Origin of the sequence: Streptomyces sp. NPDC049687 (assembly GCF_044465285.1) — a bacterium.
Lineage (GTDB): Bacteria > Actinomycetota > Actinomycetes > Streptomycetales > Streptomycetaceae > Streptomyces.
In genome coordinates, this window is sequence record NZ_JBITLN010000002.1 from 968,781 (window position 1) to 1,083,669 (window position 114,889).

The 114,889-nt window shown below is 70.2% G+C and carries 93 protein-coding genes and 9 pseudogenes (2 of these 102 only partly in view); 46 read left to right on the plus strand and 56 right to left on the minus strand.

Translation table 11 applies throughout. The annotated features are described in order from the left end of the window. The 7 genes from ACIBVL_RS09510 to ACIBVL_RS09540 form a co-directional block, all read left to right on the plus strand. Nucleotides 1–448: the 3' portion of a CoA transferase subunit B gene (locus ACIBVL_RS09510; RefSeq protein WP_399094480.1), read on the plus strand. The gene continues 200 nt to the left of window position 1, outside the view; the window shows 448 of its 648 coding nt (coding positions 201–648); its start codon lies beyond the left edge, outside the window; the stop codon is at nt 446–448. Between the two features lie 8 nt (nt 449–456). Next, nucleotides 457–1,662, plus strand: a complete 1,206-nt coding sequence (locus ACIBVL_RS09515) for a thiolase family protein (RefSeq protein ID WP_399094881.1) — start codon at nt 457–459, stop codon at nt 1,660–1,662. A gap of 13 nt (nt 1,663–1,675) precedes the next feature. Further along, nucleotides 1,676–2,449 (plus strand): protocatechuate 3,4-dioxygenase subunit beta, encoded by a 774-nt coding sequence (gene pcaH / locus ACIBVL_RS09520; protein ID WP_399094483.1) that lies wholly within the window; start codon nt 1,676–1,678, stop codon nt 2,447–2,449. Between the two features lie 6 nt (nt 2,450–2,455). After that, nucleotides 2,456–3,061 carry a protocatechuate 3,4-dioxygenase subunit alpha gene (pcaG, locus tag ACIBVL_RS09525; protein WP_399094486.1) on the plus strand — a complete coding sequence of 202 codons (606 nt, stop codon included), beginning with the start codon at nt 2,456–2,458 and terminating at the stop codon, nt 3,059–3,061. Continuing rightward, the gene (pcaB, locus tag ACIBVL_RS09530; protein ID WP_399094489.1) at nt 3,058–4,386 is read left to right on the plus strand and encodes a 3-carboxy-cis,cis-muconate cycloisomerase; all 1,329 of its coding nucleotides are present in this window, start codon (nt 3,058–3,060) and stop codon (nt 4,384–4,386) included. Before pcaG ends, pcaB begins: the two co-directional genes overlap by 4 nt. After that, a complete protein-coding gene (gene pcaD, locus ACIBVL_RS09535) occupies nt 4,383–5,498 on the plus strand; it encodes a 3-oxoadipate enol-lactonase (protein ID WP_399094492.1) in 1,116 nt (371 codons plus the stop codon). The genes pcaB and pcaD overlap by 4 nt, the downstream gene beginning before the upstream one ends. A 64-nt stretch (nt 5,499–5,562) precedes the next feature. Further along, nucleotides 5,563–6,357, plus strand: coding sequence for an SDR family NAD(P)-dependent oxidoreductase (locus ACIBVL_RS09540; protein WP_399094495.1), 795 nt, complete (start codon nt 5,563–5,565; stop codon nt 6,355–6,357). Here the strand turns inward: ACIBVL_RS09540 and ACIBVL_RS09545 are convergent. Beyond that, a complete protein-coding gene (locus ACIBVL_RS09545) occupies nt 6,354–9,047 on the minus strand; it encodes an ATP-binding protein (RefSeq protein WP_399094498.1) in 2,694 nt (897 codons plus the stop codon). The genes ACIBVL_RS09540 and ACIBVL_RS09545 overlap by 4 nt on opposite strands. A gap of 298 nt (nt 9,048–9,345) precedes the next feature. Between ACIBVL_RS09545 and ACIBVL_RS09550 the strand changes: the two genes are divergently transcribed. Next, a complete protein-coding gene (locus ACIBVL_RS09550) occupies nt 9,346–10,374 on the plus strand; it encodes a DUF2510 domain-containing protein (RefSeq protein ID WP_399094501.1) in 1,029 nt (342 codons plus the stop codon). Between the two features lie 176 nt (nt 10,375–10,550). Here ACIBVL_RS09550 and ACIBVL_RS09555 read toward each other — a convergent pair whose 3' ends face one another. After that, nucleotides 10,551–11,165, minus strand: coding sequence for a TetR/AcrR family transcriptional regulator C-terminal ligand-binding domain-containing protein (locus ACIBVL_RS09555; RefSeq protein WP_399094504.1), 615 nt, complete (start codon nt 11,163–11,165; stop codon nt 10,551–10,553). A gap of 157 nt (nt 11,166–11,322) precedes the next feature. Here ACIBVL_RS09555 and ACIBVL_RS09560 point away from each other — a divergent pair, with 157 nt between their 5' ends. Together ACIBVL_RS09560 and ACIBVL_RS09565 are read left to right on the plus strand one after the other, a co-directional pair. After that, entirely contained in the window at nt 11,323–12,126 is an 804-nt protein-coding gene (locus ACIBVL_RS09560) for a phosphatase PAP2 family protein (RefSeq protein ID WP_399094507.1), read from the plus strand. Then, nucleotides 12,123–13,070 carry a DMT family transporter gene (locus ACIBVL_RS09565; protein ID WP_399094510.1) on the plus strand — a complete coding sequence of 316 codons (948 nt, stop codon included), beginning with the start codon at nt 12,123–12,125 and terminating at the stop codon, nt 13,068–13,070. Before ACIBVL_RS09560 ends, ACIBVL_RS09565 begins: the two co-directional genes overlap by 4 nt. Nucleotides 13,071–13,076: 6 nt before the next feature. On the opposite strand, the gene ACIBVL_RS09570 is transcribed toward ACIBVL_RS09565, so the two are convergent. Together ACIBVL_RS09570 and ACIBVL_RS09575 are read right to left on the minus strand one after the other, a co-directional pair. After that, the gene (locus ACIBVL_RS09570) at nt 13,077–13,898 is read right to left on the minus strand and encodes a phospholipid scramblase-related protein (RefSeq protein ID WP_399094513.1); all 822 of its coding nucleotides are present in this window, start codon (nt 13,896–13,898) and stop codon (nt 13,077–13,079) included. Between the two features lie 98 nt (nt 13,899–13,996). Further along, nucleotides 13,997–16,042 carry a phosphocholine-specific phospholipase C gene (locus tag ACIBVL_RS09575; protein ID WP_399094516.1) on the minus strand — a complete coding sequence of 682 codons (2,046 nt, stop codon included), beginning with the start codon at nt 16,040–16,042 and terminating at the stop codon, nt 13,997–13,999. A 588-nt stretch (nt 16,043–16,630) separates the two neighbouring features. Here ACIBVL_RS09575 and ACIBVL_RS09580 point away from each other — a divergent pair. From ACIBVL_RS09580 to ACIBVL_RS09595, 4 genes and pseudogenes are all read left to right on the plus strand, one after another. Next, a pseudogene (locus ACIBVL_RS09580) lies at nt 16,631–16,849 on the plus strand (nucleotidyltransferase family protein); the annotation flags it as partial. A gap of 7 nt (nt 16,850–16,856) precedes the next feature. Then, complete coding sequence (locus ACIBVL_RS09585; RefSeq protein WP_399094519.1) at nt 16,857–17,756, plus strand: NAD-dependent epimerase/dehydratase family protein; 900 nt, start codon at nt 16,857–16,859, stop codon at nt 17,754–17,756. Further along, nucleotides 17,753–18,415: a spherulation-specific family 4 protein gene (locus ACIBVL_RS09590; RefSeq protein ID WP_399094522.1), complete on the plus strand. Its 663-nt coding sequence runs from the start codon at nt 17,753–17,755 to the stop codon at nt 18,413–18,415. The genes ACIBVL_RS09585 and ACIBVL_RS09590 overlap by 4 nt, the downstream gene beginning before the upstream one ends. A gap of 168 nt (nt 18,416–18,583) precedes the next feature. Beyond that, nucleotides 18,584–18,745 (plus strand): annotated as a pseudogene (locus tag ACIBVL_RS09595) (endo alpha-1,4 polygalactosaminidase); the annotation flags it as partial. A gap of 270 nt (nt 18,746–19,015) precedes the next feature. On the opposite strand, the gene ACIBVL_RS09600 reads toward ACIBVL_RS09595, so the two are convergent. The 8 genes from ACIBVL_RS09600 to ACIBVL_RS09635 are packed head-to-tail and all read right to left on the minus strand — an operon-like array spanning nt 19,016 to nt 27,694. Continuing rightward, complete coding sequence (locus ACIBVL_RS09600) at nt 19,016–19,945, minus strand: sugar phosphate isomerase/epimerase family protein (RefSeq protein WP_399094525.1); 930 nt, start codon at nt 19,943–19,945, stop codon at nt 19,016–19,018. Continuing rightward, a complete protein-coding gene (locus ACIBVL_RS09605; protein ID WP_399094528.1) occupies nt 19,942–20,550 on the minus strand; it encodes a nucleoside deaminase in 609 nt (202 codons plus the stop codon). Before ACIBVL_RS09605 ends, ACIBVL_RS09600 begins: the two co-directional genes overlap by 4 nt. Next, nucleotides 20,547–22,097, minus strand: a complete 1,551-nt coding sequence (locus tag ACIBVL_RS09610; RefSeq protein ID WP_399094531.1) for a GMC oxidoreductase — start codon at nt 22,095–22,097, stop codon at nt 20,547–20,549. The genes ACIBVL_RS09605 and ACIBVL_RS09610 overlap by 4 nt, the downstream gene beginning before the upstream one ends. Nucleotides 22,098–22,125: 28 nt before the next feature. Then, a complete protein-coding gene (locus ACIBVL_RS09615; RefSeq protein ID WP_399094534.1) occupies nt 22,126–23,256 on the minus strand; it encodes an ROK family protein in 1,131 nt (376 codons plus the stop codon). 8 nt (nt 23,257–23,264) lie between these two features. Further along, nucleotides 23,265–24,602: a carboxylesterase family protein gene (locus ACIBVL_RS09620; RefSeq protein ID WP_399094537.1), complete on the minus strand. Its 1,338-nt coding sequence runs from the start codon at nt 24,600–24,602 to the stop codon at nt 23,265–23,267. Between the two features lie 5 nt (nt 24,603–24,607). After that, complete coding sequence (locus ACIBVL_RS09625) at nt 24,608–25,438, minus strand: carbohydrate ABC transporter permease (protein WP_399094540.1); 831 nt, start codon at nt 25,436–25,438, stop codon at nt 24,608–24,610. Continuing rightward, nucleotides 25,435–26,388 (minus strand): carbohydrate ABC transporter permease, encoded by a 954-nt coding sequence (locus ACIBVL_RS09630; protein ID WP_399094543.1) that lies wholly within the window; start codon nt 26,386–26,388, stop codon nt 25,435–25,437. The genes ACIBVL_RS09625 and ACIBVL_RS09630 overlap by 4 nt, the downstream gene beginning before the upstream one ends. 7 nt (nt 26,389–26,395) lie before the next feature. Continuing rightward, the gene (locus tag ACIBVL_RS09635; protein ID WP_399094546.1) at nt 26,396–27,694 is read right to left on the minus strand and encodes an extracellular solute-binding protein; all 1,299 of its coding nucleotides are present in this window, start codon (nt 27,692–27,694) and stop codon (nt 26,396–26,398) included. Between the two features lie 308 nt (nt 27,695–28,002). Between ACIBVL_RS09635 and ACIBVL_RS09640 the strand changes: the two genes are divergently transcribed. Further along, nucleotides 28,003–28,548: a hypothetical protein gene (locus ACIBVL_RS09640; protein WP_399094548.1), complete on the plus strand. Its 546-nt coding sequence runs from the start codon at nt 28,003–28,005 to the stop codon at nt 28,546–28,548. Between the two features lie 179 nt (nt 28,549–28,727). On the opposite strand, the gene ACIBVL_RS09645 is transcribed toward ACIBVL_RS09640, so the two are convergent. Beyond that, nucleotides 28,728–29,627: an alpha/beta hydrolase gene (locus ACIBVL_RS09645; protein ID WP_399094551.1), complete on the minus strand. Its 900-nt coding sequence runs from the start codon at nt 29,625–29,627 to the stop codon at nt 28,728–28,730. 176 nt (nt 29,628–29,803) lie between these two features. Between ACIBVL_RS09645 and ACIBVL_RS09650 the strand changes: the two are divergent. Next, nucleotides 29,804–29,956: pseudogene (locus ACIBVL_RS09650) on the plus strand (IS5/IS1182 family transposase); the annotation flags it as partial. A gap of 708 nt (nt 29,957–30,664) precedes the next feature. Here the strand turns inward: ACIBVL_RS09650 and ACIBVL_RS09655 are convergent. Further along, nucleotides 30,665–30,934, minus strand: a complete 270-nt coding sequence (locus ACIBVL_RS09655; RefSeq protein WP_399094554.1) for an Atu4866 domain-containing protein — start codon at nt 30,932–30,934, stop codon at nt 30,665–30,667. Nucleotides 30,935–31,273: 339 nt separating this feature from the next. Continuing rightward, on the minus strand, nt 31,274–32,152 hold the full coding sequence (locus tag ACIBVL_RS09660) for a helix-turn-helix transcriptional regulator (protein ID WP_399094557.1): 879 nt from the start codon (nt 32,150–32,152) through the stop codon (nt 31,274–31,276). 219 nt (nt 32,153–32,371) lie between these two features. On the opposite strand from ACIBVL_RS09660, the gene ACIBVL_RS09665 reads away from it, so the two are divergent. Continuing rightward, nucleotides 32,372–33,247: a helix-turn-helix transcriptional regulator gene (locus ACIBVL_RS09665; protein WP_399094560.1), complete on the plus strand. Its 876-nt coding sequence runs from the start codon at nt 32,372–32,374 to the stop codon at nt 33,245–33,247. Between the two features lie 357 nt (nt 33,248–33,604). Here the strand turns inward: ACIBVL_RS09665 and ACIBVL_RS09670 are convergent, their stop codons facing one another. After that, complete coding sequence (locus ACIBVL_RS09670) at nt 33,605–33,949, minus strand: hypothetical protein (RefSeq protein ID WP_399094563.1); 345 nt, start codon at nt 33,947–33,949, stop codon at nt 33,605–33,607. Between the two features lie 286 nt (nt 33,950–34,235). After that, on the minus strand, nt 34,236–35,522 hold the full coding sequence (locus ACIBVL_RS09675; protein ID WP_399094566.1) for a hypothetical protein: 1,287 nt from the start codon (nt 35,520–35,522) through the stop codon (nt 34,236–34,238). Nucleotides 35,523–36,288: 766 nt separating this feature from the next. Here ACIBVL_RS09675 and ACIBVL_RS09680 point away from each other — a divergent pair. Then, entirely contained in the window at nt 36,289–36,624 is a 336-nt protein-coding gene (locus ACIBVL_RS09680; protein ID WP_399094884.1) for a DoxX family protein, read from the plus strand. Nucleotides 36,625–36,824: 200 nt separating this feature from the next. Here ACIBVL_RS09680 and ACIBVL_RS09685 read toward each other — a convergent pair whose 3' ends face one another. From ACIBVL_RS09685 to glnII, 3 genes are all read right to left on the minus strand, one after another. Continuing rightward, nucleotides 36,825–38,168: an ammonium transporter gene (locus tag ACIBVL_RS09685; protein WP_399094569.1), complete on the minus strand. Its 1,344-nt coding sequence runs from the start codon at nt 38,166–38,168 to the stop codon at nt 36,825–36,827. 146 nt (nt 38,169–38,314) lie between these two features. Continuing rightward, nucleotides 38,315–39,010, minus strand: coding sequence for an aspartate/glutamate racemase family protein (locus ACIBVL_RS09690; protein ID WP_399094572.1), 696 nt, complete (start codon nt 39,008–39,010; stop codon nt 38,315–38,317). A gap of 53 nt (nt 39,011–39,063) precedes the next feature. Then, complete coding sequence (glnII, locus tag ACIBVL_RS09695) at nt 39,064–40,101, minus strand: glutamine synthetase (RefSeq protein WP_399094575.1); 1,038 nt, start codon at nt 40,099–40,101, stop codon at nt 39,064–39,066. A 684-nt stretch (nt 40,102–40,785) separates the two neighbouring features. Between glnII and ACIBVL_RS09700 the strand changes: the two genes are divergently transcribed. Then, nucleotides 40,786–41,079, plus strand: coding sequence for a hypothetical protein (locus ACIBVL_RS09700; RefSeq protein ID WP_399094578.1), 294 nt, complete (start codon nt 40,786–40,788; stop codon nt 41,077–41,079). Nucleotides 41,080–41,362: 283 nt separating this feature from the next. On the opposite strand, the gene ACIBVL_RS09705 is transcribed toward ACIBVL_RS09700, so the two are convergent. Beyond that, complete coding sequence (locus tag ACIBVL_RS09705; protein ID WP_399094581.1) at nt 41,363–42,265, minus strand: TIGR03619 family F420-dependent LLM class oxidoreductase; 903 nt, start codon at nt 42,263–42,265, stop codon at nt 41,363–41,365. A gap of 393 nt (nt 42,266–42,658) precedes the next feature. On the opposite strand from ACIBVL_RS09705, the gene ACIBVL_RS09710 reads away from it, so the two are divergent. The 3 genes from ACIBVL_RS09710 (at nt 42,659) to ACIBVL_RS09720 (ending at nt 47,032) form a co-directional block, all read left to right on the plus strand. After that, the gene (locus tag ACIBVL_RS09710; RefSeq protein ID WP_399094584.1) at nt 42,659–43,072 is read left to right on the plus strand and encodes a cupin domain-containing protein; all 414 of its coding nucleotides are present in this window, start codon (nt 42,659–42,661) and stop codon (nt 43,070–43,072) included. A 224-nt stretch (nt 43,073–43,296) separates the two neighbouring features. Further along, nucleotides 43,297–44,790: an aldehyde dehydrogenase family protein gene (locus ACIBVL_RS09715; RefSeq protein WP_399094587.1), complete on the plus strand. Its 1,494-nt coding sequence runs from the start codon at nt 43,297–43,299 to the stop codon at nt 44,788–44,790. A 301-nt stretch (nt 44,791–45,091) separates the two neighbouring features. Next, on the plus strand, nt 45,092–47,032 hold the full coding sequence (locus tag ACIBVL_RS09720; protein WP_399094590.1) for an ATP-binding protein: 1,941 nt from the start codon (nt 45,092–45,094) through the stop codon (nt 47,030–47,032). Nucleotides 47,033–47,139: 107 nt separating this feature from the next. Here ACIBVL_RS09720 and ACIBVL_RS09725 read toward each other — a convergent pair whose 3' ends face one another. Further along, nucleotides 47,140–47,727: a sigma-70 family RNA polymerase sigma factor gene (locus tag ACIBVL_RS09725; protein WP_399094593.1), complete on the minus strand. Its 588-nt coding sequence runs from the start codon at nt 47,725–47,727 to the stop codon at nt 47,140–47,142. A gap of 394 nt (nt 47,728–48,121) precedes the next feature. Between ACIBVL_RS09725 and ACIBVL_RS09730 the strand changes: the two genes are divergently transcribed. Beyond that, nucleotides 48,122–49,048, plus strand: a complete 927-nt coding sequence (locus ACIBVL_RS09730) for an SGNH/GDSL hydrolase family protein (RefSeq protein WP_399094596.1) — start codon at nt 48,122–48,124, stop codon at nt 49,046–49,048. A 514-nt stretch (nt 49,049–49,562) separates the two neighbouring features. Here the strand turns inward: ACIBVL_RS09730 and ACIBVL_RS09735 are convergent. Together ACIBVL_RS09735 and ACIBVL_RS09740 are read right to left on the minus strand one after the other, a co-directional pair. After that, a complete protein-coding gene (locus ACIBVL_RS09735) occupies nt 49,563–50,171 on the minus strand; it encodes a GNAT family N-acetyltransferase (protein ID WP_399094599.1) in 609 nt (202 codons plus the stop codon). Nucleotides 50,172–50,676: 505 nt separating this feature from the next. Beyond that, complete coding sequence (locus ACIBVL_RS09740) at nt 50,677–51,111, minus strand: trypsin-like serine peptidase (RefSeq protein ID WP_399094602.1); 435 nt, start codon at nt 51,109–51,111, stop codon at nt 50,677–50,679. Nucleotides 51,112–51,507: 396 nt separating this feature from the next. On the opposite strand from ACIBVL_RS09740, the gene ACIBVL_RS09745 reads away from it, so the two are divergent. Next, nucleotides 51,508–53,361: an AMP-dependent synthetase/ligase gene (locus tag ACIBVL_RS09745; RefSeq protein WP_399094887.1), complete on the plus strand. Its 1,854-nt coding sequence runs from the start codon at nt 51,508–51,510 to the stop codon at nt 53,359–53,361. 547 nt (nt 53,362–53,908) lie between these two features. Here ACIBVL_RS09745 and ACIBVL_RS09750 read toward each other — a convergent pair. Both ACIBVL_RS09750 and ACIBVL_RS09755 read right to left on the minus strand, forming a co-directional pair. Next, nucleotides 53,909–56,053 carry a BTAD domain-containing putative transcriptional regulator gene (locus tag ACIBVL_RS09750; RefSeq protein ID WP_399094605.1) on the minus strand — a complete coding sequence of 715 codons (2,145 nt, stop codon included), beginning with the start codon at nt 56,051–56,053 and terminating at the stop codon, nt 53,909–53,911. A gap of 778 nt (nt 56,054–56,831) precedes the next feature. Beyond that, nucleotides 56,832–58,463: a long-chain fatty acid--CoA ligase gene (locus tag ACIBVL_RS09755; RefSeq protein WP_399094890.1), complete on the minus strand. Its 1,632-nt coding sequence runs from the start codon at nt 58,461–58,463 to the stop codon at nt 56,832–56,834. Between the two features lie 322 nt (nt 58,464–58,785). On the opposite strand from ACIBVL_RS09755, the gene ACIBVL_RS09760 reads away from it, so the two are divergent. Then, the gene (locus ACIBVL_RS09760) at nt 58,786–59,622 is read left to right on the plus strand and encodes a thioesterase family protein (protein WP_399094608.1); all 837 of its coding nucleotides are present in this window, start codon (nt 58,786–58,788) and stop codon (nt 59,620–59,622) included. 333 nt (nt 59,623–59,955) lie between these two features. Beyond that, nucleotides 59,956–62,040, plus strand: coding sequence for an ATP-binding protein (locus ACIBVL_RS09765; protein ID WP_399094611.1), 2,085 nt, complete (start codon nt 59,956–59,958; stop codon nt 62,038–62,040). Between the two features lie 101 nt (nt 62,041–62,141). Here the strand turns inward: ACIBVL_RS09765 and ACIBVL_RS09770 are convergent, their stop codons facing one another. The 5 genes from ACIBVL_RS09770 to ACIBVL_RS09790 form a co-directional block, all read right to left on the minus strand. Beyond that, nucleotides 62,142–62,585, minus strand: coding sequence for an SRPBCC family protein (locus ACIBVL_RS09770; protein WP_399094614.1), 444 nt, complete (start codon nt 62,583–62,585; stop codon nt 62,142–62,144). A 131-nt stretch (nt 62,586–62,716) separates the two neighbouring features. After that, nucleotides 62,717–64,060 (minus strand): carotenoid oxygenase family protein, encoded by a 1,344-nt coding sequence (locus ACIBVL_RS09775; protein ID WP_399094617.1) that lies wholly within the window; start codon nt 64,058–64,060, stop codon nt 62,717–62,719. A 66-nt stretch (nt 64,061–64,126) separates the two neighbouring features. Continuing rightward, complete coding sequence (locus ACIBVL_RS09780) at nt 64,127–65,476, minus strand: MFS transporter (RefSeq protein WP_399094620.1); 1,350 nt, start codon at nt 65,474–65,476, stop codon at nt 64,127–64,129. Between the two features lie 293 nt (nt 65,477–65,769). Further along, entirely contained in the window at nt 65,770–66,441 is a 672-nt protein-coding gene (locus tag ACIBVL_RS09785; RefSeq protein ID WP_399094893.1) for a response regulator, read from the minus strand. Next, nucleotides 66,426–68,771, minus strand: a complete 2,346-nt coding sequence (locus ACIBVL_RS09790; RefSeq protein ID WP_399094623.1) for a histidine kinase — start codon at nt 68,769–68,771, stop codon at nt 66,426–66,428. The genes ACIBVL_RS09785 and ACIBVL_RS09790 overlap by 16 nt, the downstream gene beginning before the upstream one ends. Before the next feature lie 137 nt (nt 68,772–68,908). Here ACIBVL_RS09790 and ACIBVL_RS09795 point away from each other — a divergent pair, with 137 nt between their 5' ends. Next, on the plus strand, nt 68,909–70,018 hold the full coding sequence (locus ACIBVL_RS09795) for a lysostaphin resistance A-like protein (protein WP_399094626.1): 1,110 nt from the start codon (nt 68,909–68,911) through the stop codon (nt 70,016–70,018). Between the two features lie 914 nt (nt 70,019–70,932). Beyond that, nucleotides 70,933–71,874, plus strand: coding sequence for a hypothetical protein (locus tag ACIBVL_RS09800; protein WP_399094629.1), 942 nt, complete (start codon nt 70,933–70,935; stop codon nt 71,872–71,874). 279 nt (nt 71,875–72,153) lie between these two features. Here the strand turns inward: ACIBVL_RS09800 and ACIBVL_RS09805 are convergent. From ACIBVL_RS09805 to ACIBVL_RS09820, 4 genes and pseudogenes are all read right to left on the minus strand, one after another. Further along, nucleotides 72,154–72,357: pseudogene (locus ACIBVL_RS09805) on the minus strand (penicillin-binding transpeptidase domain-containing protein); the annotation flags it as partial. Between the two features lie 342 nt (nt 72,358–72,699). Next, nucleotides 72,700–73,257, minus strand: a complete 558-nt coding sequence (locus ACIBVL_RS09810; RefSeq protein WP_399094632.1) for a hypothetical protein — start codon at nt 73,255–73,257, stop codon at nt 72,700–72,702. A 196-nt stretch (nt 73,258–73,453) separates the two neighbouring features. After that, on the minus strand, nt 73,454–73,771 hold the full coding sequence (locus ACIBVL_RS09815) for a hypothetical protein (RefSeq protein ID WP_399094635.1): 318 nt from the start codon (nt 73,769–73,771) through the stop codon (nt 73,454–73,456). Nucleotides 73,772–73,995: 224 nt separating this feature from the next. Next, nucleotides 73,996–75,252, minus strand: a complete 1,257-nt coding sequence (locus tag ACIBVL_RS09820) for a mannosyltransferase family protein (RefSeq protein ID WP_399094639.1) — start codon at nt 75,250–75,252, stop codon at nt 73,996–73,998. A gap of 1,892 nt (nt 75,253–77,144) precedes the next feature. Between ACIBVL_RS09820 and ACIBVL_RS09825 the strand changes: the two genes are divergently transcribed. Further along, entirely contained in the window at nt 77,145–78,458 is a 1,314-nt protein-coding gene (locus tag ACIBVL_RS09825; RefSeq protein ID WP_399094642.1) for a beta-ketoacyl-[acyl-carrier-protein] synthase family protein, read from the plus strand. A 525-nt stretch (nt 78,459–78,983) separates the two neighbouring features. Next, the gene (locus ACIBVL_RS09830) at nt 78,984–80,753 is read left to right on the plus strand and encodes a protein kinase (protein WP_399094645.1); all 1,770 of its coding nucleotides are present in this window, start codon (nt 78,984–78,986) and stop codon (nt 80,751–80,753) included. Between the two features lie 575 nt (nt 80,754–81,328). On the opposite strand, the gene ACIBVL_RS09835 is transcribed toward ACIBVL_RS09830, so the two are convergent. After that, nucleotides 81,329–84,136, minus strand: a complete 2,808-nt coding sequence (locus tag ACIBVL_RS09835; RefSeq protein ID WP_399094648.1) for a hypothetical protein — start codon at nt 84,134–84,136, stop codon at nt 81,329–81,331. A 718-nt stretch (nt 84,137–84,854) separates the two neighbouring features. On the opposite strand from ACIBVL_RS09835, the gene ACIBVL_RS09840 reads away from it, so the two are divergent. From ACIBVL_RS09840 to ACIBVL_RS09850, 3 genes and pseudogenes are all read left to right on the plus strand, one after another. Next, a complete protein-coding gene (locus ACIBVL_RS09840) occupies nt 84,855–85,742 on the plus strand; it encodes a peptidoglycan-binding domain-containing protein (protein ID WP_399094651.1) in 888 nt (295 codons plus the stop codon). A gap of 122 nt (nt 85,743–85,864) precedes the next feature. Next, a pseudogene (locus ACIBVL_RS09845) lies at nt 85,865–86,209 on the plus strand (PadR family transcriptional regulator); the annotation flags it as partial. Nucleotides 86,210–86,269: 60 nt separating this feature from the next. Further along, nucleotides 86,270–86,824: pseudogene (locus ACIBVL_RS09850) on the plus strand (HAAS signaling domain-containing protein); the annotation flags it as partial. Between the two features lie 77 nt (nt 86,825–86,901). Here ACIBVL_RS09850 and ACIBVL_RS09855 read toward each other — a convergent pair. The 4 genes from ACIBVL_RS09855 to ACIBVL_RS09870 all read right to left on the minus strand — a co-directional run bounded on the left by ACIBVL_RS09855 (nt 86,902) and on the right by ACIBVL_RS09870 (nt 90,611). After that, the gene (locus ACIBVL_RS09855; RefSeq protein ID WP_399094654.1) at nt 86,902–88,113 is read right to left on the minus strand and encodes an ABC transporter permease; all 1,212 of its coding nucleotides are present in this window, start codon (nt 88,111–88,113) and stop codon (nt 86,902–86,904) included. Further along, on the minus strand, nt 88,110–88,886 hold the full coding sequence (locus tag ACIBVL_RS09860) for an ABC transporter ATP-binding protein (protein WP_399094657.1): 777 nt from the start codon (nt 88,884–88,886) through the stop codon (nt 88,110–88,112). The genes ACIBVL_RS09855 and ACIBVL_RS09860 overlap by 4 nt, the downstream gene beginning before the upstream one ends. Then, the gene (locus tag ACIBVL_RS09865) at nt 88,883–89,854 is read right to left on the minus strand and encodes a peptidoglycan-binding protein (RefSeq protein ID WP_399094660.1); all 972 of its coding nucleotides are present in this window, start codon (nt 89,852–89,854) and stop codon (nt 88,883–88,885) included. The genes ACIBVL_RS09860 and ACIBVL_RS09865 overlap by 4 nt, the downstream gene beginning before the upstream one ends. A 187-nt stretch (nt 89,855–90,041) precedes the next feature. Next, nucleotides 90,042–90,611: a hypothetical protein gene (locus tag ACIBVL_RS09870; protein ID WP_399094663.1), complete on the minus strand. Its 570-nt coding sequence runs from the start codon at nt 90,609–90,611 to the stop codon at nt 90,042–90,044. 162 nt (nt 90,612–90,773) lie between these two features. Between ACIBVL_RS09870 and ACIBVL_RS09875 the strand changes: the two genes are divergently transcribed. Next, nucleotides 90,774–91,427: a response regulator transcription factor gene (locus ACIBVL_RS09875; protein WP_399094666.1), complete on the plus strand. Its 654-nt coding sequence runs from the start codon at nt 90,774–90,776 to the stop codon at nt 91,425–91,427. Beyond that, nucleotides 91,424–92,593 carry a sensor histidine kinase gene (locus ACIBVL_RS09880; protein ID WP_399094669.1) on the plus strand — a complete coding sequence of 390 codons (1,170 nt, stop codon included), beginning with the start codon at nt 91,424–91,426 and terminating at the stop codon, nt 92,591–92,593. Before ACIBVL_RS09875 ends, ACIBVL_RS09880 begins: the two co-directional genes overlap by 4 nt. Nucleotides 92,594–93,153: 560 nt before the next feature. Here ACIBVL_RS09880 and ACIBVL_RS09885 read toward each other — a convergent pair. The 6 genes from ACIBVL_RS09885 to ACIBVL_RS09910 all read right to left on the minus strand — a co-directional run bounded on the left by ACIBVL_RS09885 (nt 93,154) and on the right by ACIBVL_RS09910 (nt 99,461). Then, the gene (locus ACIBVL_RS09885) at nt 93,154–93,939 is read right to left on the minus strand and encodes a L,D-transpeptidase family protein (protein WP_399094672.1); all 786 of its coding nucleotides are present in this window, start codon (nt 93,937–93,939) and stop codon (nt 93,154–93,156) included. Nucleotides 93,940–94,139: 200 nt separating this feature from the next. After that, entirely contained in the window at nt 94,140–95,339 is a 1,200-nt protein-coding gene (locus ACIBVL_RS09890; RefSeq protein ID WP_399094674.1) for an Ig-like domain-containing protein, read from the minus strand. A gap of 202 nt (nt 95,340–95,541) precedes the next feature. After that, entirely contained in the window at nt 95,542–96,750 is a 1,209-nt protein-coding gene (locus ACIBVL_RS09895; protein ID WP_399094676.1) for a CU044_5270 family protein, read from the minus strand. Beyond that, nucleotides 96,747–97,295, minus strand: a complete 549-nt coding sequence (locus ACIBVL_RS09900; RefSeq protein WP_399094679.1) for an RNA polymerase sigma factor — start codon at nt 97,293–97,295, stop codon at nt 96,747–96,749. The genes ACIBVL_RS09895 and ACIBVL_RS09900 overlap by 4 nt, the downstream gene beginning before the upstream one ends. A gap of 277 nt (nt 97,296–97,572) precedes the next feature. Further along, nucleotides 97,573–98,421, minus strand: coding sequence for a transposase (locus ACIBVL_RS09905; RefSeq protein WP_399094682.1), 849 nt, complete (start codon nt 98,419–98,421; stop codon nt 97,573–97,575). A 77-nt stretch (nt 98,422–98,498) separates the two neighbouring features. Further along, entirely contained in the window at nt 98,499–99,461 is a 963-nt protein-coding gene (locus ACIBVL_RS09910; RefSeq protein ID WP_399094896.1) for a zinc-binding dehydrogenase, read from the minus strand. 94 nt (nt 99,462–99,555) lie between these two features. Here ACIBVL_RS09910 and ACIBVL_RS09915 point away from each other — a divergent pair, with 94 nt between their 5' ends. Beyond that, entirely contained in the window at nt 99,556–100,188 is a 633-nt protein-coding gene (locus ACIBVL_RS09915; RefSeq protein WP_399094684.1) for a TetR/AcrR family transcriptional regulator, read from the plus strand. Here ACIBVL_RS09915 and ACIBVL_RS09920 read toward each other — a convergent pair. Beyond that, a complete protein-coding gene (locus ACIBVL_RS09920; RefSeq protein ID WP_399094687.1) occupies nt 100,128–100,847 on the minus strand; it encodes a saccharopine dehydrogenase NADP-binding domain-containing protein in 720 nt (239 codons plus the stop codon). The genes ACIBVL_RS09915 and ACIBVL_RS09920 overlap by 61 nt on opposite strands. A 188-nt stretch (nt 100,848–101,035) precedes the next feature. After that, entirely contained in the window at nt 101,036–101,545 is a 510-nt protein-coding gene (locus ACIBVL_RS09925; protein ID WP_399094690.1) for a winged helix-turn-helix transcriptional regulator, read from the minus strand. A gap of 160 nt (nt 101,546–101,705) precedes the next feature. On the opposite strand from ACIBVL_RS09925, the gene ACIBVL_RS09930 reads away from it, so the two are divergent. The 3 genes from ACIBVL_RS09930 (at nt 101,706) to ACIBVL_RS09940 (ending at nt 104,962) form a co-directional block, all read left to right on the plus strand. Next, nucleotides 101,706–102,719, plus strand: coding sequence for an NADP-dependent oxidoreductase (locus tag ACIBVL_RS09930; RefSeq protein ID WP_399094693.1), 1,014 nt, complete (start codon nt 101,706–101,708; stop codon nt 102,717–102,719). A gap of 198 nt (nt 102,720–102,917) precedes the next feature. Continuing rightward, nucleotides 102,918–104,324: an AMP-binding protein gene (locus ACIBVL_RS09935; protein WP_399094696.1), complete on the plus strand. Its 1,407-nt coding sequence runs from the start codon at nt 102,918–102,920 to the stop codon at nt 104,322–104,324. Next, entirely contained in the window at nt 104,291–104,962 is a 672-nt protein-coding gene (locus tag ACIBVL_RS09940) for a hypothetical protein (RefSeq protein WP_399094699.1), read from the plus strand. The genes ACIBVL_RS09935 and ACIBVL_RS09940 overlap by 34 nt, the downstream gene beginning before the upstream one ends. A 113-nt stretch (nt 104,963–105,075) precedes the next feature. Here the strand turns inward: ACIBVL_RS09940 and ACIBVL_RS09945 are convergent, their stop codons facing one another. Then, complete coding sequence (locus ACIBVL_RS09945; RefSeq protein WP_399094702.1) at nt 105,076–105,576, minus strand: PaaI family thioesterase; 501 nt, start codon at nt 105,574–105,576, stop codon at nt 105,076–105,078. Between the two features lie 93 nt (nt 105,577–105,669). Between ACIBVL_RS09945 and ACIBVL_RS09950 the strand changes: the two genes are divergently transcribed. Both ACIBVL_RS09950 and ACIBVL_RS09955 read left to right on the plus strand, forming a co-directional pair. Then, on the plus strand, nt 105,670–106,137 hold the full coding sequence (locus ACIBVL_RS09950; protein WP_399094705.1) for a winged helix-turn-helix transcriptional regulator: 468 nt from the start codon (nt 105,670–105,672) through the stop codon (nt 106,135–106,137). A 119-nt stretch (nt 106,138–106,256) separates the two neighbouring features. Then, nucleotides 106,257–106,829 carry a TetR/AcrR family transcriptional regulator gene (locus ACIBVL_RS09955; RefSeq protein ID WP_399094708.1) on the plus strand — a complete coding sequence of 191 codons (573 nt, stop codon included), beginning with the start codon at nt 106,257–106,259 and terminating at the stop codon, nt 106,827–106,829. Nucleotides 106,830–107,033: 204 nt separating this feature from the next. Here ACIBVL_RS09955 and ACIBVL_RS09960 read toward each other — a convergent pair. Next, a pseudogene (locus ACIBVL_RS09960) lies at nt 107,034–107,276 on the minus strand (alpha/beta fold hydrolase); the annotation flags it as partial. Between ACIBVL_RS09960 and ACIBVL_RS09965 the strand changes: the two are divergent. After that, the gene (locus ACIBVL_RS09965) at nt 107,245–107,457 is read left to right on the plus strand and encodes a hypothetical protein (protein WP_399094899.1); all 213 of its coding nucleotides are present in this window, start codon (nt 107,245–107,247) and stop codon (nt 107,455–107,457) included. The pseudogene ACIBVL_RS09960 and the gene ACIBVL_RS09965 overlap by 32 nt on opposite strands. A 150-nt stretch (nt 107,458–107,607) precedes the next feature. Here the strand turns inward: ACIBVL_RS09965 and ACIBVL_RS09970 are convergent. The 3 genes and pseudogenes from ACIBVL_RS09970 to ACIBVL_RS09980 form a co-directional block, all read right to left on the minus strand. Beyond that, a pseudogene (locus tag ACIBVL_RS09970) lies at nt 107,608–107,919 on the minus strand (pirin family protein); the annotation flags it as partial. A 15-nt stretch (nt 107,920–107,934) separates the two neighbouring features. After that, the gene (locus ACIBVL_RS09975) at nt 107,935–108,213 is read right to left on the minus strand and encodes an aldehyde dehydrogenase family protein (RefSeq protein WP_399094711.1); all 279 of its coding nucleotides are present in this window, start codon (nt 108,211–108,213) and stop codon (nt 107,935–107,937) included. A gap of 296 nt (nt 108,214–108,509) precedes the next feature. Next, the gene (locus ACIBVL_RS09980; RefSeq protein ID WP_399094714.1) at nt 108,510–108,878 is read right to left on the minus strand and encodes a DUF1330 domain-containing protein; all 369 of its coding nucleotides are present in this window, start codon (nt 108,876–108,878) and stop codon (nt 108,510–108,512) included. A gap of 131 nt (nt 108,879–109,009) precedes the next feature. Between ACIBVL_RS09980 and ACIBVL_RS09985 the strand changes: the two genes are divergently transcribed. Both ACIBVL_RS09985 and ACIBVL_RS09990 read left to right on the plus strand, forming a co-directional pair. Continuing rightward, nucleotides 109,010–109,633, plus strand: coding sequence for a TetR/AcrR family transcriptional regulator (locus tag ACIBVL_RS09985; protein WP_399094717.1), 624 nt, complete (start codon nt 109,010–109,012; stop codon nt 109,631–109,633). Nucleotides 109,634–110,074: 441 nt separating this feature from the next. After that, nucleotides 110,075–110,679 (plus strand): annotated as a pseudogene (locus ACIBVL_RS09990) (transposase); the annotation flags it as partial. 88 nt (nt 110,680–110,767) lie between these two features. On the opposite strand, the gene ACIBVL_RS09995 reads toward ACIBVL_RS09990, so the two are convergent. The 3 genes from ACIBVL_RS09995 to ACIBVL_RS10005 all read right to left on the minus strand — a co-directional run bounded on the left by ACIBVL_RS09995 (nt 110,768) and on the right by ACIBVL_RS10005 (nt 113,218). After that, nucleotides 110,768–111,955: an epoxide hydrolase family protein gene (locus ACIBVL_RS09995; RefSeq protein WP_399094720.1), complete on the minus strand. Its 1,188-nt coding sequence runs from the start codon at nt 111,953–111,955 to the stop codon at nt 110,768–110,770. A gap of 67 nt (nt 111,956–112,022) precedes the next feature. Continuing rightward, on the minus strand, nt 112,023–112,184 hold the full coding sequence (locus ACIBVL_RS10000; protein ID WP_399094723.1) for a hypothetical protein: 162 nt from the start codon (nt 112,182–112,184) through the stop codon (nt 112,023–112,025). Nucleotides 112,185–112,393: 209 nt separating this feature from the next. Next, nucleotides 112,394–113,218 carry an SDR family oxidoreductase gene (locus ACIBVL_RS10005; RefSeq protein ID WP_399094726.1) on the minus strand — a complete coding sequence of 275 codons (825 nt, stop codon included), beginning with the start codon at nt 113,216–113,218 and terminating at the stop codon, nt 112,394–112,396. A 205-nt stretch (nt 113,219–113,423) separates the two neighbouring features. Between ACIBVL_RS10005 and ACIBVL_RS10010 the strand changes: the two genes are divergently transcribed. Together ACIBVL_RS10010 and ACIBVL_RS10015 are read left to right on the plus strand one after the other, a co-directional pair. Then, nucleotides 113,424–114,047 (plus strand): TetR/AcrR family transcriptional regulator, encoded by a 624-nt coding sequence (locus ACIBVL_RS10010; RefSeq protein WP_399094728.1) that lies wholly within the window; start codon nt 113,424–113,426, stop codon nt 114,045–114,047. Between the two features lie 757 nt (nt 114,048–114,804). Beyond that, a protein-coding gene (locus tag ACIBVL_RS10015) for a hypothetical protein (RefSeq protein ID WP_399094731.1) crosses the window boundary here: on the plus strand, nt 114,805–114,889 show its 5' portion. Its footprint extends 59 nt past the window's final position; 85 of the gene's 144 nt are visible here — the first part of the coding sequence; its start codon is at nt 114,805–114,807; its stop codon lies off the right edge, out of view.

Here is a 114,889-nt window from a genome sequence, read left to right on the forward strand (position 1 = left end):
CAACGCGGGCAAGGAGACGGTGACGGTCCTGCCGGGGGCCTCCTTCTTCGACTCGGCGCTCTCCTTCGGCATGATCCGCGGCGGTCACATCGACGTCGCCGTGCTGGGCGCGATGCAGGTCTCCGAGCGAGGCGACCTGGCGAACTGGGCGATCCCCGGCAAGATGATCACCGGGATCGGCGGTGCGATGGACCTGGTCCACGGCGCCCGTACGGTCATCGTGGTCATGACCCACACCGCCAAGGACGGCAGCCCCAAGATCCTTGCCGACTGCGCGCTGCCCCTGACCGGGAAGGCGTGCGTGAACCGGATCATCACCGACCTCGGCGTCCTCGACGTCACCGAGGACGGGCTGGTGCTGGTGGAGACCGCGCCGGGCGTCACGACCGACGAGATCGTGGCGAAGACCGCCGCGAAGGTGCGTATCGCCGAGGAGATCCCGTCATGACCAACGCTCTGAAGGACGTCTACGTCGTCGACGCCGTGCGCACCCCGATCGGCCGCTACAACGGCGGTCTCGCCTCGGTGCGCCCGGACGACCTCGCCGCACACGCCCTGCGGGAACTCCTCGCCCGTACGCCGGACCTGGACCCGTCCCGGATCGAGGACGTGTACCTCGGCAACGCCAACGGCGCCGGCGAGGAGAACCGCAACGTCGCCCGCATGGCCGCGCTGCTGGCGGGCCTGCCCACCTCCGTGCCGGGGGTCACCGTCAACCGGCTGTGCGCCTCGGGCCTGGAGGCGGTGATCCAGGCCGCCCGCGCCATCGCGGTCGGCGACGCCTCCATCGCCGTGGCGGGCGGTGTGGAGTCGATGACCCGGGCGCCGTACGTGCTGCCGAAGTCGGACCGGCCGTTCCCCGCCGGGCACGCCGAGCTGTACTCGACCACGCTGGGCTGGCGGATGGTCAACCCGAGGATGGACCCGCAGTGGACCATTGCGCTGGGCGAGTCGGCGGAGCTGATCGCCGACAAGCACAAGATCAGCCGCGAGCAGCAGGACGAGTTCGCGCTGCACAGCCACCGGAAGGCGGCCGCCGCCCAGCGGGCGGGCCTGTTCGACGCCGAGCTCGCGCCCGTGTCCCTGCCGCAACGCAAGGGCGACCCGGTCGTCTTCGGCGCCGACGAATGCGTACGGCCGGACGCCTCGCTCGCGGCGATGGCCAGGCTGAAGCCGTCGTTCCGCACGGAGAACGGCACGGTCACGGCGGGCAACGCCTCGCCGCTGAACGACGGTGCCGCCGCCCTGCTCCTCGTCGACGAGGAGGGCCTGAAGGCCACCGGCCGTGAGCCGCTCGCCCGGGTGTCCGCCACCGGGGTCTCCGCGATCGACCCGCACTACTTCGGGCTCGCCCCCGTCACAGCGGTCAACCGGGCGCTCGCCAAGGCGGGCAAGGGCTTCGACGACCTGTCGGTCCTGGAGCTCAACGAGGCGTTCGCCGCCCAGGTGCTGGGCTGTGTCGCCGAGTGGCCCGAGTTCGACCCGGCGGTCCTCAACCCGCAGGGCGGCGCGATCGCCCTCGGTCACCCGCTCGGCGCCTCCGGCGCCCGTCTCGCCGGCACCGTCGCCCACCAGCTCGCCCGGCGCGGCACCGGCGTCGGTGTCGCCACCCTCTGCATCGGGGTGGGCCAGGGCCTCGCCCTCGTCCTCGAACGTCAATAACCCGGGAATCCCCATGACTCTCACCCAGCACGACATCGACCAGGAGATCGCGGCCGAGCACGCCGCGTACGAGAAGCGGATCGCCGACGGCGCACCGATCGAGCACCAGCCGCGCCGCGACTACGCGCCGTACCGCTCGTCGGTCCTGCGCCACCCCAAGCGGCCGCCGGTCACCATCGACGTGACGAAGGACCCGGAGCTGGTGGAGCTGCACTCCCCCGCCTTCGGCGAGCGCGACATCACCGAGATCGACAGCGACCTCACCCGGCAGCACCACGGCGAGCCGATCGGCGAGCGGATCACCGTCTCCGGGCGGCTGCTGGACCGCGACGGCCGTCCGGTGCGCGGCCAGCTGATCGAGATCTGGCAGGCGAACTCGGCGGGCCGCTACGCCCACCAGCGCGAGCAGCACGACGCCCCGCTGGACCCGAACTTCACCGGCGTCGGCCGCACGCTGACCGACGACGACGGCCACTACCACTTCACGACCATCCAGCCGGGCCCCTACCCCTGGCGCAACCACCTCAACGCCTGGCGGCCGGCCCACATCCACTTCTCGATGTTCGGCACGGCGTTCACCCAGCGGCTCGTGACACAGATGTACTTCCCGAGCGACCCGCTGTTCCCGTACGACCCGATCATCCAGTCGGTGACGGACGACGCGGCACGGCAGCGTCTGGTCGCGACATACGACCACGACCTGTCCGTGCCGGAGTTCTCGATGGGTTACCACTGGGACATCGTGCTCGACGGGCCGCACGCCACCTGGATCGAAGAAGGACGCTGACCTGCCATGACGAAGATCGACCCGAGCCGTCCGGAGACCGTGCTCCCGACCCCGTCGCACACGGTCGGCCCCTTCTACGGTTACGCCCTGCCGTTCCCCGGCGGCGGCGACATCGCCCCGCTCGGCCACCCGGACACCATCGCCCTGCAGGGGTACGTGTACGACGGCGAGGGCAACCCGCTGCCGGACGCGTTCGTGGAGCTGTGGGGCGCCGACCCGGACGGCCAGGTGCCGCAGGTCGACGGCTCGATGCGGCGCGACGCGTCGTCCGGTGGCTTCCTGGGCCGCAACGGCGTGGAGTTCACCGGCTGGGGCCGCATCCAGACGGACGCCAACGGGCACTGGTCGGCGCGGACGCTGCGGCCCGGGGCACGCGGGCAGAGCGCCCCGTACCTGAGTGTCTGCGTGTTCGCGCGCGGGCTGCTGATGCACCTGTTCACCCGGATCTACCTGCCCGGCGACGACGCGGCGCTGGCCGCCGACCCGCTGCTGAAGCAGCTGGACCCGGCGCGCCGCGCCACGCTGATCGCGCAGGACGGCCCGCTGGGCACCTACCGTTTCGACATCCGCCTTCAAGGCGAAGGCGAGACGGTCTTCCTGGAGTTCCAGTGACAGCTGCCCAGCCCGAGGCCGGTCTGCTCTCCCCGGGGTGGACCGGCTCCCCCGCCGCCTCCGCGACCGGTGACGGCGCCTACCTGCGGGCCATGCTGGACGCGGAGGCCGCCCTGACCCGCGCCCAGGAGGGGCTGGGACTGGCCCCGGAGGGGGCGGGGGCGGCGGTCACCGGGGCGGCGTCCGGCGCCTTCGACGCGCACTCCCTCGCCGAGCGCGCCCGCGGCGGCGGCAACCCGGTGATCCCGCTGGTCGCCGACCTCACCAAGGCGGTCGGCGGCACGTACGGCCCCTACGTGCACCGGGGTGCGACCAGCCAGGACATCATGGACACGGCGACGATGCTGGTCGCGGTGCGGACGCTGGACCTGGTGCTGGCCGACCTCGACCGCGTCCAGCGCGCGCTGGCCGGGCTCGCCGCCGAGCACCGGGACACGGCCATGCCGGGGCGGACGCTCACCCAGCACGCCGTACCGACGACCTTCGGGCTGAAGGCCGCCGGGTGGCGTGCCCTGGTGCTGGACGCCCGGGACCGGATCACGGCCGTACGGGACTCGCTGCCCGCCCAACTGGGCGGCGCCGCCGGGACCCTGGCGGCCTTCACGGCGTACGGCGCCGGGGACGCGACCGCGCTGCCGGCCGCGTACGCGCGGGAACTCGGCCTGGCGGCCCCGGTGTTGCCCTGGCACACCCTGCGCACACCGATCGCCGACCTCGCCGGATGCCTGGCGTTCACAGCGGGCGCGCTGGGCAAGCTCGCCACGGATGTGCTCACCCTGGCCCGCACCGAGATCGCCGAGGTGGCGGAGGGCGGCGGGGGCGGGTCCTCGGCCATGCCGCACAAGGCGAACCCGGTGCGCTCCACCCTGATCGCGGCCGCCGCCCGGCGCGCGCCGCAGCTCGCGGCCGTCCTGTACGGGTCGCTGGCGGCGGAGGACGAGCGGCCGGCCGGGGCCTGGCACGCCGAGTGGGAGCCGCTCAGAGATCTGTTGCGGCTGACCGGCGGGGCGGCCCGGGACGCGGCCGAGCTGGCACAGGGTCTGCGGGTGCGCCCGGACGCGATGCGCGCGAACCTGGACCTCACCCACGGGCTGATCGTCTCCGAGCGGCTGTCCGCCGAACTGTCGGCCCTGCTCGGACGCGCCCGCGCCAAGGAGCTGCTCACCGCACTCGCCCCGCGGACCTACGCCGAGGGCCGCTCGCTGGCCGAACTGCTCGCCGAGGAGCCCGACCTGAAGGACGTCGACCTCGGCGCGTCCACCGACCCCGCCCGCTACACCGGCTCCGCCGGGGACCTCACCGACCGTGCTCTGGAGCGACGTTGACCGAGAAGCTGCTCAACCACCGCGCCGAGGGACCCGCTTCGGCGCCACCACTGCTGCTCGGCCCCTCGCTGGGCACCTCGTACGCCCTGTGGGACAAGGTCGCGCCCGAGCTGTCCATCACCCACCGGGTGGTCCGCTACGACCTGCCGGGGCACGGTGCTTCCCCGGCCGGCCTGATCGGGCCCGGCGCCACGGTCGGTGACCTCGCCCGCCTGGTGCTGGAGCTCGCCGACTCGCTCGGCCTGGAGCGGTTCGCGTACGCGGGCGTGTCGCTGGGCGGCGCGGTGGGACTGCACCTCGCGCTGCACCACCCCGAGCGGGTGTCGAAGCTGGCCGTGATCTGCTCCTCGGCCCACTTCAACGGCAGCAGACCGTGGGAGGAGCGGGCCGCGCAGGTGCGGCGCGAGGGGCTGGAGAAGCTCGCCGAGACCGCGGACGCCCGATGGTTCACACCCGGGTTCACCGTGCCGGAGCTGGTCGCCGACCACCGGAACGCCGACCCCGGGGGTTATGCCGCCTGTTGCGACGCGCTGGGCGCGTTCGACGTGCGGGAGCGGCTGGCGGAGATCGCCGTGCCCACCCTGCTGATCGCGGGGCGGCAGGATCCGGCGACGCCACCCGCGCATCTGCGGGAGATCGCGGACGCGGTGCCCGGCGCCGCGCTGGTCGAGATCCCGGGCGCCTCGCATCTGGCGCCGGCGGAGAAGCCGGAGGCGGTGCTGACCGCGCTGCGCGCCCACCTCGACGGCGGGGCCAAGCGGGGCATGGAGGTGCGCCGCCAGGTCCTCGGCGACGCCCATGTGGACCGGGCGCAGGCCCGGCAGTCCCCGTTCACGGCCCGCTACCAGGACTTCATCTCGCGCTACGCCTGGGGCGAGATCTGGACCGATCCCACGCTCAGCCGCCGCGAGCGCAGCATGATCACCCTGACCGCGCTGGTCGCCCACGGCCACTACGACGAGCTGGCCATGCACGTCCGGGCGGCCCGGCGCAACGGGCTCACGCCGGAGGAGATCGGCGCCGTACTGCTGCAGACGGCCGTGTACTGCGGGGTCCCGGCGGCGAACTCGGCGTTCGCGACGGCGCAGCGGGTGCTGGAAGAGGAAGAGTGACCGTCGTGGTCGTAGGTCCAGCGGTGGCACGCGCGCAGGCGGCCGCCCTGCCTACGGTGGAGGCATGGCCACCATCCTGATCACCGGCGCCACCTCCGGTCTCGGCCGGTACGTCGCCTTCGAACTGGTCCGTTCCGGGCACCTCGTCCTCGCCCACGGCCGGGACCCGGGGCGCACGCACGCCCTCGTCGAGGAGCTGCGGGCGGAGGGCGAGGCCGAGGGGTTCGTCGCCGATCTGGCCTCGCTGGCACGGGTGGATGAGCTGGGCGCGCGGGTCGCCGAGGCACATCCCGAGCTGGGGGTGCTCGTCAACAACGCCGGTGTGGGAGCCGGTTCGCCGGGGTCGGGCCGTGAGGTGAGCACGGACGGGCACGAACTGCGTCTGGCGGTCAACTACTTGGCGCCGGTGGCCCTGACCCGCGCGCTGCTGCCGGTGCTGCGGGCGAACGCGCCGGCGCGGATCGTCAACGTGGGCTCGGCCGGCCAGGAACCCGTCGACTTCGACGACCCGGAGTTCACCCGGGGCTACGGCGGGTTCCCCGCCTACTGCCGCAGCAAGTTCGCCCTCGCGGCGCACACGTTCACCCTCGCCGAGGAGCTGGCGGGCACCGGCGTCGCGGTGAACGTGCTGCACCCGGCGACGTTCATGGACACCGCGATGGTCCGCGAGGGCGGCGTCGCCCCCTGGTCCACGGTCGCCGACGGTGCCCCGGGCGTCCTGGCACTGGCCACCGAGGACCTGGGCACCGGCCGCTTCTTCGACGGGACCCGGCCGGCCCGGGCACACGAGGGCACCTACGAACCGAAGACCCGGGACAAGCTGGCCCGGCTCACCTCGGAACTGCTCGACGGGCCCTAACCCGGGTTCCGTGCCAGCAGTCCCCGCAGGGCCCCTTCCGCCTGTGTGGCGAGGCCGTCCGCGCCGCAGGTGCGGGCCAGGGTCAGACCGCGGTTCAGCTCGGACACCGAGCGGGACAGGATGCCGTACTCGATGCGGGCGGCCGCGTGTTCGTACTGGCTGGGGGAGGATTCCAGCACGTTGACCGCCTGGTGGGCCAGGCGGACCGCGCGCTGGCCGGTCTCCAGGGCGGCGGCGCAGCGCAGGGCCTCGCCGATCGCGGTGTAGGTGCCGAACCGCTCGGCCCGGCGGCGGGCGTCGGAGGCGAGCCGGGCCGCGCGGGCCGGGTCCGCGGTGGCGAGGGCCCGGGCGAGGTCGAGCGCCCAGGGGACCATCACGGGGTTGAGGTGGCCGCGCACGGCCGCCGCCTTCTCCGCCGCCTCCAGTTCGTTGACACCGTCCTTGGTGCGGCCCACGGCGAGCAGCAGCCGGCCGCGCACCGAGCGGGGGTCGGGCAGGACGATCGTGGACGGGTAGGGCGGGCCGAAGCCGAACTCCTCGGCGATCTTCCACGCCTCGTCGTAGTGGCCGCGGGCGATCAGCACATCGACGAGGTTGCAGCTGGCCGACCAGTACAGGGGCAGGCCGCGGCCGACGCGTTCGGCCAGGGCCACGGCCTCCCTGAGGGTCTCCTCGGCCTCCTTCAGCCGGCCCCGGCGGCGCAGGCCCAGGCCGAGGTAGGCGTGGGCCAGGACGAGGTGGCCGCCGCTCCAGCCGGCCGACCGGTAGGAGCGCAGGGCCTCGTTGAAGAGGGCCTCGGCGCGGTCGAGACGGTCGGTGTAGGCGTAGGAGCTGGACAGCATCATCAGCAGCTCGATGCCCCACTCCTGGTCGGTCCAGCCGAGGCCGGGCGCGAGGCGGTCGTTGACGAGGGAGCGGTCGCAGAACTCGACGACCTCCTCGGCGTTCTCCCCGCGGGTCACGGCGTCGAAGCCGCGCAGGATGAGCAGGGCCCGCTCGGCGTTGTCCCGGCCGGTGCAGGTCGCGGCGAGCGCGGCGAGCTTCTCGGTGCGGCCGGCCGAGTTCGCCTCGCCCGCGTACACGCTCTCCCACATGAACTGCGCGGCCTGCAGCCGCATCTTCGCCGGTCCCTCTTCGAGGAGCGCGGCCTCCGCCTCGATGGTGCGGACGGCCTCCTCCAACTGGTCGTTGTGGACGAGCGCCTGGGAGAGGCGGTAGACGGCGTCCACCCGCACGTCCCCGTCGAGGCCCGGCATGGCGAGCGCCGTGCGCAGGTGTTCGGCGGTCTTCGCGGGCGCGGTGAGCAGGGTGGCGCGGCCGAGGTCGTAGAGGACCCGTGCGTGGACGTCGGCCGCCGGCGGTTCGCGCAGGGCGCGCTCCAGGCAGTGGCGCGCCGCGTCGGGGGCGCCGACCGCGAGGTGTTCGTCGGCGGCCCCGCGCAGCTGCTCGACGAGTTCCTGGTCGCCCTCGGGGTGGACCTGGATGAGATGCCGTGAGGCGGCCGCGAGGCCCCTGCCCGCCTCGGTGACGATCTTGGCGGCGATGCCGTGCATCGCGGTGCGCAGGCTCGGCGGGATGTTGTCGTAGACCGCGGTGGCGATCAGCGGGTGGACGAACTCCAGGTCGCCGACGACGGTGGGGACCGCCGCCGGGTCCGGTTCGGTGAGGATGCGGGCGGTCCGCAGCAGCTCGGCGCAGCGCACCGCGGTGTCGCGGCCCATGACGGCGAGCCGGGAGGCCTCGTCGATGGAGATGCCGACGCCGCCGAGGATGGCGGCCGCCATGGCGAACCGGGTGGCCTCCACGCCCAGTTCCTCCAGCCGGTCGACGAGTCCGCCGCCGCGCGCCGCACGGTTGAGGGGGCGCAGTTCCGCGGCCGAGGACTCGGTCGGGTCCAGGTCCCTGTCCTTGACCTTGGCGAGGAGTTCGACGGTCTCGTAGGGGTTGCCGTCGGTGACGGCCCACACCTCGCGGCAGAACGCGGCGTCGGCGTGTGCCCCGAGGGTGGCACGGGTGAGGCCCGCGACCGCGGCCGGGGTCAGGGTGCTCAGGCTGGTGACGGAGCGGCCCGCGGCCTCGCCGATCAGGCCGAGGTAGCGGCCCCGCTCGCCGCGGACCTCTTCCGGCCTGCGCGCCACGACGATCAGGACGGGCAGGTGGTCGAGGCGTTCGACGAGGGCGGTGAGCCAGCGCAGGGTCTCCTGGTCGGCCCAGTGCGCGTCGTCGATGAGCAGCACGAGCGGGTAGTACCGCGAGGCGAGCCGGCTCACGGCGGCGACCAGGCCGTCGCACACGCCCTGGGGATCGGCCTGCTCCTTGCTGGGCTCCGCTATGCCGAGCGCCGGGCCCGCGATGTCGTACCAGTCGCCGAGGTACTCGCGGGCCTCCTCCGGCAGCAGGGACAGCAGCGCTGGCCGCATCAACTGCCGTACCACGTTGAAGGGGACGGAGCTGAGGGTCTCGCCGCCGCGGGCCGACCAGACCGCGCAGTCGCGGTCCTCGGCGATGCGACGCGTCTCGGCCAGCAAGGCGGTCTTTCCGACTCCGGCCTCGCCCCGGAGCACCAGCAGGTGCCCCGAGGAGGACCGGTCGGCGCAGACCGCGTCCACCGCCCGCGCGATGGCGGCGACCTCCTCCTCGCGCTCCCACAGGGAAGCCGGGGCGGCCCCCGCCGGCCGTGCCTCCGTCATCCCGCTACCTCCCCGATGTCGCCCGGACGACGTACAGAACTCGAGCGTAGCCGTCCGTGCCTCGCCGTGGAGGCAGTCCACGCAGGTCTTGCCTCCACGAGTGACAGGGCCGGTCCCGGGAGGCACCGGCAGGCCTGCGCCTGAGGGTCGGGAACGTCAACGGCGGTGGACGCGCACCGAATTGACGTCGATTTCGCGCCAGTCGTGGCGGCTGCCGCACGGGGCGTTCGCCAGGGGAATACCGACCGAATGCCCTCCCTCTCATCCGCCTTTCACCGATGCCTCATACGGTGGGGGCATGACGCAGGTGACTCCTCCCGGGTGGTACCCCGATCCGGGGCAGACAAGTGACGGTCCCGCCACCGAACGCTGGTGGGACGGCAAGGCATGGACGGACCAGACCCGCCCCGCGGGCTCGGCCGCCGCATGGGGTCCGCCGGCGCAGGCGCCGACCGACGGAGCGTATGCGGCGTACCCGACCTATGCGGCGTACCCGACGCCCCCGTCGGGCGCGGGGCCGCGGCGCGGACTGCGGACGGGCATAGCCGTCGCGGCGGCGGTCGCGGTCCTCACGTGCATCGGTGTCGGCGTGTACGCGCTGTCCAAGGACGAGGCCAACGGCGGCGGCACGGCACAGGGTTCCGGCGGTCAGGGCGGACCCGGCGGTACGGGCGGCCAGGGCGGACCCTTCGGCGGCCCGGGCGGGTCCGGCGGGTCCGGCGGGTCCGGCGGCTCCGGCGGCTCCGGCGGCTCCGGCGGCGCCTCGCCGTCCCCCCAGGAGTCGGAGGCGCCGAAGATCGAGAGCGGGTCGGTGACCGACGCGCTCAACGGGATCAGCATCCCCATCCCGGACGGCTGGTACGGGCAGGAGGGAAGCGCGGGCGCGGCACTGTCGTCCGAGTCCACCTACAAGTGCCCCGGCGACACCTCCAAGACCTGCACGAAGGGCGGCGCGTACTCCGCGCCCGCCGAGGTGCTGGGCACCAACGGCTCCACCGCGGAGGCGATCGCCAAGGCGGACATCTCGAAGAACGCCGAGGAGTCCTACGGCGGCACCACCTACGGCAAGATCACCTCGCACCAGGTGCTCGCCTCCAAGGCGGTGACCGTGGCCGGGCAGAAGGGCTACCTGGTGCGCTGGAAGGCGGTCACCAGCAAGGGCGCCGACGGTTACGTCGAGTCCCTGGTGTTCCCCGCGCCGGCGGACAGCAAGCGGTTCGTGGTGCTGCGCTTCGGCGTCGACGCCGACCAGAGCGTGTCGGTCATCGACACGGTGACCAAGGGCATCAAGGTGGCCTCGGGCGGCGGCAGCGGCCAGGACGTCTGAGCCGTACGGCGGATCGGCCGGGTGGGGCGCCCCTCCGCTCAAGGGGAACCCCACCCGGCCGGGGGGTGCGCGCCGTCCCCGTCCCCACGGTGCGGCGCGAGCAGGTCGCCGTCCGGTCATCCCGTGAACGGCGGCCTGAGCCTGTGTCGACTTGTCTCTAGAGGCCGGAACGGCCTCTAGACGAGACCGAGCGTCGGGAGTACGGCGGCCTCCACGAAGCGGACCAGGTACTCCGGGTCGGCGTACTCCCCGTCGACGACGGGCCGGGCGCGGACCACGCCGAACATCTGCGCCGGGATGTACTCCAGCGCGGGGTGGTCGGCGGGGACCTCACCCCGTTCGACCCCGCGCCGCAGGATCAGGCGCAGCGCGTCGATCTCGGGGTCGATCAGCGCCTCGCGCAGCGCCATCGCGAGGTCCTCGTCGCCGTGGACCGCGTGGCCGAGGGCCTGCATCAGGCTGCTGTCGTGCGTCGACCAGCGGCCCGTGGCCCGCGCGGCCTCGCGCAGGTCGTCGGCGAGCGAACCGGTGTCGATGCCGGCCAGCCGCCCGGTCCGGCGGGACCGCAGGGCGGCGACGACGAACTGGGGTTTGGTCTTCCACTGCCGGTAGAGCGTGGATTTGCTGCAGCGCGTACTGGCCGCGACCCCCTCCATGGTCACCGATTCGTATCCGCACTCGCGGATCTGCTCCAGGACGGCGTCGAAGAACTCCTTCTCACGCTCGGGCGTGATCTTGGAGCGGCGCGTTGCGGCGACCGGCTCCGGTCCCTCCGCGGCCTGCGACGTCATCGGCCCTTCCCCTCTCCGTTCTCCGACTGGTTCCAGTGTGTCGTATCCCAATCGATACGCAAGTGTACCGGTACTCGAGCGTATCGGTACACTAACGTATCGGTACGATGTCGTATCGATCGATCAAACGCACCACCGTCAGCGAAGGGGCCGGGGGATGAATGCCCGCACCGAACCTGCAGAAGCGGAGCCGGCCACGCCGGCACGGCCGCCGATAGTCCGGGAGCTCCTGCTCGTCGCAGGGCTCTTCCTCGTCTACAAGTTCGGGCGGCAGCTGGCCACCGGCCACACCGCCGAGGCCTTCCGCAACGCCGCCGACGTGTGGCACGCCGAACGGTGGCTGCGCCTGCCCGGCGAGGGCGCGGTGCAGACCCTGCTGCTGCACGGCGACACCCTGGTCCGGGTGGCGAACACCTACTACGCGACCGTGCACTTCCCGGCCACCCTGGCCTTCCTGGTCTGGCTGTATCTGCGGCGCCCGGCGCACTATGTGTGGGCGCGACGGGTGCTGGCCGCCGTCACCGCCGCCGCCCTGGCGCTGCACCTGGCGTTCCCGCTGGCCCCGCCGCGGATGCTCGCGGCGGCGGGTCTCGTAGACACCGCGCGGGTCTACGGTCCCTCGGTGTACGGGCCCCCACGGACCGACCACCTCTCGAACCAGTTCGCGGCGATGCCCTCCCTGCACTTCGGCTGGGCCCTGATGGTCGCGATCGGGCTGATCGTGGCGACGCGCTCGCGGTGGCGGTGGCTGTGGCTGCTGCATCCGCTGGTGACGCTGCTGGTGATCGTGGGGACGGCGAACCACTACTGGCTGGACGCGATCGTGGCCGGCGCCCTGCTCGGTGCCGCGCTCGCGGTGGTCCAGGCGCCGCGGCGCACGTCGACGACGGCGGGGCGCGGCGTGGGACGGCTCGTCCCGGCACCGGCCGAGGAGCCGGTTCTCGCGGGGGCGGCCCGATGAACGCCACGCTCGTCGCCGTAGTGCTCTCCCTCTTCTCGGCCGTCGCCTACGCGGCAGCGGCCGTCGCCCAGGAGCGGCTCGCCTCCCGCTCCCCCGGCGCGGGGCTGGCGCGCATGCTGGGCCGGGGGGCCTGGTGGGCGTCGGTCGGCCTGAACGCCTCGGCCGCGCTGCTGCACGTGGTGGCGCTGAAGTACGGTCCGCTGACCGTGGTGCAGCCGCTCGGCGCGCTGACGCTGGTGGCGGCGGTGCCGATGGGCGCGAGGGCCGCCGGGCGGCGGGTCACCGCCGGCGAGTGGCGCGGCACCGCCTACACCCTGGCGGGTCTGGCCGCGATCCTGGTCACGGCGTCGGGCCCGGCGCCCGAGCATGTGCTGAGCGGCTCCGGGGCGGTCCTGGTGGCCGCGGTCACCGCGGCGCTGATCGGCCTGCTGGCGCGGCCCGGGACCACACCCGGACTGCGGCACGCGAGCGCCTCGGGCTTCGCCTCCGGGGTCGCCTCGGCACTCACCCAGACGGTGACGGTGGCGGCGACCGACCGCTCGGGCTCGCTGCTGAGCATGCAGGTGATCGGGGTGGCGCTGCTGGTGGCCGCGTTCGCGACGGCCGGGCTGCTGCTGTCGCAGACCGCCTACCGGGGCGGCCTCGGCGCCCCGCTGGCGATGGTGACGCTGGCCAACCCGGTGGCCGCCGCGGCGATCGGCGTCGTCATCCTGGGCGAACGGCTCCAGGGCGGGGCGGCCGGCGTGCTCCTCGCGCTGGCGGGAGCGGGGCTCGCCGGGTGGGGTGTGGTGCTGCTGTCCAGGGCCGCGCCGGAGCCCGTACCGGCCTACGACGAGGAGCACCCGGTGGCGGCGGTCCTGGCACTGCGGGCCGAGACCGCGTCGGCGGAACCGGCGCTGCTGCCCCGGCCGGCTTCCGAGCCGGGGCACCTCACGCCGCTGTGACGGGGCTCAGCCCAGCCCGCGCGCGTCCTGCTTCAGTGCCGTGTCCACGGTCAGGGCCGTCGCGACGACCAGGCTGAGCAGGGGTTCGGGCAGCTGGTAGTGGATCTGCAGGACGTAGTTGTCCGCGGTGGTGAACATCGTCTTGGCCAGGCCCTCCCAGGTCTTGGTGATCCGGGCGACCTCGTTCTCCGCGTGGTCGACGATGGCGAAGTTCCACGCCCGCCAGTTCTCCGCCTTGATGGCGCCGATCTGCTGACCGCCCGCGTTGATGGCGAAGTTGATCTTCCCGAAGACGTTCTTCTGGACGATCTCGCCGACCTGCTGCCCGTCGGGGCGCGTCACGACCACCCGCGACTTGAAGATCTTCGCCGGCCGGGTCAGGAGCAGCACCGGCTGTCCGTAGGCGTCACGGATCTCCAGCTTGTGCGTGAGGTACTGGTCGATGCTGGCGACGAAGCGCAGGATTTTGCGCAGGGCGCTCTGGCCGACCTGGACGACCGTGCCGAGCTGGTTGCCCTGCTGGTCCATGACCTTGTACTCGTTGGTCAGCTCGATGAGTTTGGCCTTCTGGTTCACCACCAGCACCGGCTCGCTGAACAGCGTGCCGCCGCCGGGGCCGCTAGGGGCGACCCCGGCCTGCTGCTGCACCTGGCGCTGGACCCGCTGGTCGGGGGCGGGCGGCTGCGGGGGCACGGCCGGCCCGGCCTGCGCCTGCTGGTCGGCGTGGGTGTGCTCGGTCCACTGGGCGCCGTCCCAGTAGCGCAGGGTCCGGGCCGCACCGTGCGGATCCGGGTACCAACCTGCAGGCGTGTTCGAATGCGTGGTCACCGGGGCACACTACCCCGGGTCCACCGGTACCTGACCAGTCCCCACGATGCGGTGTTCACCGCGCATTCACCCGCGCGGCCGCATCGTCGCCGCCCGTGCTACACCGTGGCGATCGCCGGGTCGCTGACGCCCGGGCGCCCGGTCTCGACATGTCCCGCGAACCGCCGTACGAAGGCCGCGTCGGTGGCGGAGGTGACGGTGAGGTCGTACCAGCGGTGGCTCTTCGTCAGGTCGACGGAGTGCCGCACGACGGCACCGGGGCGCACCCGGACGGACGTGGTCCGCCCGCCGTACCCGTCGGCGAGCTTGAAAACGGCCGTTCCGGAGGTCTTGTTGGTGAAGGTGAGCTCGAGGCCGTCACCGATGTGCCGCGCGATCGCCTCGACTCCGGCCGTCCTGCCCTTGAAGGTCCGCAGGAACCCGTTGGGGCCGTGCACGGTCAGGTCGTAGGAGCCGCCGGAGTGGGCGGAGTTCCAGGTGTCGGAGACGGTCTTGCCGGCGCCGGTGGTGTAACTCCACGGACCGTCGGTGCGGTTGCCGGAGGTGACGAGGAAGGCGGCCCCGGCCTTCGCTCCGGAGGCGAAGGTGAGCGTGATCTCCCCGCCCGCGCCGTTCGCCGAACCGTCCACGAAGGGGGCGTACTTGAGCGGACGGGTGGGACGGTGGCCGCGCTCCTGCTTCGGCAGGACCGGCTGGGCGGGCGGCGTCGGGACGTAGTCCGGGTGGCGGTCCTTGTCCGGCGGCCGGTAGCCGTCGGTGTCGGGCAGGGCCACCGGGCGGGTGTCCTCGCGGCTGAAGTCGAACGCGGCGGTCAGGTCGCCGCAGACCGCGCGCCGCCAGGGCGAGATGTTGGGCTCGTGGACGCCGAAGCGGCGCTCCATGAAGCGGATGACCGAGGTGTGGTCGAGGGTCTCGGAGCAGACGTAACCACCCTTGCTCCAGGGGGAGACGACCAGCATCGGCACGCGCTGGCCGAGCCCGTAGGGGCCGGCCGGGTGGCTGCCGTCGCCCTTGAAGAGGTCCGGGCCGACGTCGACCGTCGACTTGCCCTGGGCGGCGGAGGCCGGCGGGAAGGGCGGCACCGCGTGGTCGAAGAAGCCGTCGTTCTCGTCGTAGGTGATGAACAGGGCCGTCTTCGCCCACACCGCCGGATCGGAGGTCAGCGCGTCCAGGACCTGGGCCACGTACCAGGCGCCGTAGTTGGCGGGCCAGTTGGGGTGCTCGGTGAAGGCCTCGGGAGCGACGATCCAGGAGATCTGCGGCAGCCCGCCGCCCCGCACGTCGGCCTTGAGCCGGTCGAAGAAGCCCTCGCCCTTGCGGGCGTCGGTGCCGGTGCGGGCCTTGTCGTAGAGGGGGTCACCGGGCGCCGCGTTCTGGTACTGGGTGAAGTAGAGCAGCGAGTTGTCGCCGTAGTTGCCGCGGTAGGCGTCCTGGATCCAGCCCCAGCTGCCGTTCGCGTCGAGGCCGTCGCCGACGTCCTGGTAGATCTTCCAGGAGACGCCCGCCTCCTCCAGCCGCTCGGGGTACGTCGTCCAGCTGTAGCCGGCCTCGTCGTTGCCGAGGACCGGGCCGCCGCCCTTGCCGTCGTTTCCGGTGTAACCGGTCCACAGGTAGTAGCGGTTGGGGTCGGTCGAGCCGATGAAGGAGCAGTGGTAGGCGTCGCAGACGGTGAAGGCGTCGGCGAGCGCGTAGTGGAAGGGGATGTCCTTCCGGTTCAGGTACGCCATCGTGGTCGCGGACTTGGCCGCGATCCAGCCGTCGTACTTGCCGCCGTCGAACGCGGCGTGGCCGTCGTTCCAGCCGTGCGGAAGGTCCTGGAGGAAGGCCATGCCCAGGTCGTCGGCGTCGGGGTGGAAGGGCAGGACGTCCTTGGTGCCGTCGGGCTGGTACCAGACCGACTTGCCGTTCGCGAGGGTCACCGGACGCGGGTCTCCGAAGCCGCGGACGCCTCTCAGCGTGCCGAAGTAGTGGTCGAAGGAGCGGTTCTCCTGCATCAGGACGACGATGTGCTCGACGTCCTCGATCGACCCCGTGCGATGGTTCGCGGGCAGCGCGGCGGCACGCTGGATGCTGCCGGAGAGCGCGGTGAACGCCGTGGTCGCGCCGGCGAGTTGGAGGAAGCGGCGCCGGTTGACTTCGGTCATGGGTGAGGAACCTCTCGTGCAGAAGGGGTGGTTCTGCCGGCCGGGTGTCGCGGGATGCATGCGCGATGGAGTGTTCCAAGGGCACCGAACGTCAGGGAAGGGTCGGATGACGTCGATGTGAAAGTCGACCGTACGCACGGTGTGCACGGGGCCAAGATCCCCCAAAGATCCTCCCCTGACCTTCCGTCAATTCTCCGTAACTCCTTGGAGTGACCCAAATCCGGCCTGCCACCGGGCGCCCACCGGGTAGGGACCACGGGCAGCGCGACCGGCGGACCCCGAAGGCCCGCCGGTACGCCACACAGGGCACGGACCAGCACACGGAGCCCTCGCGCCCATCGAGCCCCTCAGGCACCCCGGACGAAGAACACATGATTCGGTTGCCTGTCGGACCCAGGGGATACCTGCGAATTTCCGTCATGTTTCGCAGCATGACCACAGAACCCACACAGAAACACCACTACGGTGACGCGACGGATGCGGTGACGACCGGCCTCGGAGGGGGAGCCGGCGTCCCGCAAGGGGGTGCGTCCGCTCCATGGGAGCTGTGCTCATCCCTGCCCGGGGAGGGGACTTCACCGCATGAAGGGGACCACACGCACCACCGTGCTCACGGCGGTGGACGGCCACACCGCCGGACTGCCGCTGGGCTTCGACGAGCTGGTTTTCGACCTGATAAGAGCTCAGAACCAGCCGCACGCCCACGAGTTCGACGGCCATCGGCCGGACATCGGGCGCCCCGACGACTACGGCCGGGCCAACGCCGAGTTCACCACCCGCAAGCCCCATCTGCTCAAGGGAGCCTGAGCACCACATGCGCATCCTCGTCCTGGGCTTCACCGGCTATCTCGGAGCCCATGCAGCCGAACGGCTGCGCGCCCTGCCGGGCGCGCTGGTCCTCGGCGCCGGCCGCTCCCCCGGCGCCCCGTACCCGGTCGACCTCGCTTCGGCCCGGCCGGAGGAGCTGGCCGAGACCCTGGCCTCGGCCGCGCCCGACGCGGTGGTCAACTGCGCGGGCGCGACCGGCGGCGACGCCGTGACCCTCGCCGAGGTCAACGCCCGCGGACCTGCGGTGCTGTGCGCCGCGCTGCGGGAGGCGGCCCCCGGTGCCCGGCTGGTGCACCTGGGCTCGGCCGCCGAGTACGGTCCCGGTGTCCGCGGCGCCCCGGTGACGGAGTCGGCGGCCACCTGCCCGGTCGGCGCGTACGGCGCGACCAAACTGGCGGGCACGGCCGTGGTGATCTCGTCCGGCCTGGACGCGGTGGTGCTGCGGGTGGGCAACCCGGTGGGGCCCGGGGCGCCGCCGGCCGGACTGCCGGGCCGGCTCGCCGGGCTGCTGCGGGGGGCCGGGCGGGACCCGGACGCGGTGCTGCGGCTCGGCGACCTGTCCGCCTGTCGTGACTTCGTGGACGTACGCGACGTGGCGCGCGCGGCCGAGCTCGCGGTCACCGCCCCCGGCCCGCTGCCGCGGGTCCTCAACATCAGCGCGGGCCGGGCGGTCCCGGTCCGTGAGCTGGTGCTCGGCCTGGCCGCGCAGGCCGGATTCCGGGGCCGTATCGAGGAGGGCTCGGGCGGCGGACGCTCGATCCGCTCGAGCGAGGTGTCCTGGCAGTGCTCGGACGTCACCGCCGCCGCCCAGGCCCTGGGGTGGCGCCCCTCCCACACCCTCGACGAGGCGCTGGCCGCGCTGTGGGAAGGCGGCAGCACGCCGTGAGCCTGCTGATTCCGCTGTACGTGCACCCGGCCGACGACCCGGGCGCGTGGCACCACCTGATCCAGGGCGCCGGGCGCACGTACGGCGTGATCCTCAACCCCGCGAACGGGCCCGGTGAGCGCCCCGACCCCGCGTTCGCCGCGGCGGCCGGGGCCCTGCGGGAGGCGGGTACACGCGTCCTCGGGTACGTCGACACCGACTACGGGGGGCGCGAGCCCGCCGCGGTCCTGGCCGACGTCCGCCGGCACCGGGAGTGGTACGCGGCCGACGGCTGCTTCCTCGACCAGGTGACGGCGACACCGGAAGGGCTTCCCGCCTGCCGCCGGCTGGTGCGGACGGTACGCGAGCTGGGCACCGGGACGGTCGTCCTCAACCCCGGGGTCCACCCGGCGCCCGGTTACGCCCGCCTCGCCGACCTGACGGTCACCTTCGAGGGCCACTGGACCACGTACGTCTCGGCGTTCAGCCGGCCGGCGTGGGCCGTACGGCATCCGCCCGAGCGGCTGTGCCATCTGGTCTACGGCGTGCCCGAGGCGCTGGTGCCGCTCGCGGTGCGCACCGCGGGCGAGCGGGGCGCGGCCGTCTGCGGTCCCGTCACGGGCGAGCTTCCGAATCCCTGGGGCGGGTTGACGCCCGCACTGACCGGAACGGAGTCATGAGGTACACGGTACGAGCGGTTCTGGTGGCGGCCGCGCTGGCGCTGGCGGTGTGCTCCGGAAGCATCGACGACAGGGCCTCCCCGGACGGTTCGGGGGCCGAGGGCCGCTGGCGGCCCCGGCCCGGCCTGGCAGTGGCAGCTCGACAGCCGGGTCGACCCGTCGGTGGACGTGCCCGTCTACGACATCGACGGCTTCGAGAACACCGCGGAGGACGTGGCCCGGCTGCACCGGGACGGGCGCAAGGTCATCTGTTACCTCAACGTCGGCGCGTTAGTCCGCGCCGGCGTGCGTGTCGGGGCTCGTACAGACGGTCCGCAGGCGGCCAGGGCCCGGGCCGCCGCGAGGATCGGGGCGGCCCAGGACGTCGGGGATGTGCAGGCCGGCTGGACATGCCGGTTCCGAGTGGTTTCTTCGCGGGCGCGGTGTGCACGGGCGCGGGACGTTGCGCAGGTCGGCCCCGGCCGGGTGCGGGGACATGGCGCTCCTCCGCGACGGTCCGGATGCTGGGCCGCGGCCGGGCCGGGAAGGGGCCCGGGGAACGGATTGACCGTCGGCGCAGCATCCGGGGTCCGGCAGTGCACGGGATCCCGCACGGGCCGGTCATGTCGTCCGGGCCGCCGTCACCACCGCTGTCCCCGCGCGCAGGGCGGCCACCGGGTCTGCCGCCTCGTCCAGTTCGATGAGGACGGTGCCGGCGCCGGGGGTGCGGGACATGGCGTCGGACCAGGCCGGCCAGTCCACGATGCCCGTGCCCAGTTCGGTCATGTAGGGCTGCTGCCGGGCGAACACCGTGTCGTCGATGGTGAGGTGCACGTCGATGGGTCCGACCGCGTCCTTCCAGTGGGCCAGGGCTATGCGCGGGGCGTGGCGGCGGGCGACGGCCACGGGGTCCCCGCCGCCGAGGGCGATGTGGCAGGAGTCGGGGCACAGCCAGACGTAGCGCGGGTCGGTGAGGGCCATGAACAGGTCGATGTCCCGCTCGTACCAGAGGGTGCTGTGGGACTCGGTGTGGAAGGCGAGCCGCACGCCCTGCCGGGACACCGCCTCGCCGACGGCGTGGGCGATGTCGGCCATCCGGCTCATGTACGCGGCGTCGACGAAGAAGGGCGGGCGGGTCCCGAAGGTCGTCCGCATGGGCAGTCCGGTGACGAGGAACTGTCCGCCCGCCTCCGCGAGGAAGGCGGCCCGGCGCTCGGCGTCGGCGACGATCGCGGGCAGGGCGCCCTCCTGCCGCCAGTCCGGGGCGTCGCCTTCCGCGACGAAGGCGCTGACGACGGACAGGCCCCGGCCGGCGAGGGCGCGGCGGAAACCGGCCGCGCTGCCGTGGGCGCGCAGGGCGGAGTCGATGTCACCGGGCGCGAAGGTCAGCTCGACGCCGGTGACACCGGCCTCGGCCAGCGCGTCCATCACCCGCTCCCAGAAGGCCCCGGGGTTCGCCGACGCCCAGGCGCGCAGGGCGTCGGCGCAGTCCAGTCCCCAGAAGCGCGGGTGGTAGAAGGTGACGACGTCGGTGGCGAAGGCGGGACTCATGCGTCACCGCCGCGGGCGTTGTAGACGACGATGTCTCCCTCGTCGACGGCCTTGCGGTAGCCGCGGAACACGGCGAGGGCCTCCTCCCGCAGGACGTCGTGGACGACCTCGATGCCGCGGGCCTCGAACTGCTCGGCCCAGTCCGTACGGAGCGGACCCTCGTCGAAGGTGGTGATCTGCTCCAGCTCCGGGCCCTCCCCCGCGACGACCAGACCGCGCACGCCGGACCACAGGGCCGCCCCGTAACACTGCACGCAGGGACGCCAGTTGACGACGAGTTCGTGGGTGGGCAGGCCCTCGCCGCCCAGGTCCCAGCCGCCGGCCGCGGTCTGGGCGAGGCCGAGGGCGAGGACCTCGGCGTGGGCGCTGGAGATGCCGGTGGCGAGGACGACGTTCACGCCGACGGAGACGATCCGCCCGCTCGCGCGCTCGGCGACGAGGGCCGCGAACGGACCGCCGTTGCCCTCGCGCCAGTTGCGGTCGGCGAGCCGGTGCACCAGGCGCATCCGGTCCTCGACGCCCGGGAGGACGGCGGGCACGTCGGCCAGTTCGTCGTCGATCCAGGCCGGCAGGGCCACACGGTATTCCTTCGCGATGTCGATCACAGCGGTGCCTTCTCTCCGGGTCGGGGTGCGGTGAGCACAGTGTTCCGCGCGGCGACGGCACGGGCGGCCCGCACCGCCGTGACCACGCCGGTCAGCGTGACGTTGGCGGCCATCGGGGTGGGAATCACCCCGTTGCCGGCGAGGTACAGGTTGTCGTAGCCCCACACCCTGCCGTCCGGGTCGCAGACGCTGGTGCCGTCGTCGGCGTCGCCGGACCGGACCGTGCCGGTCAGGTGCAGGGAGGAGCCCGGTGCCAGGAGCGCCCGTTCGGTCGCCGGGTCGAACGTCCCGAACTCCTCGGCCAGGGAGCGGACTTCGTCGAGCGCCCGGCGGATCAGCGCGCGGTCGGTGTCCGAGTACCCGAACTCGACGCGGATCCGCGGCATCCCGGCGAGGTCGGTCGTGCTCGGCGAGAAGACGAGCCGGTTCTCGGGGCGGCACTCCACGGGGACGTACAGGGAGAGGCCCACGGAGTGTGCGAGGGGACGGCCGGCCCCGTCGACGTAGGTGCGGTTCATGATCTGGCCGTGGAAGGGCTGGTACGGGCCGTTGTGCGGCAGCCAGAGGGAGTCCGTGCTGAACTCCCCGGGGCGCGGCAGGGGCAGGTCGTCGAGGGTGAGGCCGAACCGGTCGAGGTCGAGCAGGACGCGGGCGGTGACGAAGGCGTGCTCGTTGAGCCGGCGGCCGAGCGCCGGGGGCCGGATGCCGGAGGCGTACAGGAGTTGCGGGGTGCGCAGCGCGTCCGCGCACACCACGACGGCGTCCGCGTGGAGGTCGTGGGTGCCGCCGTCGGCGACGCGGCGCAGCCGGGCGCCCGTGACGCGTGATCCGGTGACGAGCAGGGAGGTCGCGAGGGTGCCGGTCAGCAGGGTGAAGGCGGGGTCGCCGCCGCTCGCGAGGGCCGGGAAGATCGTGCCGGGCGCCGTGCGCGGCAGCGGCCCGGACGCGGTCGCGGTGACGGCCATGGGCATGGGCTGCGCGTGCCGGCCGGCGGGGGCTGGGCCGTCGTGGCGGCGGCCGAGGACGTCGAGGACGAGGCGGCCGGGTCCGGTCGGGCCGATCGGGGCGGGGGTGACCGCGAGCAGCCGGTGCGCGGTGTCGAGGTCGGCCGCCCAGCCGGCCGGGTCGCCGAAGTCGAACACCTCGTCCCCGTACGGCCAGGGCGTCGCGGCGGTCCAGTGGACTCCCATGCCGCCCGCGTTCCAGGCGAGCGCGGCCTGCGGCATCGCCTCGGCGTCCTCGCCGAAGGCCAGCGCGTGGAACATGCCGGGCGTCAGGCCGGTGAGGCTGTCGGCGCTCTCGCGCACCACCTCGGCGCCGGTGTACATGCCCTGGATGCCGGTGGCGACCCGTTCGTTGTAGCGCGCCCACAGGACCGGGTCGTCGAGGTCGTGCAGGTGCAGGCCGGGCGCGGCGCCGATCGGGGCGCCGCCGTCGACCATCGTGATGCGCAGCGCGGGGCCGGTGTCCCGCAGCAGGCGGGCCACGGCGGATCCCATGATGCCGCTGCCCACGATGAGGACGTCGGTGCGGGGGGTGCAGGTCACAGCTGGTCTCCCGGTGGGGGGTGCGTGGTCAGGCGCGGGGGGCTGGGGGGCCGAACAGTTCGGTGTCCATGCGGTCCAGGGCCAGCTTCACGGCGCCGACGAGTGGGGCGTCGTGGCCGAGGCCGGTGGCGCGCAGTTCGACCGCGGGGGTGCGGGCGGCGCGCAGGGCGGCGCGCACCCGGGGCAGCAGCACGTCGGCCGCGTCCTCCAGGCCGCCGCCGAGCACGATGAGGGAGGGGGCGACCGTCCAGGACAGGGTGGTGAGGATCGACGCGATGTTCTCCACGAACTCGTCGACGTCGGCGAGCGCCGCCGGGTCGCCGGCCCGGGCCGCGTCGAACCGGGCGAGGGCGACGGCCCGTTGGGCGGGCTCCGGCGAGGTGAGCCAGGCCACGGGCCGGTGCTCGACCGAGCCGGCCGGCATCGACCGCGCCTCGACGATCTCGCCCGCGGCGCCGTCGAGCCCCCGGTGCACGGCCCCCCGGATGAGGATGCCGAGGCCGGTGCGGTTGCCGAGCATCGCCCATACGACGTTGTCGTGGTCGCCGGCCACACCGCGCCAACGCTCCGCCAGTGCGCCCAGGTTGGTGTCGTTGTCCGCGAACCACGGCACTCCGACCCGCCGTTCCAGCTCGTCCGGCAGATGGACGCCCTCCCAGCGTGTGGTGTGCACCAGACGCCGTACGACGCCCTCGTCGTCGATCGCGCCACCGCTCGCGACGGCACCCGCCCGCAGCCGGTCCGCCGAGCCGCCCGCGTCGTCGAGCGCCGCCCGGACGAGCTCCGCCGCGTCGTCGAGGGTGGCGCGCGGGTCCTGGTAGGCGCGCAGCGGCCGGTGGGCGCGGCCGAGGATGCGGCCGCGGACGTCGGCGACGACCGCGGACACGTCCATGGTGGTGATGCGTACGGCGGCCAGCAGGGCGTGCTCGGCGCGCAGTTCGTAGCGGCGGGCCGGGCGCCCGGCGGAGCCGCCGACGGGTACGCGGTCCAGCTCGGCGACCCAGCCCGCCTCGACGAGCGTGTCCAGGATCAACTCGATGGTGCGGCGTGAGAGTCCGGTGCGGCCGGCGAGCGCGGTCATCGTGGTCGGTCCGGCCGACACGGCCAAGGCCCGCAGGATCACCGAGGTGTTGACCCTTCGTACGGCGCTCTGGTTCATCCCCGACATCAGCACGCCCCCGCCCCCGCCTCCGTGTCCGGGACCGGCACCACGGGGTCGAACGCTCCTGTGGTGTCGGTGACGTGGGGCGTTCCGGGCCTGCCGTACTCGCGTGCCGGGTCGCCGGGCCGGCCGGCCGCCCTGCCCCAGGCCGGTGTCCGGCCGTGGACGAAGCCGGCCAGGTCGGCGTGCATCCGCGCGGCCAGTCCGGCGGGCGGGCGGGGGCCGAGGGCCTCGGGAACGCCCGGCGCGTCCAGCAGGTCGAAGAAGAAGGGCAGGTCGGTGCAGTGCGCGGATCCGCCGTACACCGGGGAGGGCCAGGCGAAGGAGTACAGCCAGGTACCGGCGGGGGCGCCACGCCGGGCGGCCGCCGCGCGGGAGCAGGCGGAGCGGAAGAGCGTGTCGGTGACCCGGGAGCCCGCGGCGCGTCCGTCCGGGTCGGCGGGCGTGTCGAACTCGTCCCGCGTCGCGCCGAGCAGCAACGGTACGTCGTGCCCGTACCCGGCGAGGCCGGTGGCGACGGGTACCGGGAGGACGTCGTCGCCGATGACGGGGCCGAGGACGAGCGCGTCGTCGCCCCGGACGTCGAGGACCGCCCGCTGGAGCTGTTCCGGCGTGCGCGCGGCGAACCCGGCGTGCGTCGGCGGCACGCCGAGCCGCTTCCCGAGCCGTTCGAGGAAGCCGTCCCCCGGCTTCGCTTCGAAGAACCCGCCGGAGAGGCAGACCGCACGCCGGAACCGGCCCCGCCCCGTGGGCGACGACAGCAGGGCGAGCACCGCCGCTCCCCCGGCCGACTGACCGGCGAGGGTGACCCGCTCCGGGTCACCGCCGAACGCGGCGATGTTCTCCCGCACCCAGTCCAGGGCGAGCAGCACATCGCGCAGGCCGAGATTGGCGGGGACGCCGTCCAGCGGGGCGAACCCGTCGACGCCCAGCCGGTATCCGACGGTGACGCGGACGATGCCGTCGCGGACGAAGGAGCGCCCGTCGTACCAGGGGCTGGCCGGGCTGCCGGCGAGGAAGCCGCCGCCGTGGATCCACACCAGGACCGGGAAGGGCGTCCGCGCGTCGTCGGCGGCGGGGGCGTCGATGCCGAGGTTGAGGATGTCCTCGCCGGGCACCGACGGCTCCGGGACGGTGGTGACGGCGGACAGCGGGACGCGCTGCGCGGTGGCGCCGGGCCGGGAGGCGTCGAAGGGCTGCGGAAACCGGGCGCGGGGGGCCGGGAGCGCGAAGCGGCGTACCCCGGTGGGCGGTTCGGCGTAGGGGATGCCCAGGAAGCGTCTCACCGGACCGTGTCGGCGGCCGATGAACGTGCCGGCGGGTGCCTGAACGACCGACGTCATCGTGTTCACCGCATCCCCGTCCCGGCGATGCCCTGCACGAAGTACCGCTGCAGGAACAGGAAGAGGACGAGCACCGGCAGCATCACGACGATCGCTCCGGCGAGCATCAGGCCGTAGTCGGTGACGTGCGCGGCCGCCTGGCTGGTGGCGGCGAGGCCCACCGGGAGGGTGTAGGTGGACATGCTCTGGGCGACGATCAGCGGCCAGATGAAGTAGTTCCAGGAGCTGAGGAAAGACATGATCGTGACGGTGGCGAGGGCGGGCCCGGCGAGCGGGAGGAAGATCCTGAAGAAGATCCGGAACTCGCCCGCGCCGTCGATGCGGGCCGCTTCGAGGAGTTCGTCGGGGATCGACAGCGCGTACTGCCGGACGATGAAGACCGACATCGGCATCGCCACGCTGGGCAGGGCGATCCCGGTGAGGGTGTCGGCGAGTCCCATGTCCACGGTGATCACGAACTGGGTGACGAACACCGCGGTGAACGGCACCATCATCGCCGCCATGACCGCGCCGAACGCGAGCCGTCTGCCCGCGAAGTCGAGCTTGGCGAGCGCGTAGCCGGCGGCCGAGGCCGCCACGACGTTGCCGGCGACCACCATCACCGCGACCACCACGCTGTTGGTGAGGAACCGGCCGAAGCCCTCCGTGGCGAACAGCCGGGTGAAGTTGCCCAGGGTGAAATGGTGCGGGAGCCAGGCCCCTGGATCGGAGCGGATCTCGTCGAGGCCGCGCAGGGATCCGCCGGCCACCCAGACGAAGGGGAGCAGCGTCAGCAGCGCGCACAGGACGAGGGCGCCGTACAGCAGGGGCCTGGCCACTCGGTGGTGGGTTGTCATGTGCGGGACCTCAGCAGCCGGAACTGGACGACGCTCACCACGCTCACCAGGGTGAGCGTCACGAAGGACGCGGCCGACGACATGCCGAACGCCCCGGAGCCGAACTGGCGGTAGGTGTAGAGGGCGACGGACTCGGTGGAGCCGAGCGGGCCACCGCCCGTGAGGAGGTAGGGCTCGTCGAAGACCTGCAGGTAGAAGACCGTCAGCAGGACGGAGACCATCAGGGTGGTCGGCAGCAGGAGCGGCAGGGTGATGTGCCTGACCTGCCGCCATCGGCCCGCCCCGTCCAGCGACGCGGCCTCGTACACGTCCCGCGGGATCGCCTGGAGGCCGGCGAGGAACAGGACCATCGCAATGCCGAAGTTGCGCCAGACGCCGAGGAGGATGACGACGGGCATGGCCAGGTGCGGGTCGTCCAGCCAGTGCGGTCCGGCGAGGCCGGCCGCGCCGAGCACCTTGTTGACGGTGCCGTCGGCGTTGAAGGCGTACCGCCAGATCAGGGCGACCGCGACGACGTTGGTGACGACCGGTGCGAAGAAGACCGTACGGAAAACCCCGCGCAGCCGCCGGATCCCGGAGTCGAGCGCGAGGGCCAGCGCGAAGCCGAGCCCCATGGTCAGCGGTACGCCGACGGCCACGAAGAGGGCGGTGTTCAGGATGTCCCGCAGGAAGGTCCGGTCCCTCACCAGCCGCAGGTAGTTCTCGAACCCGGTGAAGTCGACCGCGAAGGGGGTCCGCAGATCGGCGCCCCGCAGGTCGGTGAGGCTGAAGCCGAGGGCGGCGACGGTGGGGATCAGCGTGTAGAGCAGGAACACCAGGGTGAACGGGGCGAGGAACAGCCAGGCGACGGCCGTACGGCGGGCGGCGGGGCGCGGGCGCCGGCGGGCCGTCCGGGGCGTCACCCCCGGGAGCGGTTTGCCGCGTGTCCGCGGGATCAGGGTGGTCGTCATCGGCGGCTCACTCCGACCCCGTGCCGATGCTCTCGGCGTAGGCCTGGATGTTCGCGGCGGCCTTCGCCGCGCTCTCCCTGCCCTTGGCCACGGCTTCCGTCTCCTTGCCGATCCGGGTGGCGACCTGCTGCCAGGTGGCGACCTGCGGGAACGCCCGGGTGTTCTTCAGTTGGGTGAAGAAGGCGTCGAGGAGGGGCTGGTCCTTGATGGCGGAGTCGTCCCAGGCGGAGATGACGGCGGGCAGCGAGCTGTACGCCTTGTACTGGGCGACCTGGGTGCTGGGCAGGGCGAGGTGGCGGATGAGCTTCCAGGAGGCGTCTGCGTTGTCGCTGTCGGCGAGCACGCCCCAGGTCCCGCCGGCGGAGAAGGAGACGCTCCCCGAGGAGCCGGCGGGCAGGGGCGCGGTGGCGACGTGGGAGGCGGTCCAGCCGTCCTTCTTCGCGGCGGTGTCGAGCTGCCCGATCACCCACGGCCCGGTGATCATGGCCGCGGTCTTTCCGGAGACGAAGTACGGCTGGGCGTCGAGGAAGGTCGGCCCGGCGGTGTCGGCGGTGCCCTCGGTGAAGAAGGACGCGTTGTACTTCAGCGCGTCGGCCATGGCCGGGGTGTCGAGGGTCCACTTGCCGGCGGAGGACAGCAGCGAGCCGCCGGCCTGCCAGGCGTACATCGCGACGTCCTGGCCGTTGAAGATGTCCCAGCCGATGTCGGCCCCGAGCCCGTGCCCGGCACCGGCGCCCTGGAGCGCCTTGAGGAACGGTGTCATGGCTTCCCAGGTGGCCGGCGCCGTGACGCCCGCCTTCTCGGCGAGGTCGGCGCGGTAGACGAGGGCGTACGTGTACGCGTACCAGGGCACCGTGTACGCCACGTCGTCGACCACTCCGGCGGCCCAGAGGCTCTTGAAGAAGGCGTCCGGTTCGACGAGGCCGTCGGGGACGGGCTTGAGGGTCGACGTGTCCAGGAACTGCGCCTGCGACTCGGGGAAGAACTGGGCGACGTCCGGTCCCTTGCCCGCCGCGATCGCCGCCTGGAGCTTGGTGTAGTACTCGCCGTTCGGGATCAGGGTGAACGTCACCTCGACGTCCGGGTTCGCCTTCTCGAAGGGCTTGATGACCTTGGCGAGCACATCGGCGTCGCCCTGGGCGGCCCAGACACTGATCGTGCCGGTGGCCGGGGAGCTGTCGACGGGCTGGGCGGTGGCGGTGGCGGCCGCGGTGTCGCCGCGCCCGCAGCCCGCCAGGGGGAGGGTGGATCCGAGGGCGACACCGGCGGCCAGTCTGAGGGCATCGCGGCGGGAGAGGTGGGGCACGGGGGACTCCTGTCTCATGGGGGCGCTGAGGACAGTGATGTGTTTCGGGGAGAAGTAGCGTTTTGGGCGCCACGGGCCCCATGGGAGGGATGGGGGACCGCGCCCGACAGCGACGACGCTACGAACGCCGTGTTTCACCGGCGTGGCGGCCCCCGCCCCGAATAATTTCGGAACTTGTAGCGAAATCGCCGGTCGCGACGGCCGGTGCGGCCGGAACCCGGGATCGGAGGCGGTGGTCCGACGGGGCCGGGGCACTCGGTGACCCAGGAAGAGGTTGTCGAAGAGCTTCCAGAGCCCGGAGGGACACCATGAGAGCGACAGCACACGGCTCCGGCGACGGTCTCGCGCGGCAGAGGACGCTGCGTGTCTATCTCAATGACCACCTGGCCGGCGCGACGGGCGGCACCGAACGCATCCGGCGGATGGCCCACGCGCACGGCGACACGGAGTACGGCGACGCACTGCGGAACCTGGCCACGGAGATCGCGCAGGACCGTCGGTCCCTGCTGGCGCTCATGGCGGACCTGGACGTTCCCGTGGCGCACTACAAGGTCTACGGGGCGCGGCTGGGCGAGCGGATCGGGCGGGTGAAGCCCAACGGCCGGCTGGTGCGTCGCTCCGGTCTGACCGTGCTGGTGGAGCTGGAGGCCATGCGGCTGGGGGTGCAGGGCAAGACGCTGCTGTGGCGCACGCTGCTCGCCGCGTCGGCCCAGGAGCCCCGGCTCGACCCCGGCTGGCTGGAGCGACTGCTGGAGAGGGCGGAACAGCAGCTCAGGACGTTGGACGCGCTGCACCACAGGGCCGGCGCGACCCTGGTCTCCAGCGGGTCACCGACGCCCGCGTCCCGGCCCTGAACCGGCGGCGGGCGACGTGGGCCGGTTCACGCATCCGGCGGGTCCTCCGGATTCCCGAGCGGAGTGCCGACGGCTGCGGCCAGGACGGGGCCGACGACCGCGTCGGCTCCTGGAAGCCCTGCCGGCGGCCCCGGTCGTGCGTGCAGGGTCCGTCAGCGGGATGACGGACCCTGTTTCTCTCAGTCACCGGCTCCGAGGGCGGTGCGCAGGGTGGTGGCCATCAGATCGATGGCTTCCTTCCCTTCCGGCACCGGGCCGGTGTGGGTGAAGTAGTGGTCGACTCCCTCGAAGACGCGGTGGGTGACCGGAACCCCGGCGGCGTCGAGAGCCTTGGCGTAGGCGTCGCCCTCGTCGCGCAGGCGGTCGTTCGCCGCGGTGATGACCAGGGCGGGCGGCAGTCCGGCGAGGTCGTCGGCCAGTCCGGGCGAGACGAGGGGATGCGCGCGGTCGGCGGGGTCGGGGACGTAGGCCGCCACGAAGATGCGCATGATCTGCGGGGTCAGCAGCGGCTTGGCGATGAGGGACTGCTTGGTGGCCGGGTCGGCGAGCTGGTCGAACGGTGCGGAGTCGAGGATCTGGAGCCGGGGGGAGAAGGTGCCGCGGTCCCGGGCCAGACGACAGACCGCGGCGGTCAGGTTGGCCCCGGCACTGTGTCCGCCCACGGCGAGCCGTGAACCGTCCCAGCCGCCCGCGGATCCGTTCTCGGCGACCCACGCGGTGACGTCGTAGGCCTGGGTGACGGGCACGGGGTACTGCCGCTGCGGGGCGACGGCGTAGTCCACGTTGATCACGACACAGCCGGCCGTGGCGGCTATGTAACGGCAGATGTGGTCGTCCTGCTCGGGGCGGCCGACCACGAAGCCGCCGCCGTGGAAGTTGACGTACACGGGGGCGGGGGTGTCGGTCGTGACCGGCGGGCGGTAGACGGTGCAGCTCACCGGTCCGGCGCCGGTCTCCACCCGGAGTGCCTCGGTGTCCTTCGCGATGTCGGTGAAGCGCAGGTCCCTGTGCACGCGGGAGATCATGCGACCGAGGAGCAGCTGGATCCCGCGGGCCTGGATTCTGGCGCTGAGTGGCATGACTTCGTCCCATCGCTACAAACTTAAAGTATCAGGATTCCTGATAATGGATCCTTGTCCCCCAGCGCGCAACGGGGAAGTCCCGACTTCTCACCACCCCGACCCGCGACAGGTCTCGCCGAATCCGCCCCGCACGACGAGAAGGGCCCGCTCGGCCGCGGCACGCAGAGCCTGTACGTGACCGAGCGCGGCCGAGACGTCGTTCCGAACGGACGGTCTCCTGGCTCGCCGGCTGCCGCCGACTCCACCGCCGTTACGAACGCAAGGCTGAGCACTTCCTCGCCTTCGCCGGGCAGGCCGCAGCACTCGTCCGCCTCCGCCGCCCGACTCGCCACCCACCTCATCGAGCCGCACCCGGACGGCCGCAATTCCGACCCACCACTGCACCCCCCACGAGAGGGACGCTCACGAGCGCCAAGGCCAAAGCGCCCGCGAAAGCAACCGCTACCGCCTCCGACGAATGGACATGGGGATCAGCGAAGACCGTGAAGTCGAGAATCCAAAGGGACGGCCCCACCGCGCCACACGTTGCCAGTAGCCGGCAGGCACGAGCACGCCCGAGGAGCACCCCCAGCAAAAAGGACGGAACAAAGCCGCAGACCAACATACTCAGGACGGCGGTGACGCCCGTCAGATCCAGGATGCCCACGGCGCTTGGCAGCCATGGGCTGACAGCGATCAGTGTCGCCCACAACAGGGCCGTTGAGATGACCCCGGCGTACCTCCCCACGGCCGTCGCCCCCTGACGCGCCGTCTTGTCTCTCATCCTCGCCCCCCAGAGCAGCCGAGCACGATGCTCCCACCAAATTTGAACGCGTTCAACCCTTGGGGGAACCAGCAGCCCCATACCGACGAGGCCGTACGCCACGGGGGACGCCCAAGGAAACGACGTGTGATGCGGGGCCCGTCCCCGCGGTGTGCGCAGACGACGGGGCGGACCGAGATCGTGCGCCGGTTCGGCGCGTTGACGGCGCGCGATGATGCCGAGAGGGGGACGAAGGGCGCGGGTGCCCGCGCCGAGGCAGGCACCCGGAGGGCTACTCCGGGTCGGCGGCCGGCAGGGGGGCGCGGTAGAGGACGAGGTGCTCGTGGAACAGCACGCCGTCGCGGACGTCACCGGTGGCGGTGAAGCCGGTGTCGTCGACGTAGTCGATGTGGTTGCCGGTGACGGTGTAGCTGCCGGTGTAGGCGCTCTCGCGGGTTCCCCGGGCCTCGTCGTAACGGCCGTCGGGAAGGAGTTCCTGCCGGATGTGACCGTCGGCGGTGACCCACATGCCGACGTAGGGGTGGGGTGAGTGCGTGTTCATGGCTCTACGGTCGCCTGCGCGACGAAGGACAACCAGGCCACGGATTTCCTGGGAGTTCCGCACCCACCCTGTGGGTCGTCCGTACCCACTCAGCCGGCCGGATCCGCTCAGCGTGCCGCGCCGGGAAGGGCAGGCGTGTCGCGGCAGGGGGCGTCCGCGGATGCGGGGGCCGGGCGGGTCGGCCCAGTCATGGGGTCCGCGGGGCTGCCGTGTCCGTCGAGGCTTCGGTACGCAACTGCCGTGCGGGGCGGTCCCTTCGGCGACCGGACCGGTTCCGGCAGGGGCACGCTCACCGCGCGGCAGGCCGGCCCCGGCCGCGGTGGGCGGGGCCGGGGATCACTACCGGAGCTCGTTCACCGCGAGGTCGGGCCCGGGTTCGGCGACGATCGCCTGCCTGGGACGGGCGGCCATGGCCCGCAGGGTTTCGAAGGCAGCCGCCGTCGGGCCGGCGGGCTCGGCCTGGTAGACCACCAGTTGTTGATGCGGCGCGCCGTTGACGGTGAACGCGGCGAACTTGATGTGCAGATCGCCCACTTGGGGATGCCGGAGGTGCTTGTCCTCCTGGGACTTGCTCTTCACCTCGTGCATCTGCCAGATCTCGGCGAACTCCTCGCTGAGAGAGGACAGTTCTTCGACGACCTCGGCGATACGCCCGGATTCGGGCTCATAGCCGTAGGCGGCACGGATCTCGGCGACACAGGAATGTGCGGCCCGTTCCCATTCCTGGTAGAAATCACGTCCCGCCGGGTCGGCGAAGACCATGCGCGCGAGGTTGTCGAACCGCTCGAAGCCTCCGTGCAGGGCCGTGGCCAGGGAGTTGCCGGCCAGCACGTCGAGTGCGGGACCGAGGACGAAGGCGGGTGTGTGCTCCCAGCCGTCCATCAGCTCCAGCAACTGCCTACTGACCCGCTCCTGGCCGCCCCAGCCGCGCGGTCGCTGCGAGGCGGTCAGGCACAGGCGGTTGAGATGGTCGGTGGCCTCCTCGTTCAGCTTCAGCGCCTGTGCCACCGCCTCGACCACCTGGGGGGACGGGCTGGACTCCCGGCCCTGCTCCAGTCGGACGTAGTAGTCCGAACTCACCCCGGCCAGCAGCGCGACCTCTTCCCGGCGCAACCCCCGGACTCGACGGCGTCCATGCTCCGGCAGACCGACGTCATGTGGTTTGCGAGCCTCACGGCGGGCCCTGAGGAAATCACCCAACGGCGTCCCATTGCTCATGCCGGTAACACTAGTCGCGTTACAGCCCTTTGCAGATGTCCGGCATGTAATAGGCCAATTGACCACAGCCCTTACATGGCATAAGCGGCCGTCTTGACTCCTGGGATTTCCCCTCGCCCCCCGGCGCGCACGCTCCGCGCGGAGGACCGTCAGTCCTGGGTGTAATGCACCCACCGTCCGCGGATCCTTCTCCGGCCTTTTCACCCTAGCCTCGACCGCATGGACAACGACACACCCCCTGACACCGTTGCAGGGCTGGGTCAGTTCCTCCGCGCCCGGCGGGAACGCCTCAGCCCCACGGACGCAGGGCTGCCCGACACCCGCCGTCGGCGGGTGCCCGGCTTGCGACGCGACGAGGTCGCCGCCCTGGCAGGCGTCAGTTCGAGCTATTACATGCGGCTCGAGCAGGGCCGCGAACTCAGCCCCTCCCGGCGCGTACTGGATGCCGTGGCACGGGTGCTGCAGCTGGGAGACGACGACGTCCGCCGGCTGTACCGGCTGGCGCAGCCCGCCGGACGGCGGACCAAGTCCCCCGCCCGGGTCGAACGCGTCCTTCCCCACCTGCGGCAGCTGATCGAGAGCTGGACCGGGACACCGTCCTTCATCATCGGCCACGCGCAGGACATCCTGGCGACCAATCCCCTGGCTGACGCCCTGTACGCGGACTTCGCCGAGCACGACAACGTCCTGCGCATGCTCTTCCTCGATCCGGCGGCGCGCACCTTCTACCGCAGCGCCGAGCGGACCAAGACCCGCGCCGTCGCGGATCTGCAGCAGAGCGCCGCGAGCACACCGGACGATCCGCGCATCCTCGAACTGGTCGGTGAACTGTCGGTGCGCAACAGCGAGTTCCGCACGCTGTGGGCCCGTGCGTACACCCGGGTGCCGCCTGACGGCGTGAAGCAGATGCATCACTCCGCGGTGGGGGACCTGGAGTTGCGCCACGAGGCACTCACCATCCGCAGCTCACCGGGGCAGCAGCTCATCATTCTGCAGGCCGAGCCCGGCTCGCCGTCGGCGGACGCCCTGGCTCTGCTGGGGTCCATCGCCGCTCCCACCCGCCCTCAGCAGCAGGAATCCGCTCCGGGGCACTGAGCCGAAGCAGTACCGGTCAGCAGGAGAGAACGGATCAAGCGCACGACGCTGCTGGCTCAGCACTACGGCGACGCCACCTGCATGACCAACGCGCACCTCTTCGCTACTACCCCGACGGCGCGGACGACCGCCGGCACCGCAAGCACCTGAGGGTGCCGCCTGGCGGCGGGTCACTGGCTGACGGCGTCCGCGTTCAAGCCTGCTGGGCCGGACGTGTCGGCGGCACAGAAGCCCGGCCGTGGGACGCCCGGCCAACCGCCCAGGGGTGTCGGGATGGCTGTCGGCCTGACGTGGACGTGGAACGTTCAGCGGTTGATGAGGTGGGCTGATCCGAGCGCCGGGGAGCCGGCACGTGTGTCAGATGATGCGCTTGCGGGCCCGGACGAAGACGAACACTGTGAGGGCGGCGGTCAGTGCGAAGAGGATCGAGGCGCCGAACCACTGCATGCCGCTCATCTGCGAGATCGGCAGGTAGTCCACCGACCAGCCCACGATGTCGAGTCGCTTCAGACAGGCCGCCTGGGACTTGGCGTGCACGCAGACGCCGTAGCCGAAGGTCTCCCCGGAACCCGAGACGAACGACCGGTCGATCTCGAGGGCGCCCAGAGGCAGCTTCGGGCCCGCTTCATAGCTGGGTCCCTTGTCGGTGGTGATCGTGACGACCTCGCCGAGGTTCAGCCGTTGGAAGCGCCAGACCAGCACGCCCAGCCGTCCTGATCACTCGAACCGATATGACGCCGTCCATCTCACGCGCGATCTCCGCTCACATACCAGCTCGGTCAACTGCTCAGCTCTGCTCGCCTGCTTGCTCGGCCGCAGCCGGGCCAGCCGCACAAGTGGGTGGGAGGCTCGGCTCGAAGTCCCGGCCCGGGCAGCCGGGTTGTTCACGTCGCTGGGAGCCTCGCCGCGCGAGGTGTGACGTGCGAGGCTTGCTGCGGCCGGCACCTGGTGCCGGCCGCAGGTGTTCCGTCCTGTGCTGTCCGGTCCGTCAGTAGGTGCCGCGCGAGAGCAGCAGTCCGCACGCGCTCGTCGGGCTCTCACAGCCGGCGTCGCCCGCTGCCAGCACGGTGCGTGTGCCGGGAACGCCGTCGATGCCGACGAGCGTACTGCCGACACTGGTGGAGGTGAGTTCTTCCGGAAGGGCCTCCTGGGCCCAGGCGGAGCCGTTCCAGCGAGAGAGCACCGCGTGGTCGCTGCCCTGGGGCCTCCCCCCGATCCACACACTTCCCGAGCCGTCCTTGCCTACGGCGGTCACCTCGTCGACCCCGGGGAGGGGCAGCGACTGCCAGGCGCGGCCATCCCATCGCGCGGCGAACAACCCGCTGGGCACCTGCGGATCGTTGGCCTTGCCGAACACATGGACCGTTCCGCGCTTGGTCGTCACGATCTGGCCGGCCACCCACCCGGGGCCGTACTCGTGGGGGACGGGGACGGTGCGCACCGACCAGCGTCGGCCATCGAAGTGGTAGAGCAGGGGTGTCGTGGTGTCAGTACCGGCATCCGCGCCGACCCACACGTCATCGGGGCCGGAACCGGTGATGTCCCAGGGTTGTACGGGACTGCCGTCCGGTGCCGGGGGCAGGGGCAGCTGCCGCCACGCGCGGCCGTCCCAGCGCTCCAGCCGCCCTGTCGTATGGCCCGTCTCCGGGTTCCAGTCGAAGGTGGTCAGCCATACGGAGTCCGGGCCCAACGAGGTCAGTTCCCCGACGAAACCCACATACCCCTCGGCGGGCGCCGGACGCGGCACACGCTTCCACCGGGTGCCGTCCCAGTGCTGGAGCACGATCGGACTGTCGACCGCGGGAAGTGCGGCGCCGCGGCGGACCCGGTCCGCGAGGCGGTCGGGTAACCCTGTCAGGGAGGCGGCGCCCAAATCGGCGTCGGTGTACGCCCCGGCGGCCCAGATGTCGTCGGGACCCGAGGCGGCGACCTTCTCGAGCCGTGCCTGCCTGCCCTCCATCCCCGGAAGCCGGACACAGCTCCACCGGGTGCCGTCCCAGTGCCTGGCCACCGGGACCCATGACCCCATGCCGTCTTCCTGCCCGCCCACCGCCCACGCATCGGTCCGGCTCGTGGCATCGATGTCCAAGAAGTGGGTCGACTCGCTCTCGGAGAGTGGTGATGCGAGTTTCCACTGTGTCTTGGAGGGCGCGGCCTGCGCATCAGCCTGGGCTGCCCACGGGGTGAGGGCGAGGGCACAGGCGGCGAGGGCGACGGTCAGGCGCATTCCGCGGGTGGTGACCTCTCGCCCGGATGTTGTTGTCGTCGTTCTCATCGTGGGGCTTCTCCTTGTAAAGAGTTCTGCTTCTCTGGGGTCGGGACTGGTCTTGTGGGTTGTGCGGGGCCGGGTTGTGCGGGGCGGGCTGGACTGTGTCCGCGCAGAGTGCCCGGAGCGCCGGTGGATCGAGCGGCCGGTCCCACCGGCACTCAGGCAGGCGCCGTTCACCGAAGCGTTGGGCTTGGCTCACGCGCCGTCTCCTCATGTCGGCTCTTTCACCAAGCAATGTGTGCGGCGGCCGACTTCTTACAGGTCGACCGGAAAATTCGTGCGGTGGTCGGCGGTCCGGGCCGCATCGAGGTGTTCGGCCAGGCGGAACGAGGTGTGGGTCCGGGGGAAGTCGTTGCGACGACCGGTTGAGTCCGGGTGGCGAACCCGCATCCGAGTGATGAGTCAGCCCGCCCGGTGGCGGGTGGGCGGCCCTCGCGGTCCGTGTTCTCGCCGGGCCGGACCGGAGCCCTGGCGGTCCTGCCCGGCCCGTTGACCGGTTGACCCCGGGCACCTGGACGATGCCCGGGGCGGGGGCGGTACCGGAGAGCAGTCGAGTCGTCGCGAGGGTTCCGGGCGGCCGAGTCACTGGGGGGCGACGCCTGCCATGTGTGGCCCAACCCTGGTCCTGGCCTGGTCCCCCGGCGCTGGCCGTGACGGGAACTGACGGTGAACCACGCCCTCAAACCCGCCGTCGTTGCGGGAGGAGGTCCAGGTGCCTGGAGACAGGGACCGCGAGAGCTAGGAGTCAGGGAACACCATGGACATCATCCTTATGGCCACAGGTACGTTGTTCGGAAGTTTGCTCGTGGTCAGTGGGGTCCGTCATGTACTGGGGTTGACTCGGTTGTGTACGCCTACGACCGAGCTGGGGTTCTCCCTCACCGCATCCCGCGCGATCGGGGTGTGCGAGGTTGCCGGAGGTGCCGGTCTTGTCGCCGGATCATGGTTTCCGTTAGTAGCATCCGCCGCGGCTGCGGGGCTTGCTGTACTCACCATGTGCGCGTTGCAGTATCACCACTGGAATGAGGACCGGCCCCACAAGTACGCGGCGGCATCCGTCACCGCTCTGGTTATGGTCGCCTACGCCGCGGCACAGATGCTGCGGTAGCTGAGAGCTGGGGGATTCCGCGATCCTGCGTGCCTGCCATGGCGCCACCCTGCCGCCGGTAAGGCTGCACACGCGCCTTGCCCGCCGTGCGTTGCGCGCAGGCGGCCAGGCGCGGCGGCCCGGCTGCGCCGCCTCGTTCAGGCGGTGCAGCCGGGCCGCCGCCTCATCGGCGGCTTCCGAGTCGGTCCTGGTTCGCTCGCTTACGCCCGTACCCTCTCGGTCTCCCCCGTCTCCCTCACGCGCTGGCCGGCAGCCGAATCGTCAGCGCCCGAGCCGCCGGCGCTGCTGAAGTCGTACGCCGTCTCGGCGTGCTCGGCCTGGTCGATGCCGGCGATCTCGGCATCCTCGCTGACCCGCATGCCGAGGGTCTTGTCGACGAGGAAGGCAAGGACCGCCGAGGCGATCAGTGAGTAGGCGAGGACCGCGAGGACGCCCGCGGCCTGTTTGCCGAGCTGGTCGACGCCGCCGCCGTAGAGGAGGCCCGCGACGTCGCTCTGGCCCCCGCCGGTGGCGAAGAGGCCGATGAGGAGCGAGCCGACGACACCGCCGACGAGGTGGACACCCACCACGTCGAGGGAGTCGTCATAGCGGAACCTGTACTTCAGGCTGACAGCCATGGCGCAGAGCACGCCGGCGACGACCCCGACGGCGATCGCGCCGAGCGGGCTGACCGCGCCACCGGACGGGGTGATGGCGACCAGGCCGGCGACAGCCCCGGAAGCGGCGCCCAGCGTGGTGAAGGAGCCGTGGCGCAGCCTTTCGTACCCGAGCCAGGCGAGCATCGCGGCCGCGGTGGCGATCTGCGTGTTGAGGAACATCAGGGCGCCCACGCCGTCGTCGTTGCCCAGCCAGGAGCCGGCGTTGAAGCCGAACCAGCCGAACCACAGCAGACCGGCACCGATCATCACCAGCGGCAGGCTGTGCGGCCGCATGGGGTACTTCATGAAACCGACGCGCTTGCCGATGACCAGGATGACGCCGAGTGCCGCGGCACCCGCGTTGATGTGCACCGCCGTACCACCGGCGAAGTCGATCACACCGAGCTCGAAGGCCCAGCCACCGGTGCCCCACACCCAGTGGGCGACCGGGAAGTACACCACGGTGACCCATAGAGCGACGAAGAGCGCCCAGGAGGTGAACTTGACGCGGTCCGCGAGAGCTCCGCTGATCAGCGCGGGCGTGATGATGGCGAACATCAGCTGGAAAACGGCGAAGACGTAGACCGGGACGGTGTAGCCGTCCCAGAGCTGCGCAAGGCCTATTCCGCTCAGTCCGGCATAGTCTGCCGACCAGCCGATGATGCCGCCGGAGTCGGTGCCGAAGGCCAGGCTGAATCCGTACAGCACCCACAGGATGGTGACGATTGCGATGCTGATGAAGCTCATCAGCAGCATGTTCATGCTGCTCTTGACTCGGACCATGCCTCCGTAGAAGAAGGCCAGACCCGGTGTCATGATCAGCACCAGAGCGGAACAGATGAGCATGAACCCTGTGTTGGCCGCGGAGAGCTCTGTCTCTGCGGCAAGTGTGATGCCGACTGGCATCGGCTTCTCCTCGTCGTTGGTACGTGCGGGCCCGTGCGGGCGAAGCACTTCTTCGGCCATGAGAGGCGGGCCTGCGGCGAGCTGTACGGAACGCCGTGATGCCCCGGGCAGCCCGGCCCGCGACCCGGCCGGTCATGGGAAAGCGTTCAAGAGCCGGACAGCGCCGCGGTGACGGCAGCTTCCGCGTGAATCCGTGCGGTGGGAAACAGCGGGACAGGGCTGTCCTGAGGGCCGATCAGGAGCTCGATCTCCGTGCAGCCCAGGATGATGCCCTCCGCGCCGTCGGCGACCAGCGCCTTGATGACCTGCTGGTAAGCAGCGCGAGCCGACTCCCGGAGGATGCCCAGCGCGAGCTCCTCGTAGATCACCCTGTGGACGATCGCGCGTCCCTGCGAGTCGGGAACGCGCACGTCGAGCCCGGCCGCTTCAAGGCGGCTCCGGTAGAAGTCCTGCTCCATGGTGAACGCCGTTCCCAGCAAACCGACTCTGCGCACACCCGATGTCAGGACGGCATGCGCCACGGCGTCGGCGACATGCAGGAGGGGGATCGAGACCGCGGCCTCGACCCGGTCCGCGACCTTGTGCATGGTGTTGGCACCGATGAGCACCAGATCGGCGCCGGCCGCTTCCAGGGACTGAGCAGCGTCGGCCAGAGCATCGCCGGCCTCCGCCCAGCGGCCTTGGACCTGGAATCGTTCGATCCTGGCGAAGTCGACCGAACAGATCAGGCACGGGGCCGAGTGGAGGCCCCCGAGCCTGGCGCGCGTCAACTCGTTGAACAGGCGGTAGTACTCCGCTGTCGACTCCCAGCTCATCCCGCCGATCAGTCCGATGGTCTGCATCCTTGCCTTCCCTGCACTTTCGGCTTTCGACATAGGTGTGCCATGCCGCCGGATCAGACCTGGCCGGCCTTCTCCAGCGCGGTGCAGCAGGTGTCGACGAGCAGTCGCGTCACCACGTACGGGTCGACGTTGGCGTTCGGACGGCGGTCCTCGATGTAGCCCTTGCCGTCCTTCTCGACCTGCCACGGGATACGCACCGAGGCGCCGCGGTCGGAGACGCCGTAGCTGTACTCGTCCCACGGCGCGGTCTCGTGCAGACCCGTCAGACGGTCGTCGATGCCGGCGCCGTAGTTCTTGACGTGGTCGAGCGGCTTCGAGCCCTCGCCCAGCGACTCGCACGCGGTGATGATCGCGGCATGGCCCTCAGGCCCTTCGCGCATCGCCTTGGTGGAGAAGTTGGTGTGCGCGCCGGCGCCGTTCCAGTCGCCCTTGACCGGCTTCGGGTCCAGGGTGGCGGAGACACCGAAGTCCTCGGCGGTGCGGTAGAGCAGCCAGCGGGCCACCCACAGCTGGTCGGCGACCTCCAGCGGGGAGAGCGGGCCGACCTGGAACTCCCACTGGCCGGGCATGACCTCGGCGTTGATGCCGGAGATGCCCAGCCCCGCCGTCAGGCAGTTCTCCAGGTGCGCCTCGACGACGTCACGGCCGAAGATCTCGTCCGCGCCGACGCCGCAGTAGTAGCCGCCCTGCGGGGCCGGGAAACCGCCCTGGGGGAAGCCGAGCGGACGCTCGCCGTCGAAGAACGTGTACTCCTGCTCGATGCCGAAGATCGGCTCCTGCACGGCGAACCGCTCCGCCACCTCGACCAGCGCGGCACGGGTGTTGGACGGGTGCGGGGTGAAGTCGATGTTGAGGACCTCGCACAGGACGAGGAGGTCGTCGCCGCCACGGATCGGGTCCGGGCAGGAGAAGACCGGCTTGAGCACGCAGTCCGAGGCGTGGCCCTCGGCCTGATTGGTGGAGGACCCGTCGAAGCCCCAGATCGGCAGCTCGGCACCCTTGCTGTCGTCGGCCAGTATCTTCGTCTTCGAACGGAGCTTGGCCGTCGGTTCGGTGCCGTCGATCCAGATGTACTCAGCCTTGAAGGTCATGACTCTTTCCGTTCTTCTCAGTTTGCGATGTTTAAGGGAGGCGGCGAACACGAGGCCGTCTTCGCCGCCGGACGGTGGGCCGGACTCCGTCCGGGGGTGTCCTCGGTAAGTTCCGCTCCCATCACGGCTGTTGGCTGCACGCCGAATGGGGAAATCAGCGGGTCGAATCAGGCCCGGCGCAGCCGAGTGCCAGCGATGACGCAGAGCGATGTTGCGTTCCGAAAGCCTCACGGAGTTGTTGAGGCCGACGACGCCTCGGCCTGCGAACTGCCGTCGGCGCGTGGTCACCTGGTGCCGCGTCAGCCACGGTTCGCCCCGTCGCGGCGCGCGGCACGCTCCCCCGAGCTCTTCGAGCGCGAGGGGCTGTCGTCACTAGCAACGGCCGCCGGCCAGGAACGGTTCGATGGGAAAGCGTCGTTCGCACATCGGCTGCGCCGCGTCACAGGCGGAGTGCGGCGCAGGGGGCGCGTTGTGTGACCGCCGCAGCGGCAAGCAGAGCCCCTTGATCAGAGCACGGGGTGTTCTGAAGCGCTCGCAGCCCGGGCGGGCGCGGTGGGGATCGGGTCCGCGGACCGTGCTCATGAACCGGGATCGCGAAGTCGCCGTTGCAGCGGACGCGGACGCACCGCCTACTGCCGAGGGAAAGTCAGGGAAGCCACGATGCAGAGCAGTCACACCATATGGATGAGCGTCATCATCTTCGTTGCTTTCGGAGTCGCCGCTCTCGCCCGAGGACGCTGGTCCGGTCCATGGTGGATCCTGCTGGTGGGATGTGTGCTGGCCTACCCTGTGACACAGGTACTGCTGGAGCGGACCCATGAGTCCGGGGTGCTGGCATGGGCCTTCCGGGGCGCCGTCGGAATGCTTGTCTCCACCGCCCTGAGCCCGGTTTTCCACCTGCTGCGCGATGCGAAGAGGCCTGAATCGACGGAACGACCCGGCGCCGGCGAGTGGAACACACCCCGGGGCGACGGCTGACAGGCTCCGTTCGATCGGCCCGGTGATGCGGCGGCGGGCACCTATGGGTTCTTCCCGCCGCGCACCACCCGCACCCGCCCAGCCCTACCGGCCCGGGACAGGCCGGGCGTTCGGTCCCCGGGCCAGGCCCTACGGCGGATCGTCGTGCAGAACTCCTGCCGTGAAACGGCGGGCCACCTGCGCCGGCGCACGGACGACGACGGGCCGCCGGCGTCCTCCTTCCCACCGGAGGGCGGACGGTGTCCGGCCCGAGCCTCCTACGACCGCCGGGTCGCTACCGCTGTCAGCCCTTCTCGACCAGGGTGATCAGCTCGGCGGCGTGGGCGATGGATCCGTCGACGCTGTGGACGGCGTACAGCGAGTCGACCATGAAGTGGTCGATCCCGGTGCGCTCGTGAACCGCCTTGATGACGTCGGCGACCTGCTGCGTCGTGGTCCCCTCGTCGATGTTGACCCGCAGGACCGTGTCGATCGCGGTCGGGTCCCGGTCGGCCTCGCGGGCCAGCCGGTCGATGAGCGCCCGCTGGTTCACCAGTCCGTCGATGTCCACATAGCTGGGCACCACGACCAGCGGCAGCCAGCCGTCACCGCGCTCGGCGACCCTGCGCAGAGCGCGCTCGGACAGAGCGCCGAGGTAGAACGGCGGGCGGGGGCGCCGGGCGGGCTTGAGGGGAGCATGGTGCAGGGGCACCGAAATCAACTCACCGCTGTACTGGGCCGGGTCGGTGGTCCAGATGGCGTCGAGGGCGTCGAGCAGTTCGTTCATCCTCGCGCCGCGCCGGGTGAAGTCCGTATTCGCGGCCTCGTACTCCTCCGGTGACCAGCCGATGCCGAAGCCGGGCAGCAGACGTCCCTCGCTGATGAGGTCGATGCTGGTGAGCGACCTGGCCAGCTGCACCGGCGGATACAGCGGCGCGATGAGCACATGGGTGCCGAGCAGTACACGCTCGGTGGCGCTCGCCGCGATGCCCAGAAGTACGAACGGGTCCGCGGCCGGGTTGAGTTCGGCGGGAATGGTGTTGCCTTGCCCTCCGTACCCGATCTTCGGCTGGACGGCGGCCAGGTTGCGGTCGCTCACCCACAGACTCGCGGCCCCCGCGTTCTCCACCTCGCGGGCGAACTCCGCGGTCCGGGCTATGCCTAACGCCTGCTTGTGGAACTGCGGGAGCGCAAAACCGATCTTCATGGCTGTCCTTGCTGAATAGTCGCTGAATAGTCGCTGAAGAGCTGAATCATCGCGGCGACACCGGCAGTCCTCGATGGCGACCACCGCACGCCGGTTCCACCGGAAGCGAGACGGCGGTCGGGGTGGTCGTCCACGGCCGCCATGCGTGTTGAGGGTACACACGTTGAACCCGCAACTACTTCGGTATCGGGCTCTCGGCGTGTCGGGAGACGAGGCCGAGCGGGCAAGGCCGTCTCGTGGCCGGCCCGGCGGGCGGCCCGCACCGGCACCGCGTTGAACCGGACCCCGCAAACCTCCGTTGTGGCATGCGAAATGTACGGCCGATCAGAAAGACGACCAGTGTCCCTGCCTCCTCTGCATGTACCGCCGCACGGCGGCTCTCCCGTTTTCCTCGTGGGAGACACCTACACCACTCTTCTCGGGGCCGCTGACACCGGTGGTGAACTCTCCTTGGCGGAAGCCGTGGTACCCGCCGAAGCCGGGCCGCCGCCGCACACCCACCACGGCGAGTCCGAGACGTTCGTCCTCCTGGAGGGGGCACTCCATGTGACCGCCGGCGACGAGGAGTTCGAGGTCGAGCCGGGCGGGGTGGTCTACGTCCCCAAGGGAGTGCGCCACTCCTTCCGCAACATCAGCGCCGATCAACCCGCCCGGATGTACTTCTTGTATGTTCCCGGCGGCATGGACGGCATGTTCCAGGAGATAGGGCGTCCCGGTGTCAGGGGTCAGGTCGGGCCGCCGCTCGACCCGGCCGACGTGGTGGCCATGGCAGCGGTCGCCGAGAAGTACGGCTACACCCTCGGCTGAGCCCGCGACAGGGGGCGGGGCCCGGTCTCGGACGGGTCGGCCCACCTCAGCAACACGGCGATCAACGAGCGAAGGGCGGGCAGCGGGCAGTCGTTCCCCTCCCGCCCCAGTTGAAGCCCCACAGCCACCTCTTCGTATGGACGCAGGACGGCCTCGGCGCGGACTCGGCGCCAGGCATGCCCGACGCCCCGCGTCTCGGCGGAAGACTCACACCAGGAGCACCGATGACGGACACGACCCTTCCCGCCGCGACGTTCACCTCGAATTCCCCGGCCACCGGAAGGCAACTGGCCGAGTACCCGGTCGCGGGGCCGGCGCAGATCGCCGCGGCCGTGAACCGGGCGCGGAAGGCCTCGGCCGGCTGGGCGGCGCTGCCGGCGAGTCGGCGCCGTGAGCATCTGCTGCGATGGAAGAGGCAGTTGGCAGCGTCCTTCGACACCGTCGCGTCGACCGTGTCCGCGGAGACGGGCAAGACTCGGGGCGACGCCGAGCTGGAGATGATCCTCGCTCTGGAGCATCTGTCCTGGGCGGCGCGCAACGCCGGCCGGGTTCTGGGCCGACGCCGGATCCGTACGGGGCTGCTCGCCGTCAATCAGGGGGCCACGCTCGTCCGCCGTCCGCTCGGTGTGATCGGTGTGATCGGGCCGTGGAACTATCCGGTCTTCACCCCGATGGGATCCATCGGTTACGCGCTCGCGGCCGGCAACGGCGTGGTGTTCAAGCCCTCCGAGTACAGTCCGGGCTCCGGTGTACTGCTCGCTGAACTCTTCGACGCGGCAGTGCCCGAGTACGCCGGTCTGCTCACCACCGTCACCGGTGCTGCCGGGACGGGCGAGGCACTCGCCCGTTCCCGCGTGGACAAGGTCGCGTTCACCGGCTCGCCGGGGACCGCTCGCAAGGTGATGGCGGTGTGCGCAGAGTCGCTCACGCCGTTCCTCGCCGAGTGCGGTGGCAAGGATGCCGTGATCGTCGCCGCCGACGCGGACCTCGACGCCGCCGCGGACGCCATCGTGTGGGGCGCGATGGGCAATGCCGGCCAGACCTGTGTGGGTGTCGAACGCGTGTATGCCGTTCGGGAGGTGCACCAGGCCCTGTGTACCAAGATCGTGGAGCGGGCCCGGGAACTCCGCCCCGGGCCGGGGCCGGACGCCGCCTATGGACCGATGACCATGCCGGGGCAGACGGCTGTGGTGGAGCGGCATCTCGACGAGGCACTGGCGGCCGGGGCGCGCGCCGTGCTGGGCGGTGTCGAGTCGGTGTCCGAGGGCTACGTGGAGCCGGTCGTCCTGGTCGACGTACCGGAGCACGCGACGGCCATGACGGAGGAGACGTTCGGCCCGACCGTCGCGGTCAATGCCGTGGCCGATCTGGACGAGGCGATCAGCCGCGCCAACCTGTCACGCTACGCGCTCGGGGCCGCGGTCTTCTCCCGCAGCCGACGCACCGGCTCCGCGGTCGCCTCCAGGCTGCGCTCCGGCATGGTCTCCGTCAACTCGGTCCTCAGCTTCGCCATCGTGCCCGCCCTCCCCTTCGGGGGCTCCGGAGACTCCGGATTCGGGCGTATCCACGGCGAGGACGGCCTGCGCGCCTTCACCGCACCCCAGTCCGTCACAGTGCAGCGCTTCGCCCCGCCGGTCAATCTGACCTCTTTCACCGCGCCCGCCGCGGCCAAGGCCCGTGTCGTCTCCCTCGTCCGCCAACTCCATGAGCGCCGCTGACGTATACGGCCCTCGTCGGAGTACCGGAACCGACCGTCGCGTTGCGTGAGATCGCCCACTCGAGGGCGCAGCCCGTACTCAGTCGGTCCGATGCGATCACATGCGAGAATCCTCGATCGTAAGTGATCTGAACGTCTGCGCCATCCGCGCGACAGCGAACCGAGGGGCCTGCATGAGTGGCGGCGGAGCCGGCTGGATAGGGGCCCAGTTACAGGAGGCACGAGACCGCGCCTTCGCGGGCCGTGTGGCCGAGCTGGGCCTCTTTCGTTCCGCGTTGTCAGGCGACGCGAAAAGCCTTGCGGTGCTTTACCTGCACGGACCCGGCGGCATCGGCAAGTCGATGCTGTTGCGCCGCTTCGCCGCCGAGGCACGGGCGGCGGGACGCGAGGTGCTCGAGGTCGACGGGCGGATCACCGAGCCCACACCCCAGGCCTTCGAAGAGGAGGCCGGGGCGGTACTCACCGGCGAGCGAGTCGTGCTGCTCATCGACACCTTCGAGCGCTGCCAGGGCCTTGAGGGCTGGCTGCGGGACAGGTTCCTGACCCGTCTGCCGGCCGGAGCACTCGTCGTCATCGCGGGACGCCAGGCACCGGAGGCCGGGTGGACCTCGGATCCCGGCTGGGCAACACTGATGCGGACCGTGGCGCTGCGCAACCTCACCCCGGACGAGGCCGCCGCCTTCCTGAACAACCGCGGAGTACCGCAGCGGACCCATGACGCACTGCTGGCCTTCACCGGTGGCCACCCCCTCGGCCTCGCGCTCGCGGCGGCGGTGGCGATCCAGGACGAGGAGAGCACCGGGGACTGGGAGCCGAGCCGGGATGTGATCGAGACCCTGCTGCCGCAGCTGATCGGCGAGGTGCCCTCACCGATCCACCGGCGGGCGCTGGAAGTGTGCGCCCACGCGTACGTGACCACGGAGACACTGCTGCGCGCCGTACTCGGTGACGCGGCGGTGTCGACGTTCGCCTGGCTGCGGGGTCTGCCCTTCGTCGAGTCCTCTCGACACGGACTGTTCCCGCACGATGTGGTGCGTGCGGCGCTGGAGGCGGACCTGCGCTGGCGTGATCCCGATGGGTTCGCGGAGCTGCACAGTCGGCTCCGCCGCCACCTGTTCGATCGGATACGGACGGTTCCGGAGAGCGGGATGCTGTCTGCGGTGGGCGAGTTCTTCTATCTGTACCGCACCGATCGCTACATATCCGACTTCAACAGCTGGCGCGGTGACGGCGAGGTGGTGCTGCATCCCTGCGATCCGGAAGAACACACCGCGGTGATCGACCTGACGACCAAGGTGGAAGGGCCGGAGTCGGCTGCCCTGGCCCGATTCTGGCTGGACCGGCAGCCGGATACCTTCCGCGTGTACCGGTCCACGCGGAGCGGCGAGATCGTGGGCTTCTCCACCTGGCTGCGACAGACCGAACCGTATGGCGAGGACGTCGACCCCGTGGTCGCGGCGGCCTGGAAACACGCCCGCAGCACCGCCGCGCTGCGGGACGGTGAGCACCTGGCAGTGTCCCGGTTCCATGTGCCCGGGCTGGCCGGGGGAGGCCAGCCGAAGATATCGCCGGTCGAGGACCTCCACCAATGGCGATTCGTGGCCGAAGTCGTCCGCGCCGGGCCGCGACTGGGCTGGTCGTACCTGGCCATACGGGCCGTGGAGTTCTGGCATCCCTATGCGACGAGCCTCGGCCTCGTCCCGATCGACGACCGGCCTCGGATCGGCGACGTCACGTACGTGCTGTTCGCCTTGGACTGGCGGACGCAGCCGCTCTGGGCGTGGGCGGAGCAGAAGACCCGTCTGATGCTGTCGAACAGCGTGGCCGGCGCTCCCGATGAGGCGTCGCCCTCCGGCGGGCCCGCCGAACTCACCGTATTGTCCCGGCCCGAATTCGAGGCCGCCGTGCGCGACGCGCTGCGCAAGCTGCGCACCCCGGAGAAACTCACGGCGAACCCGTTGGCCCGCAGCAGGCTGACCGTCGAACAAGGGGCGGCACTGCGGGACGTGCTGATCCAGGCCGTGGAGGCGCTGGCAGAGGAACTCGGCGGTGAGAAGTACCACCGGGCGGTGGCGACAACCTATCTGCGGGGCGCAACCACCCAGGAAGGGGCCGCAGCACGGCTGGGCCTGCCGTTCGGTACATATCGCAGGCATCTGGTCGGCGGCGTCGAGCGGCTCTGTGACGCCCTGTGGCGCCAGGAGATCCACGGAACCGCCCCGGGCGGGCACCGGTCGTCGTAGCCGTCGGATGTCCCTGACCGCGGTGCCGGTCGGGGACCTGCCAGGGCACGTTCGGGACGCCGAGAGTACGAGCGGTACCGGACGTCGCTGTTGGCGAGCCCGGTCCGTCAGACGGTGGCGTCCAGGACCCCGCGGGTCATCAGGGCGGTCTTGAGAGCCCTGGTGGCGTAGTAGGAACGGGATTTCACCGTGCCCGGAGGTACGCCCAGGTGTTTCGCGGCGTCGGCCACGCTGTATCTGGAGTAGTGCATGAGCCTGATGACTTCCTCGTGCTGCGCGCTCAGCTCCCGCAAGGCGTTCCTGACCACCTGTGAGGTGAGCATCCGGTCTATCTGATCGGGAGTCGGCGTCTCCGGTCTTTCCGCCGCCGGCACCTCCGCCGGGCGTATCTGCCGTGCCCGGTGGTGGTCGATGACCAGGTTGCGTACGACGGTGAACAGCCAGGGACGGGCCGCGTCCGTGTTCCGCAGGAAGTCCAAATGGTTCAACGCCCTCGCGGCCGCTTCCTGGACGACATCCTCCGCCTGGTGCCAGTCGCCTCCCAGGAGCCGGGCCGCGTACCGCAGCAGATCCGCGCCGTGCTGCTCGTACAGTCCCCTGATGAATGCCTCGCGGTCGGCGCTCTCGCCTGCCAGCTGCGCAAGTGGCGTGGGGTGCTCGGTGGAAGCGCCGACGGTATCGGTGGTGCGCCTCATGGCTTGGAGTCCTCGTGCTCGAAAATGTGCAAGTAGCGTGTCAACGCCGTGCGTTGACGTCCCTACGCTCATGCACGGGACTTGGCCGGAGCTTGTCGTCGGATTGCTGAGGGGCACGGCGGGCGCCGCCCGCGAGAAGTCGGCCGCACCGAACGACATGGCCTGACGCGCGGTGAACCGATGCTCCTCGCTCCTCGTTGAGCCACTTCGAGAGCGTCCGCGGCGGACCGACGGGCCCACCGCCCGCTTTACCAGGTCCCGGCCGGGCCGTGTCCGTTTCCGACCGACCGGCACACGGCCGTGGCTCCCGGGCGCGCGGCTGTCACGAGCACGGCACGCCGCATCCATCCATCCCTTTTCACAAGAATCCAGAGGCGTTGTGGCACATCCCAGAATGACGCATTCCCCCATCCGGCTGTCCCGCCGGCACCGCGCGGCCGCAGGGGTCGCGGCCGCCTCGGCCGCTCTGTTCTCTCTGTGCGCGCCGGCCGCGACGGCCCAGAGCCCGGCGGTCGCCGCCGGCGACGGGCCCAACTATGTGGCGCTCGGTGACTCCTACGCCTCGGGTGCCGGGCTGCCCGACGTGAAGGACAAGGACTGCGACCGCACCAAGTACGGCTACGCCCACCTGATCTCCACGAGTTCCGCGGTGGCGGGGCTGAACCGCGCCTTCAAGGATGTCACCTGCAGCGGTGCCACCACCCGCGAGTTCTGGAACAGCAAGGGCACCACGCCTCCGCAGGCCAATGCCCTCACCCCCAACACGAAGCTCGTCACGCTGACCATGGGCGGCAACGACGTCGGCTTCGTCGAGGTGCTCACAACGTGCACGAAGCAAGCCATCCTCACCGGCCTGAAGGGCAGCCCCTGCAAGGCGGAGTTCACGAAGGGCGGCAAGGACGAACTGGGCGAGCGCATCAACACAATGGAAGGCCGCATCCGCGATGTGCTCGCCGAGGTCAGGCGACGCAGCCCGGACGCCAAGGTGATCGTCGTCGGTTACCCCGCGCTCTTCCCGGACAACGGAGTCGGCTGTCCGAGCGCGGGAGTCCCCATCGCCGAGGGTGACTTCGCCTTCCTGCGGGACACGACGAAGAAGCTCAACCGGGCGCTGCAGCGCCAGGCGGCAGCCGGCGGCGTCGGTATGTACTTCGCGGACACCTACGCGTTGACGGCTGGTCACGACATGTGCCAGCCCGGCAAGGAGCGGTGGATCGAGCCCCTGATGAAACCTGCCGAGGACACCCAGATCGCTCATCCCAACAAGTTCGGCCAATACGCCATGGCCTTGTCCGCCATGGTGCAGATCAACAAGCAGTAGTACCGCGCCGACGCGTCGGCGCTGATCCTGCGCCGACGCGTCGACCACCCGGTAGCGCGGCGGGACGGCGGTGCGACCGGCCGGGCCGCCGCGTTCCGGTTTCGCCTCCGTCGTCGGAGAGCTGTCGGCATGCGTCCGCGGGAGCGTCGGGGGGACCGGATCGGCCCCCGCGCGCCGGTGGGGCACCAGAGCACACTCGTGGCTGGTGACGGCCTCGGCGTAGGGAGGTGATGTCGCCCGCGACGCGCTCCTGCCCTGGACGCCGGGCGAGCAGCTCGCGGGCCCCGCCCACCCAGAGCACGTCGAGGTGGATGGACAGCGCAAGTCGTCGAGCAGGGCACCCACGAGGACCTGCTCGCCGGCGCGGACATCCGCGGCTTCGCGAGCGGGTGCGACGAACGTCCGTGTACTCCCCTCGGATCCCCGGCGAGGCGGGCCCCTGCCACAGGGCGAGGGCGTTGGCATTCCAGATCTCCTCGGGGATGCTCGCCGCTACCCTCCCCAGCCCGCTGTACTACGCGCTGCGGAGCCGAAAAGCCGCGAGCCGGGTCCCAGTCACCGACCCGGCGGAGCCGCCGCAGGGCGTCTCCTGATGTCGTGGTGCCGTGACGGCGTTCGGCAGGGCGGTCGCATCACACCTTCGCCGTACAGTTCCCCGCAGGTCCTTCACCTCGATGCTCACCCTCAACAGGCCGTCGTCGTAGGTCTGTTGGAAAGGCACACCCAACTCCTGGAGGCTGCGGCCCAGCGACTGACTCCCCCGGCGGACATAACCGTGCATGGAGGTGTACCCGGCGTCTTCCGCTGCGCCGACCAGTGCCCCCAGCAGACGTCGGCCCACTCCCCGCCGTTGGTGCGCGTCCTCCACCAGGAGGGCGGCCTCGCAAGAACTGCCGTCCCCGTCCGGAAGCAGGTGGGCCAGACCGATGATGTGGGCCCCTGCCGTCACAGCCGCGAAGGAACGGCCACCGCGAGCACCGAGCAACTTACGCACATAGGGTCCGCTGCGGGGCACTGGCTGCAGATAGCGGTTCAGAATGGTCTGTGGGGAACAACGTTCATGCATCGCAACAGCCGCATCGACCTGGCGTAGATCCAAGGCGTGGATCTCCAACTCGTGCATGACGGACTGTTGCATCGGAGACCTTTCGAGAAGTGGGCACTGTAGGTGGTGGCGAAGCCCGGCGAAGCGCATCCGCACGGCATTCCGCCTGAGCGAAGGCGTGTTCCGGCGGTACCCGCCGACGTACTCTCCCGCCGGCTCGCCCGCCCCCGGAAACCGCCCTGCCGTTCTGCTCAACGGACAGAACCGGCAACCGGTTCGATTCGGCCGCTCAGCCTGCTTCCCGGCTGCGACGGCCGGTCATCCGATGGGGATCGGTCCCTCCGAAGCGAACGCTGATCCCTTTCAGGACGCTTTCGGCCGCTGCCCCAAGGACGGGTCCTGCCACCCGGGTGGCGGAAGCGGAGCCGCCGGATACGACGGAGGTGTTGGAGACCAGCTCGGTTTCGCCCGCGCCGTCCGCAGCGAACCAACCGCTGGCGGACGAGCGCGCGGCCGTCGGGCAGCCCACGCGGTGCACCGCCGACGGGGGCGGGGCCTCCGCCCCTCGCCGGGACAGGCCCGCTCAGAGGCGCAGGCTCGTGGCGTCCGTCCCCTCCGGGTAACCCCAGATGACCAGCTCCCCCACAGTCGCAGGGCGAGATGCGAAGGCGACCGGGACGGCTGCCCCCACTATCTCCTCCAGCGACCTGCCCTGGGTGCCCGGGGGCGGCGTGACATGCAGTACTGCGAAGTCGAAGGGCGCGCCGGCGCCGTCGGCGACGGTGCCTTCGGCCCGCCATTCGTCGGACGTGGCCGCCCCGTCGGCCCACCAGTGCCCGAGCGGCGCCAACCGGGTGCCGGAGCCGGAAGAGAACGCGGCGGTGGACTTCCCGCGGGCGCCGAAGGACGGGACGAAGCTGATGTTCCGGAACCAGCCGCCTTCCCTCCCGGCGTGCAGACAGTGCGCGGCCGTCCACACGAGACTCGAGCGGCCCGGACGGGCCGGGTCCCGGATCACCGTGCCCGAGCAGGCGGACGGGCCCTGGGGGGTGTCGAAGAAGAGCTTGCCGACGGAAGCGGGGTGGGCTGCCGCGGGGGATTCCTCTGCGCCAGCTTGCGGGCCACCGCCGTGGCGGCCAGTCCGCGCGGCACGGGTATCAGGTGTTGTCCCGTCCGATGTCCGTTGCCCGTTGGTTCTTACGGCCGACTTCGACCTCGGGTTCACCCCTTCGGAGCGGTGGGAGAACGGCGGCTCTCGCGCTGTGCGCTGCGGAGCGAACCGGCCGCGGAAAGCGCACGTAGTGCCTGTGCGGGCCTGCTGTGGGCCGCTGATGCGGAGTGATCGGGCATGAGAGATCCGGATCGCCGGCACGGGCAATTCACTTCTGTACGCATCCGAGAACCGAGAGGGCGTATGCAAACACATTCTGCGGCTGTCGTCGCCGGGCACACGAGCGGCGGGCTCGCCGACGCCGTGTTCGACAGAGCGGCCCGTCGGCCGGGATTCGTTCAACTGGCACGAAGAGTGGGTGACAAATGGATCGACATGACATCAGGCCGATTCGCGGAAGATGTCAGGGCGTTGTCCCGAGGGCTCTTGGCCCGTGACATCGCCGCCGGGGACAGAGTGGGCATTCTGTCGGCGAACCGTTATGAGTGGACCCTCTTCGACTACGCACTGTGGACCATCGGCGCAATATCCGTCCCGCTGCATCACACGTCCCCCTCCGAGGAGATCGCGCGGGTGCTCTCCGAGACCGAAGCTGTGGCATGCATGGTCGAGAAGACGGAGCACCACGTAAAGGTCGGTGCCGCCATGCATCTCCTCCCGGCGCTGCGTGACATCTGGCAACTCGACGAGGGAATCGTCGACCTGCTCATGCACGAGGGCCGACGGGTGGACAACCGACAGGTGGAGGAGCGACGCAGCTCGGTCGGGCCGGACACACCGGCCACGATCGCGTACACGGCCGGGACGACCGGCGAGCCCAAAGCGTGGCTGATCACGCATGGAAACCTGGCAGCACAGGCGGATTCCTTCATGCGGCACACGCAGGAAATCATCCGGGAGTCACCAAGAGGCCGGAGGGCGTCCACGCTCCTCTCCCTGCCCCTTTCCCACATGTACGGGCGCACGGTTCAGGTCTGCGCGGTCAGGCACGGCATACAGCTGGCCCACAGCTCCTCCATGCAGCCACCAACCCTGCTGAACGACCTGCGATCGTTCCGTCCCACACTTGTGCTGGCTGTTCCCGAGGTTTACGAGAATTTTTTTCACGCCGCTCAGCGGGCCGCCACCGAGAAGGGGCGGCAAAGGGTCTTCCTACGGGCCGTGAAGGCTGCCGGCGACTATGCCGTCGCCTACGAGGAATACATCTTCAGCGGCGGCCCGCGCCCCTCCGCCCGGCTTCGGTCGCGCCGCACCCTGTATGACCTACTGGTCTACCGAAAGATCCGTCGTTCATTCGGCGGCCGTATGCGTAACTCCATATCCGGTGTGTCCTCCCTCAGACGAGATATAGGCCTGTTCTTCTTCGGCGCGGGTATCGCCGTACACGAAGGGTACGGACTCACCGAATCCTCCGCAGGCATAGCATGCAACCCGCCCGGCCGTATCAAGTTCGGCACGGTCGGACAAGCGGTCGACGACGTCGACGTACGCATAGCGCAGGACGGCGAAATCATGCTGAGGGGCCCGCAGATTTCCCGGGGAACCCCGACCGGTTCACCACCGGAGCCGGCTGCCGGCGGTGCCGGCTGGTTACCGACCGGCGATCTGGGCCGCTCGGACGGGGACGGGTACCTCCACATCACCGGCCGCAAGAAGATGGCCATCGTGACGAGCGGTGGTCTGCGCGTCTCCCCCGAACCGCTCGAGGAAGGCGTGCGAGCCCATGCCCTCATCGCCCAGTGCCTTGTGGTCGGTCAGGGGCGTCCTTGCCTCGCGGCACTCATCACCCTCGACTGGAAGGTTGTGGAGCACTACTTGTCGGCCACAGGACTCGAACGCTCGGAACTCATACGGTCGGACGTCATACGGCAGGAGATACAGCGCGCGATCGGCCGGGTGAACGCCACCGTTCCCGGATCCGAAGCCATTCAGGACTTCCGTATCCTGCCCGACACCTTCACCGTCGCCAATGGGATGCTCACATCGGCTCTGAGAGTCCGACGTGCCCACGCCACGGCCGAGTACCGCGATGTCATCGACGCGATGTACGCGACCACCGACCTCACGGCGGGGCAGGCGGTGCGCGACCATGACTGACGGGTTGATTCCCGGACCAGGCCTACCTCGGCCGTCCGCAGTGACTCTCCCGGGAGGAGCAAGCCGGAGGCTTGCGCCCCCGTCCTTCACGATGCTGCGGCTCGCCGCATGCGCGCTGGTGACAGTGGGAGCCGCGATCGCTTGGCCCCAGGCCGACGAACGGGGAGGCGACGATCGTGTCAGCGCGGGCCGAGTCTGCGTCTCCGCACTCCCACCCGGTATGGAACTCTCCTGCGGCACGTACGGGTTCGGGGATCTTCGCCGTGTCTGCCAGAGCGACGCCACCGGCGGCCGGTGTGCGCGGACCAGCGCGGTGACCGTGCGCAACACCGGACACACCGTCGTGCACGTGAGCGTCATCAGCGGGCCCAGGCAGGGCATCCGAGAGCAGGGGATGGACCAGGTACTCGCTCCCGGACGGTCGGCCACCCTCCGCCCTGGACCGGCACGAATCCTCTTCGACATCACCTTGCGTCATACGGGAACTCCCGACGGCCGCCTTGAAGTGACCGATGTGCGGTGACGGAGCAGCCTCGGGGCCGGGCGCTCAGGCACGCCGCACCGGCAGGTGGACCACGTTCGTCCCTCCGGTGACAGTTCTGCCCGGCCCTGCCCCGAGGGCCACTTCCGGCATCGCTCCGCTTCTCCGCTCCCGTTCCGTGCCCGCGCGACCCCCGAGAGCACGGGACAGCCACTCACCCGCCTTGTCCACGTCGTTCCGCCGCAGGCACGCGTATCCGGCCCTCAAGGCAGCGTGGGACACCTCGTGTTCATCGACCAGTGGGCCCGCAGCGACGGCATGCTCAGCGACCGATTCGACACTGCTGCGGGGCCGGGCAGCCAGTTCCTGGTACGCCGCCGCGTGCAGCTCACAGCTGCGCGCTCGGCGCAGGCCCGCCCTCAGCACCTCACGGACCAGCCCGCAGGAGAAGCGGTACACCCCGGGTGCCCATGGCGTCCTGCCCGCCGACCACACCACGAGACCGGACTCCGCGGCGACGTCCAGGCCGGAGAGTACGGCCTGCCTCGAAAGCGAGCCCATCGCCGCCAGTACCGGCACATCCAGCTCGTCCCCGGCGACGGCAGCGATCTCCAGCACCTGCCGCACCTGTGGAGCAAGGGCCCGCAGCCGGGCCCGGATGACGGACGCCACGGCGCCCGGGATCGTCAGATGCGGGCCCGTCCGACGGCCGGCGGGCAGGCGCAGAAGTTCCGCCAGGAAGAACGCGTTGCCACCGGTCAGTTGATGCAGCGCGGCCGCCTCCGACTGCGGACCATCGACGGCCGCACCGGCACCGGCAGAACTTGCGGCGGAATCTCCGTCCGACCGCAGGATGCCGGCGATGTCCTCGAGGGTCAGCGGTTGGAGTTCGAAGCGTTCCGCGCCGCACCGTGCGAGAGCCGCGAGCAGTTCCTCGGTTCCGGGTTCGTCGCCGGGATTCGCGGCGCACACGACCAGCAACGGCGTATCCCGTACCAGCGCGGCGCAGGTGGCCAGTTCGTTCATCACCGCCGGGGTGGCACCCTGGACATCGTCGATCAGGCAGAGCACAGGGCGCTTGTCCTCGAGTCCGCTCGTGTGCGGCCTGCCGTGTTCGCTCCCGAGCACGCCCTCATGTGCGCCAGTGCCCCCCAGGATCCCCGTGCCCACGGTTCCCCCGGCCGGGCGGACGGCCTGCGCCTCCTTCGGGTGGCGGAACCAGCGCACCGTGAAGCCGCGCTGTTCGGCCTCGGCTCCGAGCACCTCCAGCAGGCGGGTCTTGCCGGTACCCGCTCCGCCCGACACCACCGCCCACCGGGTACTGCCGGCGCGTGCCACGGACAGCAGCTCGCTCAGCCGGGCCAGTTCGGCCTCGCGTCCTGCCAGCCGTACCCGCCCAGGGGAGGGAGCCCGTCGGCTCACGTCGGGGGCAGGGGCGACGCGGACGCTTGTCCGCACAGCAGGATGCAACGCAGCGGTGTCATGCCGGAGGATCGACATGTGAACCCGTTGCAGCGCGGGCCCCGGCTCCGTGCCCAGATCCTCTGCCAGAAGGCGGCGGACGGCATCGAAACGACGCAGCGCCTCACCCGCACGCCCCGCCAGATACAGGCCACGGAGCAGTACGGCCCAGGAAGCCTCACGCAGCGGATTCCTGCCCACGATCTCCTCGGCGACCGCGATGGACCGCATCACGTTCCCGTCTTCCAGCAGCAGACCGGCCTGAAGCTCTCGGGCGGACCATCGAAGCTCCGACAGGCGGTTCGTCTCACGCTGCGCGAAGAGCTTTCCGGCCGCGTCCGCATAGGGCCTGCCGCGCCACAGAGACAGGGCCGTCTCCGCCTCCGCACGTGCCTGAGCCCACTGCTTTTCCCTCGCAAGCCCATGGGCGTTCTGCACGGCGTCCTCGAACAGCCCTGCGTCTCGCTGCTCATGCGCGACGCGCAGCGCATAGCCCCCCGAGGTGTGGGTCAGCAGGCTGGTCCCCGATTCCCGGGAATCCCCCAGCGCGGAACGGAGCCTGCTGACGTGGGCACGCAGGGAGGACACTGCCGCGCCCGGCGGCCGTCCGTCCCACAGATCTTCGCAGAGCCGCTCGACCGATACCGGCCGGCCGTCCGCGGCGAGCAGGCGCAGAAGAAGAAGCCGCCGCTGCGGCGGCCCGAGCTCCACCGGGCCCGCGGTTCCGTTGACCTCCAAGGTGCCCAGCACACCGAAGGACCAAGTACCGGACGGTCCTGTATGCGCGGCCGTCCCCTTCTCGGACGCCTGTCGGCCAACTACCCGCTGCTGGGGGCCTTTTGCGGCGGTACTTCCCTGCCTCCCCGGACAGATCGTGATCATCTGCGGTGCTCCTGTCTCACGTGACGCCTGCCGCTCACGCTGCCGCAGAAGACTGCCCACTCTGAAGACCGCTCGTCTGCTCACTACTGCTCACTGTCCCTGGAACCGCTCCGCGGCCGGCACCGCGTCCCATACCCGGGGTCCAGATGACTTTCCGCAGAGCCCCGCGGGAAAACACGGTCGGCCAACCCGCCGCCGGCGAGGCACAGCGATGAACCCCGCACGGTTTCGTCCGTACACGCACGACCGGCCGTGTGGTCGAGCGGGGGCACCGTATCGGCCGTCCCTCACCCGGACCGGAGTCCTTCCGGCCACAGCCATCAAGTGGACGCATCCCCGAAACATGCGTCCACTCGCGTCACCGGGACGTGCCAAGGACACCAGGAAGCAGCGCGGTGCCGACTTGGTCGGGGCCTTTTGGACCGGCTCGGCCTGCCAAAAGCTCTGGTCCACTCACCCGGCCGGTGACTTCAGCGCAGGAGCAGACACCGTCCGCACGGGGATCCGCCCTTTCCGGGCACGGCGAACCCGTCCGGATGCATCGCTCCGGCGCTGCGTCCGGACGGGAACGGGATGGCGCGACTGCTCACGTGAATGCCACGGGTCCGGCCGACGCCTCCGTGCCTGCTCACCCGCAGTGACGGTTTCACGCCATGACTACCTTCAGGGCTCCTTGGGCGTACTGCTCGCGCAGTGCCTTCTTGTCGTACTTGCCCGTCGTGGTCATCGCGATCGCCGGAAGGAAGGCCCAGCGTTCGGGCAACTGCCAGCGTGCGATCCGGTCACTGAGGAAGCCCTTCAGCCCGGACGCATCGACCGGGTCGCCCGCCAGGACCACGCAGGCCAGGGGCCGTTCGCCCCACCGGTCATCGGGCACACCGATGACACATGCCTCCACAACCGCGGGATGGCCGACGAGGTGGTTCTCCAACTCGACCGAAGATATCCACTCGCCCCCGGACTTGATGACGTCCTTCATCCGGTCGGTCAGTGTGAGCCAGCCGTCCGGGGAGATCCGTCCCACGTCTCCCGTTCTCAGCCAGCCGTCGCTGAACCTGTCGGCCTGCGTCCCGGCGTCCTCACCGTAGTAGGAGCCGGTCACCCACGGGCCACGGACCTGCAACTCACCCACCGCCATGTCGTCCCACGGCAGTACCTCGCCGTGCGGGTCGACCAGCCTGGCCTCCACCCCGGCACAGAAGCGGCCCTGGCCGGCACGGTGAGCAGACGACCCCTCAGCCCCGGCACCCGCCACCGGACGGGCGAACGTGCCGAGCGGCGACGTCTCGGTCATGCCCCAGCCCTGCATCAGCGTGATCCCGTGCCGCTCGGCGTACGCACGGGTCATGGACTCCGGTGTCGCCGCTCCACCGGACCCGATCTCCTTCATCGACGAGATGTCGATCTCCGGATGAGCTTCCACAAAGCGCAGCAGATTGCCCCACACCGTGGGCACACCCAGGCCCTTGGTCGGACGGACGGCGGCAATGAACGCCGCCAGCGGTTCCGGCGCGAGGAAGCGGTCCGGCATGGCCAGCGAAGCACCGGTCAGAAACGCGGCGTAGGGCAGACTCCAGGCCAGCACATGGAACTGCGGCACCACCGCCAAAGCCAGGTCCCGGCGCGACAACGCGATGGCATCCGGCAGGGAAGCCGCCAGGGAGTGCAGGTAGATCGACCGGTGACTGTACACAACTCCCTTGGGGTCACCCGTCGTCCCCGAGGTGTAACACATGGCCGCCGCGGACCGTTCGTCCACGTCCGGCCATGGATAGCTGTCCGGCTGCCCCCGAAGCAACATGTCATAGGAGTACGCCTCAACACCTTGAGCGCGCACGGCGGACAGGTCGGCAGACCCGTTGACGATGACACACCGCACGGACGAAAGCCCCGGCAGCATGGGCACGAAGGCGGGCAACAGCGAATCGTCGACGATGACGACCTGGTCCTGGGCATGGTTGGCGATGTGCACGACCTGCTCGGGAAAGAGCCGGATGTTCAGCGGATGGATCACCGCGCCCATCGCCGGCACCGCGAAGTACGCCTCCACGTGTTGCTGGTTGTTCCACATGAAGGTGGCCACCCGGTCCCCCTCCGCCACCCCAAGAGCCCGCAGGGCATGGGCCAGCCGGGCGGCGTTACGACCGGTCTTCGCGAAGGTGGCGGTCGAGTGCCCCTCCGCTGTCGCCGTCACGATCGTACTGGTCGCGAAAACACGCGATCCATGCTCCAGAAGACCACGGATCTGAAGCCCTGCGTCCTGCATGGTGCTGCGCACTGATCCCCCAAAATCGTATGAGGCTCGGCTGATCGGACGTCCGCCACGGACGGACAGAACGAGGGGCGTCCACCGCCATGCGGCGCTCCCCGCAACCAGCAACGACCGAGACGACACCCCGGTTCAGACGGGGCCGGCCCATGGAAACAGCACCTCACAGCATTCGGTCACCTCATCCACGGGGCATTCCTCTCCCTGGTGAACCGAACGTCACAGCCCCTCGTGGTCCTCCATCGCCGGGTGTCGGCCTCGCCGCCTGACGCAGTGCGAAGGCGGCCATGCAACCGCCCTCAATCCTCCTCGAACGATGCGAAAGCGACGCATGAACCACACGTCAGAATTCGATCAGGCCATCTCACTCACTCGAACCGAAGACTCATCCGGGTATCGCGTCGATCTGGGGGATGGCTGGCGCTTCGGCGCCGGCATTCTTGGCGGGCTGCTGATGGCCTTGGCCGGCCGCGCCCTTTCGGAGGACCTGGGGAAAGCATCAGGCCACGGTGACCCCGTTTCCGTCAGCGCCCATTTCCTGTCCAGGTCGCTCGCCGGCCCGGCGACCGTGTGCACCGAGACTCTCCGCCGGGGGCGCACCGTCTCGAGCGGCATGGCCTCCATCAAGCAGGGTGATCAGGAGCGTGTGCGGGTGGTGGCCACCTTCGCCGATCTCGCCGGGAAGACCACCACCAAGCCGGCCTGGGCTTTTTCGGCTCCTCCGAGTATGCCGCCGCCCGAGCAGTGCGTGGGGAGCGAATTGGCACCACCGTCCCTCCTCGAGGAAGCACCATTTCTCGATCGGGTCGACTTGCGCCTTGCCCCCGATTGTGTCGGGTGGGCTCTGGGGGTGCCCTCGGGGCAGGCAACGATGCAGGGCTGGCTGCGCTTCCCGGACGACCGTGCGCCGGACCCCCTGATGCTCCTCCTCGCGGTCGACTGTCTTCCGCCGGTCAGCCTGGACCTCGGAATCCCCGGCTGGGCACCGACGCTTGAACTCACCACTCACATCAGGGCGTTGCCCGCGCCAGGCTGGCTGAGGCTGAGGCACTCGACCAGTCTTGTCGACAATGACTTCATGGAGGAAGACGCCGAGGTATGGGATTCGACTGACCGCCTGGTGGCACAATCCCGACAGCTGACGCGTCTGGGACGGCCGGACTCATGAGCACACCGCGGAGCGGGCGCCCTGCTTCGCTGATCCGCTCCGTTCAGGAACGGCATCACTCCTTGTATGTGCCCGTCCAGTTGGCCCTCTCGGCCACGAGCCGGGTGGTGAGGAGAGGGTTGTCCCGCAGGTCGGTTGCCTAGGGGTGCGCTCGAACCATGTGGCCGGTTTCACCGTAGTTCTGGGCTGAACCGTCCGGCACCGATGTGACGAGGTGTCCACTCAGCGGTTGCGCCCCAGTGTGGTCGCGGAACTTTCACCGGCCGGAGGGGCGGGTCGCAGCGGCGGTACCGGCCGCTCGGACCAGGGGACGACGGAGGTCAGGGGGATCTCATGAGCGATACGCTCGCCCCATTCGCCGGATCTGTCGACGGCGAACGGCATCGGCGTTTCGGCAGCCATCTCGCCAGGAGCAGAAAGCGCGTCTTCGTCGGTCGGCGAGAGGAACTGGCTCTCTTCCGCACCGCCATCCGGGACGGCGGCCAGGCGGCGGTGCTGTACGTCCACGGTCCGGGCGGCGTCGGCAAGAGCACCCTGCTCCGCCGCTTCGCCGACGAGGCCGTGAACAGCGGACGACACGTCATCGAAGTCGACGGCAGGACAACCGAACCCTCACCGGGCTCGTTCCAAGCAGTCGTCGGGAGGGTGCCCGATGGCTCCGTCCTGCTGATCGACACCTTCGAACGGTGTCAGGGTCTTGAGGAATGGCTTCGTGAACGCTTCCTGCCCGTGCTTCCGCACGACACCACCGTGGTGGTGGCGGGCAGGGAGGCGCCCTCCACCGACTGGTACATCGACCCCGCGTGGGACGAGACGTTGCATGTGCTGCCGCTGGGCGACCTGACGGACGATGACGCGCTCGACCTGGTCCGAGCCCGCGGAGTGCCGCCGAGGCTCCATGAACGGGTGACCGCCTTCGCAGGGCGCTATCCGCTGGCCTTGAGCCTCACGGCCACCGTCGTAGCCCGGCGCATGCCGTCGTCGACGGACTGGTCCCCGACTCCGAACATCGTCAAGACGCTGCTGCGCCACCTTGTCGGTAGCACTCCCTCCCCCATGCATCGGCATGCCCTGGAGGTGTGCGCCCACGCGATGACAACCACCGAGGACCTGCTGCGGAGTGTCTTCGGCGAGGAGCACGCCGCGGAACTCTTCGACTGGCTACGCGGTCTGCCGTTCGTCGAGTCCGGGCCCGGCGGCATCTTCCCGCACGACGTGGTGCGCGAGGCGCTCGACTCCGATCTGCGCTGGCGGGACTTCGCCGGCTACCAGAAGATGCACGTCCAAGTACGTGAATACGCCGTCGAGCAGGTCCGCCGTGCCTCGGTCTCCTCAGTGTTGATGGCCGCCCGCGCGGCGAACTACTTGTTGCACCACGGCCCGTTCACGTTGGCGTATCACTCGTGGCGAGGCAACGGAGAGGTGTACGAGGCGCCTTGCCGTCCGCAGGACCGGTCGACGGTGCTGGAGATGGCCAGGCAGGTGCTGGGTGGCGACTCGCCGGCAGCCGTGGAGTACTGGCTCGACCGTCAGCCGCAGGCGTTCAGGCTCTACCGGAGCTCCGCGACGGGCACGCTGCTCGGCTTCCTCGCCCACCTCGAGTGCGAGAGGTTCACCGCCGAGGACGCCACCGCCGACCCGGTGGTGGCCGCGCTCCTGCGCCACTACGGCGGGGACATGTCGACCCCGGCGGATGGCGTTCTGCGCCTGGCCCGCTATCTGGTCCAAGCCGAAGGAGGCGAGCGGCCAAGCCCGGCATTCGACCTGATGCGGCTCTCCGTGCTGGCCGACTTGCTGCGTATGGGCCGCCTCGCCTGGTCCGGACGTGTGCTGTCCGACCGGGAGTTCTGGGAGAAGGAGATGTCGCTCCTCGGACATGAGACCGTCGATGCCGGCCGGACTCCCGACGGGCGGTCCCACACGGTGTTCGTCATGGACTGGCAGGCCCGGCCCGTCGAGGCATGGTTGGACCACCTGTCTCGGCACGTGCTGTTCGGGTCCGACGCCGAGGCCGCCACCACTCACGCCGCCCCGCACAGCGAACCGGCACCGGAACCGACGGGCGGGGAGCTGACGGACGACCAGTGGGACAAGGCCGTCCGTGACCTGTTCCGGGCCTGGAACCACGAGGACGTGCTGGCCGCCAACCCCATCACGCGGCTGGTCTCCGGTGGGACTCCGGCGGAACGCGTGCACGCACTGCGGCAACAGCTCCTGCATGTGGTGGAGTCACTGCGCAGCGACCTGACCACTGCCAAGTACCACCACGCCCTCATCGCCACTTACCTCGGTCGGCAGACCACGCAGCGTGGAGCCGCCGCCCGTCTGGGGACTCCGTTCAGCACCTACCGCAGGCACCTGGACCATGGTCTGTCGGAGGCGGTCACCCGCCTCCGACGACAGCTCACCTCTCAGTGATCATCCCGTAATGGGGCAAGGTGACGCTCGGATGGGCGGGATGCCAGATCATGCCTCGGGGGGAGTGGGTGCAGTGGTGGCAGTGGTCCATCCGGAGTGGCTCAGCCATCACCACGCTCGGCGGCTTCCTTGAGTGCCTCGAGCCATGCCAGGAGGGAGCCTTCGAGAGCGGCGCGCATTCCCGCGGGATCGGCTTCGACCGGGGCGCCGGCCCAGGATTCGAGCGTGGTGACGACGGTCCCGGCCGGAGTCGGCTCGAACGTCCAGACGTGGACGCCCTCGATGCCGTGCGCGGGGCCGCCCCAGACGGTGCGGCTCTGCGGCTGTACTTCCATGACGGTGGAACTGATGCTCAGACCTGCCGTCTCCCAGTCGAAGACGCTGCCCTCGGTGAAGTCGCCGCCCAGCAGAGCCTTGTCGATCCCGGGATTCCAGCTGGGCCATTCGTTGATGTCGGTGTGCAGGTGCCAGAGGGCCTCAGGAGTGGCATCGATGGTGGTCTTCAGCTCGACGATGACGGGTGCGGAACGGTCGATGTCCTTCATGGTGTCTCCTTGGTGTGTGTGGTGGTCGGGTCGCGGTCCGCTGATCGTGGGACCGGTGGTCTGGCGATGCTCCGGGTGAGGCAGGAACGGGCCACCGGAGCGGGTGGCGTCGTGGTCCGGTCACGGCCCCGTCAGGATCGGTCCGCGACCCAGGACCCGTGGATGCCGGCCACGACCCTGCGCGGCAGGTGCACGGTGGCGACGGGGTCGGCCCGAACGTCGGTGGCGTCCAGTACGAGCAGTTGGGAAGCGTCGGCGTGCAGGTCGCTGAGGACCGTCAGCAGATACCCCTCGTCCTCAGAGGTGCTCCCGTCGGCGGGCACGAAGACCGCCTCGCTGGGCAGCCGTCCGTCACCGGCGTTCCTGATCTGCCGAGTTCCGGTGGCGCGGTCGTACTTGACAACACCGAAATTGCCGGCGCCCCGGTCGTCAGGGAAGGAGATCGCGTACTGGTAGCGATGTTCCTGGCCGACCATGTCGTCGTTGATGGTGGGGAACTCCACGACCAGGTCGTCCACGACCCGCTCGCGCAGCTTGCCCGCTGCCAGGTCGATCACCCACTGCCGGTTGTAGGAACGGGAGTTGGGGACAGCGCCCCGTCCCGGAGCACCGACCCACCAGTTCCAGGAGGTGTGGAAACCGTCCCGGTCGACCGTCGGACCCTCCAGCACGACCCTGCCCCGGTCGTCCTCATAGGCGTTCGCCGCGTGCAGCATGGATCCCGGCTCGATGTCGAACCACCTGACTGCCGCGGCTCCACCTTTCCCGCGCGGCACCACGCCTATCCGGGCGGGCTGTTCGTCCTTCCAGGCATAGGGGATGCCCGAGGTCTCGCTGTGGTCGAAGGTCACCGTCCCCTCGACGAACACCACGTACCGCTCGGTGATGGCGAAGTCGTGCTTGAGTGAGGCGCTCGCACCCGGTACCTCCTCGCTGTGGATCAGCTCCCCCTTGTCCGAGGCCACGTGGTAGGTCAGGTAGGGCGGGAACGGCGAAGAGCTGAAGAAGTGCAGGTCGCCGTAGACCGGGTCCTGCTTGGGGTGGGCCGTCATGACGTTGGTGAGCTTGCCGTCGAAGTCGTAGGCGCCGACCGTCTCCAGCTCCGGCGTCAGCTCGAAGGGAAGGTTGGACTCACACAGGGCCAGCAGCCGTCCGGCATGCTCGATGACGTGAGTGCCCGCGGTACTGGCCGTCAGGTCGGGACCCTTCTCCGTCATGTACGGCGCTCCTTCCAGCGCCGGGGTCCGGACCCACCGGTTGCGGTACCACTCGGCACGTCCGTCACGCAGCCGGATGCCGTGCACCATGCCGCTGCCCTTGAACCAGTGGGTGGGGGTGACACCCGGCTTGGGGTTGTGACCGTTGCGTATCAGCCGTCCGGAGAGCTCGGGAGGCAGATGTCCTTCGACGAGGAGGTCGTGGGCGGTGACCTCGTCGACGTGCGGGGTGTAGTGACCCGTCAGGTAGGGCTTCATAGGCCGTCCTTGTATGTGTTGGTGACGATGTGGTCCCGATGGGGGGACGCATGGCCGACTGCCGGCTTACCGGGTGGTGCTCACGGCCGGGCGTGACATGCGACCGGAGGTGCGCAGCAGATGGGCGCCGGCCCCGATGGCCGCGAGCAGGGAGATCGCAGCCGCGCCGATGAGAGCCCGGCGGTATCCCTGCGCCAGGGCTGCCGGACCAACCTCGTTGCTGGCGGCGGCCGTTGATGCGAGCAAAGTGAGCAGGGCGAGGCCCAGCGCCCCACCGACCTGCCGCGTGGTGTTGATGAGCCCGCCCGCCACACCCGCATGCCGGGGGTCGACGCCACTCACGCCGAGGGCGGTCAACGGCACGAAGGCCAGGCCGAGGCCGAGGCCGATCAGGACGCTCGGGCCCAGCAGGTCGTTCAGGAACGTGCCGTCGAGAGGCAACCGTGCCAGCCAGAGCAGTCCGGCGGCGAGTACGACGAGACCGGGAAGGAGCGTGGACCGCAGCCGTCCGGCCACCGCGGAGGCCGCCATCAGCGCGCCGGCGAGGGGAAGTTGCGTGAGGCCTGCGGTCAGGGGTGAGTAATCCAGGACTTTCTGCTGGTAAAGAGGCAGAAAGAAGAAGGTGCCGACCCACACCGTGCCGAGCAGCAGCATGAGGAGGTTGCCCGCCATGACGGACCTGTTGCCGAGCAGCGCGGGCGGGATCAGCGGATGGGTCGCGCGGCGTTCGAGCGGTACGAGCGAGAGCAGCAGAAGGATCCCTGCCGCGGGCACGAGAACCTTCCCCACCCAGGACCCGTCCCGCGCGCCGAGACCGTACACCAGGAGCGTCAGACCGGCAGTGACGGCGAGGGCGCCCGGCACATCCAGCCGGCCGCCGTGACCGCCGGTCTCGCGGGGGATCAGAACCGGCACCGACAGCAGCACGGGGACGCCGGCGGCCACACTCACCGCGAAGATCGACCACCACCCCAGGGCATTCGTGAGGACGCCGCCGAGGAGCACGCCGGCCGCTCCACCCGCCGCGGAGGCCGCGCCCCATACCCCGAGCGCCCTGTCACGGTCCGGGCCCGGCATGAACCGGGACAGCAGGATGGCGAGGGCCGCCGGCGACAGAGCGGCGGCGCCGGCACCCTGTACAGCGCGCGCAGCGATGAGGAGCCCGGCTCCCGCTGCAACGCTTGCCGCGAGTGACCCACCGACGAACAGCACCATTCCCGCGACGAATGCGGTGCGGCTGCCGAACAGGTCGGCCAGCCGCCCTCCCACCGGCAGCAGTGCGCCGAAAGCGATGAGATAGGCGTTGACGATCCACGTCATCCCGGTCTGCGAGAGACCCAGATCTCCGCCGACGGCGGGCAGCGCCACGTTCACGACGGACGTGTTGAGTACGACCAGGAACTGGGCCGCGGTCATCAGAGCGAGAGTGACACCACGGCTGCCTGAGTGCTGCGAAGGTGCATGGCCTCGCATGACAGCGACCTTTCGGGCTTCTGCTGGGACGGGGTGGGCACCCGGTGGGGCTCTCCCCGACGGGGGTGCGCACCACCCGGTGGGGCTCTCGCCCTTGCCGTCGTTTCCGTCGGCACGCCCCATGCTGTCCGCCCCAGGACCCGAGACCCAGCCTGGTCCAGTGCTCACTCGTACTCACCGATGCCCACACCGGCCGCAGCCCCGCGCTGCGGCGGGAGCGCTCGGGGTCGGCCCGATTACCCTGCTCCCGCCGTTCGAGGGCGGATCAAGCCGGTTTCATAGGCGAGGATGGTTGCCTGCACCCGGTCACGCAGTGCGAGCTTCGTCAGCAGCGCGTTGACATGCGACTTGACCGTCCCCGTTGTCACCCCGAGTTGCAGCCCGATCTCGGCATTCGTCAGCCCGGATGCGATCAGTACCAGCACTTCCCGCTCGCGGGCGGTCAGCCGCTCAAGAGCACCGGTGATCGTGGGCGGCAGCGGGGCACCGTGGGCGAACGCCGAGATCAGACGGCGCGTCACGGCCGGGGCCAGAATGCCGTCCCCGGATGCCACCACACGAATTGCGCTCAGTACGTCTTCGGGCAGGGCGTCTTTGAGCAGAAAACCCGAGGAACCGGCGCGCAGTGCTTCATAGACGTAGGCATCCAGGTCGAACGTGGTGAGCACCAAGACGCGCGGTCTGCTGTCCAGTGCGGTGATCAGCCGCGCGGCCGTCAGCCCGTCCATGCCGGGCATCCGTATGTCCATCAGCACCACATCGGGCGCCTCCTGCTCCGCGAGCGCCACTGCCGTCGCACCGTCGGCAGCCTCCCCGACCACTGACAGATCGGGTTCGGCATCGACGATCGCGGCGAAACCCGCGCGGACCACCGCCTGGTCATCAACGACCATCACTCGTATGTGAATGGGGACGCCTCCTCCACAGGGACCGACGAAAGTTCGGTCGGCAACCAAACCAGCACCGTACCGGTCCGGTCGAAGGAGATCCGTCCGCGCGCCGCATCGGCCTGCACCCGAAGGCGCTCCGCAACGGGACCGGCGACCGCCAGCCGAACCCCACTCACCGAGATGAGCAACTCGTCGCGCCGACGGCGCAGCACGACCCGGGCGGCCCCCGTGTCGCCCGCGCCGAGTGCGGCCTCCACGACGCGGTATGCCGCCAGGGCGACCGACGTCGGCAGTTCTCCGGCCGCCTCAGGCACGCCTTTGAGTGTCACTTTCCTACCGCCGGCCCGTAGCGTGCCGCACAGCCCCTCGAGTTCGGCGAGGGTCGGCTGAGGCACGTGCCGCTCGCTCGCGCCCTCGCCCTCGTCACTGAGCCGGTGCAGCAGCTCTCTCATGGCTTCCAGTGCCTCCCGCGCCGCACTGGCGACGTCATCCAACCGCCGGTCCGCCGCACTGGTCACAACCCGCGCCGTGTGATCCAGAACAGCGTCACGCAGGCCGACAGCCACGCGCCGCCGCTCGGCCTCCGCGAGAACCGCCGCGCGCCGCACCGAGTCGGTCACGGCCGTGTCCTCCCGAGCCAGGACGCGAAGGCGACGGGCGCGCACGGCCGCGCCCGCTCCCCACACGCAGGTCAGGAGGATCCACGCGAGCACCGCCAACACGCCCAGCAGCAAGACGATTTCGGCCGGTAGGACAGCAACACCCCATATGGTGCCGTCGGCCGCCACCGGCACCACGACCACGGCTGCCAGGGATACGCCCGCGACGGCCGGCGCCGGCCAGGTTCGCCGGACACCGGACCCGTAGGCGGCCACGGCGTACACGGCCACGGCCTCGGCCGGCACGCCACCCGCCAGGTAGTGGACCAAGGGCGAGGGCAGCACACCCGACACATGCACCAGGGGCCACAACCATGCGGTGGCAGCCACTCCTGCCAGGGCGGCCCAGGGCCGCTGACGCCGCCACAGCAGAGGAAGCGCGTGTACGGCAAACAGGACCATCAGCGTTGCCACGCCGGCCGGCCCGCCCACGTCGGCACCCTCCTGCGCGGCCGTCAGCACGAACAGCAGAGGCAGCAAGGCGACAGCGGCGACGAGCCAGGAACTGGTCAACCACTCACCCCGCAGGAAGCCGCGCCGCCGGGCGGACACCTGCTGGTGTGGACCGGCGGAGTCGGGCAGGCGGGCCCACACCCGCCATCCACCGTCCGTGCCCGGCCCCGCCGACAGTTCACCGCCGACCGCTGCCGCACGCTCCCGCATGCCCGCGATGCCGCGCCCGGACCCGAGGCCGCTGCCGTCTGCGCGCCCGGCATTGCGTGGCGCCGCGTTGTCGATAGTCAACTCGAGGACGTCGCCGTCCCGCCGTACGTGGACACGCACCTCTGCACCGGGGGCGTATCGCAGGGCGTTGGTCAAGGCCTCCCGCGCGATACCGAAGACCGCTTCGGCCGCAGGTCCCGCCAGATCCGGGGGAAGTTCACAATGGATCGGGCGTCCCAGCAGGCCGAATCCGGCGACCAGCTCCTCGATGCGCGCCGTCATCACCTGCGGTTGTGACTCGTCCGCGGTGCGCATGATCTCCACCAGCCGCTGCAGGGCGGTGAGGGTCTCACTTCCTGTGCGCTCGGCGAAGGACAGCGCCTCGTCGACCAGTTCCGGCCTGGTCTTCCCGAGTCTGCGGGCGGCTTCCACCGTGACGACGACCGAGGTGAGGTGGTGGGCACTGATGTCGTGCAGTTCGCGGCCGAGCCGGTGCCGCTCGGAGTCGGCGGCTCGCCGCCCGCCGTCCTCGGTCTGTGCCAGCTGCCTCACCGCCGCCCAACGTCCTCCGGTCCATTGCCGCCATGCTTCGCCGGCACCGGCGCAGACACTGAAGATGAGAGCCGTCGAGGCCAGGTTCGTCACGATCCCGGATGTCGTACCTTCTCGCGTCACCGTCAGCAGGCCTTCGTGGACGATGACCGCGGCCGTGGCCCACACGGTGACCGCGCTCCGGCACCGCGCCGCTACCGAGAAGAGCGCGATGAAAACGCCGATGGCGGGATACTCGTCAGAGACAGCCAGCCTGCCCAGCGCCGATGCCGCGAGAGTTCCCGCCAGTGCGGGCAGCGGCTTGCGCAGTCGGAAGCCCAGCGCAGCGCATTCCGCGGCGGTGGCCGCCAGCGCGCCGAGAACGGGGGCCGTTCCGGACGAGGGTGCCCCGGTGAGGTCAGTGCCGGTCCGCAGAAGGGCCATCTGTCCGACAGCCAGGACCAGCGGTAAGAACCAGTTACGTATGGTGTCCATGTCGGACACGAGCGTAGAGAGATACTTCGCACGCGTGGATCTGCCCGAGGCAGGAGATCCTCTCTATCCAGAGACAGACGCGTTGTTCGTGCCGCAGACCGACACGATGGCCCGGTAGCGGCCGGGAACCTTGTGCCATGACCTTTTCAACGCCTCCTCCCGTCCTGCCCGACGCCCCCGCTGCGGGCGGCTCTCACCTCTACCATCGGCTGGCCCACGCCACCGGCCGCCACCGATGGTGGCGCCCTCTCGTCGGCACCGTCATGGTGCTGGCAGGCTGGTTCCTGCTGATCGCCGTGGTGGACGCGTTCGCCTACGGGATAGGTACGGCCAAGGGATACCCGGAAACCCCCGACGGCGGCGTCGACTTCGGCCCTGTCGCGAACACGGCGCAGACCCTGGGTTCCCTCGCTCTCGGGATCCCCGTCGTCCTGCTGACGGTGCGCTGGGTGGGCCGGCGACCGGCCGGCACCGTGTCCTCCGTGGACGGGCGACTGCGCAAGCGCTGGCTGGCGCTGTGCGTACTGGTGGCGGTACCCGTTGTGGCGCTGGGCATGGTCGGCATGCTGCTCATGCCGAGCGGCGAGACCTCCGGGGCCGCCGACGAGGTCTGGGTCGGTCTGCACCGCTTCCTGCCCGCACTGGTGATGCTGCTGGTGCTGGTACCGCTTCAGGCGGCCGCCGAAGAGTACGTGTGCCGTGGCTGGCTGGTGCAGGCGGTGGGTGGATTCTTCCGTTCCCCGTGGATCGCCGTGCTGCCACAGGCGGTGCTCTTCGCCTCCCTCCATGGTTGGGGCACCACCGCGGGTTTCATCGACCTCATCGTGTTCGGCGGGGTCGCCGGATGGCTGACCGTCCGTACCGGCGGACTCGAGGCCGCGACAGCGCTGCACGCGGTGAACAACCTCGCGTCGTTCGCGGTGGGCGCGGCCTTCGTCGGAGGGCTGGACTCCGACGAGACGGCGGCCGACGCACCGTGGCAGATGGTGGCCGTCGACACCGCCGTGACCCTCGTCTTCGCCGCGGCAGTGCTGTGGCTCGCCCGGCGCCGCTGGCCGCACGGTGCCGTCTCCTCCCCCACCACCGGCCCTGCCGGCAAGGCTCCGCACTCCCACGAACACGCCTACGTTTCCTGGACACCCGAAGGCCGGCAGCCATGGCACACGGCCGGTGAACCGACGGCCCCGGTCGTGGCCCACAACCATCCCTGGTCGGACCGGCACTCGGCGGAGGGCGAGCGGCCATGAGGACGAACACCCTGTATCCCCTCCACAGGGTGCGTACACCACGCGCACTGCGCAGGAACGCCGCCTCCGCAGGCCGTGCCGCCGTCTCACGCGCGGAGGGCAACAGGCAGTCGTACGCCGGTGGCGATCTCGGCACATCGGGCCGGCACGGCGGCTGCGCCGGTCATCCTTTCCTCCCCGGGAGCGGGCTGCGGTACGGATCGTGCACAACGCCCACCGGGCAGGGTCGCTCGCGGCATCCGCGCCGCTCCCGGCTGTCACCGCACGGGCGTTGTGCGGTGACAGCCGTTCACGTCCTCCGCGTCCCTGGCAGGGGCTGTCAGGTCCGGAGGGCCCATGGGGGCCGGTGTGCGCGGGCGACACCGGCGATCCGCACAACGGGCTCCTCGCCCGAACGGTTCACCGTCTGCGCTTCCGCCGCGCCCGGGTTGTGGCGTGCTTCGCACGGCAACGGAACGGCAGGGAAAGAGCAAGCTCCCTGTGTGACTCTGCGGCTTCACCGGCACGACGGCAGGAAGGCCTTGGCAGTGAGTGAGCAGCGGCGAGCAGTAGTGATCGGCGCGAGCGTTGCGGGGCTGTGCACCGCACGCGTACTGGCGGACAGATTCGACCACGTACTGGTTGTCGACCGGGATGTCCTCCCCACCGGGCCGGAGTTCCGGTCGGCGGTGCCCCAGGGACGGCACGCCCACGGCCTCCTGGAGACCGGTCAGCGAGCCATGGATCAGCTGTTCCCCGGTGTCACAGCGGAAGTCGTCGCGGCCGGCGGGGCACGCCTGGACCACCTTGGCGACTCAAGGGTGTTCCAGTACGGCAGCCCCTTTCGTCAAGTCGTCTCCGGGTGCCACTTCCTCAGTGTCACTCGGCCGTTTCTCGAGTGGTCGCTGCGTCAACGCGTCCTGGCCCTGCCAAATGTGACCGTTACTCAGGAATCTGCGGCGGTCGGCCTGTCCGGCGACGCACACCAGGTGACGGGGGTGCGGCTCGCCGACGGCGAGACACTCGCCGCGGACCTGGTCGCCGACTGCACAGGCCCGTCGGCGCGTTCCGACAGGTGGTTGGCGGGCCTGGGAGCTCCCGGGCCCGAGGTGTCACAGGTGAAGATCGGCGCGGGTTACTCCAGCCGGATGTTCAGACGGCTCCCCGGCGAGCGCGTGGGTGGGGCAGCAGCCGCTTACGTCCTCGCCTCGCCTCCCGGAAGTCCGCAGGGAGGCAATGCCGTACCCGTGGAAGGCGACCGCTGGCTCATCAGCCTGCACCAGCTGCATGTGGACGAACTGCCCGACGACGACGCTTCGTTCCTCCAGTTCGCCAAGAACCTGCCCGATCCGTCGATCGCGGAGTTGGTGGCCCGTGCCGAGCCGATGGGTGACATCTGCCTCCATCGCTTCCCGGCAAGCCGACGACGGCATTTCGAGCGGCTGCGGCTGCAGGACCTTCCCGTCGGCCTCGTCACGGTCGGGGACGCGCTGTGCACGTTCAACCCCGTCTACGGGCAGGGAATGACCAGCGCCGCTCTCCAGGCACTCGCCCTGGGCAGCACCATTGACCGGCACGGACACCGCGGGACGCGGACGGCCGCCGCCTATTACGACGCTGCGGCCAAGGCGGTCGAGGTTCCCTGGGCTCTGGCGGCCGGCGGAGACTTCGCGTTCCCCCAGACCCGCGGCCCCAAGCCACGCGGAACCGACCTGGTCAACCGCTACGTGCGCGGTGTCGCAAGGGCCGCGCAGGTCTCTCCCGCGGTCGCCAAGGGATTCGCCTCCGTGGCCCACCTCGCGAAGCCCCCGACGTTGCTCTTCCGCCCGTCGGTGGTGGCACGCGTCGCACGAGCGGCCCTCCGCTCCCGGGCGTGACGGCCTGCGGCGACATCTGCCCGCCGAAAGATCCGCGCGCAGGGGGCCGCACGGCCCGGCCCTGCGTACCGGCCCACGCTGCTGGGCGGCCGCCCGGAACCCGGCCCGTTGGTGGGCGCGCCGACGCCCTTCTTCCAACGGTTCCATCCGGTGACCCGGTCGAGACTGAACGGGTGACGGATGTCGCAGACCACCAGCTCGCCCGGGCCCATCCGGGCTTGCCGGTCCCCCTGGATGATCCCCAAGGGTTCGTCAGTGCGATCGTTCTTCCGGGCCGAGTCACTTCCTGGATTCGAGTATGTCCCGCACGACTGGCCCCGCGGCGTCGCCTCCGTGGCCGCCCTGCTCCACGACGGCCGCCGCGGCGATGTCGTCGCGGTAGCCGGTGAACCAGCTGTTGGACACGGCGTCCCCCGCGGCCCCGGCCGGGCCCGTCTTCGCTCCGATCTCGCCCCGCAGCCCCTGCAGGGCCTTGGCCGCCGTTCGAAAGGGGGGTCAATTTCCTCCGGCACCACGGGCTCCGCCGGAAACGGTTCATGTGTGGCGGTGAGACCGACGGTCACCGCTCCCCACAATCCGCATGACCAGGTGCGGACGCCCCATCCGGAATCATGCGCCTCCGTCGCCGCCTCGGGCTGGACTCCAGGACGCGACGAGGGCCCCGCAGCTGATGTGCAGCGTGCTGGGGCCCTCGTCGGGTGGCGGCCCGCGATGACAACCGACTCCGACGTCACCCTTGTTGCGGTGCGGTGGCGGAGTCACCCAAGGGACGTCAACGACCTCGTCGTATCGGGTTGACCGAACGTCCGCCCGAGTTCATGAATCTCATCGGCCGGCACTGGTGCCCGAGGCACTCCCCTTGGACGCGGCGCCGCGCATGTACTTTTCCAGCGCGTCTTCGAGACCGGGCACACCCTCCTTCGGGAGAGAGGCGAACCACGTGCCGCCCACGCCTTCGCCCCTGGCCTCGCCCGGCTTGGTGTCCTTGGCATAGCGGTAGACCGGCATTCCCCCCACGGTCAGCTGCTTCGTGCCGTCCGACCGCGACAGTGAACCGATCAGGGCAGGGTCCAGGCCCGGCGGCAGCGAGGCGCCGTCCGCAGGGACGGGCGGCCAGAGCTTCGCGCAGGCCTCCACGCAGGCGGACTTGGGGGGATTGGTGCTGTCCTTGGTGAAACGGTAGAGGGTGAAACCGGTTGCGTCCGTGACGGTCGGCCCGAGCTCGGGATTGACGGCCAGGGCCAGCGCCCCCGCGGGAGCCGGCGCACCGTTCGTCTCGGGTGCCTTGGCCGGCGGAGCCGTCACCTTGTCCGAGGAGATCACCGACTCACTCGGCTTCACGTCGCCTTTGGTGGCGCCGGACCCGCAGGCAGCGGTCGTCATGAGGGCGACGGACGTCAGAGCGATTGCCCCAGTACTCCAGGTCTTCATTACATCCAATTTCTTGTGGCTCCCAGCGGGAGTGTGTACCGGACACTGCTACGAGCAGAGAGAAGGAGAGGTTCAGCCGCTGTTGACGGCTCAACTCGCGCCGCAGCCGGCCACCGGGGTTCGAGGCAGGTTCGTACTCGCCTTCGGACTACCTGCTGAGTAGGCCCTGGTCTGCGTCTGCCTCGTGAGCTGCACGGCTACGGCGTCCGCTCCAGCCCTTGCCGATGAAGGGACTGAGCAGCGCGCAGACCACGCTCACCACTGCCAGGCGCACGCTCCACTCGCCTACGAACGAATTTCCGACGCCGGCCAGTACGGACGTGTCGAGCAGCCAGGTGTTGACCGGATAGGTGGCCACACAGACGCTCAGGACCATCCAGAACGGCGGCTCGTTGCGGAAGGAGAAGGCGGAAGCAGCGCAGATCACGACGATGCTGAGCGCGATGATGAGTGAGGTGGAGGTCATGACCACCAGCATTCCGGTGCCCGTACGCCCCATCATCGGCCGTCGGCAGGAAAGGCGTCTCTACCGGAAGATAGGGAACGGCAGCCTTCATGGTCGCGGTAACTGCCGCGCGCGCTCGGCCGGAAGGCCATGACCAGGAGGTGGGGGTGACGCGCGCAGGACTGGGATCGGTTCGGCCGCGCCCTTGGAGTCCGGCGGCTCGGGCGCCTGTCGTCCAGCAGCGGTCAGCCGGCCCAGCGTCCGGAGAGGAAGGCGACTGCGAAGACGGTGGAGAGCGGGGCAATGGTGGACAGGTAGACGTTCTTGACCCAGGTACGGCTCAGGCTCCAGGCGGCCAGAGCCGTCCACAGCGGCCACCACAGGAGGGTGGCGCGGGGTATGGACATGTACCAGTACGAGGTGCCGAGGGCCCACAGGCTCAGAGCGGTGAACGTGGCCTCGGCCCAGCGTCGGTGCCGCAGCAGCCAACCGAGCAGCAGGACGCCGACCACCATGGCCAGGAGTTCGGCCTGCCACATGAGGGCGTATCCGGTGGCGTAATGGCCGTCGAAGCTTGCGTTCCAGGTGGTGGCCCAGGCTTCCCACGGCAGATGGAACGTGCGCTTCCAGCCCCGCTCCTGCGCGTGTTTCCATGCCATCCAGTCCCCGGTGCGCGTGTACAGATACCAGGCGTAGAGAAGGGCGGGCAACGCGGGCAGGCCCAGCCAGGCCGGAGACCGCCAGGCCCGGCGCCCGTCCCGTGCCACAAGTAATTCCACAGCCAGCGCGGCGGCGAGGAACAGGCCGCTGATCCTGGTTGCGGTGGCGCATGCGGCGAGGATCGCCGCGAGGGGCCAGCGCCCTCGCTTGGCTGCGAGCCAGGCCGGCAGTGCCAGCGCGAGGAAGAGGGATTCGCCATAACCGGCGGCGAGGAAGACCGCACACGGTGAACACAACAGGAGCTGCACCGCTCGGGGACCCGCAGCCGGACCAGCGGTGAGCTGGGCGATGCGGGCCAGCGCGAGCATGGCGACGGCACCGGCCACCAAGGAGATCAGCAGCCCCGCGACCGTCCAGTTGGGGACGAGGAGGTGCACGGTGCGCAGGAGGAGCGGGAAACCGGGAAAGAACGCTTCCCGGTTGTCGGAACGACCCGACGTCCCGGGCGAGTCGGGGAAGTAGCCGTCCTGGGCAATGCGCTTGAAGTGCTGCCAGTCCCAGTGCTCCCACCGGGAGAGCACCGGCGGAGCCTCTGTGGCGTCCCGGTTCTCGGGGAACAGCCAGCCGGTGCAGTACGCGGTGCCCCACAGGCCGATGCGGGTCAGCAGGTACACCTGCAGCACGAGACGGTCGGTGGCACCGAGCCGGGCCGCGAGCCGCCCGGTCCATCGATGACTGCCGCGCCGTGGGCCGGGATTGTACGGCTTCGGACGGCCCGTCGCCCCCGTATGCGGGCCCGGTCCGGTACCCCGCCTTCGCCTCCAGCCACGTCGGCACCGCATTCCGTGGTTGGTAGGGGCGGGGGCGGGAGATGCCTTCGCGGGTCTTCCGGGGGTTGCCGCGGACATGGTGTCTCTCCGATCGGTGTACGAAGGCGCGCCCAACCGCCGGCGGCGCAGACCCGTGTGTACGGCGAGGGGCCGGCCGCCCCCGCGGACAGGCAGGGCGCAACGACCCGCTTGGCCCAGGGCGGGGCGTTGCTCTCGCCGGGCCTACGGCTGCGGCCGGTTGCCGCACGCGGCTGTCACTTGACCGTCGGGCGGAGAGGTGCGCCGAGTCCGCCGGGCGGGGAGGCGCTCGGCCCGGAGCCGGGCGGGAGGACGTACGTCCTTGGCTGCCCTATGGGCGCGTGGTGGTGACCTCGCCGACCGGGGCTGTGCCGGGCGGCCTGGAGGGGGAGGGACCGGACAACCTCCCATTCGGCTCGGGGGAAGGGACGGTGGCCGGCACGTCGCCGTTGGAGGAGCCGGACAGGAGTCCGGCGGCACCGGTCAGGCCGCCGAACACCAGGAGAGCGATTCCCAGGACGGGTGGCCGTCAGACGGCGGCGCGCACGCTCAGCACGGCACCTGATCGCCTAAGCCGGTGCCGGGCTGCCCGCGCCTTGCACGGTTACGGCCATCCCCTTGAGAGCGGACACCAAGGGGTCGTCTCGGTGCTCGCGGCAGCCGATGCCCTGCCGGGCTCGAGCCCGGAGTCGACCGCAGAAGCCAGGGCCGCCGCCGCGAGACGGGCCTGTGCTCGCGCGGGAACTCCGTGCATCCCGCGGGCGCCGGGCACCGCTACTTCGGGACGCCTGCGTGGTCATGTGTCCTGCTGGGCCGCTCAAGCGGCTCGATATCGTCGTGGTACGGGACATAGGTGCCCCGCCGCCACGCGTACCAGTACACATAAGCGGCGCCCCGGAGCACCGCGATGGAGCCGCGGACCAGCACATCGGCGATCATCAAGTCCCTTACACGTCAATCGGATCTGGCAAACCGCCGGTAGCGGCCCCCGCTGTTGGCACTACGACTGCTCCGGTTCGCAGGTTCAACCTCCTGCACCGGCGTTCGCCCGGTCCGGCAGGCCCTCGACGCAGTCGAAGAGTCGGCGGGGAGGGGTCCAGCAAACCGTCGGCTCCCCCGGCAGCGTGCCCGCCAACGCGCAGAAGCAGAGCAGCAGTCCGGGCTGGTAAGTGAGCACTTACAGCCCCGACGCTCGTTCCTGTCGGCCTTCAGTGACCGGCGTGGGGACATGTCATCGGACACTGACCCGGGGCTACTCCGTCCCCGACGCCATCGCGGGCAAGGCATCTGATGAACCAGCGGAGGAGCTCTGCTCCACGGAGGCCGTCGCTGTGGTGGTGCAGATCCCGGGCGACTCGGCGTGAACCGTCGGCGTGCTCCGCTCGTTGTGCGGAAACGTAGGATCCGGAAGAACGACTCCCACATCTGCTTCACGACAGATCGGGAGAGCATGAAGCGATTTCCTCTGGGTGTACTGCCTGCTGCCTCGTTCGCGGCAGCTCTCGCAACAAGCGGGCCGGCGCATGCTGCTGACTCAAAGGAAACACAGATATGGGTTGATTACAAAGGAAAGTGCCTGACCGTGGTCGATGGGCACATCAGGGTGGGCGCCTGTTATACACCTGAGTCAAGATGGATTAGCGAAGCACCAATGAACGACAAGGGACTTCGATGCTCTCGTCGCCGGGCACGGTCCAGGGCCGGGCAGGTGAAGCCGGACCGCTGTCCCTCCCATCGCGCCGCCGTTGACGCACAGCGATGAACCCCGCACGGAATTCGGCCGTTACATGCACGACGGGCGGCGTGGTCGAGCGGGGGCACGGTATCGGCCGCCCCCCACCCGGACCAGATTCTTGCCCGGCCACAGCCATGGAGTGAACGTATCCGTGAACCCTAACTCATCCCTCCGCGCCGTCGTCGTCACCGGTGTAGGTGCGACCACCCCCCTGGGCGGGGACGCCGCGTCGACTTGGGAAGCACTGCTCGCCGGGCGTTCCGGCGCCACCACCCTCCACCAGGACTGGGCAGCCGAACTCCCCGTACGCATCGCCGCGCCCGCCGCCGTCGAACCGACCGACGTGCTTCCCCGGCACGTCGCACGCCGACTGGACCGCGCAGCACAGTTCGCGCTGATAGCGGCACGGGAGGCATGGGCGGACGCCGGTTTCACCGGCAAAGCCGGTGCAACCGGCTTGTCGTCCGACGGCGGCAACGGGACCGGTCGCATCTCGGCCCCGGCCGACCCGTACCGCGTCGGCTCGGTCGTCGGCACCGGCGTCGGTGGCGTGACGACCCTCCTCAGCCAGTACGACGTGCTGCGCGAGCAAGGGTCGCGCAAGGTGTCCCCCTACACCGTGCCGATGCTCATGCCGAACAGTCCGGCCGCCTATGTCGGCATGGAGGTGGACGCACGGGCCGGTGTTCACACCTTGGTCAGTGCCTGTGCGTCCGGCGCGGAGGCCATCGGCTACGGGATCGACATGATCCGTACCGGCCGCGCGGACGTGGTGGTCGCCGGCGGGACCGAAGCGGTCATCGTCCCCCTGAACCTCGCGGCGTTCGGCAACATGATGGCGATGTCGAAGCGAAACGACGACCCGCTGACGGCCTCACGACCGTACGACAAAGGCCGTGACGGCTTCGTGCTCGGAGAGGGCGCCGGCGTCGTGATCCTGGAGGCGGCCGAGCATGCCGCCCGCCGTGGCGCGGCCGTCTACTGCGAGGCAGTCGGGCAGGGGTTGTCCGCCGACAGCTACCACATCGCTCAGCCGGAGCCGACCGGTCGCGGTATCACGGCGGCGCTGGAGCAACTGCTGGACACGACCGACATCAGGCCGTCCGAGATCGCACACATCAATGCGCACGCCACGTCGACCCCGCAGGGCGACATCACCGAACTCAAGGCCATCGAGAAGGTGTTGGGCGACAACATGGGTCATGTCGCCGTCTCCGCCACCAAGTCCATGACCGGTCACCTCCTGGGCGGCGCGGGCGGTATCGAGACCGTCGCCACGGTGCTGGCCCTGCACCACCGGACGGCGCCCCCGACCATCAACATCACCGACCTCGACGACGCGATCGACCCATCCTTGATCTCCTCGCGCCCCCGTCCCCTGCCGGGCGGCCCTCTCGTCGCCCTCAACAACTCCTTCGGTTTCGGCGGCCACAACGTGGTCCTCGGCTTCCGGGTCGGCGACTGACGATGAGCTGTCAGCGGAGCGTGCGTACGTGACGTCGTACCTGACACACCTTGAGCCGGCCGAGTCCGGCGCAAGGTGGACGATGGTGAACCCACCTCGAGTCCTCACCGTTGTGCGAAGCAGTGACAGGCGAGCCTCACAGTCACCTGTCCCCCCGGTCCCCGCCGGTGGGATCGTGCCGACGCCGTGACCCGGCCGCGGACGGCGTACCGCTGCATCCATGCTCGGCCCTTCCCGTGCCGCACCGGTGACAGTTGCGGCTGCTCGCCCCCACGGCGATCGCCGCCCCGCGCTTCACCGCGCCCGTGCCGTCGCTCACGGCAAATCCAGATCGACCCCTCAATGAGCGAGACCGATGGGGGAGTCATGCGATGCGAAGGCGTCGCGGACCGAAATATGCCCCCCGACTGACAGCGCGCTCTCCAACTGGCGGCAGTCAGAGGGCCATTGGGCGGCCCTCCGGCCACCGGAGTGCCGCGCCGCCGCCGGCCGGATCGGCCGTGCGGCAACGGAAAGGAAACCACGGTGTCCGACGTAGGACGGCTGATCGCCGGCCGATACCGCGTTCTCGACCGGATCGGACGAGGCGGCATGGCCACCGTCTGGCGCGCCCACGACAATCTTCTGGGCCGCGAGGTCGCCGTCAAGAAGCTCCATGCCCAGCCGCAGCTCGACGACGACGAACTCGCCACCCTCTTCGAGCGTGCCCGGCGAGAGGCCCGCAGCGCCGCCCGGATCAGCCACCCCAATGTCGTTGTCGTCCACGACGTCGTGGACGACGAGGGCCTGCCCAGCATCGTCATGGAGTACGTGCCTTCCACCACGCTCGCCGACTTGATCGAGGCACATGGCCCGGTCCCGCTCGAAGAGGTCTCCAGGATCGGCCGTGGTGTGATCGCCGCGTTACGGGCGGCGCACCAGGCCGGCATCCTGCACCGGGACGTGAAGCCGGCCAATGTGCTGATCGCCGAGGACGGCCGGGTGGTCCTCACCGACTTCGGTATCGCCCAGGCCGTCGAGACCTCGCATCTCACCCGCACCGGCCAACTTGTGGGGTCGGTCGACTTCATCGCCCCCGAACGCCTCGTCGGCGCCAGGCCGGGCCCGGAGGCCGACCTGTGGGGGCTGGGCGCAACCCTCTTCCAGGCGGTCGACGGCCGCTCACCGTTCCTCCGGGACTCAGTGACGGAGACGATGTACGCCATCGCCATGGAGCCGGTTCCCGAGGTACATGGCGCCGGTCCGCTCACCCCGCTGATCCAGGGGCTGCTCGCCGCCAACCCGGCCGAGCGCCTGTCGTCCGAGGACGCCGAGCGCCTGCTTCGGCCACCGGTCGGCGAAACGGGCTCGTTTGTTGGCTCCTCTGTCGCTCCGCCCGCCGTCGCTGCGATCACCGACGACGCTCCGCCACCGGCGACGCAGTTGGAGGCGGGGACGAGGGCGGCGCCCGCGTCGGAGTCGGAGCCCGCGTCGACGATGAAGTCGGAGTCGGGGCGGAACCCGGGTCACGGAACGGATGAGCCATCCGCTGCCGGGAACCCCTCAGAAGGCCCGCAGCCCGCCACGACCGACCTGCAGGCGCACCGGCCTTCGGGCCGTTCGAAGAAGCCGGTCCTGATCGCCGCAGCGGCCGCTGCGGCAGTACTGATCACGATCGCCTGGCTGGTCACCCCGATGACGGAGAAGGGCGGCAGGAGCGCCACGGCATCGGACGGCCCGCTCCCGGCCGGCGACACCACACATCAGTCCACGTCCGCACCCGCGGCCTCCTCTCCCGTCTCGTCACGCTCCGCGAGTACCGGCGTCACGCCGCCGACGCCGCTCACCCCGTCGCAGTCGCAGTCCAAGGCCACGCAGAAGGCCCCCGAGCCGGAATCCGAAGGCGAGAACCCGTCCAAGGAGAGCGGATCTGACACGGTCGCCCCGGCCGGCCGTGCCCTGGTGGTCGCTGCCTCGGGGAAGTGCCTGAGCAGTGGCGACGGGACCGAGGGGATGCAGCTGTTCCCGGCCACGTGTGACGGCTCCGCGGCGCAGCAATGGCGGACCGGATCGGATGGAACCATGCGGTCATCGGGGAAATGCATGACCGTCGCCGGAGGGGCGACCGCCGACCGGACCGAGATCCGACTGGCCGGCTGCGTCGGCAACTCCGGCCAGAAATTCCGACTCGTCGGCACGAAACTGATGGCCGATCAGTCACGGAAGTGTGTCGACATCTTCGGGGGCGCGAGCGGAACGGGGGCGGTTCTCTGGGAATGCAACGGGAGGGACAACCAGGTCTGGACGCTCCGCTGACCGCCTACCTCCTTCCGGGTCCGATTCACCGTTGCGAGTGAACCCGATTCGGAATGCGCCCGTAGCACAGACGGTGGCGTCGCTGTGACCCGGGCACGCAGTCCGCGGGCGCACAGGTCGTCGTCGACGGCCACCTGGTTGAGCTGGAGCACCGAGCCACAGCGACCACCTCTGTTTGTGCGCGCCGACAGCGTCGATCTTGGGTGCCACACCGACTCCGCCGTCGTTCCAGGCCGTGACGTAGGTGTCGGAGTCTGCGTGCCGGATGTTTTGGGACGACGGGAAGTCCGGCTGCCCCCTCTGCCCGGGTCAGCCGCGACGCAGCCGGAGAAGTACAGGCCGCGCCCGTTACCGTCCAGGCATTGGTTGACGCCCGTGTTCCTCAGGCGGACGAACCCGTCCCTGTCGTAGGTGACCTCCCACTGTGTGCAGAGGGTGTCGCACGGGGCCTGGCCGACGGTGTCCGAGAACGCTCCGACCGCCGCCAGGCACTTGCATCCGCCTTCGCCAAGAGCGCATCCCGGGTCCGGTTCACCCGCAACGGCGAACCGGACCCGGAAGGCCTGGTGGGCCCTTTACTGAGCGTCCACCACCGTGCCGGTGATCACGGGGCCCCCCGTGGACTCGCCGTCGTCGCTCCAGCGGATCAGCTGGAGCCGCACCGTCTCGTCCGCCTCGCTCACCGTGTCCACGACGGTGGGTATGGTCACGTCGGCGGTCAGCTCCCCCGCGGGGAAATACGCGAACACGCGGAGCCATTCCACCTCGGACAGCGGTCGGGACGGGCTCGGCGACTCGCCGTCGGTCGCCTCCTTGAACCAGTCCTCGGGGACATCCGTGGTGGACAGTTCGCCGCCGCCGACCGGCAGGACGACGACCTCGGCCCCCATGTCGAAGTCGGCGACATCGGACAGCGTGATCCGCCAGGTCAGGGTCTGCCCCTCGGTGACCCGGTCCGCGACCGGCGTCACGGTCATCTCGGGCGCCGGGTCGTCGTCCTCCACGGTCACGCCGCCTCGGTGGGAGCCGACCACGGCGTTGTGGACCGCCTTCACGAACACGTCAAGTGATCTGCCGAGACCGTGGCGGGTGTTCCCCTCCACCTCGACCGGCACATCGATGTCGGTGCTGCCGGGCCGCACCGTCACCACCCGGGACGTGACCTGGCCCTTGACGGGATCGGCGACGAAGAGCCGGACCTGACCGCTGCCCTGCCCGGACACCCGCACCGGCACCCGATAGCTCCGCACCCCGGAATCGCCTTCCTCTACCGTGAGCCGGCCGATGTCGACGCGCGGCAGCGTGGCCGGCCGCACCACGGGCGTGCCGGGGCGCCAGCCCCAGGCGTCCATCAGCCAAGCCTGTCCGGACCGGCTGCTGGGGGTCAGTTCCAGGGTGTTCACCTGATTCAAGTCCAGTCCGGCCCGGGTCGCGGCGGTCAGCGGGACGCGTATCTCCTGTCCCCAGTACGAGGCGGTCCGCTCGGTCCCCGGCAGTCCGTCGAGGCTGATCGGGCCGAGGGCCGCCCGTCGGCCCGAGGTGTCGGAGAGGGAAACATCCAGCCGCGTGCCGGTGGTGTTCGGCGGCACGATGACCCGCAGGCTCAGGTCCTGGGCCCCGGCCAGGGAGACCGGCCGCGCGGCACGCACCCGTACCGCGGAACCCGGCGTCGACCAGTCCAGCGCAACGGCGTGGCGGCCCGGCTCCCGCGAGGTCCCCCAGTAGGCGAAGTGCGGAGAATACCCGCGCGTTTCGCGGGCCAGACAGGCGGTGGCCGGGTCGGGATCCACCTGTGCGCACAGCCGGCCGCCGTTTCCGTCCACCGTGATCGAGGGGTCAGGCAGGAAGGCGCTGGTGCGGCCGGCCCCGACGGCGTGGGTGAGCACGCGGGCCGGGTCGGCGGACGGTGCCCGCAGGTCCGAACCGTCCAGCAGCGGACGTACCCGGTCGTCGCCCGCCAGGAACAGCCGGGCCGCGGCGGCGATGTACGTGGCACCGGCGGTCTGCTGCTGAACGGCGGTCAGTCGGGTCGCGGTGCCCGGCGAGCACACCGGGTCGGGTGCCTCCCCCTTCCTCTCCTCGAAGTCGTCCGAGGCCGGCGCCTCGGCCTGTCCCGGTGTCCACTCGCTGTTGAAGTAGTTGTGGTTGGCGCCCACCATGTAGACCGCGCTGTGCAGGGCGGTACCCCGGCTGATGCCGCGTGTGCCGTCCACGTAGATCTCCCCCTGCAGATCGGACACGTCGCCGTCGCAGCCCGGCAGGATCGTCATGGACGGCACGTCGGGCGCCGGGTTCTGTCCTGAGGCGGTGGGGCCGATGAGGACGGTTCCGCGGATGTTCCAGCGCACCGGCCCCTCGTAACCGTCCCGGTCGGCGGGCGGCTCGAAGAGGCTGTCCAGTGCGGCCCGGTTCACGCCCTCGCCGCCCCGCGAGTGTCCGGCCAGGAGCACTCGGGACAGATCGGCCCGGGAGGTGTTCCGCACGATCGCCGGAGCCGTGGCCCGGCCGGTACCGGCCCAGTCGGCCCAGAGGGCGAGGTGCCGCCGCACCAGGGAGGAGCGGGCCTGCGCCCCGCCGTCGTCGCGCGCGATGTCCTGCGCGTTGATTCCGTTGGCGGCGATGGACACCGTCACATATCCCTGGGAGGCCAGCAGTTCCTGGGCGCGCAGATAGCCTCGGTAACTGGGTACCGGCTTCGAACCGGTGGGACAGGGCCATGTGCCGAGCTGACCGCCATCGGGGGTGAAGCAGTTGGAGTGGCGGCCGTGCAGGAACAGGGCCAGCGGTCGGCGGCCCGGAGCCCCGGTGGGTGCCACCACCACGGCGCGCATCTCCACCGGTTCCCGCAAGTCGGGCAGCTTCACCGATTCCAGCGCGTACTCGCCGGTCCGCGTCGGGTACGGGCCGGGAACACCGGGGTCCACGCGGTTGGCCGGCAGCAGGGCCGACGGCTCCACCGTCTTGATGGAACGCCGCCGTTGCGGGCCTGCCTCGGTGCCTGCTGCGTCGAGGCGGCGCCCGCCGGCGCGCACCTGCAACTCCGACACCGGGCCTGGCTCCACGCCGATCAGGCTGAGCCTGAAGGTACGTTCGTCCGCGGTGGCCAGCGGCCGGCCGAGGAGCTTGTTTCCTGAGTAGAACTCGACGGCGGCGTCGCCCATGGGCACCGGTGCGGTCGAGCGCCAGATCAACTGCTGCTCGGCTCCCGTGCCGGTGACCTGCCAACCCGCCGGAAGGTGACCGCCGGTGCCGCCCTCGACGCCGTCCGACGGCGCGGACGGTACTGGTGCGGCAGCCTGGCCTGCGTATGCCGGTCCTGGCGATCCCGCAAGCACCGCGCATAACGCGGCGGCGGCGACTATTGTGCGCCGGAAAAGGATCACGCGTTCTCCTGCTCCTACTCCTGCCCCTGCTCGATCGTCTTTGCTACGGGCGCATCCCGGATCCGGTTCACCTCCGACGGCGAACCGGCTTTGGAAGGAGGTGAGGTGAGCCGCCGTCCCGTTGTGCGAAGGGCCACGGTCTGGAAACGGCGTGGCTGGTGCGACGGGCGACGATGCGCTCGTCGATCACGTCCCGGGGGCAGGCCGCGCCGGGCATGGTGCCGTGCAGGTCCTGGAGGTCCGAACCGTGCCCGCTCGCTCGGTTTCGCCGCCCGGACCCTACTCCGGCTCGGAGTTCATGCTCCTGCACCGGCGCTCGTGGCAGGCTCGGCACGCCGTTCGCCGCCGCACGCCGACCGCACGCCCCCGACAGGCCCACGGCACAGGAGCGCGGGCTCTGCTGACGCCTCAGGGGCGGGACGCCGGAGCCCGCTTTCGGGCCGGGTCCCGACACACCCCGCAACGGTAGTGTCGGCGCAGCGGTTCACTCATGCACGCCACAAAAGAGGCCACGTGCCGGCAACCTGCTGCGGCTCGCTACTCCGCGACTTCACAGCCGGGGCGCTCAGGCATGCTCACGGACTCCGTCGTGACGATCGCTCGATGTTCGATGGTCACAAGTGAGCAGCAGTCCGGGCTGGGAAGTGAATACCAGCAGCCCCGACGCTCGTTCCTGTCGGCCTCCAGTGACCGGCATGGACGAGTGAGGGAATTCTGCGTGAGCGAGATCTGGATCAAGGAAGCGGAGCGTCTGGGGGACGGCGCCATCGGCGGGGCCATGGACCTCGTGGTGGCTCCCGCGCGCGCCGTCTGGCACACCACGGAGAGCGGCGCCGGCGACGAGGCGTACCGCGGCGTCGCAGCGCACCTGATCCGCAACAGTGCCGAGCCCCACCTGCTGTACGACCCGACCACCGACCGGCTGGGCCAGTTCGGTCCGCTCGACCAGAGCGCCCGCGCTCTGCGGAACGACGGCAATGCACGGACGAACCGGGTCGGAAAGGCCTGCGTACAGATCGAAGTGCTCGCCCGGGCCTCGAAGCCCTTCACCGGGTACTGGAAACCGGGCCCCAACTTCAGGGCCCTGATGCGTGCCATCCGCTCCTGGCACGTCCCGGACACCTGGCCGGCGGGCCGACTGGCGACCTCTGCCGGCGACGCGGACAACCGCTCCCGCTCCGTATGGCTGAACAAGGGTGGCCACTACGGCCACGCCAACATCCCCGGTAATGACCACTGGGACCCGGGGAACATCGACCAGTCCGCCCTCTTCAAGGCGGCTCCGGCCACCGGCTCGAACCCCGGCTCGGGCTCACGGCCGACGGTCGACCTGAGCAATGTCGTCGCAGCCGCCCGCCGCGATCCGGCCCTCCCCCAGGGCGGTACGACACACAAGGCGGACGTACTCCTCGTGGAGAAGGCACTTGTCGCCGAGGGACTCCTCCCGGCGCAGCGGGCCGACGGCTCCTTCGGCACCGCCACCGTCAAGGCTTACGCCGCCCTGCAGCGACGATACGGATACACCGGAGCCCAGGCCGACGGCATCCCGGGAAAGACCACCCTCACCAGACTCGGTGCGCAACACGGCTTCGCTGTGCGGTCCTGACCGCCTCGGCCTGAAGCCCGCGAAATCGAGGCTGCCCAGCGGCAGCGGCAGCCCCCGGGGGGCCTTCGGCGTACCGGCGAGGATCGACGGCAGCGACGGACGGGCAGCACGGCCGACGACGACTGCCACCCAGGACCACCCGGAGCGGGCGGCCGTGTGCCAGTCAACTCCGCAAGGGCGTGCTGGAGTACTGCGTTCTGGCGTTGCTGCGGGACATGCCTCGGTACGGAGTGGAGCTGTTGGAGCAGCTTGCCCGGATCGAGGTGATGGCGACCAGCCAGGGAAGGATGTACCCCCTGCTGTCCCGCCTGGGGCGAGCCGGTCTCGCCGATACCCACCTACGGGAATCCGACAGCGGACCACCGCGCAGGTACCACACGCCGACCGATGCCGGTCGCAGCACGCTGGGCGCGTTCGCGGCGGACTGGCCCTCCTTCCGTGCAGCCGTGGACCACTTCCTCAACCCCTGGAGAGACGACGTGAACGACACCCTCAACCATCCCCTGGTTCAAGCCTTCCTGACCGGGGTCGACCGGCGGACCAGAGCCCTTCCCGACGACAGGCGCCAGGAACTGCTGGCAGATCTCAGCGAGCGCATCGAGGTGACCCTGGCCGGCTCCGGCACATCGAACGACGAAGCCGTGCGCCGAGTCCTGGACCGGCTCGGAGAACCTCAGGCGATCGCGGACGCCGCTCTGGCGGAGGAAACCGGCAGCCGCACAGGCCCCGAGCCGGACAGCCCGACACGCACTTACCTCACACTGGCCCTCATTGTCCTGCCGTTGCCCCTCTCCCTGGTCCCGGCGGTGGGCGGGGTCCTTGTCCTGGCCACCTTGGCTGCGGGTCTCGTGCAACTGTGGAAGTCCGCTCAGTGGGTGCGCCGCGAGAAGCTGCGGACGACGCTGCTTCTGCTGGCCCCGATGGTCACTGTTCCCGTCCTCGGCGCCGCGTTCTCCCTGCCGTTCGGTGGCCTGAGCGCAGCCGCGCTGATAACCGCGCTCCTGTTGTCCTGGTGCCTGCCCGTCGTGGGTGCCGCGCGGCTGGCCCGATCGGCCGCGCGACTGCGCGAGCCGGTCGCGTAGGCCCTGCCGTCGGCTTCCCACCTCTCCACCGGGCGGACGATGCCGGTTGAAGCGCTCTCCCTTGCGATCGCGGTATGTCATGCGGAGCGGAGCGCCTCCGTGGGTGACATGCGTGCTGCCCTCATGGCCGGGTACAGCCCGGCGACAGCGGCGATGACCACGGCCACGGCAGGTCCCGCGATCACCCAGGTGAGCGGCGTGGAGGTGGGCCACCCCTTGACACCGGCATACACGTGCACGGCCGCACCACCGAGGAGGATGCCGGTACTTCCGCCGAAGAGACCCAGCATGACCGCTTCCACGAGGAACTGTGCGGCGATCTGTCCTGGCCTGGCCCCGAGCGCCCGGCGCAGACCGACCTCGCCCCGGCGCTCCATCACGCCCACGACCATGGTGTTCGCAATGCCCAGTCCGCCGACGACCAGCGCCACCCCGGCGAGCGCGAGGACCATGCCCTCCAGCGCGGTCTTGGTCTCAGCTCGGGCCTTGAGCAGGTCGGAGGGCCGGGACACGGACACCAGGTTCGGGGCGGCCGGGTTCGCGGTCGCGCCGGCGACAGCCTGGACATCGGTGACCCTGGCGGGGTGCGTGCGCACGTAGACGGTGGCGGGGGTCCCGTCGTCACCGAGATGGGCGGCGGACCAGGGCCGGCCGGTGAGCGCGGCGGAGTCGATCTCGGGCGCCAGGAGGTTGGGGGAAAGGATGCCGAGAACGGAGAACCAGCTGCACTGAATCTCCTTGCCGCACAGCCACACTCGCTCACCGGGTGCGGCGGCGCCGAGCCGGTCCGCTGCCTCGGATCCCAGCACCACGACCGGCAGTTTCTCGGTGGACCCGTCCAGCCAGCGGCCGACGCGGACCTTGCCGTGCAGCGTTTCGAGCAGACCGACGCGGGCGGACAGCACCGAAAGGCCGTTGGTCTGAGTCACCGGGACATGGTCGTTACGGTAGATGTCGGCCTTGGTGGCTCCGGTCGCGCTCACCGTCTCGACCGGTGCGACCGCGCCGAGCATGGCGACGGACTCCTTCGGCAATGGCACCGGTTGCTGGTTGACGTCGACGCCCGGTGACACCGTGATCAGGTTGCTCCCGAGGCGGTTCAGCCGGTCCAGCAAGTGGGCCTGGTGCGAGGCGGAGATGCCGGTGACCGCGACCAGAGCGGCGATACCCAGCGCGATACCGAGGGCGGAAAGCGCCGAGCGAAGCCTGCGGGTGCGCGGTCCCACCAGGCCCAGACGGATCAGGTCGGCGAGAGTCAGACGGGCGGCGCGGGCAATGGGCGCGTTCATGCGCGAAACCTCGCTCGGCCGTCTCGGCGGTCTCTGTCGTCTCGGCCGTCCCTGTGGACGACCGCCGGCGTGCGCTCGTCGAAGGCGATCCGGCCGTCCTGGAGACCGATGCGGCGCGGGAAGGTCGCGGCCAGTTCGCGGTCATGGGTGATGACCATGACGGTGGTGCCCTTGGTATTGAGGTCGCGCAACAGGTCGACGATGCTGCCACCGGAGACGGAGTCGAGAGCCCCGGTGGGTTCGTCGGCCAGCAGCAGCGCGGGGCGGCCGACCAGGGCCCGGGCGACGGCCACCCGCTGCTTCTCCCCTCCGGACAGCTCATCGGGACGGTGCCCGAGTCGGTGTTCCAGGCCCACGTCCTTCAACGCCTCCACGGCGCGCTCACGGCGGCGCCGTGCCCTTTCGCCCGTGTGGAGGAGGCCGTTGGCCACGTTCTCCACCGCGGTCTGTGCGGGCAGAAGGAAAAACTGCTGGAAGACGAAACCGATACGGTGCGCGCGCAGCGCGGCGATCTGACTGCCACTCAGGCGGGCCAGGTCGTGCCCCTCGAAGCGCACCCGGCCGGACGAGGGTCGGTCGAGTGTTCCGACGAGGGACAGAAGGGTGGACTTGCCGGACCCGGAAGGGCCCACGACGGCGACGAGTTCGCCGCGCCGTACCTCCAGGTCGATGCCGGTCAGGGCGTGCACCGGCGGATCGCCTCGGTACGTCTTGCCGACGTCCTCCAGGCTCAGTACGGGGCACAGTACGGGCTGCTGGCCGGGTGTGGTCATGTGGGAATCACCACCCGTTGGCCCTCGCGGACCGCGCCGGTGATCTGCGCCCGGGCACCGACGATCAGACCGACCTCGACCGGTACGAGCCGGGGCTCCGACTGCGCGTCGCGGACGACACGCACACCGTATCCGCCGTCAGCGAGGGCCAGCAGAGCTGTGACCGGTACAACCAGGGCGTTGTTCACCTTGCGGTCGGGAACGGTGACCGTGACGCTTGTGCGGCCCTTGTCCAGGGCCGCCCGCGCTTCCTTCTGGCCGTCGAGCCCGATGGTGGCGATGGGGCCTTCGACGCCGCCGCCTTCGCCTCGTTCGTCGGACCTGCCCCCTCCACCGGACGCGCTCGCCCCCTCGGGAGCGACGGCGCGCAGTTCGCCCTTGAGGACACGGCCGTCCGCCAGTTCGACAGAGACATCGGCGCCCGGCGGCAGCTGGGCGGCCTCTCCGTCGCCCAGACCGACCGACGCATAGACGTCCGGTGCGGTGACGGACAGGACGGGGGTGCCGGGTGCCACGACACCACCGCGCACGGCTTGCACCTCGTCGACGCGTACGACGCGGTGGGGAAGCACGACCACCCGGCCGAGCGGGATCCTGCCGGTCCGGTCCAGGCCGAGCGACTTCTGCCAGCGTTTCACCGCCGCCTCGGTGCCGTCGGTGTACCGCTCGTCGACGGTGAGATTCGTGGGGTCGGCGAAGCCGAGGTCGGTGAGGTTCCTTTCGAGTTGCCGAACATCGGGGCCGTCGCTCATGCCGGGGGCGAGGTCGCGCCAGAACGGCCGGGCACCGGTGAAGAGCACCACCGGCCAGGCGTCCGTCTCGTACAGAGCCTCACCGGTCCTGACGCGTTTCCCGATGGGGGGCAGCAAGGTGAATGTGCCCTGGCCCTGGGCGACGACCTCGGCGGCCGGACCGTGTCCGAGGGTGCCGCCGAGCCGCAGGCCGGAAGCGAGGGAAGTGCGTGCCACAGGGGCGGTTTCCGGTGGGCTGTGCTCCTCTGCCGTGGTGTCACGGGATTCCCACGGCCGTACGACGGCCGCCGCGCATCCCAGCATCACGACAACGAACGCGGTCACACCGCAGGACACGCGCCGGAAGGTTTTCCTGCGCGTACAGCCCCCGGAGCGAGCCGGGTCCCTCCTCGTGCGCTTCATGTCACCGCGCCGGCGTGGCAGCGAAGGGAACCTGAGGGTACTTCTTGCCACAGATCCCGTACGCCTTGTTCCACGCGGCGGGATCCACGTCCTGCGGCACCGTGAGGGCCGCACCGTCCTCCGGCTTCGGGTCGGCCACATCGGGCAGCCCGTTCTCGCGCAGGCATGCGGCGAGTCCTCGTGCCGCCTTCATGTCACCCGCGCGGAGCTTCTCCTGGAGCTGCTGCATGCCGGGGACCTTGGCATTGCACTTCTGCGTGTCCTCCTTCATATCCTTGGCTTTCTGCCCCGCTGCCGCGTCCTCTGCCGTGTCGGGCCCCGCGGCCGGCCTGCGAACCCCTCCGTCGTCGCCCATACGGAGCTCGGTGTGTCCCGCGTCGTGCATGCAGCGCAACCACGCCTGACGGATCGCGTCGGCGTCCTTGGGCCGCGCAGTGCTCCCACCGTCCCTGTCGGTGGCGGCTACTTCCGGGACCGGATCCTCCTGGACGAGTGAACAACCGGTGAGGGACAGCACAGCGGTGCCCGTCACGAGAGCGGCTGCCGCGACCCGTACAGCGCTGATCGACATCAAGGGATACCTCCTGGAGGTGGTTTGGCAGCAGGGGTGCCGCCGTGGCCGACTCAGGTGTATCCACGGCCGGGTTGGGTGCCGGTGATGATCGGCTAACCCGTACCTAACCTCTGCTCGCTCATGCTGGGGGTGCACACCGCCGCAGGAGAGGAGCCGCGCATGCGGGTACTGGTGGTCGAGGACGAGGAAGAACTCGGACAGATGATCGCCGACGGTCTGCGCGCCGACGGCATGACCGCGGACGTCGCCGGGGACGGGGCGAAGGCGCTGGAGATGGCCGCCGCTGTCGACTACGACGTCCTCGTACTCGACCGGGATCTGCCGATGGTGCACGGCGACGCGGTGTGCCGTGCCCTCAACACCGCTCGGTATCCCGCACGCATCCTCATGCTCACCGCGGCCGGCAGTTTGAGCGACATCGTGGAAGGGCTCGGCCAGGGGGCGGACGACTACCTGGCGAAACCCTTCTCGTATCTGGAACTCGTCGCCCGGCTCCGTGCCCTCGGCCGCCGCGGGCCGGGGACCGCACCGACCGTCCTCGAGCGGCGCGGCCTGCGGGTGGACACGGTACGCCGACTGGCCGAGCGCGACGGCAGACTACTGCGCCTTACCCCGCGGGAGTTCGGCGTGCTGGAGGCATTGATGGCCGCGGACGGCGGAATCGTCTCCTCGTCCGAGCTGCTCGACATCGTGTGGGACGGCGAGATGGATCCCTCCAGCGGCGTAGTCAAAGTGACGGTGCATCAACTGCGCCGGAAGCTCGGTGATCCAGCGCTGATCACGACCGTGCCCGGCTTCGGCTACCAGCTGTGAGACACCGACTCGGGGCGCTGCGCATCCGCACCCGGCTGGCCCTGCTGAACACCGCGGTCTTCACGGTCGGCGGCGGTCTGCTGCTGGCGGCCTCGTGGCTCAGCGCGCGCCAGATCATCGAGGCGAACAGCGCCACCATCGCACCGACTCCGGCCACGGCACCGGACTCCGGTGAGACAGGCGGGCCGGTGACCACCGTACCGGGGGCGTCGACGACTCGGTTCGACGCGTTCCGCGACGCGGTCCTGGCCGACCTGATGACACGCTCACTGCTGATCCTTGCGCCGCTCGCCGTGCTGTCGATCGCGGCCGCCTTCTGGATCGCCGGACGGTCCCTGTCCCGTATCGGTCAAGTCACCAGCACCGCACGGGACATCAGCGAGAACAGCCTGCACTCCCGCCTTCGTCTGGTCGGGCCGGACGACGAGGTCAAGGAACTGGCCGACACCTTCGACATGATGCTGGACAGGCTGGAACGCAGCTTCAGCGACCAGCAGTTGTTCACCGCTCATGCCTCCCACGAACTGCGCACCCCCCTGACCATCCAGCGGACGGCCCTGGAGATCCCGCTGGCCCACGGGAGGGTGCCCACAGCACTGGAGCCCGACATCCGTCGTGCGCTGGCCGCCACAGACCGCTGCGAGCGCCTCCTCGGCTCGCTGCTGGTACTGGCACGGGGGGAGAGCGGATCCCTGCACCGGCGACCCTCGGACCTCGCCGAACTGGTGCGCACCGCAGTCGCGGAGCTGCGCAGCGAGACGGACGCGGCCGACGTGGCCGTTCAGTCCGTCCTGCGCTCGGCACAGGTCATCGGCGACCCCTCCCTGCTGGCCCAGCTCGTCGCGAACCTCGTCACCAACGGCGTTCGCCATAACCATCGCGGCGGAACCCTGTGTGTCCGGACTCTGGACGACGGCTCGGGGTGGGCCCGCATCGAGGTCGAGAACACCGGCCCATTGATCGACGGCACCGAGCTTCCCGCTCTGTTCCATCCATTCCGGCGCGGCACCACACGGGTCAAGGGCTCCGGGCTCGGTCTCGCGGTGGTCAAAGCGGTCACCGACGTACACGGGGGCCGGCTGACCGCATCGCCCCGTCCAGGAGGCGGTCTCACGGTCCGGATCGAGTTCCGGACCGGTAGGCCGTTCCTCCCGCCGCCGCCCTGACCCGCCCGGCATCACTCTCGATGTCTCTCGCAACGGCCGATCCGTGACCGGTTCTCGGCTGCGTCATCGCCAGGCGGTCGCCCTCGCCCATGCCTTCAGTCACCGCCTCGCCGCAACTGCCCGATTGCCCCGGACAGTTCCCGCCGGACGTGGCGGAAGCCTCAGAGGCCCTGCGCAGCCGGGGCTTCCCCCGGTGCCGGCGACCTCTGCGGCGGCGCGTGGCAGGGTCCGGTGTTGAGGTCGCCCTCACGCGCTCCCCGGTCTTCTGGGCTGCCACCTCGTGCTCCAGGGCCGCGTCTCCCAAGGCGGTGAAGAACTCCTCGTCAAGCCCCGGGCCGAGCGCTTCGTCGTGCGTACGTGCCTGGACTGGACGAACTGGTTGTAGGCGGTCTGCCCCGCACCGAACCGCTCGGGCGTCTCCCACTCCTGGCCGGCCGGCACGGACTCGCCGGATCACCCCTCGAACTGCTTCCGCATCCGTTCGAGACAAGGGCCGCAGGTGTGAGTCGCACGGGTCGACTTCCGGGGGTGCCTTTGTCTTGTCTCTGACACCGTAGGCGTCACCGTTCGAGGGATGCGGCGTCCCCCATGACGATCACCGGGTGCTGGTCGGGGTCGAGGGTGCGCAGGAGATGTTTCATGTGCTTCTGCGCCACGCTCACACAGCCGTGCGTGGGCCCGCCGTGGTCGACGTGCAGCCAGACACCGCCGCCCTTGTCCGCGCCGAGGGGGCGCGTCCAGTCGAGGGGGGAGGTTCCGGGTTTGCGGTTGTAGTTGATCGCGACGACGTAGTCGAAGGAACCCGCGAGCGGTTCTCCCTCGAAGCCCGTGCCTCCGATGGTGAAGCTCCGTGAGCGATCGTAGGGTAATTGGCTGCCGGGATCGGCGAGCAGTCCGCCGGCGTCGGTGAGGGTGAACACGCCTATGGGAGACCGGAGATCGCCGAGCCGGTGGTCGTCCGTCCAGCCCTTGAGAGCATTGTGGGCCGGCCAGACGGCTCCCGCCTCCCAGCCCGCGCCGGTGCGCCGGTAGAGCACGACGTTCGCTTCCGAGGAGTTCTTGCCCCGCCCGGTGACCAGCACAACCTGGCGCGCGTTCGCGGGAATCCCGCCCCGTGTCCGCGGGCCCAGGCCCGGCAGCCGCTCGAGGACGGACGTGGCCGACGCTTCGCTGCCGGCTGGTGTCCGGCCGGGCCGGGCCTGCGTCGTGCCGGTGACGGCAGCCGATGGGCCGGGCGTTCCGGTGGCCGTCGGCCGGGCGGCGTCGGCCGTCCCGACGTGCACCTCCGTCCCCGCGCATCCGACGAGCGTGCTGGACAGAACCAGGACCACGGCCTGCACCGTCATTCGGTTCAGGGCCGGGATGGTGGTCGTGCGACGGTCGCCGGCCGGAGCACCCGGAAGCCACCGGCGGGGCCGGCGGTGTATCGATGAAGTAGCCATGGGGGTCAATCTGTATGGGGCCGGTCGGGAATTGGGCAGGTCCGACGCACGGAGCCCGTCCGGTTCGCAGGCGGCCACGACGGTTACGGGAGTGTCCGACCGCGTCAGCGCGCGGAGCCCGCCTTCCACTGCTCCCACGGCATGTTCCAGCCATTGAGGCCGTTGTCGGGGGCGATCGTCCCGTCGTGGGACTTCCGCACCACGACGACGTCGCCGAGGAGGGAGGTGTTGTAGAACCAGGCGGCGTCCTGGGAGGCGTCGTTGCCGCCCTTGACATCATTGAGTCCGACACAGCCGTGGCTGATGTTGGAGTTTCCGAACACCGAGTCGGCGCCCCAGTAGTTGCCGTGGATGAACGTGCCCGACGTGGACAGGCGCATGGCGTGCGGAACGTCGGGTATGTCGTACTCACCGGCGAAACCCACGGTGGCTCCGTTCATCCGGGTGCTGATCAGCTTCTCCGATATCACCATCTGGCCGTTCCACGTGGGCGAGTTGGCGGCGCCCGCCGTGATGGCCAGCGTCTTCCGGGTCTTGCCGTCGCGGACGACCGTCATCCGGTGCGTGGAGGCGTCCACGGTGGAGATCTGACTTCGGCCGACGGTGAAGCGGACGGTCTCGTCCTGGTCGCCGTAGGCGCCCTCGGCCCCTCTGACTCCATCGAGGCGACTCTTGACGACGATGGTGGAGTTGGCCTTCCAGTACTGCTCCGGACGAAAATCAAGGCGTTGCGTACCGAACCAGTGGCCGACGACGGTCTGTCCGCTGCTTGAGCTGACCTCGATGGCCGACTCCACGGCCTTCTTGTCGGCGATCGCTTTGTCGAACGTGAACGAGACCGGCATCCCCACACCCACCGTGGATCCGTTGCCCGGGGTGAAAGTGCCGGTGAAACGGGCGGACTTGGCCACGGTGGTGAAAGCGATCCTCTTTGTCACCTTGCGCCCATCTGCGCCCGCGGCCACCACGCTCAGTCGGTAGGCGGTGCCGTACTCCAGGACGGCACTGGGTGCCCAGGTGCTGCCGTTGGAGGAGACGACGCCGTGTACGGCCCTGCCGTTCGCCGTGGCCAGGGACACCTTGGCTATCCTCCCGGCCTCGACCGTGACGCGGCCACCGCGCCTGACGGACACATGCTTCTGCCCGTCGGCGGCGTGGGATCTTATGTGCGGCGTGGCGGCGGCCGCAGCCGGCGATGCCTTCGCACGGTCACGCTCGTCCTCCGGCCCGTTACTGCAGCCGGTCAGAAGACCTACCGACATCGACAGAGCGGCAAGGGCCGCCGCCGGGCGGGTGCGGTGCATGGAATCTCCGTAGTGCGCGTCAGGTGGTGTGCCCCACCGAGTCGTGGAAAATGCATGACAGAAGGCGCAAAGGCGGGGCGACGGGGCTGTGAGGAGGTTGGCTCCGCCCCGCTCGTGCCCATCAGCCCGGACCTGCTTGCGTCGCGGCTGATGCATGCGCCCGGACGAGGGGATGCCCCGTACCGCTGTCCCGGGGCAGGGGTCAGTGCCGGGCGTTCTTCGGCACTGTGATCTGCCGCTCCGCCCATTCCATCCGGGTGGTCGCCTCGTAGTTCACCGTCGTGCCGGTGACCAGTCCGGCCTCTTGTGCGATGGCCGACGGCTCCACCAGGATGGTCTGCTCGGAGAGCAGTGCGCCGGTGGACGGGTCCACCACCAGTCGCTGTTCCATGCTCCCCAGCGTGGTCGCCGCCTCGATGGGGAGCGTGATGCCCATGCCCTTGCGGCCCAGCGGGTCGGTGATGGAACCCTGGACGCGGATGCCTGGCAGGTCCGCGAGCACACGGTACGCGGCTGCCCGGGTGCCTGGCTTCACCGGCATGGTGATGAGGTCGGCCGTACGGCGCAGCATCCAGGCCGTGCGACCGCCGCTGCTCTCAGCACCGCCGTCCTGCTCGTACAGCCGCTCGATGTGTCGGCCCAACTGTGCGCTGTCGGTGGGCAGTTTCCGCAGGTCCTGGTAGGAGACGCTCTCCGGGCCGAGGGCGTAGATCTTGTTGTCGTTGTCGGTGCGCATGACCATCGGCCGGCTCGTTCCGATCGTGTAGCCCAGTCTCATCCGACCGTCGGCACCTGCCGGGCCCTCTACTCGGCGTGGTGAACCAGCGGCCCGCCAGCGTTCCTCGTCCGCCGCGGTACGGGGCGCGGTCTTGGCGTTCAGGCCGGTGACCATCAGGCTTTGGGTGCCCGGGCGCACTCCGACCGACCATTCCGAGGACGAGGTGGTGCGTAGGGCGAAGCGCCGTCCCCGCTCACCGACTACGTCCACGGTCTCCGACCGGCCGGACACCTGCCAGTACGTTCCCTCGGCAGTCGAACTCTCCGCCGCCTTTGCCACGCCGAGCAGTTCCATGCGGCCGTTCAGCGCGGTCGCGGTGGCGGACGGCGGGCGGGTGCCGGCTTGCGTGCTCGTGGGCCCGGGCGGGTCCTGCTGGACGAGGGTGGCGACCATGACCGCGGACACCGCGACGGTCGCGGCTGCCCCGAGCGGCAGGAGCCGTGGTCGCAGCCATGCCGAAGGGTTTCTGGTCGGCCTCTCCTGCGCTTCGGTCATGATCCTGGCCAGGTCCTCGCGCTGCCTCCGGGAGCCCGCCAAGGCCGCCGGGTCCAGTTCGGCGGGCCGGGCGTCGGCGAGCGTCTTCAGGACGTCGTTGCGGCGCGCGGACCGTTCGTGTGTCTTCCTCGTGTTCATGTGAGCGCTCCTTCGGGGTCGGTGCGGCGCACCGCCGGTGCGGGTTGTGTGGGCACGGCCTCCATCGCCCGTTCCAGCCGACGACGGGCCCGGTGCAGCCGGACCGTCAAGGTGGTGGTGGCACAGCCCAGGACTCGTGCGGCCTGCTTGGTGCTCAGCCCGTGCCAGGCGACCAGCGTCAGCAGTTCCCGGTCGGTGTCGGACAGGCTCGCCAGGGCCTGCAGCGCGGCCTCGCGATCGATCACACCTGTGGCCACGTCCTCCGCCTCGGCCCGGCCGCCGATGCCGATGCGCTGTGCCTCCTGGGCGGCGAGGGCGTACTGGTGGCTGTCCCGGCGACGCAGCTCCCGCACCAGGTTGCGGGCCACACCCAGGAGCCAGGGCAGCGGCGGCTGCGGCAGGTCGCGCATCCGTCTCCAGGCAACGGTGAAGGTCTCGCTGGTGATGTCCTCCCCGATCTGCCGTCCCACCTGGCTTGTGACATAGGCGAGTACGCGCGGATAGCACTCCTCGTAGACGTCCCGGAAGCGTTGGGCTTGGGTCACGCGCCGTCTCCTCGTCTCGGCTCTGTCAGCAAGTAATGCGCCTGACGGCCGAGTTATTACAGCCCGACAGAAATTCGTACGGCCGAGACGGGTCTCGCGCTGCCCTCGGTCGCCGTCGTCGCGAAAGAAGGCGTGCCACCGCCGAGCACCACGGCACCACTGGTGTCGCAGCCCGGCGCAGGGCGCTGCACGCGGCTCAGCGCGCGGTGTACCGGGAGGCGCTGGAGCATCTCGCGGAGCACCGCAGCAGGGCCGTGGTCATCGTCCGCGGCGGCCGTCAGGTCCTGGTCCCCGCACCACGTCCCGCCGAGATCCCACCAGCTTGGCATGCCCCCGGCGGAGGTGTCCTCGACCCGGTCACGGGTCGTCCAGCCGCCGACTGGCGGGTCGCCACCGACGGCCGGCTGATCCTCAGCACCCCATCATGGTCCCGGCTCCCGAGCGTGCGGGCGGGCCGCAGCAGCCGGATGTCCTGCTCGGCCAGTTCGTGTTCGAAGCCCCGGCCGAAGTAGTTCTTGTCTCCGATCAGCGTCTGGCCGGGCCGGGCGGTGACAAGCTCCGGTTCGGCGGCGAGCAGGTCCAGCAGGGTCTCGCGCTCGTCGGCCTTGGCCCCGGTCAGGGAGAAGGCGACGGGCAGGCCCTGGAGGGTGCACACCAGGTACAGTCGCAGGCCCCAGAAGAAGCGGCTGTGGCCGGCGCAGTAGCCGTACTCGGCACATCCGGCCAGGTCGGAACGTTTGACGGTCTCGCGGGAGCGGCCGCATTCCACCGGCGCGGAGTCCACGATCCACACGTCGTCGCTCCATACGGAGGTATCGGCGGCCAGCAGTCGGATGACGCGCCGCAGCAGACCGGCGGCCTTTCGCAGCCGCTTGTTGTAGCCGGGTTGCTTAGGCCGGTACGGGAACAGACGTCGCAGGTGGGAGCGGGCGTGCCGGAGCCACCTGGCCTCGGAGGTGAAGCCGAGCATGGCCTGCATCATCGCCAGGGTCACCAGCTCGGCGTCGCTGAGCTGCGGCGCCATGCCCACGGCCGGCCGCCATGGCCCGAACTGCGGCGAACCCTTCAGCAGATCATCGGTCCTCACGTAGAGCGCGGTCGCGAGGGAGTCCAACTCTGTCTTCACGCACCGACATTGGACTCCCTCGCGTCGACTGAGCAGGGGGCGTGGCAACGTGGCAATCCCAGCGTGGATACCTTCGACTACGGTGTCAGCACGATCCTGCCGAAGACCTCGCCCGCGTCCATTTTCTGGTGCGCCAACACGGCTGCGTCCAGCGGCAGCACCTCGTGCACCACTGTTTCGATCTCGCCCCGGCTCGCTGCGGCGAACAGCTCGCTCCGCACGGCACGCCGTTCGGCTGCGGTGACGGTGGCTGCGCTGAAAGCGGCGAAGGACATCGACTTCTGGAACGCCGCCATGATCTTCGTGCCGAAGTCCGCCGGTGGCTGGCCTGCGACAGCGCCCACGGCCACCATGCGGCCGTTCGGGTTGAGCCGGTCGAAGAACGACGGCATGTCCTTGCCGGCCACCACGTCGATGATGACGTCATAGCCCGCGGGAGATGGTTCCCCTCCATCGCCGGAGCGGTCCAGCACGTGGGTCGCGCCGAGGCGTCGCAGTTGCTCGCCGCGCTCGGCCGAGGAGGTGGTGACCGCCACTGCGGCGGCGGCGCCGTGAGCAGCGAGTTGCACTGTCATGATCCCGATGCTGCCGGCCGCACCACGCACCAGAACCGTCTCCCCGGGAGCGAAGTGGGCGTGGCGGAGCCCGAAGTGGGCCACCACGCCGGAGCTGCCGAGTGTCACCGCATCGACTGCGGACAGGTTCACGGGCAGGGGAACGATCTCCTCGACCGACGCGAGGGCCTGTTCGACGTAGCCTCCGCCGGTGCCGGTGAAGGCCCACACCCGCCCGCCGATCCACGACGCGTCGACGCCGTCACCGACCGCGGTCACGGTACCCGCCACCTCGCTGCCCGGGATGTGGCCCTCCTTGAAGCCGTAGGCGGCCAGAGCCCCGCTTCTGATCACGGTGTCGACACCACCGACGCCCACCGCCTCGGTGGCTATCAGTACCTGCCCGGCAGCAGGTGCGGGTACCGGCAGGCCGACAACAGCCAGACCGTCAGGACTTCCGAACGTCTGGATCGAGATTGCCTTCAATGTGGTCTCCAGGTTCTCGGACAGCTCCAGCACGAGAGCTTCTACGTCTGGGACGGTAATGGACGCCCCCGTCCGCTTAGGTAAAGTGAGAGTGGTGACCGACCGTTTGCCTCATACGTTGCGTTCCGACGCGCTGGACAACCGCGAACGCATCCTCGACGCGGCCCGAGCGCTGTTCTCCACCGATGGCCTGGACGTGCCGATGCGGGAGGTCGCGCGGCGTGCCGGGGTGGGACCTGCCACCTTGTACCGTCGTTTCCCGGCCAAGCAGATGCTGGTCGCCGAGGCCTTCGCGGACCAGCTGAATGCATGTCGCGCCATTGTCGACGAGGGGTGCGCCGATCCTGATCCGTGGCGTGGCCTGTGTCTGGTGATCGAGAGGATCTGTGAGCTGCACGCACGCGATCGGGGATTCACCGAAGCCTTCCTGTCGACCTACCCAGAGGTGAAGGATGTCGCCGCAGGCCGCGAGTACACGGTGAAAGCAGTCGCCGAACTGGCTCAGCGAGCCAAGGAGGCGGGGCACCTGCGGTCCGACTTCGTCCTGGACGACCTGATTCTCATACTCATGGCTAACAAGGGGATCCACGCCTCATCGACCGCCAGCCAGGTCAGGGCCTCCCGACGCTTCGCAGCGTTGGCGATCCAGGCGTTCGAAGCCTGCCCTCAGCACGCACCACTACCACCAGCGGCACGGCTGGCATCCGCAGCACCGGACAGCACCTGACCGCCTAGGCAGCTAGCTAGTCGACTAGTACTCCAGCAGTACTTCGTGGCTTGACCTGGGGAATCTTCGAGCGGTGGGAGTGTAGCGGGCAGGATGCCGTCACGGACGGCTTCTGCCCGCACACCCCTCGAAGGAGTGCCCACGACGGCAAGGCGCAACTCGTCGCCCTGCCCGGCACGGGTGATGAAGTAGCCGGCCTCCACGTGGCGTGCCCGCTCGCCCGCCCGCGTCAGGGCGAGCGCGCCGGCGAGGTTGCCCGGCACGTAGTCGTAGCCGAACGCGGGCACCAGGGTCGCTCCCCGGAGGGCCGCGGCCGCGTCCAGTTCAAGGAGGACGCGGCGGGCGAAGGTCCCCTCCCCCGTCGAGTCGAAGTAATGGGCCCCCACCCGTGCGGCAGCCGTGACCGCCGCCATGCCCAGCCGCATGAACGGGCCGATCGTGGAGACGACGACATCGCTGGGCTCCAGGAGGCGCGTGAGGTCGGCCGTCGAGGTGACGTCGACCTCGGCCACCGGCAGGTCCGCCTCGAAGCGGTCGGCCAGGGACAGCATCCTGGTCCGGCTCCGGCCGACCAGGGTCGGCTTCTCCCCTCGTGCGAGCAGTTCCCGGAGCACCCGCTGCCCGGTGTACCCCGTCGCACCCAGCAAGAGCACTGTCACGCGTGCGCTGCCCCTTAGTCATTCACTGACTTCAGGTCATTGAAAATACGATGGTGCGCATGCGAGGCCCACACCGATCCCGCTGCGGGAACCGCACAAAGGTCCACCTCCATCACGTCCGGGCCAGACGGAGTGAGCACACCCCGGCTGAATGAGCCGCAGAAGCTCCTGACACCACCGCGCTCAGTTCACTCAGCGGGCCTCAGACGAAAGGCCGGGCCGGGGATGCTCTCAATCTCTTCCGCCTGTACGGCGTGGCCCCGGTCGCAGCGGATCTGGGCGTCGACGTGCGCGCCGCATCCACGGTGCCTGGACAGCATGGCCGGGCCCTCCGGGTCGGCGCGGTAGCGGTCGCCCCACTGCAGGAGCCCCATCACGGCCGGGACCAGATCCACACCCTTGGGCGTGATCACGTACTTCGGCCGGCTGCGCGAGCCCGGCTCCTTGTAGGTCTCGGTTGCCAGGATCCCTTCCTCCACGAGCATCCGAAGCCGCGCCGCGAGGAGGTTGCGAGGACAGCCGAGGACGCGTTCGAACTCGCCGAAACGGGACGAGCCGTAATAGACCTCGCGCAGGATCAGGATCGTCCACTTCTCGCCCACGACCTCAAGGGTCCGGGCGATCGAGCAGTTCGACGCGTCCCGGTCGAGTCGGGGGTCCACGCCGGCGTCCCGCAGAGCTTCGGTCGTTGCATCCATGGGGGTGATTCTAACCTCATCTGAGTTTACTTTTCCATACTCAGCCAGTAGCGTCATGGTCGGCACATCAACCCGGCCGCACGCGAGAAACGGGCGCGCAGAGGGACCTGCCGTAAGACTCGCATCAACCACCGGACACCCACACAGGAAGGCCGCCGGCATGCAGGCGTTCGTCGTCGAGAAGTACGGCAAGGACGGCGTCCGCGCCGCAGAGGTACCCGAGCCCACCGTCGGAGACCGCGACGTCCTGGTCAGAGTGAGCGCCGCCAGCATCAATCCGCTGGACAAAATGGTCCGCAACGGGGAGTTCAAGCAGCTGCTGAAGTACAAGCTTCCGTTCGTGCTCGGCCACGACGTGGCCGGCGTCGTGACACAGGTCGGCTCCGCCGTACACGGTCTCAAAGTCGGCGACGAGGTCTACGCCCGGCCGCGCGACCTGCGGATCGGAGGCTTCGCGGAGTTCATCGCGATCGACGCGGACGACGTCGCGCCCAAACCCGCCTCCCTCACCCTCCAGGAGGCAGCCGCGGTGCCGCTGGTGGCCCTGGCCGCCTGGCAGGTCCTCGTCGAGCGCGCCCATGTGAAGCCGGGTCAGAAGGTACTCATCCACGCCGGTGCCGGAGGCCTCGGGTCGACGGTCATCCAGCTCGCCAAGCACCTCGGCGCCACGGTGGCGACGACCACGAACACCGAGACCGAGGAGCTGGTCAAGAACCTCGGCGCCGACCTCGTCGTCGACTACACCAAGGAAGACTTCTCCAAGGTGCTCTCCGGCTACGACCTGGTGCTGGACTCCCTGGGCGGGGCGAACCTCGAGAAGTCGCTGACCGTGCTGAGGCCCGGCGGCCTGGCCATCAGCGTCGTCGGCCCGCCCGACGCCGGTTTCGCCAAGCAGCTCGGTGCCCCCTCTTTCCTGGGCCTGGTCATGAACACCCTCAGCCGCAAGATCCGCAAGCGGGCCAAGGCGCTGGGCGTGCGCTACGAGTTCTTCTTCATGGAGGCCAACGGCTCCCAGCTGCGCAAACTCGGCGCCCTCTACGACAGCGGGAAGCTCCGCCCGGTCATCGACAGCACCTTCCCCTTCGACCAGACACTCGGGGCGATGGCGCACGTCGAGCAGGGCCGCACCAAGGCCGGCAAGGTCGTGGTCTCGATGGTGCACGGCAACGACTGAGACGCGGCCGACAACAGCCCCTCCGTTCGGGCACGGCCACCGGAGGGGTCACGACACCGCCGCGATCCAAAGGGCGACTACGGTCGCGGAGAGCCGCAGTTATAGGGGTTCCGCGCCATTCGGCACGCCGTATGCCTGCGGCCCGGCGCGATCGTCAGCGTCTCCCCCTGGACCGACCTCACGCTCCAGAACCCGGCGGTGGACGCCAACGAGACGAACGACAAGATGCTCAGCCGGGGCACGCTGGAGCTCTTCCGGGGCGCCTGGCTGCAGGACCCCGCCGTGGACTTCACATCCCCCGAGATCAGCCTCGTGCACCCGGAGAGCTTCTGGCTGAAGGCGGCGGAGGGCATCGACTGGGATGTCGCTCCGCACCGCGCCCTGGACTCCTCGGGCGCGCCCTTCTACCGCTGGTTTCCCGACGGGCGGCTCAACGTCTGTTTCAACGCGCTCGACCGGCACGTCGAGGCCGGCCGGGGTGAACAGCCCGCGCTCGTCTACGACTCACCCGTGACCGACATCCGACGCACCTACACCTACGGCGCAGCTGAGGAACGAGGTGGCGGCCTTCGCCGGAGTCTGGCGGGGCTCGGCGTGGGGCACGGCGACCGAGTGGTGATCTACATGCCGATGGTCCCCGAGGCCGTCGTCGCGATGCTGGCCTGTGCACGGATCGGCGCGGTCCACTCGGTCGTCTTCGGCGGGTTCGCCGCCCGCGAACTCGCCCTGCGCATCGACGACGCGGCCCCCAAAGTCGTCGTCTCCGCCTCCTGCGGCATCAAGGGCAAGCGCGTCATCGCATACAAGCCCCTGCTCGACCGGGCGATCGAACTCGCCGTCCACAAGCCCGACAAGAGCGTGATCCTGCAACGCCCGCAGGAGCGGGCAGAGTTGGGGCCCGACGATCTCGACTGGGCCGACGCGGTTGCGGCCGCAACGCCGGCCGACTGCCTTCCCGTCGCCGCCACCGATCCCCTCTACATCCTCTACACGTCCGGAACGACCGCAAAACCCAAGGGAGTCGTACGCTACTGCGGCGGCTACGCGGTCGCGCTCCAGTGGTCGATGGGCGCCGTCTACGACGTGGGCCCGGGAGAGACCATGTTCACCGGCTCCGACGTCGGCTGGGTTGTCGGCCACTCGTACATCGTCTACGCGCCCCTGCTGGCCGGCGCCACCTCAGTCCTCTACGAGGGCAAGCCGGTCGGCACCCCGGATGCGGGCCAGTTCTGGCGCGTGGCCGCCGAGTACCGGGTCAAGACCATGTTCACCGCGCCCACCGCCTTCCGGGCCATCCGCAAGGAGGACCCGAAGGGAACGCTCACCGCGGATCACGACCTGAGCGGCCTGCGTCACCTCTTCCTCGCCGGCGAGCGCCTCGACCCCGAGACCTACCACTGGGCGAGCGCGCTCCTGGGCATCCCGGTGATCGACCACTGGTGGCAGACCGAGACCGGCTGGCCATCGTCGCCAACCCGGTCGGCATCGAGGCCGCTCCCGTCAAACCCGGCTCTCCCACCCGCCCGCTCCCGGGCTGGGACGTCCGTGTCCTCGGCCCTTCGGGCGAGCCCATGCCCGCGGGCGTCGACGGCGCGATCGTGGTGAAGCTTCCCCTGCCTCCCGGCGCACTGCCCACTCTCTGGAACGACGACGACCGCTACGTCGCCTCCTACCTCCCGGCCTACGACGGCTACTACCTCACCGGCGACAGCGGCCACATCGACGACGGCTACGTCTTCGTCATGGGCCGCACCGACGACGTCATCAACGTCGCCGGACACCGGCTGCCCACCGGCAGCATGGAAGAGGCCCTGGCCGCCCATCCCAACGTCGCCGAATGCGCCGTCATCGGCGTAGCCGACACCCTGAAGGGCCAGATCCCGCGCGGTTTCGTCGTCCTGAAAGCCGGCACCGACCGCGAGCCGGGCGAGGTCGAGGCCGAACTCGTCCCGCTCGTACGCGAGCGCATCGGCGCCGTCGCCTCCCTCAAGGACGTCACGGTCGTGGTCGCCCTTCCCAAGACCCGCTCGGGAAAGATCCTGCGCAAGACCATGCGCGGCATCGCCGACGGCCACGACGAACCCATCCCCTCCACAGTGGACGACCCCGGCGTCATCGAGGCGCTGCGCCCGGTTCTCCGCCGTGCCGATCACAAGGAGTTACGGGCTGCCGCCGACGCGCGCCACAGCCGTTTCACCTCGCACTCCGGCGTTCTGCGCCGCGGTCGAGGGAGTCCGGCATAGCCGCACAAAGATCACTCTGCGCAGGTCAGACAGTGAGAGGGAGAGGAGGCGGAAGAGGGGTGAGACATCGGTGCGTGTGGGGCAAGGCTCGATTCACCGGTTGCCGCTGAGGGTCACCGTTGAGAGGAAGGCACCGGGAAGAGCATGCAGCTACTGGTGGCATGCGCGAGCAGCCGGTCCGACCCGTCGAACAACTGCGCCTGCGCGAGGGCGGTTTGACGACTCTGGCTGACAACCGTGCCGATCGCCCGCACCGTGCCCGTGTCCACGGTGATCCGCCGCAGGAACTTCACCGTCAAGTCCAGCGAGGTGTACGCCACGCCCTGCGGCAAGGTTGACTGAACGGCGCAGCCGGCCGCCGAGTCGAGCAGGGTGGCGAAGATGCCGCCGTGCACGCTGCCGATCGGGTTGTAGTGCTCCTCCCCCGGCGTCAGCGAGAAGACCGCCCTGCCGGGCTCCACCTCGTCCAGGGCGAAGTCGATGCTGTAGCTGATGGGCGGCCCCGGCAGTCGCCCCGCTTGCAGCTCGCGCAGGAAATCGATGCCTGCCATGCGCCCGGCGGCTTCCGCCAGGATCGCGGGATCTTCCCATTGATACGTACGTGTTCGACCCACGACCGAACGCCTTCCCGTCTGACTTTTACAAGCGAAGCTAGCCGCGGGCTCACCTGACTGTCAACGGCGAAGCCAGGCCCTTACGATGGCGGGATGGAGTGGCTTGAGGCGAGCACGGAGAACTGCCCCATCCAGCGCACGCTCGACGTGGTCGGGGAGAAATGGACGCTGCTGATCCTGCGTGACGCCGTCAACGGGGTCCGCCGCTTCGACGACTTCCACCGCCACATCGGCCTGTCGGAAGCCGTCCTCAGTGACCGCCTCCGAAAGCTGACCTCGGCGGGGATCCTGAGCACTGCCCCCTATCGGGAGCCCGGGAGCCGCGTCCGCAAGGAATACCGCCTGACCCGTAAGGGCTGGGACTTGTGGCCCGCCCTCATGGCGCTGAGCCAGTGGGGCGAGGCATACGCCCTCGGCCCCGAGGGCCCCGTGCTGGACGTGCGCCACACCGACTGCGAGGCTCCGGTCCGGGTCGTCGTCGAGTGCTCCGCGGACCACTCCGCCCTCACTCCGAGGGAAGTCACCGCCCGGCTGGGACCCGGCGCCCGCCGCCGGTCCTGAACCATCGGTCAGGACTCGCGGGCCGGTGAAATCGCCTACGGTCATGATATTACGTGCGTCAGGTCATACCTTGGGCTTGGCACGGGGCAATGTCCTCGCGGAGCGAATGGAGGAAGCTCGTGGTGCGCTACACCAAGGAGCACAAACAGGTGACCCGGCAACGGATCATCGAGACGTCCGGCCAGCGATTCAAGCAGGACGGCATAGACGGCTCGGGCATCTCCACGCTGATGTCGGACGCCGGGCTCACCAACGGGGCCTTCTACGCGCACTTCGCCTCCAAGGACGACCTCGTCGCCAACGTCATCGCCGACCAACTGCGCACGCAGATCGCCGCGTACGGCACGCTGCGGCCCGGCCGCGCTGGACTCGAGGACCTCGTCCGCGAGTACTTGTCGCCTGCGCACCGGGACCACCCGGACACCGGATGCCCCTCCGCCGCCCTGCTCGACGAGATCGGCCGCTGCGAGGACGCGACCAAACAGGCCTACACCGACGGCGCGCGGAACATCCTCGACGAGATCGCCGCCCGCCTGTCACCTGGAAACCCGCAGTCCGCTCGCGGTAAGGCCATCGGGCTCTACACCATGATGGTGGGAACGCTGCAGTTGTCCCGCGCCCTCTCCGACCGGAAGTTCGCCGACGAGGTCCTCGAGCAGGGCATCGAGAACGGCCTCGCCTTCATGCGCTGAGTGGCGCCGCCGGGGCTTCGCCAGCCAGAAACACACGTCCCGCATGGCGGCCCCGGACACCGGTCTGGTCATCGCCGGACCTGCGGGCAGCACTCCGACTGGGCCGCCCGAGCCGCTCACCCAAAGACATTGCGGCTCTGAGGCAGCCTCCTCGGCCCGGGCGTCGACCGTACTGCGCGCCCGTAATCGTTCGAGGAACTCGAGCGCCGTCTGCACGAACTGGTCGTGGAACTCGAAGATGCCGCCATGGCCGGCGTCGGGATAGATCACCAACTCGCTGTTCGGCAGTCGCCGGGCCAGGTCGTGCGAGTTCTTCGTCGGGACCATTCTGTCGCTCTCGCCATTGGCGACGAGCACCGGCTGCTTGATGACGGAGAGATCGTGGGGCTTCTCCAGGCCCCAGCGGTGAATGGCCTTGAGCTGGTTGCTGTACGAGATGAGGGAGATCGCCCTGTCCCGGCCGTTTTACGCCGTCACCGACATCCTGCAACTCCAGCGACGTATCCGCCGCTACAACACCGACCACGACGTTCCCCACGGCGACATCGTCACCCTGGCCCTCGACACCTGGCTCCGTGCCAAAGGCTACCCGCCCGACCTCACCCCACCCCAGCCCGAGACGCCATGAGCGGGTAGCCAGACCGGGTTGTGGGTGCGGGCCGCACCCGTGACGCCATCGAGGATGCCGGCGTGGAGGTCGATCGTGATGCATGTACACGTGTTCATCGCGATGGGCGAGTTCGCGGTGGATGATGCCGCGCCCGGCGGTCATCCACGGCACCTCGCCGGGCTCCAGGGCGTCGGCGTGGCCAAGGTTGCCGCCGTGTTCGAGGACGCCGTCGACCACGATGGTGACGATCTCCAGACCGCGGTGGGGGTGCCGTTCGAACCCGGGGTTGAGAACCAGCCCCTGACCGGGCGAGAAAGGGGTCGATCGGCACGAAGACCAGGGCCTTGCCGCCGACCTGCGCGTCGGGGCACAGCTGCTGCTTGGTGGTGAAGCAGCGGCTCGCGCCCCTGAGCAAGTCTCCTCTCCCCGGCCGGGACGGGATCGACGTGGGAGTGGATCGATCACGAACCGGGACCGCACGTCGCTGTTACTCGCTCATTCGAGTCGCCGGGATCCGAACATCCCCCTGCGCGCCGCGTGGCTGCGGGTGCTCCATGAAGTCGGCCTGCGCGGGTCCAGGGGGGGGAGATCTACAGCGTCGATCATTGGGTCCAGGGTGCGGACAGGAAGCGGAGGTGTCCCGTCACTCGGAACCGAGGTCCGGCAGGCCGAGCTGACCGTCTTGAGCTGGGTGTACTCGTAGAGGGCCTCGATGCCCTTTTCTCGGCCGATACCGCTCATCTTGTAGCCGCCGAACGGTGTCTCGATGCTCATGGCGCCGCCGTTGACGGCTACCTGCCCTGAATCGATTGCGATGGGCCACGGCGATCGCGCGATGGGCGCCCTCTCGGAGTAACCCGGCACGTACCTTGCTCCGGCGTTCGCGCCGCGCCGGGCGCCCACGCCGCCCGGCGCACTGCCGGCGTCAGTCGGAGGGCCGAGGTCTGTTCGGCTCGCTGTCGTGCGGCGGCTTTTATACCGACGCCGAGGGCAAGGGCCTGGAGATCGCCCGCAGGATGCGCACCGGCACGGCCGGTTGTCTGGATCAGGACTCCGTGGCGATACGGGTTTCAGGGCTTGAGGACTGCCAGTAGATCGTCGAGCGAAGCGTTGGTGGGGTCGCTCAGTTCGACGCCGTCGAACGTCTGCCAGATGTAGGACGCCGTCGCGTCCTCCCGCAGCGGATGCAAGTCGGCCAATTCCGGATTGTCCCGGAAGCTGTTGAACGCCTCTTCGGAGTCCCATTCAACGACGATCAGGACCTGCCGCGGCGCGAGGTCACCGGTCACGTTGTTCCGGAAACGGCCAAACGTCACCACTCGGCCACCATATTGCGGGGCCGCTTCGGGTAGACGGCTGAAGTACGCGAGGTACTTCTCCACGTCGACCACGTCGAACAGGTTCAGGGCGTAGAACTTCTTCTGCGAATTTTCGCTCATTGCCAACGCTCTCTTCGGTCTGGACCAAGCCGGTCCGGTGACCTCAGGACCGTTGTGGACTGAACAGTAAGAAACCTAGATGGTTCTGTACTGGGTTGTCAAGAAGGGTGGGTCGGCTTTACCTTCGATGCATGGCCAGACCACGAAGCTTTGACCCCGACCACGTCCTGCATGCCGCCGAGCGGCAGTTCCGCACCTCGGGCTACAACGGCACGAGCGTCGACGACATCAGCGCCGCCACCGGCCTGGGCCGCGGCAGCCTCTACGCCGCGTTCGACGGCAAGCACGGCGTACTGCTGCAGGCCATGACCAGCTACTTCGCCCGGCTCGGGCAGGGTCCGCCGAAGATGCTCGCCGGACCGGACGAGGGCGCCCTGGAACGACTGCACGCCTACCTGCTCCGCGCCGTCCACGGAGTGCCACTCGCCCCCGACGTACCCCCCGCCCCCGACCGGACGGCCGCGACCTGCTTCGCCGCCAAAATGGCCCTGGAGATCGGCGCCTCCGACCCCGAGGTGAAACGCCTGGCCAACGACTGCTTCTCCGTCGTCCGCACGGCGGTGGCCGAGTGCGTGCGAGCGGCCCAGCGCAACGGCGACATCGACCCCGACGCCGACCCCGACGACCTCGCCTACCTCCTGCTGACCGTCATCCGCGGCAGCGATGTCGTAGGCGCGTACGGCCACAGTCCCGCCCGCCTGACCTCCATCGCGGAAACCGCATTCGCACTCCTGCCCCGCCCACGCCAAAGCTGAGAAGGGCACGGCCGGCCTCGTTGCACCGGCACCTGACGCGGTCGGCCCACTTCGACGCCGCGGAGGCACGGCCCGCAGGCTTACGCGCCGCCGGGCGTCGCCTGGGCGGCTGGCCGAAGAACTGCGCCCGCATCCCGTCGAGTTGCTCCACCGCATGCGCGGTGTCGCCGGGCTTGAACTGCACGGTCAGCCGGCCGAACGCCTCGCCGTCGGCAGACGGTGGTACTTCGGCCGCCGCTGCGCCAACTCGGACCGTGTTGGCAGGAATTCGCGCCAGTGCTCCGCCTCGGTGCCTCGTAGAGCTGGGTACCGTCCCCGCGGATGCGGGCAGCGGTACGGATTCCCGCTGGGCGTCGACGAGTCGGCGACCGGTCCGATCGTCGTCATCCTGCGCGAGCGTCAGCCCGACGTCCTGCTCACCCACGTGGCGAATGACCCCCGTTGATCACCGCGTGGAAGGACCGGCACCGCTCGGTCAGCGACCATCAGGGCGCCTACGACATACGGGAGATCGTGAACGCGATCCTCTATCAGGGACGGACCGGTTGCCAGTGGTCCTATCTCCCGCACGACCTGCCGCAGAAGAGCGCGCCGTACTACTACTTCGCCGCCTGGCGGGACGACGGGACCGACCAGGTCATCCATGAACTCCTGCGCTGCCAGGTCCGCGAACGCGCCCGACGATTAGAGGACCCGACCCTGGTGGTGCTGGACACCAAGAGTGTCCATGTGGCCGCCGGGGTCCCCGCCGTCACGATCCGGCCAAGCGGGTGCCCCGCCGCAAGCGGGGCCTTGCCGTGGACGTCCTCGGCCTGGTCATCGCGGTCGTCGTCCTCGCGGCGAACACCCACGACAACGCGGGCAATCTCCTGCTTGACCAGGTCGCCGAGCACGCCGGCGGAACCGTCCGCAAAGCCCTGGTCGACCAGGGCTTCAAGAACCAGGTCGTCGCACACGGCGCCGGCCTGGGGATCGACGTCGAGATCGTCCAACGCAACCCGCAGGTCAAGGGGTTCGTGCCACAGCCGAAGCGGTGGAGGGTCGAATGGAACGGGCGACGGCTTGGCCAAGCAACGACGTCCCGGTCGCCTCCGACCTCGGCTTGGAGAGCGCGGCGTGCGACGGCGTGACGACTCAGTGGGTCAGTTCCCGGAAGAAGGTGCGGATGTCACCGACGAGCAGTTCGGGCTGTTCCATGGCGGCGAAGTGGCCGCCGCGGTCGAACTCGGTCCAGTGCACGACGTTGGCGCTGCGTTCCGCGAGGGCGCGGATGGGCAGGGCGTCGTAGGGGAAGACCGCGACGCCCAGCGGGGTGGGTGACCGCTCTGGCCGGGCTCCGACCGGGTCGGCCGACTGCTGCGGGCGGTTCGCCGGGTGGGTGACCTCGTAGTAGAAGCGGGCCGATGACGCGGCGGTGTTGGTCAGCCAGTACAGCGTGATGTTCGTGAGCATGTGGTCGCGGTCGACTGTCCCCCCGTTGGGGTCGATCCACTCCTTGAATTTCTCGGCGATCCAGGCGAGTTGCCCGGCCGGAGAGTCGGCCAGGGCGAATCCGATGGTCTGCGGCCGGCTCGCCTGGAGGGCGAAGTAGGCGCTGCCCTCGGCCCGGATCCGCAGGTTGAGCTCGAGCTTGGCCTTGTCTTCCGGGCTGACGTCGTCGAGCTCGCCGGGGGCGCCGGTGGGGTCGGTCGTCAGGAAGTTGACGTGTACGCCGATGACGTGGTCGGCATCGACGTGGCCCAGTGCCTGGGAGACGAACGAGCCCCAGTCGCCGCCCTGAGCGCCGTAGCGCTCATAGCCGAGGCGGGCCATCAGCTGCGCCCAGGCGCGGGCCACCCGCGTGGGGTCCCAGCCGCGTTCGGTGACCGGGCCCGAGAACCCGTACCCGGGGAGGGACGGGATGACCAGGTGGAAGGCGTCGGCAGGGTCGCCACCGTGTGCACGCGGGTCACTCAGGGGGCCGATCACCTGCAGGAACTCGAGGAACGAGCCGGGCCAGCCGTGCGTGAGGACCAGCGGGGTGGCATCGGGCTCGGGTGAGCGGACGTGCAGGAAGTGGATGTTCTGACCGTCGATCGTGGTGGTGAACTGCGGCAGTTCGTTCAGCCGCTTCTCCCAGACGCGCCAGTCGTAGGTGGTGCGCCAGTACTCGGCCAGCTCGCTCAGGTAGTCGACCGGGACGCCCATCTCCCATTCTGTGCCGGGAATCGAGTCGGGCAGCCGGACGCGGCCGAGGCGCTCTCGTAGGTCGTCCAGGTCGGCCTGCGGGATGTCTATACGGAACGGGCGCACGGAGGCGTCACCCTCGGAGTTGTTTGTCATGTCCTTGTGTCTTTCCGTGTGTGGGGAGAGAGCGACCGGATCCAAGCGGCCGCCTCGGCGGCATGGATCAGGCCAGCAGGGTGCCGACTGGCATCCGGCCGGGGTGGCGACGGGCGACGAGGGCGGGGTTCTTCTCGCGCACCTCTTCGACGCCGTACTGCTCGTTCTGCATGGCTACCCGTATGAGGTCCGAGCCGAGGTTGGCGCCGCCGTGCATGGCCAGCGCCATCCCGTTGATGTCGGGCGTGGGGACCTTGCCGTCCGGCGTCGCGAAAACTCCGGCCGGCGCACCGCAAGCGCGCTTGGTGAAGGTGTCGAAGGCCCGGTCGGGTCGGAGGCGGCTGAACAGAGCAGCGGTGACGCACGCCGCTGAGCCTGCTGTTGCGGGTGTGCCCTGGTGAGGGTCGACGGCCAGACGCGTACTTACCGCCGCTGGGTTCAGGCGGGGTTGCCCTGGGACAGGGTGGAGATGTGGGCCCAGTCCTGCCAGGTCTTGAGGCGCTCGGCGTATACGGGGGGAAGCAGCTCCAGGCCCGCGGTGCCGAAGAAGACGCGCAGCGGCGGGGTGTCGGCGTCGACGATCTTCAGCAGGGCCGGTCCGGCCGCCGTGGGGTCGCCGATCTTCATGTTGCGCCAGCCCTCGGCCACGGCCGCGCGCACGCCGTCGTAGACGGGCAGCTGCTCGGCGAAGCTGGCGGAGGCGCCGGACCAGTCGGTGGCGAAGCCGCCGGGCTCGACCAGGGTGACCTTGATCCCAAACGCGGCGACCTCCTGGGCGAGGGACTCGGTCAGGCCTTCCAGGGCCCACTTGGAGGCGTGGTAGCCGCCCAGGTTGGGGAAGGTGGTCACGCCGCCGATGGTGGAGATCTGCACGATGTGGCCGCTGCCCTGCTCGCGCAGCAGGGGCAGGGCGGCCTGGGTCACCCACAGGGCGCCGAAGAAGTTGGTCTCCATCTGGTCGCGGACCTGCTGCTCGGTCAGTTCCTCGACGGCGCCGAACAGGCCGTAGCCGGCGTTGTTGACGACGACGTCCAGGCGGCCGAAGTGGGCGTGCGCCCGCTGCACGGCCTCGGTGGCGGCGGCCTTGTCCGTCACGTCCAGGGTCAGCGCAAGGATCGCCTCGCCGTGCGCGGCGACCAGGTCCTTCAGGGAGTCGGTGTTGCGGGCGGTGGCCGCGACCTTGTCGCCGCGCTGAAGGGCCGCCTCGGCGAACTGGCGGCCGAAGCCGCGCGAGGAACCCGTGATGAACCAGATCTTGCTCATGGGGACACTCCTACTCGAAACGAGGTGTTGTAGAGAGGTGTTGTAGAGGGACTGCAACTCAGCCTGAGACTCAGTTGCGTGAGCGCATACGAGCTGGACCAAGCCGATCCGGTGAGCCCAGGACGGTTGTGTACTGGACAGTCGGAAACCTAGGCGGTTCTGTACTGGGTTGTCAAGAATGGTGGGTCGGCTTTACCTTCGATGCATGGCCAGACCACGAAGCTTTGACCCCGACCACGTCCTCCACGCCGCCGAGCGGCAGTTCCGCGCCTCGGGCTACAACGGCACCAGCGTCGACGACATCAGCGCCGCCACCGGCCTGGGCCGCGGCAGCCTCTATGCCGCGTTCGACGGCAAGCGCGGCGTGCTGCTGCAGGCGATGGCCGACTACTTCGCCCGGGTGGGGCAGTCTGCGCCGAAGATGCTCGCCGGACCGGACGAGGGCGCCCTGGAACGACTGCACGCGTACTTGCTCCGCGCCGTCCACGGAGTGCCACTCGCCGCCGACGTACCCCCCGCCCCCGACCGCGCGGCGTCGGCCTGCTTCGCCGCCAAGATGACCCTGGAGATCGGCGCCTCCGACCCCGAGGTGGAACGCCTGGCCAAAGACTGCCTCTCCGCGGTCGTGAGGGCGGTCGCCGAGTGCGTGCGAGTGGCGCAGCGCCACGGCGACATCGCCCCCGACGCGGACCCCGACGACCTCGCGTACCTTCTGCTGACCGTCATCCGCGGGACCGATGTCGTGGGCGCGTACGGCCACAGCCCCGACCGCCTGACCTCGATCGCGGAGAGCGCGTTCGCCTTGCTGCCTCGCCCGCGCCACCACTGACAAGGCCACGGCCGGCCCCGTCGCACAGGCTCCGATGCGGCCGGCCCACTTCGACACCGCGAAGACACGGCCCGCAGGCTTACGCGCCGCCGGGCGTCGCCTGGGCGGCTGGCCGAAGGACTGCGCCCGCATCCCGTCGAGTTGCTCCACCGCATGCGCGGTGTCGCCGGGCTTGAACTGCACGGTCAGCCGGCCGAACGCCTCGCCGCCAGCAGACGCTGGTACTTCGGCCGCCGCTGCGCCAACTCGGACCGCGTGTGCAGGAATGCGTGCCAGTGCTCCGCCTCGGTGCCCTCGTAGAGCTGGGTGTCCTCCGCGCGGATGCGGGCAGCGGTACGGACTCCCGCTGGGCGTCGACGAGTCGGCGACCGGTCCGATCACCGCCATCCTGCGCGAGCGTCAGCCTGACGTCCTGCTCGCCCACGTGGCGAACGCCCCCGTGCCACCGGGACCACCACCAGGCACGGGCGACCACCCCGCTGTCGCGCAGGATCGCCCAGGCCCACGGCCACCACCGCGCACCCGGCCGCTCGTCGCCGCCCAGGGGTTTCAGTTCGAGCCGCGCCGGCCACAGGTCTGCGAGGTTCACCCCCGACCTGCTGCTGGACAGCACACCCGCGTCCGGCGTCGAGACCAAGGCGATGGGCTGCCTGACCGCGCAGGCCCGCAGGGTCCGTCCGAGCTGACGGCAATAGGCCCCCCTGCCTGTTCGTCAGGGGTCTCGGCGCAGGGCAGGGTGAAGGCCGGTCCCAGCCCGGTGACCGCGCCCGCCGGGGTCGCCGGCACCACCGTCCGACGCGGTGACGTGATCGCGGCCCACGACGACGGAGTGCTGCGCGTTC

Bases quoted from the DNA above. Each gene is read 5' to 3' on its own strand.
- pcaH (WP_399094483.1), top strand. From the start codon at position 1,676: ATGACTCTCACCCAGCACGACATCGACCAGGAGATCGCGGCCGAGCAC.
- pcaG (WP_399094486.1), top strand. From the start codon at position 2,456: ATGACGAAGATCGACCCGAGCCGTCCGGAGACCGTGCTCCCGACCCCG.
- ACIBVL_RS09540 (WP_399094495.1), top strand. From the start codon at position 5,563: ATGGCCACCATCCTGATCACCGGCGCCACCTCCGGTCTCGGCCGGTAC.
- ACIBVL_RS09545 (WP_399094498.1), bottom strand. From the start codon at position 9,047: ATGACGGAGGCACGGCCGGCGGGGGCCGCCCCGGCTTCCCTGTGGGAG.
- ACIBVL_RS09550 (WP_399094501.1), top strand. From the start codon at position 9,346: ATGACGCAGGTGACTCCTCCCGGGTGGTACCCCGATCCGGGGCAGACA.
- ACIBVL_RS09555 (WP_399094504.1), bottom strand. From the start codon at position 11,165: ATGACGTCGCAGGCCGCGGAGGGACCGGAGCCGGTCGCCGCAACGCGC.
- ACIBVL_RS09560 (WP_399094507.1), top strand. From the start codon at position 11,323: ATGAATGCCCGCACCGAACCTGCAGAAGCGGAGCCGGCCACGCCGGCA.
- ACIBVL_RS09565 (WP_399094510.1), top strand. From the start codon at position 12,123: ATGAACGCCACGCTCGTCGCCGTAGTGCTCTCCCTCTTCTCGGCCGTC.
- ACIBVL_RS09575 (WP_399094516.1), bottom strand. From the start codon at position 16,042: ATGACCGAAGTCAACCGGCGCCGCTTCCTCCAACTCGCCGGCGCGACC.
- ACIBVL_RS09585 (WP_399094519.1), top strand. From the start codon at position 16,857: ATGCGCATCCTCGTCCTGGGCTTCACCGGCTATCTCGGAGCCCATGCA.
- ACIBVL_RS09600 (WP_399094525.1), bottom strand. From the start codon at position 19,945: ATGAGTCCCGCCTTCGCCACCGACGTCGTCACCTTCTACCACCCGCGC.
- ACIBVL_RS09615 (WP_399094534.1), bottom strand. From the start codon at position 23,256: ATGAACCAGAGCGCCGTACGAAGGGTCAACACCTCGGTGATCCTGCGG.
- ACIBVL_RS09620 (WP_399094537.1), bottom strand. From the start codon at position 24,602: ATGACGTCGGTCGTTCAGGCACCCGCCGGCACGTTCATCGGCCGCCGA.
- ACIBVL_RS09625 (WP_399094540.1), bottom strand. From the start codon at position 25,438: ATGACAACCCACCACCGAGTGGCCAGGCCCCTGCTGTACGGCGCCCTC.
- ACIBVL_RS09630 (WP_399094543.1), bottom strand. From the start codon at position 26,388: ATGACGACCACCCTGATCCCGCGGACACGCGGCAAACCGCTCCCGGGG.
- ACIBVL_RS09640 (WP_399094548.1), top strand. From the start codon at position 28,003: ATGAGAGCGACAGCACACGGCTCCGGCGACGGTCTCGCGCGGCAGAGG.
- ACIBVL_RS09645 (WP_399094551.1), bottom strand. From the start codon at position 29,627: ATGCCACTCAGCGCCAGAATCCAGGCCCGCGGGATCCAGCTGCTCCTC.
- ACIBVL_RS09655 (WP_399094554.1), bottom strand. From the start codon at position 30,934: ATGAACACGCACTCACCCCACCCCTACGTCGGCATGTGGGTCACCGCC.
- ACIBVL_RS09660 (WP_399094557.1), bottom strand. From the start codon at position 32,152: ATGAGCAATGGGACGCCGTTGGGTGATTTCCTCAGGGCCCGCCGTGAG.
- ACIBVL_RS09665 (WP_399094560.1), top strand. From the start codon at position 32,372: ATGGACAACGACACACCCCCTGACACCGTTGCAGGGCTGGGTCAGTTC.
- ACIBVL_RS09675 (WP_399094566.1), bottom strand. From the start codon at position 35,522: ATGAGAACGACGACAACAACATCCGGGCGAGAGGTCACCACCCGCGGA.
- ACIBVL_RS09680 (WP_399094884.1), top strand. From the start codon at position 36,289: ATGGCCACAGGTACGTTGTTCGGAAGTTTGCTCGTGGTCAGTGGGGTC.
- ACIBVL_RS09685 (WP_399094569.1), bottom strand. From the start codon at position 38,168: ATGCCAGTCGGCATCACACTTGCCGCAGAGACAGAGCTCTCCGCGGCC.
- ACIBVL_RS09690 (WP_399094572.1), bottom strand. From the start codon at position 39,010: ATGCAGACCATCGGACTGATCGGCGGGATGAGCTGGGAGTCGACAGCG.
- glnII (WP_399094575.1), bottom strand. From the start codon at position 40,101: ATGACCTTCAAGGCTGAGTACATCTGGATCGACGGCACCGAACCGACG.
- ACIBVL_RS09700 (WP_399094578.1), top strand. From the start codon at position 40,786: ATGAGCGTCATCATCTTCGTTGCTTTCGGAGTCGCCGCTCTCGCCCGA.
- ACIBVL_RS09705 (WP_399094581.1), bottom strand. From the start codon at position 42,265: ATGAAGATCGGTTTTGCGCTCCCGCAGTTCCACAAGCAGGCGTTAGGC.
- ACIBVL_RS09715 (WP_399094587.1), top strand. From the start codon at position 43,297: ATGACGGACACGACCCTTCCCGCCGCGACGTTCACCTCGAATTCCCCG.
- ACIBVL_RS09725 (WP_399094593.1), bottom strand. From the start codon at position 47,727: ATGAGGCGCACCACCGATACCGTCGGCGCTTCCACCGAGCACCCCACG.
- ACIBVL_RS09730 (WP_399094596.1), top strand. From the start codon at position 48,122: ATGACGCATTCCCCCATCCGGCTGTCCCGCCGGCACCGCGCGGCCGCA.
- ACIBVL_RS09735 (WP_399094599.1), bottom strand. From the start codon at position 50,171: ATGCACGAGTTGGAGATCCACGCCTTGGATCTACGCCAGGTCGATGCG.
- ACIBVL_RS09745 (WP_399094887.1), top strand. From the start codon at position 51,508: ATGCAAACACATTCTGCGGCTGTCGTCGCCGGGCACACGAGCGGCGGG.
- ACIBVL_RS09760 (WP_399094608.1), top strand. From the start codon at position 58,786: ATGAACCACACGTCAGAATTCGATCAGGCCATCTCACTCACTCGAACC.
- ACIBVL_RS09765 (WP_399094611.1), top strand. From the start codon at position 59,956: ATGAGCGATACGCTCGCCCCATTCGCCGGATCTGTCGACGGCGAACGG.
- ACIBVL_RS09770 (WP_399094614.1), bottom strand. From the start codon at position 62,585: ATGAAGGACATCGACCGTTCCGCACCCGTCATCGTCGAGCTGAAGACC.
- ACIBVL_RS09775 (WP_399094617.1), bottom strand. From the start codon at position 64,060: ATGAAGCCCTACCTGACGGGTCACTACACCCCGCACGTCGACGAGGTC.
- ACIBVL_RS09780 (WP_399094620.1), bottom strand. From the start codon at position 65,476: ATGACCGCGGCCCAGTTCCTGGTCGTACTCAACACGTCCGTCGTGAAC.
- ACIBVL_RS09790 (WP_399094623.1), bottom strand. From the start codon at position 68,771: ATGGACACCATACGTAACTGGTTCTTACCGCTGGTCCTGGCTGTCGGA.
- ACIBVL_RS09795 (WP_399094626.1), top strand. From the start codon at position 68,909: ATGACCTTTTCAACGCCTCCTCCCGTCCTGCCCGACGCCCCCGCTGCG.
- ACIBVL_RS09810 (WP_399094632.1), bottom strand. From the start codon at position 73,257: ATGACGACCGCTGCCTGCGGGTCCGGCGCCACCAAAGGCGACGTGAAG.
- ACIBVL_RS09815 (WP_399094635.1), bottom strand. From the start codon at position 73,771: ATGACCTCCACCTCACTCATCATCGCGCTCAGCATCGTCGTGATCTGC.
- ACIBVL_RS09820 (WP_399094639.1), bottom strand. From the start codon at position 75,252: ATGCGGTGCCGACGTGGCTGGAGGCGAAGGCGGGGTACCGGACCGGGC.
- ACIBVL_RS09855 (WP_399094654.1), bottom strand. From the start codon at position 88,113: ATGAACGCGCCCATTGCCCGCGCCGCCCGTCTGACTCTCGCCGACCTG.
- ACIBVL_RS09860 (WP_399094657.1), bottom strand. From the start codon at position 88,886: ATGACCACACCCGGCCAGCAGCCCGTACTGTGCCCCGTACTGAGCCTG.
- ACIBVL_RS09870 (WP_399094663.1), bottom strand. From the start codon at position 90,611: ATGTCGATCAGCGCTGTACGGGTCGCGGCAGCCGCTCTCGTGACGGGC.
- ACIBVL_RS09875 (WP_399094666.1), top strand. From the start codon at position 90,774: ATGCGGGTACTGGTGGTCGAGGACGAGGAAGAACTCGGACAGATGATC.
- ACIBVL_RS09885 (WP_399094672.1), bottom strand. From the start codon at position 93,939: ATGACGGTGCAGGCCGTGGTCCTGGTTCTGTCCAGCACGCTCGTCGGA.
- ACIBVL_RS09890 (WP_399094674.1), bottom strand. From the start codon at position 95,339: ATGCACCGCACCCGCCCGGCGGCGGCCCTTGCCGCTCTGTCGATGTCG.
- ACIBVL_RS09895 (WP_399094676.1), bottom strand. From the start codon at position 96,750: ATGAACACGAGGAAGACACACGAACGGTCCGCGCGCCGCAACGACGTC.
- ACIBVL_RS09925 (WP_399094690.1), bottom strand. From the start codon at position 101,545: ATGGATGCAACGACCGAAGCTCTGCGGGACGCCGGCGTGGACCCCCGA.
- ACIBVL_RS09930 (WP_399094693.1), top strand. From the start codon at position 101,706: ATGCAGGCGTTCGTCGTCGAGAAGTACGGCAAGGACGGCGTCCGCGCC.
- ACIBVL_RS09940 (WP_399094699.1), top strand. From the start codon at position 104,291: ATGCCCGCGGGCGTCGACGGCGCGATCGTGGTGAAGCTTCCCCTGCCT.
- ACIBVL_RS09950 (WP_399094705.1), top strand. From the start codon at position 105,670: ATGGAGTGGCTTGAGGCGAGCACGGAGAACTGCCCCATCCAGCGCACG.
- ACIBVL_RS09975 (WP_399094711.1), bottom strand. From the start codon at position 108,213: ATGAGCATCGAGACACCGTTCGGCGGCTACAAGATGAGCGGTATCGGC.
- ACIBVL_RS09980 (WP_399094714.1), bottom strand. From the start codon at position 108,878: ATGAGCGAAAATTCGCAGAAGAAGTTCTACGCCCTGAACCTGTTCGAC.
- ACIBVL_RS09985 (WP_399094717.1), top strand. From the start codon at position 109,010: ATGGCCAGACCACGAAGCTTTGACCCCGACCACGTCCTGCATGCCGCC.
- ACIBVL_RS09995 (WP_399094720.1), bottom strand. From the start codon at position 111,955: ATGACAAACAACTCCGAGGGTGACGCCTCCGTGCGCCCGTTCCGTATA.
- ACIBVL_RS10000 (WP_399094723.1), bottom strand. From the start codon at position 112,184: ATGGCGCTGGCCATGCACGGCGGCGCCAACCTCGGCTCGGACCTCATA.
- ACIBVL_RS10005 (WP_399094726.1), bottom strand. From the start codon at position 113,218: ATGAGCAAGATCTGGTTCATCACGGGTTCCTCGCGCGGCTTCGGCCGC.
- ACIBVL_RS10010 (WP_399094728.1), top strand. From the start codon at position 113,424: ATGGCCAGACCACGAAGCTTTGACCCCGACCACGTCCTCCACGCCGCC.